At 68.8% G+C, this 107,801-nt stretch carries 121 protein-coding genes and 3 tRNA genes (2 of these 124 cut by a window edge); 64 read left to right on the forward strand and 60 right to left on the reverse strand.

Annotated elements, in window-relative coordinates:
- The 4 genes from HHUB_RS07940 to HHUB_RS16605 form a co-directional block, all read left to right on the forward strand.
- On the forward strand, positions 1 to 131 hold the 3' end of the coding sequence (locus tag HHUB_RS07940; protein WP_143416375.1) for a hypothetical protein. 1,933 nt of this gene lie to the left of the window's left edge; the window shows 131 of its 2,064 coding nt (coding positions 1,934-2,064); the start codon falls outside the window, past its left edge; the stop codon is at positions 129 to 131.
- 75 nt (positions 132 to 206) lie between these two features.
- On the forward strand, positions 207 to 1,025 hold the full coding sequence (tbsP, locus tag HHUB_RS07945; protein ID WP_059057095.1) for a transcriptional regulator TbsP: 819 nt from the start codon (positions 207 to 209) through the stop codon (positions 1,023 to 1,025).
- Positions 1,026 to 1,097: 72 nt separating this feature from the next.
- The gene (locus HHUB_RS07950) at positions 1,098 to 2,798 is read left to right on the forward strand and encodes a YcaO-like family protein (RefSeq protein WP_059057096.1); all 1,701 of its coding nucleotides are present in this window, start codon (positions 1,098 to 1,100) and stop codon (positions 2,796 to 2,798) included.
- Between the two features lie 270 nt (positions 2,799 to 3,068).
- Positions 3,069 to 4,070, forward strand: coding sequence for a hypothetical protein (locus HHUB_RS16605; RefSeq protein ID WP_143416376.1), 1,002 nt, complete (start codon positions 3,069 to 3,071; stop codon positions 4,068 to 4,070).
- A 167-nt stretch (positions 4,071 to 4,237) separates the two neighbouring features.
- On the opposite strand, the gene HHUB_RS07955 is transcribed toward HHUB_RS16605, so the two are convergent.
- The 7 genes from HHUB_RS07955 to HHUB_RS07985 form a co-directional block, all read right to left on the reverse strand.
- Entirely contained in the window at positions 4,238 to 5,374 is a 1,137-nt protein-coding gene (locus HHUB_RS07955) for a DUF63 family protein (protein ID WP_059057097.1), read from the reverse strand.
- A 54-nt stretch (positions 5,375 to 5,428) separates the two neighbouring features.
- Positions 5,429 to 5,878 carry an Lrp/AsnC family transcriptional regulator gene (locus tag HHUB_RS07960; RefSeq protein ID WP_059057098.1) on the reverse strand — a complete coding sequence of 150 codons (450 nt, stop codon included), beginning with the start codon at positions 5,876 to 5,878 and terminating at the stop codon, positions 5,429 to 5,431.
- Positions 5,879 to 5,937: 59 nt separating this feature from the next.
- Positions 5,938 to 6,726, reverse strand: coding sequence for an inositol monophosphatase family protein (locus HHUB_RS07965; protein ID WP_059057099.1), 789 nt, complete (start codon positions 6,724 to 6,726; stop codon positions 5,938 to 5,940).
- A gap of 47 nt (positions 6,727 to 6,773) precedes the next feature.
- Positions 6,774 to 7,154, reverse strand: coding sequence for a truncated hemoglobin (locus HHUB_RS07970; RefSeq protein WP_059057100.1), 381 nt, complete (start codon positions 7,152 to 7,154; stop codon positions 6,774 to 6,776).
- A gap of 123 nt (positions 7,155 to 7,277) precedes the next feature.
- Positions 7,278 to 7,362 (reverse strand) — tRNA-Leu (locus HHUB_RS07975).
- A 58-nt stretch (positions 7,363 to 7,420) separates the two neighbouring features.
- Positions 7,421 to 9,706: a nitric-oxide reductase large subunit gene (locus HHUB_RS07980; RefSeq protein ID WP_059057101.1), complete on the reverse strand. Its 2,286-nt coding sequence runs from the start codon at positions 9,704 to 9,706 to the stop codon at positions 7,421 to 7,423.
- A 107-nt stretch (positions 9,707 to 9,813) separates the two neighbouring features.
- On the reverse strand, positions 9,814 to 10,959 hold the full coding sequence (locus HHUB_RS07985; protein WP_059057102.1) for an acyl-CoA dehydrogenase family protein: 1,146 nt from the start codon (positions 10,957 to 10,959) through the stop codon (positions 9,814 to 9,816).
- A 111-nt stretch (positions 10,960 to 11,070) separates the two neighbouring features.
- On the opposite strand from HHUB_RS07985, the gene HHUB_RS07990 reads away from it, so the two are divergent.
- The 3 genes from HHUB_RS07990 to HHUB_RS08000 all read left to right on the forward strand — a co-directional run bounded on the left by HHUB_RS07990 (position 11,071) and on the right by HHUB_RS08000 (position 13,427).
- A complete protein-coding gene (locus HHUB_RS07990) occupies positions 11,071 to 12,072 on the forward strand; it encodes a PLP-dependent cysteine synthase family protein (protein ID WP_059057103.1) in 1,002 nt (333 codons plus the stop codon).
- 68 nt (positions 12,073 to 12,140) lie between these two features.
- Positions 12,141 to 12,743: a superoxide dismutase gene (gene sod / locus HHUB_RS07995; RefSeq protein ID WP_059057104.1), complete on the forward strand. Its 603-nt coding sequence runs from the start codon at positions 12,141 to 12,143 to the stop codon at positions 12,741 to 12,743.
- Between the two features lie 84 nt (positions 12,744 to 12,827).
- Complete coding sequence (locus HHUB_RS08000) at positions 12,828 to 13,427, forward strand: hypothetical protein (RefSeq protein WP_059057105.1); 600 nt, start codon at positions 12,828 to 12,830, stop codon at positions 13,425 to 13,427.
- Positions 13,428 to 13,429: 2 nt separating this feature from the next.
- Here HHUB_RS08000 and HHUB_RS08005 read toward each other — a convergent pair whose 3' ends face one another.
- From HHUB_RS08005 to HHUB_RS08015, 3 genes are read right to left on the reverse strand one after another with little or no spacing between them, the layout of a single operon-like run.
- Positions 13,430 to 13,657: a hypothetical protein gene (locus HHUB_RS08005; RefSeq protein WP_059057106.1), complete on the reverse strand. Its 228-nt coding sequence runs from the start codon at positions 13,655 to 13,657 to the stop codon at positions 13,430 to 13,432.
- A 50-nt stretch (positions 13,658 to 13,707) separates the two neighbouring features.
- Positions 13,708 to 14,730 carry a halocyanin domain-containing protein gene (locus HHUB_RS08010; protein WP_059057107.1) on the reverse strand — a complete coding sequence of 341 codons (1,023 nt, stop codon included), beginning with the start codon at positions 14,728 to 14,730 and terminating at the stop codon, positions 13,708 to 13,710.
- Positions 14,731 to 14,739: 9 nt separating this feature from the next.
- Positions 14,740 to 15,888 carry a multicopper oxidase domain-containing protein gene (locus tag HHUB_RS08015; RefSeq protein WP_059057108.1) on the reverse strand — a complete coding sequence of 383 codons (1,149 nt, stop codon included), beginning with the start codon at positions 15,886 to 15,888 and terminating at the stop codon, positions 14,740 to 14,742.
- Between the two features lie 166 nt (positions 15,889 to 16,054).
- On the opposite strand from HHUB_RS08015, the gene HHUB_RS08020 reads away from it, so the two are divergent.
- Entirely contained in the window at positions 16,055 to 16,423 is a 369-nt protein-coding gene (locus HHUB_RS08020) for an ArsR/SmtB family transcription factor (protein ID WP_059057109.1), read from the forward strand.
- Here the strand turns inward: HHUB_RS08020 and HHUB_RS08025 are convergent, their stop codons facing one another.
- Positions 16,424 to 17,506 carry a TIGR04053 family radical SAM/SPASM domain-containing protein gene (locus tag HHUB_RS08025; protein ID WP_059057110.1) on the reverse strand — a complete coding sequence of 361 codons (1,083 nt, stop codon included), beginning with the start codon at positions 17,504 to 17,506 and terminating at the stop codon, positions 16,424 to 16,426.
- 163 nt (positions 17,507 to 17,669) lie between these two features.
- Here HHUB_RS08025 and HHUB_RS08030 point away from each other — a divergent pair, with 163 nt between their 5' ends.
- From HHUB_RS08030 to HHUB_RS08050, 5 genes are all read left to right on the forward strand, one after another.
- Positions 17,670 to 17,939, forward strand: coding sequence for an Htur_1727 family rSAM-partnered candidate RiPP (locus HHUB_RS08030; RefSeq protein WP_059057111.1), 270 nt, complete (start codon positions 17,670 to 17,672; stop codon positions 17,937 to 17,939).
- Positions 17,936 to 19,156: a TIGR04347 family pseudo-SAM/SPASM protein gene (locus tag HHUB_RS08035; protein ID WP_059057112.1), complete on the forward strand. Its 1,221-nt coding sequence runs from the start codon at positions 17,936 to 17,938 to the stop codon at positions 19,154 to 19,156. Before HHUB_RS08030 ends, HHUB_RS08035 begins: the two co-directional genes overlap by 4 nt.
- A gap of 52 nt (positions 19,157 to 19,208) precedes the next feature.
- The gene (locus tag HHUB_RS08040; RefSeq protein ID WP_059057113.1) at positions 19,209 to 19,502 is read left to right on the forward strand and encodes a hypothetical protein; all 294 of its coding nucleotides are present in this window, start codon (positions 19,209 to 19,211) and stop codon (positions 19,500 to 19,502) included.
- A gap of 63 nt (positions 19,503 to 19,565) precedes the next feature.
- The gene (locus tag HHUB_RS08045) at positions 19,566 to 20,297 is read left to right on the forward strand and encodes an MBL fold metallo-hydrolase (protein WP_059057114.1); all 732 of its coding nucleotides are present in this window, start codon (positions 19,566 to 19,568) and stop codon (positions 20,295 to 20,297) included.
- A 79-nt stretch (positions 20,298 to 20,376) separates the two neighbouring features.
- Complete coding sequence (locus tag HHUB_RS08050) at positions 20,377 to 21,411, forward strand: sodium:calcium antiporter (protein ID WP_059057115.1); 1,035 nt, start codon at positions 20,377 to 20,379, stop codon at positions 21,409 to 21,411.
- 9 nt (positions 21,412 to 21,420) lie between these two features.
- Here HHUB_RS08050 and HHUB_RS08055 read toward each other — a convergent pair whose 3' ends face one another.
- The 4 genes from HHUB_RS08055 to nirK form a co-directional block, all read right to left on the reverse strand.
- A complete protein-coding gene (locus tag HHUB_RS08055) occupies positions 21,421 to 21,651 on the reverse strand; it encodes a DUF2249 domain-containing protein (RefSeq protein WP_059057116.1) in 231 nt (76 codons plus the stop codon).
- A 50-nt stretch (positions 21,652 to 21,701) separates the two neighbouring features.
- On the reverse strand, positions 21,702 to 21,875 hold the full coding sequence (locus tag HHUB_RS16610; RefSeq protein ID WP_157533993.1) for a hypothetical protein: 174 nt from the start codon (positions 21,873 to 21,875) through the stop codon (positions 21,702 to 21,704).
- A complete protein-coding gene (locus HHUB_RS08060; protein ID WP_059057117.1) occupies positions 21,875 to 22,411 on the reverse strand; it encodes a hypothetical protein in 537 nt (178 codons plus the stop codon). Before HHUB_RS08060 ends, HHUB_RS16610 begins: the two co-directional genes overlap by 1 nt.
- A gap of 131 nt (positions 22,412 to 22,542) precedes the next feature.
- Entirely contained in the window at positions 22,543 to 23,613 is a 1,071-nt protein-coding gene (gene nirK, locus HHUB_RS08065) for a copper-containing nitrite reductase (protein WP_059057118.1), read from the reverse strand.
- 189 nt (positions 23,614 to 23,802) lie between these two features.
- On the opposite strand from nirK, the gene HHUB_RS08070 reads away from it, so the two are divergent.
- Positions 23,803 to 24,105 (forward strand): CGCGG family putative rSAM-modified RiPP protein, encoded by a 303-nt coding sequence (locus tag HHUB_RS08070; protein WP_059057119.1) that lies wholly within the window; start codon positions 23,803 to 23,805, stop codon positions 24,103 to 24,105.
- 63 nt (positions 24,106 to 24,168) lie between these two features.
- Positions 24,169 to 25,041 carry a substrate-binding domain-containing protein gene (locus tag HHUB_RS08075; protein WP_059057120.1) on the forward strand — a complete coding sequence of 291 codons (873 nt, stop codon included), beginning with the start codon at positions 24,169 to 24,171 and terminating at the stop codon, positions 25,039 to 25,041.
- A gap of 12 nt (positions 25,042 to 25,053) precedes the next feature.
- On the opposite strand, the gene HHUB_RS08080 is transcribed toward HHUB_RS08075, so the two are convergent.
- Positions 25,054 to 26,376, reverse strand: coding sequence for a hypothetical protein (locus HHUB_RS08080; RefSeq protein WP_059057121.1), 1,323 nt, complete (start codon positions 26,374 to 26,376; stop codon positions 25,054 to 25,056).
- Between the two features lie 110 nt (positions 26,377 to 26,486).
- Here HHUB_RS08080 and HHUB_RS08085 point away from each other — a divergent pair, with 110 nt between their 5' ends.
- On the forward strand, positions 26,487 to 26,729 hold the full coding sequence (locus HHUB_RS08085; RefSeq protein ID WP_059057122.1) for an AbrB/MazE/SpoVT family DNA-binding domain-containing protein: 243 nt from the start codon (positions 26,487 to 26,489) through the stop codon (positions 26,727 to 26,729).
- Positions 26,730 to 27,161: a type II toxin-antitoxin system VapC family toxin gene (locus HHUB_RS08090; RefSeq protein WP_059057123.1), complete on the forward strand. Its 432-nt coding sequence runs from the start codon at positions 26,730 to 26,732 to the stop codon at positions 27,159 to 27,161. It begins immediately after the preceding gene.
- Positions 27,162 to 27,164: 3 nt separating this feature from the next.
- Here HHUB_RS08090 and HHUB_RS08095 read toward each other — a convergent pair whose 3' ends face one another.
- Positions 27,165 to 27,818 (reverse strand): helix-turn-helix domain-containing protein, encoded by a 654-nt coding sequence (locus HHUB_RS08095; RefSeq protein ID WP_059057124.1) that lies wholly within the window; start codon positions 27,816 to 27,818, stop codon positions 27,165 to 27,167.
- 96 nt (positions 27,819 to 27,914) lie between these two features.
- Between HHUB_RS08095 and HHUB_RS08100 the strand changes: the two genes are divergently transcribed.
- Complete coding sequence (locus HHUB_RS08100; RefSeq protein ID WP_059057125.1) at positions 27,915 to 28,193, forward strand: DUF2249 domain-containing protein; 279 nt, start codon at positions 27,915 to 27,917, stop codon at positions 28,191 to 28,193.
- Here the strand turns inward: HHUB_RS08100 and HHUB_RS08105 are convergent, their stop codons facing one another.
- The gene (locus tag HHUB_RS08105) at positions 28,194 to 28,601 is read right to left on the reverse strand and encodes a pyridoxamine 5'-phosphate oxidase family protein (protein ID WP_059057126.1); all 408 of its coding nucleotides are present in this window, start codon (positions 28,599 to 28,601) and stop codon (positions 28,194 to 28,196) included.
- A 230-nt stretch (positions 28,602 to 28,831) separates the two neighbouring features.
- Between HHUB_RS08105 and HHUB_RS08110 the strand changes: the two genes are divergently transcribed.
- Positions 28,832 to 31,150 (forward strand): heavy metal translocating P-type ATPase, encoded by a 2,319-nt coding sequence (locus HHUB_RS08110; protein WP_059057127.1) that lies wholly within the window; start codon positions 28,832 to 28,834, stop codon positions 31,148 to 31,150.
- A 69-nt stretch (positions 31,151 to 31,219) separates the two neighbouring features.
- Here the strand turns inward: HHUB_RS08110 and HHUB_RS08115 are convergent, their stop codons facing one another.
- The 9 genes from HHUB_RS08115 to HHUB_RS08155 all read right to left on the reverse strand — a co-directional run bounded on the left by HHUB_RS08115 (position 31,220) and on the right by HHUB_RS08155 (position 39,837).
- Entirely contained in the window at positions 31,220 to 32,542 is a 1,323-nt protein-coding gene (locus tag HHUB_RS08115; protein ID WP_059057128.1) for a hemolysin family protein, read from the reverse strand.
- Positions 32,543 to 32,631: 89 nt separating this feature from the next.
- Complete coding sequence (gene fdhF / locus HHUB_RS08120) at positions 32,632 to 34,743, reverse strand: formate dehydrogenase subunit alpha (protein WP_059057129.1); 2,112 nt, start codon at positions 34,741 to 34,743, stop codon at positions 32,632 to 32,634.
- 93 nt (positions 34,744 to 34,836) lie between these two features.
- A complete protein-coding gene (locus HHUB_RS08125; protein ID WP_082687210.1) occupies positions 34,837 to 35,586 on the reverse strand; it encodes an ABC transporter ATP-binding protein in 750 nt (249 codons plus the stop codon).
- A 2-nt stretch (positions 35,587 to 35,588) separates the two neighbouring features.
- Entirely contained in the window at positions 35,589 to 36,416 is an 828-nt protein-coding gene (locus HHUB_RS08130) for an ABC transporter permease (protein WP_059058244.1), read from the reverse strand.
- A gap of 68 nt (positions 36,417 to 36,484) precedes the next feature.
- Complete coding sequence (locus tag HHUB_RS08135; protein ID WP_059057130.1) at positions 36,485 to 37,390, reverse strand: ABC transporter permease; 906 nt, start codon at positions 37,388 to 37,390, stop codon at positions 36,485 to 36,487.
- Positions 37,390 to 38,526 carry an extracellular solute-binding protein gene (locus HHUB_RS08140; protein ID WP_059057131.1) on the reverse strand — a complete coding sequence of 379 codons (1,137 nt, stop codon included), beginning with the start codon at positions 38,524 to 38,526 and terminating at the stop codon, positions 37,390 to 37,392. The genes HHUB_RS08135 and HHUB_RS08140 overlap by 1 nt, the downstream gene beginning before the upstream one ends.
- Positions 38,527 to 38,634: 108 nt before the next feature.
- Positions 38,635 to 39,165 carry a peptide-methionine (S)-S-oxide reductase MsrA gene (gene msrA, locus HHUB_RS08145; RefSeq protein ID WP_059057132.1) on the reverse strand — a complete coding sequence of 177 codons (531 nt, stop codon included), beginning with the start codon at positions 39,163 to 39,165 and terminating at the stop codon, positions 38,635 to 38,637.
- A 46-nt stretch (positions 39,166 to 39,211) separates the two neighbouring features.
- A complete protein-coding gene (locus HHUB_RS08150; protein ID WP_059057133.1) occupies positions 39,212 to 39,580 on the reverse strand; it encodes a hypothetical protein in 369 nt (122 codons plus the stop codon).
- Between the two features lie 59 nt (positions 39,581 to 39,639).
- Positions 39,640 to 39,837, reverse strand: a complete 198-nt coding sequence (locus HHUB_RS08155) for a heavy-metal-associated domain-containing protein (RefSeq protein WP_059057134.1) — start codon at positions 39,835 to 39,837, stop codon at positions 39,640 to 39,642.
- A 129-nt stretch (positions 39,838 to 39,966) separates the two neighbouring features.
- Between HHUB_RS08155 and HHUB_RS08160 the strand changes: the two genes are divergently transcribed.
- The 7 genes from HHUB_RS08160 to HHUB_RS08190 are packed head-to-tail and all read left to right on the forward strand — an operon-like array spanning position 39,967 to position 47,122.
- On the forward strand, positions 39,967 to 40,554 hold the full coding sequence (locus HHUB_RS08160; protein WP_059057135.1) for an AsnC family transcriptional regulator: 588 nt from the start codon (positions 39,967 to 39,969) through the stop codon (positions 40,552 to 40,554).
- Positions 40,555 to 40,585: 31 nt separating this feature from the next.
- The gene (locus HHUB_RS08165) at positions 40,586 to 40,795 is read left to right on the forward strand and encodes a hypothetical protein (protein WP_059057136.1); all 210 of its coding nucleotides are present in this window, start codon (positions 40,586 to 40,588) and stop codon (positions 40,793 to 40,795) included.
- Positions 40,796 to 40,855: 60 nt separating this feature from the next.
- The gene (locus HHUB_RS08170; protein ID WP_059057137.1) at positions 40,856 to 43,408 is read left to right on the forward strand and encodes a transglutaminase domain-containing protein; all 2,553 of its coding nucleotides are present in this window, start codon (positions 40,856 to 40,858) and stop codon (positions 43,406 to 43,408) included.
- Complete coding sequence (locus HHUB_RS16615) at positions 43,405 to 43,989, forward strand: DUF7269 family protein (RefSeq protein ID WP_059057138.1); 585 nt, start codon at positions 43,405 to 43,407, stop codon at positions 43,987 to 43,989. Before HHUB_RS08170 ends, HHUB_RS16615 begins: the two co-directional genes overlap by 4 nt.
- Positions 43,986 to 45,335: a DUF58 domain-containing protein gene (locus tag HHUB_RS08180; RefSeq protein WP_059057139.1), complete on the forward strand. Its 1,350-nt coding sequence runs from the start codon at positions 43,986 to 43,988 to the stop codon at positions 45,333 to 45,335. Before HHUB_RS16615 ends, HHUB_RS08180 begins: the two co-directional genes overlap by 4 nt.
- Positions 45,332 to 46,846, forward strand: a complete 1,515-nt coding sequence (locus HHUB_RS08185) for a DUF7519 family protein (protein ID WP_059057140.1) — start codon at positions 45,332 to 45,334, stop codon at positions 46,844 to 46,846. The genes HHUB_RS08180 and HHUB_RS08185 overlap by 4 nt, the downstream gene beginning before the upstream one ends.
- Before the next feature lie 33 nt (positions 46,847 to 46,879).
- Entirely contained in the window at positions 46,880 to 47,122 is a 243-nt protein-coding gene (locus HHUB_RS08190; RefSeq protein ID WP_059057141.1) for a glutathione S-transferase family protein, read from the forward strand.
- Here the strand turns inward: HHUB_RS08190 and HHUB_RS08195 are convergent, their stop codons facing one another.
- Positions 47,123 to 48,073, reverse strand: a complete 951-nt coding sequence (locus HHUB_RS08195; protein ID WP_059057142.1) for an AAA family ATPase — start codon at positions 48,071 to 48,073, stop codon at positions 47,123 to 47,125.
- 201 nt (positions 48,074 to 48,274) lie between these two features.
- On the opposite strand from HHUB_RS08195, the gene HHUB_RS08200 reads away from it, so the two are divergent.
- From HHUB_RS08200 to HHUB_RS08210, 3 genes are all read left to right on the forward strand, one after another.
- Complete coding sequence (locus HHUB_RS08200) at positions 48,275 to 49,702, forward strand: sulfatase (RefSeq protein ID WP_059057143.1); 1,428 nt, start codon at positions 48,275 to 48,277, stop codon at positions 49,700 to 49,702.
- A complete protein-coding gene (locus HHUB_RS08205; protein WP_059057144.1) occupies positions 49,703 to 50,125 on the forward strand; it encodes a GtrA family protein in 423 nt (140 codons plus the stop codon).
- Positions 50,126 to 50,291: 166 nt separating this feature from the next.
- A complete protein-coding gene (locus HHUB_RS08210) occupies positions 50,292 to 51,437 on the forward strand; it encodes a hypothetical protein (RefSeq protein ID WP_059057145.1) in 1,146 nt (381 codons plus the stop codon).
- Position 51,438: 1 nt separating this feature from the next.
- Here the strand turns inward: HHUB_RS08210 and HHUB_RS08215 are convergent, their stop codons facing one another.
- The 6 genes from HHUB_RS08215 to HHUB_RS08240 all read right to left on the reverse strand — a co-directional run bounded on the left by HHUB_RS08215 (position 51,439) and on the right by HHUB_RS08240 (position 58,543).
- Positions 51,439 to 51,864: a GNAT family N-acetyltransferase gene (locus HHUB_RS08215; protein WP_059057146.1), complete on the reverse strand. Its 426-nt coding sequence runs from the start codon at positions 51,862 to 51,864 to the stop codon at positions 51,439 to 51,441.
- A gap of 32 nt (positions 51,865 to 51,896) precedes the next feature.
- The gene (locus HHUB_RS08220) at positions 51,897 to 52,649 is read right to left on the reverse strand and encodes a TrmB family transcriptional regulator (RefSeq protein WP_059057147.1); all 753 of its coding nucleotides are present in this window, start codon (positions 52,647 to 52,649) and stop codon (positions 51,897 to 51,899) included.
- A complete protein-coding gene (locus tag HHUB_RS08225) occupies positions 52,646 to 56,233 on the reverse strand; it encodes an MMPL family transporter (protein ID WP_082687213.1) in 3,588 nt (1,195 codons plus the stop codon). The genes HHUB_RS08220 and HHUB_RS08225 overlap by 4 nt, the downstream gene beginning before the upstream one ends.
- Before the next feature lie 163 nt (positions 56,234 to 56,396).
- Positions 56,397 to 57,542 (reverse strand): galactonate dehydratase, encoded by a 1,146-nt coding sequence (gene dgoD / locus HHUB_RS08230; protein ID WP_059057149.1) that lies wholly within the window; start codon positions 57,540 to 57,542, stop codon positions 56,397 to 56,399.
- A gap of 55 nt (positions 57,543 to 57,597) precedes the next feature.
- The gene (locus HHUB_RS08235) at positions 57,598 to 58,017 is read right to left on the reverse strand and encodes a DUF5684 domain-containing protein (protein WP_059057150.1); all 420 of its coding nucleotides are present in this window, start codon (positions 58,015 to 58,017) and stop codon (positions 57,598 to 57,600) included.
- 43 nt (positions 58,018 to 58,060) lie between these two features.
- Entirely contained in the window at positions 58,061 to 58,543 is a 483-nt protein-coding gene (locus HHUB_RS08240; RefSeq protein WP_059057151.1) for a DUF309 domain-containing protein, read from the reverse strand.
- 101 nt (positions 58,544 to 58,644) lie between these two features.
- Between HHUB_RS08240 and HHUB_RS08245 the strand changes: the two genes are divergently transcribed.
- Complete coding sequence (locus HHUB_RS08245) at positions 58,645 to 59,481, forward strand: M14 family metallopeptidase (RefSeq protein ID WP_059057152.1); 837 nt, start codon at positions 58,645 to 58,647, stop codon at positions 59,479 to 59,481.
- Here the strand turns inward: HHUB_RS08245 and HHUB_RS08250 are convergent.
- Entirely contained in the window at positions 59,424 to 59,870 is a 447-nt protein-coding gene (locus HHUB_RS08250; protein WP_059057153.1) for a UPF0179 family protein, read from the reverse strand. The genes HHUB_RS08245 and HHUB_RS08250 overlap by 58 nt on opposite strands.
- 449 nt (positions 59,871 to 60,319) lie before the next feature.
- Here HHUB_RS08250 and HHUB_RS08255 point away from each other — a divergent pair, with 449 nt between their 5' ends.
- Complete coding sequence (locus HHUB_RS08255) at positions 60,320 to 60,781, forward strand: AAA family ATPase (protein ID WP_082687214.1); 462 nt, start codon at positions 60,320 to 60,322, stop codon at positions 60,779 to 60,781.
- Position 60,782: 1 nt separating this feature from the next.
- Here HHUB_RS08255 and HHUB_RS08260 read toward each other — a convergent pair whose 3' ends face one another.
- Positions 60,783 to 61,166 (reverse strand): DUF5820 family protein, encoded by a 384-nt coding sequence (locus tag HHUB_RS08260; RefSeq protein WP_059057154.1) that lies wholly within the window; start codon positions 61,164 to 61,166, stop codon positions 60,783 to 60,785.
- Positions 61,167 to 61,359: 193 nt separating this feature from the next.
- The gene (locus HHUB_RS08265; protein WP_059057155.1) at positions 61,360 to 61,722 is read right to left on the reverse strand and encodes a winged helix-turn-helix transcriptional regulator; all 363 of its coding nucleotides are present in this window, start codon (positions 61,720 to 61,722) and stop codon (positions 61,360 to 61,362) included.
- 141 nt (positions 61,723 to 61,863) lie between these two features.
- Here HHUB_RS08265 and HHUB_RS08270 point away from each other — a divergent pair, with 141 nt between their 5' ends.
- Positions 61,864 to 62,499, forward strand: coding sequence for an alpha/beta hydrolase (locus HHUB_RS08270; protein ID WP_059057156.1), 636 nt, complete (start codon positions 61,864 to 61,866; stop codon positions 62,497 to 62,499).
- A 44-nt stretch (positions 62,500 to 62,543) separates the two neighbouring features.
- A complete protein-coding gene (gene msrB, locus HHUB_RS08275; RefSeq protein WP_059057157.1) occupies positions 62,544 to 62,981 on the forward strand; it encodes a peptide-methionine (R)-S-oxide reductase MsrB in 438 nt (145 codons plus the stop codon).
- On the opposite strand, the gene HHUB_RS08280 is transcribed toward msrB, so the two are convergent.
- A complete protein-coding gene (locus tag HHUB_RS08280; protein ID WP_059057158.1) occupies positions 62,978 to 63,376 on the reverse strand; it encodes a MoaD/ThiS family protein in 399 nt (132 codons plus the stop codon). The genes msrB and HHUB_RS08280 overlap by 4 nt on opposite strands.
- Before the next feature lie 100 nt (positions 63,377 to 63,476).
- Between HHUB_RS08280 and HHUB_RS08285 the strand changes: the two genes are divergently transcribed.
- Positions 63,477 to 63,836, forward strand: a complete 360-nt coding sequence (locus HHUB_RS08285) for a hypothetical protein (protein WP_059057159.1) — start codon at positions 63,477 to 63,479, stop codon at positions 63,834 to 63,836.
- On the opposite strand, the gene HHUB_RS08290 is transcribed toward HHUB_RS08285, so the two are convergent.
- Genes HHUB_RS08290 through HHUB_RS08300 form a run of 3 tightly spaced genes read right to left on the reverse strand, consistent with a single transcriptional unit; the run spans position 63,833 to position 64,763 of the window.
- Complete coding sequence (locus tag HHUB_RS08290) at positions 63,833 to 64,099, reverse strand: hypothetical protein (RefSeq protein WP_059057160.1); 267 nt, start codon at positions 64,097 to 64,099, stop codon at positions 63,833 to 63,835. The two genes, HHUB_RS08285 and HHUB_RS08290, sit on opposite strands and share 4 nt — an antisense overlap.
- Positions 64,096 to 64,380: a ubiquitin-like small modifier protein 1 gene (locus tag HHUB_RS08295; RefSeq protein WP_059057161.1), complete on the reverse strand. Its 285-nt coding sequence runs from the start codon at positions 64,378 to 64,380 to the stop codon at positions 64,096 to 64,098. The genes HHUB_RS08290 and HHUB_RS08295 overlap by 4 nt, the downstream gene beginning before the upstream one ends.
- A complete protein-coding gene (locus HHUB_RS08300) occupies positions 64,377 to 64,763 on the reverse strand; it encodes a hypothetical protein (protein ID WP_059057162.1) in 387 nt (128 codons plus the stop codon). Before HHUB_RS08300 ends, HHUB_RS08295 begins: the two co-directional genes overlap by 4 nt.
- Positions 64,764 to 64,936: 173 nt before the next feature.
- Here HHUB_RS08300 and HHUB_RS08305 point away from each other — a divergent pair, with 173 nt between their 5' ends.
- From HHUB_RS08305 to HHUB_RS08315, 3 genes are read left to right on the forward strand one after another with little or no spacing between them, the layout of a single operon-like run.
- Positions 64,937 to 66,868 carry an aldehyde ferredoxin oxidoreductase family protein gene (locus tag HHUB_RS08305; RefSeq protein WP_059057163.1) on the forward strand — a complete coding sequence of 644 codons (1,932 nt, stop codon included), beginning with the start codon at positions 64,937 to 64,939 and terminating at the stop codon, positions 66,866 to 66,868.
- 47 nt (positions 66,869 to 66,915) lie between these two features.
- Positions 66,916 to 68,715: a DEAD/DEAH box helicase gene (locus tag HHUB_RS08310; protein ID WP_059057164.1), complete on the forward strand. Its 1,800-nt coding sequence runs from the start codon at positions 66,916 to 66,918 to the stop codon at positions 68,713 to 68,715.
- Between the two features lie 52 nt (positions 68,716 to 68,767).
- Positions 68,768 to 69,166 (forward strand): acyl-CoA thioesterase, encoded by a 399-nt coding sequence (locus tag HHUB_RS08315; RefSeq protein ID WP_059057165.1) that lies wholly within the window; start codon positions 68,768 to 68,770, stop codon positions 69,164 to 69,166.
- Here the strand turns inward: HHUB_RS08315 and HHUB_RS08320 are convergent, their stop codons facing one another.
- From HHUB_RS08320 to HHUB_RS08350, 7 genes are all read right to left on the reverse strand, one after another.
- Positions 69,167 to 69,907, reverse strand: a complete 741-nt coding sequence (locus HHUB_RS08320; protein ID WP_059057166.1) for a DICT sensory domain-containing protein — start codon at positions 69,905 to 69,907, stop codon at positions 69,167 to 69,169.
- A gap of 61 nt (positions 69,908 to 69,968) precedes the next feature.
- Positions 69,969 to 72,032, reverse strand: coding sequence for a bifunctional metallophosphatase/5'-nucleotidase (locus tag HHUB_RS08325; RefSeq protein ID WP_059057167.1), 2,064 nt, complete (start codon positions 72,030 to 72,032; stop codon positions 69,969 to 69,971).
- A 105-nt stretch (positions 72,033 to 72,137) separates the two neighbouring features.
- Positions 72,138 to 72,995, reverse strand: coding sequence for a DMT family transporter (locus HHUB_RS08330; RefSeq protein WP_059058245.1), 858 nt, complete (start codon positions 72,993 to 72,995; stop codon positions 72,138 to 72,140).
- 94 nt (positions 72,996 to 73,089) lie between these two features.
- A complete protein-coding gene (locus tag HHUB_RS08335) occupies positions 73,090 to 73,563 on the reverse strand; it encodes an SRPBCC family protein (protein ID WP_059057168.1) in 474 nt (157 codons plus the stop codon).
- 46 nt (positions 73,564 to 73,609) lie between these two features.
- Positions 73,610 to 74,038 carry an HTH-type transcriptional regulator LrpA1 gene (gene lrpA1, locus HHUB_RS08340; protein ID WP_059057169.1) on the reverse strand — a complete coding sequence of 143 codons (429 nt, stop codon included), beginning with the start codon at positions 74,036 to 74,038 and terminating at the stop codon, positions 73,610 to 73,612.
- Positions 74,039 to 74,180: 142 nt separating this feature from the next.
- Positions 74,181 to 75,119 carry a thiamine pyrophosphate-dependent enzyme gene (locus HHUB_RS08345; protein ID WP_059057170.1) on the reverse strand — a complete coding sequence of 313 codons (939 nt, stop codon included), beginning with the start codon at positions 75,117 to 75,119 and terminating at the stop codon, positions 74,181 to 74,183.
- 3 nt (positions 75,120 to 75,122) lie between these two features.
- Positions 75,123 to 77,009: a 2-oxoacid:acceptor oxidoreductase subunit alpha gene (locus HHUB_RS08350; RefSeq protein ID WP_059057171.1), complete on the reverse strand. Its 1,887-nt coding sequence runs from the start codon at positions 77,007 to 77,009 to the stop codon at positions 75,123 to 75,125.
- Positions 77,010 to 77,219: 210 nt separating this feature from the next.
- Between HHUB_RS08350 and HHUB_RS08355 the strand changes: the two genes are divergently transcribed.
- Together HHUB_RS08355 and HHUB_RS16620 are read left to right on the forward strand one after the other, a co-directional pair.
- Complete coding sequence (locus tag HHUB_RS08355; RefSeq protein WP_059057172.1) at positions 77,220 to 80,492, forward strand: PKD domain-containing protein; 3,273 nt, start codon at positions 77,220 to 77,222, stop codon at positions 80,490 to 80,492.
- Complete coding sequence (locus HHUB_RS16620) at positions 80,482 to 81,417, forward strand: hypothetical protein (protein ID WP_143416377.1); 936 nt, start codon at positions 80,482 to 80,484, stop codon at positions 81,415 to 81,417. The genes HHUB_RS08355 and HHUB_RS16620 overlap by 11 nt, the downstream gene beginning before the upstream one ends.
- Here the strand turns inward: HHUB_RS16620 and HHUB_RS08365 are convergent.
- Together HHUB_RS08365 and HHUB_RS08370 are read right to left on the reverse strand one after the other, a co-directional pair.
- A complete protein-coding gene (locus HHUB_RS08365; protein ID WP_059057174.1) occupies positions 81,414 to 81,629 on the reverse strand; it encodes a hypothetical protein in 216 nt (71 codons plus the stop codon). The genes HHUB_RS16620 and HHUB_RS08365 overlap by 4 nt on opposite strands.
- A gap of 9 nt (positions 81,630 to 81,638) precedes the next feature.
- Positions 81,639 to 82,682 carry an Mrp/NBP35 family ATP-binding protein gene (locus HHUB_RS08370; RefSeq protein WP_059057175.1) on the reverse strand — a complete coding sequence of 348 codons (1,044 nt, stop codon included), beginning with the start codon at positions 82,680 to 82,682 and terminating at the stop codon, positions 81,639 to 81,641.
- A gap of 152 nt (positions 82,683 to 82,834) precedes the next feature.
- On the opposite strand from HHUB_RS08370, the gene moaA reads away from it, so the two are divergent.
- From moaA to rpsB, 14 genes are all read left to right on the forward strand, one after another.
- Positions 82,835 to 83,824, forward strand: a complete 990-nt coding sequence (gene moaA, locus HHUB_RS08375; protein ID WP_059057176.1) for a GTP 3',8-cyclase MoaA — start codon at positions 82,835 to 82,837, stop codon at positions 83,822 to 83,824.
- A 157-nt stretch (positions 83,825 to 83,981) separates the two neighbouring features.
- A tRNA-Ser gene (locus tag HHUB_RS08380) sits at positions 83,982 to 84,064 on the forward strand.
- A 22-nt stretch (positions 84,065 to 84,086) separates the two neighbouring features.
- Positions 84,087 to 84,596: a 30S ribosomal protein S13 gene (locus tag HHUB_RS08385; RefSeq protein ID WP_059057177.1), complete on the forward strand. Its 510-nt coding sequence runs from the start codon at positions 84,087 to 84,089 to the stop codon at positions 84,594 to 84,596.
- Positions 84,596 to 85,108, forward strand: coding sequence for a 30S ribosomal protein S4 (locus tag HHUB_RS08390; protein WP_059057178.1), 513 nt, complete (start codon positions 84,596 to 84,598; stop codon positions 85,106 to 85,108). Before HHUB_RS08385 ends, HHUB_RS08390 begins: the two co-directional genes overlap by 1 nt.
- Positions 85,109 to 85,114: 6 nt before the next feature.
- On the forward strand, positions 85,115 to 85,498 hold the full coding sequence (locus HHUB_RS08395) for a 30S ribosomal protein S11 (protein ID WP_058983656.1): 384 nt from the start codon (positions 85,115 to 85,117) through the stop codon (positions 85,496 to 85,498).
- Between the two features lie 3 nt (positions 85,499 to 85,501).
- Positions 85,502 to 86,245 carry a DNA-directed RNA polymerase subunit D gene (locus HHUB_RS08400; RefSeq protein WP_059057179.1) on the forward strand — a complete coding sequence of 248 codons (744 nt, stop codon included), beginning with the start codon at positions 85,502 to 85,504 and terminating at the stop codon, positions 86,243 to 86,245.
- Positions 86,246 to 86,371: 126 nt separating this feature from the next.
- A tRNA-Leu gene (locus tag HHUB_RS08405) sits at positions 86,372 to 86,456 on the forward strand.
- 33 nt (positions 86,457 to 86,489) lie between these two features.
- The gene (locus HHUB_RS08410) at positions 86,490 to 86,843 is read left to right on the forward strand and encodes a 50S ribosomal protein L18e (RefSeq protein ID WP_059057180.1); all 354 of its coding nucleotides are present in this window, start codon (positions 86,490 to 86,492) and stop codon (positions 86,841 to 86,843) included.
- Positions 86,840 to 87,277: a 50S ribosomal protein L13 gene (locus HHUB_RS08415; RefSeq protein ID WP_059057181.1), complete on the forward strand. Its 438-nt coding sequence runs from the start codon at positions 86,840 to 86,842 to the stop codon at positions 87,275 to 87,277. Before HHUB_RS08410 ends, HHUB_RS08415 begins: the two co-directional genes overlap by 4 nt.
- The gene (locus HHUB_RS08420; protein WP_059057182.1) at positions 87,271 to 87,669 is read left to right on the forward strand and encodes a 30S ribosomal protein S9; all 399 of its coding nucleotides are present in this window, start codon (positions 87,271 to 87,273) and stop codon (positions 87,667 to 87,669) included. The genes HHUB_RS08415 and HHUB_RS08420 overlap by 7 nt, the downstream gene beginning before the upstream one ends.
- Positions 87,670 to 87,681: 12 nt before the next feature.
- Positions 87,682 to 87,882, forward strand: a complete 201-nt coding sequence (locus tag HHUB_RS08425) for a DNA-directed RNA polymerase subunit N (protein ID WP_058983661.1) — start codon at positions 87,682 to 87,684, stop codon at positions 87,880 to 87,882.
- Positions 87,882 to 88,061: a DNA-directed RNA polymerase subunit K gene (locus tag HHUB_RS08430; protein ID WP_058983662.1), complete on the forward strand. Its 180-nt coding sequence runs from the start codon at positions 87,882 to 87,884 to the stop codon at positions 88,059 to 88,061. The genes HHUB_RS08425 and HHUB_RS08430 overlap by 1 nt, the downstream gene beginning before the upstream one ends.
- A 1-nt stretch (position 88,062) precedes the next feature.
- On the forward strand, positions 88,063 to 89,259 hold the full coding sequence (eno, locus tag HHUB_RS08435; protein WP_059057183.1) for a phosphopyruvate hydratase: 1,197 nt from the start codon (positions 88,063 to 88,065) through the stop codon (positions 89,257 to 89,259).
- Positions 89,256 to 89,999, forward strand: coding sequence for a 30S ribosomal protein S2 (gene rpsB / locus HHUB_RS08440; protein ID WP_059057184.1), 744 nt, complete (start codon positions 89,256 to 89,258; stop codon positions 89,997 to 89,999). Before eno ends, rpsB begins: the two co-directional genes overlap by 4 nt.
- Before the next feature lie 54 nt (positions 90,000 to 90,053).
- Here the strand turns inward: rpsB and HHUB_RS08445 are convergent, their stop codons facing one another.
- Positions 90,054 to 90,866 (reverse strand): VOC family protein, encoded by an 813-nt coding sequence (locus tag HHUB_RS08445; protein WP_059057185.1) that lies wholly within the window; start codon positions 90,864 to 90,866, stop codon positions 90,054 to 90,056.
- 85 nt (positions 90,867 to 90,951) lie between these two features.
- Here HHUB_RS08445 and mvk point away from each other — a divergent pair, with 85 nt between their 5' ends.
- Positions 90,952 to 91,938, forward strand: coding sequence for a mevalonate kinase (gene mvk / locus HHUB_RS08450; protein WP_059057186.1), 987 nt, complete (start codon positions 90,952 to 90,954; stop codon positions 91,936 to 91,938).
- Entirely contained in the window at positions 91,935 to 92,672 is a 738-nt protein-coding gene (locus HHUB_RS08455) for an isopentenyl phosphate kinase (RefSeq protein WP_059057187.1), read from the forward strand. The genes mvk and HHUB_RS08455 overlap by 4 nt, the downstream gene beginning before the upstream one ends.
- Before the next feature lie 2 nt (positions 92,673 to 92,674).
- Here the strand turns inward: HHUB_RS08455 and HHUB_RS08460 are convergent, their stop codons facing one another.
- On the reverse strand, positions 92,675 to 92,863 hold the full coding sequence (locus HHUB_RS08460) for an HVO_2922 family protein (RefSeq protein ID WP_059058247.1): 189 nt from the start codon (positions 92,861 to 92,863) through the stop codon (positions 92,675 to 92,677).
- A 224-nt stretch (positions 92,864 to 93,087) separates the two neighbouring features.
- Here HHUB_RS08460 and HHUB_RS08465 point away from each other — a divergent pair, with 224 nt between their 5' ends.
- The 4 genes from HHUB_RS08465 (at position 93,088) to HHUB_RS08480 (ending at position 97,899) form a co-directional block, all read left to right on the forward strand.
- The gene (locus HHUB_RS08465; protein WP_059057188.1) at positions 93,088 to 94,434 is read left to right on the forward strand and encodes a ribonuclease J; all 1,347 of its coding nucleotides are present in this window, start codon (positions 93,088 to 93,090) and stop codon (positions 94,432 to 94,434) included.
- Positions 94,435 to 95,481, forward strand: coding sequence for a geranylfarnesyl diphosphate synthase (gene idsA3 / locus HHUB_RS08470; RefSeq protein ID WP_059057189.1), 1,047 nt, complete (start codon positions 94,435 to 94,437; stop codon positions 95,479 to 95,481). It begins immediately after the preceding gene.
- 242 nt (positions 95,482 to 95,723) lie between these two features.
- Complete coding sequence (locus tag HHUB_RS08475) at positions 95,724 to 96,092, forward strand: zinc ribbon domain-containing protein (protein ID WP_059057190.1); 369 nt, start codon at positions 95,724 to 95,726, stop codon at positions 96,090 to 96,092.
- A 49-nt stretch (positions 96,093 to 96,141) separates the two neighbouring features.
- Positions 96,142 to 97,899, forward strand: a complete 1,758-nt coding sequence (locus HHUB_RS08480; protein WP_059057191.1) for a glutamate--tRNA ligase — start codon at positions 96,142 to 96,144, stop codon at positions 97,897 to 97,899.
- Here HHUB_RS08480 and HHUB_RS08485 read toward each other — a convergent pair.
- Together HHUB_RS08485 and tmcA are read right to left on the reverse strand one after the other, a co-directional pair.
- Positions 97,896 to 98,369: a DUF456 family protein gene (locus HHUB_RS08485; protein ID WP_059057192.1), complete on the reverse strand. Its 474-nt coding sequence runs from the start codon at positions 98,367 to 98,369 to the stop codon at positions 97,896 to 97,898. The genes HHUB_RS08480 and HHUB_RS08485 overlap by 4 nt on opposite strands.
- A gap of 23 nt (positions 98,370 to 98,392) precedes the next feature.
- Positions 98,393 to 100,627 carry a tRNA(Met) cytidine acetyltransferase TmcA gene (gene tmcA / locus HHUB_RS08490; protein ID WP_059057193.1) on the reverse strand — a complete coding sequence of 745 codons (2,235 nt, stop codon included), beginning with the start codon at positions 100,625 to 100,627 and terminating at the stop codon, positions 98,393 to 98,395.
- A 221-nt stretch (positions 100,628 to 100,848) separates the two neighbouring features.
- On the opposite strand from tmcA, the gene rpl7ae reads away from it, so the two are divergent.
- From rpl7ae to ndk, 4 genes are read left to right on the forward strand one after another with little or no spacing between them, the layout of a single operon-like run.
- A complete protein-coding gene (gene rpl7ae / locus HHUB_RS08495; protein ID WP_059057194.1) occupies positions 100,849 to 101,211 on the forward strand; it encodes a 50S ribosomal protein L7Ae in 363 nt (120 codons plus the stop codon).
- A 6-nt stretch (positions 101,212 to 101,217) separates the two neighbouring features.
- Positions 101,218 to 101,445 (forward strand): 30S ribosomal protein S28e, encoded by a 228-nt coding sequence (locus tag HHUB_RS08500; protein ID WP_058983677.1) that lies wholly within the window; start codon positions 101,218 to 101,220, stop codon positions 101,443 to 101,445.
- Positions 101,445 to 101,630 carry a 50S ribosomal protein L24e gene (locus HHUB_RS08505; RefSeq protein ID WP_059057195.1) on the forward strand — a complete coding sequence of 62 codons (186 nt, stop codon included), beginning with the start codon at positions 101,445 to 101,447 and terminating at the stop codon, positions 101,628 to 101,630. The genes HHUB_RS08500 and HHUB_RS08505 overlap by 1 nt, the downstream gene beginning before the upstream one ends.
- A complete protein-coding gene (gene ndk / locus HHUB_RS08510) occupies positions 101,627 to 102,109 on the forward strand; it encodes a nucleoside-diphosphate kinase (RefSeq protein WP_059057196.1) in 483 nt (160 codons plus the stop codon). The genes HHUB_RS08505 and ndk overlap by 4 nt, the downstream gene beginning before the upstream one ends.
- A 64-nt stretch (positions 102,110 to 102,173) precedes the next feature.
- Here ndk and HHUB_RS08515 read toward each other — a convergent pair whose 3' ends face one another.
- Together HHUB_RS08515 and HHUB_RS17520 are read right to left on the reverse strand one after the other, a co-directional pair.
- A complete protein-coding gene (locus HHUB_RS08515; protein ID WP_059057197.1) occupies positions 102,174 to 103,610 on the reverse strand; it encodes an APC family permease in 1,437 nt (478 codons plus the stop codon).
- Positions 103,607 to 103,729 carry a hypothetical protein gene (locus HHUB_RS17520; RefSeq protein WP_256943828.1) on the reverse strand — a complete coding sequence of 41 codons (123 nt, stop codon included), beginning with the start codon at positions 103,727 to 103,729 and terminating at the stop codon, positions 103,607 to 103,609. Before HHUB_RS17520 ends, HHUB_RS08515 begins: the two co-directional genes overlap by 4 nt.
- 89 nt (positions 103,730 to 103,818) lie before the next feature.
- On the opposite strand from HHUB_RS17520, the gene HHUB_RS08520 reads away from it, so the two are divergent.
- Positions 103,819 to 104,091 (forward strand): hypothetical protein, encoded by a 273-nt coding sequence (locus HHUB_RS08520; RefSeq protein WP_059057198.1) that lies wholly within the window; start codon positions 103,819 to 103,821, stop codon positions 104,089 to 104,091.
- Between the two features lie 9 nt (positions 104,092 to 104,100).
- Here HHUB_RS08520 and HHUB_RS08525 read toward each other — a convergent pair whose 3' ends face one another.
- The 4 genes in view from HHUB_RS08525 to HHUB_RS08540 are tightly spaced (at most 54 nt apart) and all read right to left on the reverse strand, a layout consistent with a single transcriptional unit that may run on beyond the window.
- Complete coding sequence (locus HHUB_RS08525) at positions 104,101 to 105,162, reverse strand: methionine synthase (RefSeq protein WP_059057199.1); 1,062 nt, start codon at positions 105,160 to 105,162, stop codon at positions 104,101 to 104,103.
- Complete coding sequence (locus HHUB_RS08530; protein ID WP_059057200.1) at positions 105,159 to 106,148, reverse strand: 5-methyltetrahydropteroyltriglutamate--homocysteine methyltransferase; 990 nt, start codon at positions 106,146 to 106,148, stop codon at positions 105,159 to 105,161. Before HHUB_RS08530 ends, HHUB_RS08525 begins: the two co-directional genes overlap by 4 nt.
- Positions 106,149 to 106,202: 54 nt before the next feature.
- Positions 106,203 to 106,784, reverse strand: coding sequence for a HemK2/MTQ2 family protein methyltransferase (locus tag HHUB_RS08535; RefSeq protein ID WP_059057201.1), 582 nt, complete (start codon positions 106,782 to 106,784; stop codon positions 106,203 to 106,205).
- A protein-coding gene (locus HHUB_RS08540; protein ID WP_238323942.1) for a mechanosensitive ion channel family protein crosses the window boundary here: on the reverse strand, positions 106,777 to 107,801 show its 3' portion. Its footprint extends 166 nt past the window's final position; 1,025 of the gene's 1,191 nt are visible here — the last part of the coding sequence; its start codon lies off the right edge, out of view; the stop codon is at positions 106,777 to 106,779. Before HHUB_RS08540 ends, HHUB_RS08535 begins: the two co-directional genes overlap by 8 nt.

Here is a 107,801-nt window from a genome sequence, read left to right on the forward strand (position 1 = left end):
AGCTGGCGGACCTGCTGGCGGACGCCGACCACCCGGTCGTCGTCGACGGGGAGTTCTACTGGTCCGACGAGGCCGCCACGCTGCTTCGGCCGAGCGTCCGGGACGCGAAAACGGGCGAAAGCCGCCGCTAGCGCTCGATTATCGCGGTTTTACTGGTCTCACGTCCGGTAAAATTAAATACGTCGTGACCCTATACGCACCCAGAGATGTCACAGAATCTACTGGGGACCAGCGTGGACGCCGTCGTCCGCACCGTCCTCGACGCCGAGCCCGGCGAGCTGTTCGTCGTGAACCCCGCCGGCGAGACCGTCGAGGAACTCGTCGACGCCGCCAACGCCCACGAGGGGGAGCTCCCGTCCATCCGCCTGCTCGGCGACGAGCGCACGCTGAAGGACGTGACCGACGACTTCATCGTCGCGAGCAACGCCGCGAACCTCGTCGAAGCCGGCGACCTCGAGCTTCGCGTCTTCGACGGCGACGCGCGGAGTTCGATGCTCGTCACCGAGGACCGCACGGTCGCGCTCGTCGGCGTCGGGGGGCTCGTCGGCGGCCTCACCACCGACGACGCCGAGTTCACCGAGACCGCCTACGACGCCGTCGCCGACGACTGGGACGACGCCGAGGCGTTCACGCTCCGCACGCCCGCCATCGACCGCGTCCGGCAGACGCTCGACGAGGACATCAGTCCCGACGTCGAGGCCGACTTCGATGCGGTGCTGGCGTCCATGGAGACCGCCCGCGGCGACGGCGACGGCCTCGACGAGGTCACCGTCAGCCTGCTGGTCGCCGCGAAGAACCGCGAACTGCTCTACGACATCAGCAAGTGGGGCGAGGACGTCGGCATCGCGTCGAAGGCGACGTTCTCCCGCACGAAGACGAAGCTCGAAGACCTCGGGCTCATCGACACCGAGAAGGTCCCCATCGACGTCGGCCGGCCGCGGCTCCGCCTCAAGCTCGCCGACGACCGCCTCGAGGACGCGCCGCCCGCCGAACTGGCGAACGTCGCCCAGTCGGTCCTCACGTAAGCCCTCCGCCGAATCCCGTACTGTTTTCCCCGCGTCGCCCCACCCCGTAGCTATGCCACTGGAGGAGTCGCCGTGACCGTCGCCGTCGTCGGCGACGGCCCGGCCGTCGAAGCCGTTCGGGACGCGCTCGCGGACGTGGACGCCGCCGTCGAAGCCGCGGCCGTCGCGGGCGTCGAGACCGCGGAGTTCGCCGTCGTCGTCGGCGTCGCCGGCTCCGGCGGGTTCGGCACCGCGAACGAGCACGCCCGAAGCGGGGACACGCCGCTGCTCACCGTCGAGGTGGGCGGGCTCGGCGGCCGCCCGCTGGCGGGCGTGGACGCCGGCGTCTCGCTGCTCGCGCCGGAGGGGCCGTGTTTCGAGTGTTTGGCGGCGCGCGTGACCGCGACGGGCCACGAACCGGCCGAATCGCCGAGCGCCGACCGGAGCGCGGTCCGGCTCGCGGGCGCGCACGCCGGCCGCCTCGCAGTCGACGCCCTGCGCGGGAACGCCGCACCCGGAACTGTCGTCGAACTCCCGCACGCCGAGCGGACGCTCGCGCCCGTCCCGAACTGCTCGTGCGCGGCCGACGGCCCGAGTAGCGATCTCCCGCTGGACGACGAGGACCGGTCGCTGGACGACGCGCTCGCGGCCGCGGAGCCGCTCGTGGACGACCGCGTGGGCGTGCTGTCGGCGGTCGGCGAGCGCGAGTCGTTCCCCGCGCCGTACTACCTCGCGATGGGGACCGACACCACGGGGTTCAGCGACGCCGAAGCCTCGACGCAGGCCGCGGGCGTCGCCGCCGACTGGAACGCCGCCTACATGAAGGCCGTCGGCGAGGGCTTCGAGCGCTACGCCGCCGGCGTCTACCGCGAAGCCGACTTCGAGACTGCCTCGCCCGACCACGAAGACGCCGTCCCGCCCGAGCGCTTCGTCCGCCCCGAGAGCGCGGGCGGCGAGCCGGCCGAAACCGAGTGGATTCGTGGCGAACACCTCGACTCGGGCGAGTCGGCGCTGCTGCCCGCGGACCGCGTCGTCTTCCCGCCGTCCGAGAGCCGCCCGGGCACGATTACGACCGGGCTCGGCCTCGGCAACTCGGGCGTCGGCGCGGCGCTGTCGGGTCTCTACGAGGCCGTCGAGCGCGACGCCACGATGCTGTCGTGGTACTCCACGTTCGACCCGCTCGGCCTCCAAGTGAACGACCCGGGCTTCGACGAGCTCGAACGCCGCGCGAGCGCCGAGAATCTGGACGTGACGGCGCTGCTGTGCACGCAGGACGTGGACGTGCCCGTGGTCGCGGTCGCGGTCCACCGCGACGAGTGGCCGCGGTTCGCGCTCGGGTCCGCCGCCGACCTCGACGCCGACGCTGCCGCCCGGGGCGCGCTCTGCGAAGCCCTCCAGAACTGGATGGAACTGCGCGCGATGGGGCCCGAGCAGGCCGCCGAGGAGGACGGCGCCATCGGCAAGTACGCGGACTTCCCGCGCGACGTCCGCGGCTTCGTGGACCCGGAGACGACCATCCCCGCCAGCGACGTCGGCCCCGACGACCCGCCGGCGGGCCGCGCCGAACTCGACGCCGTCCTCGACGCGCTCGCAGACGCCGACCTCGACGCCTACGCCGCCCGCCTCACGACGCGCGACTTGGCGGACGCGGGCTTCGAGGCCGTGCGAGTGTTAGTGCCCGAGGCCCAGCCGCTGTTCGTCGACGAGGCGTTCTTCGGCGAGCGTGCGCGAGACGTTCCGCGAGAACTGGGCTTTCAGGCGCGGCTGGACAAGCCGTTCCATCCCTTCCCCTGAGCGCTCGGTTGGGGAGTTCGTGCACACGACGGTATCTCAATCGGGGATTTCGAATGACGCAGGATTCGATTTCGAGAGGATATCGCTGTATTCTGTTGCGAACGCGCTTTTGAGAGCGTTCCGTAGATGGAAGACTTGGAATATTCATACAACTTCGGGGTTTGTGTCCAAATTCGGAAGCTGGTGTATTTGGAAGCGGAACCGCGTGGGATTTGGAATCAGTGAGGATATTAGGCTAAGCTATTTTGTAACAGAATACAAAGACTTTCTATGGTCAGAATTTCTCGGTCCTTTCGTGCCGTTGAATATGCTGAAGGAGTTTCAATTGCCGAATTTCAGGACTTCGAGCCGATTTCGAAGATACACTCCGTCGTCAATCTAGACAAGGAAAAGAACGAGATGTTGGTTGCTCACCACGAGTATCCCGAGGATAGTCGGGACTTTCAATCCAGAACGTGGGCTTATGATGTCGTTCTCTCTGATTGGGAGGATATACTCGAGCTTTTGGACGTGTTGAAACGGTTTAAGAGTCTTCCTGATGACGTTGTTCTATCAAACGAATTCCCTGTTAAAGAACTGAAGATTTCGGAAATGAAGCTTTACAACGAAGAGGCAGAGGGAAACTACGAGTCGCGAGAGGATACGTATGAAGATGTTTCCCTTTCATATAGATTATCAGATTCAACCTTGGAGTTTTCTCCCCGACACGGGTCTGAACCCCAAACATTCCCTTGGATACCTGTTGGCGAAGAATATGCAAGGGAGGGTTTTTCTTCGAATTCTATTCACCTTAATCGTCTAATCGAGATGATTGATGATATCGAGGAGGGGATTCAACCAAGCGATTCGCCAGATCCTACTCTTGACGAGGAGACACATTCACTGTTGAACAGTATTGGCTACGGTCATGAAATCATTCAACATTCACAAGATGGAGATATTTGCTTGGAGAAAGGACTGCACCAGTTGGCACTTAGTTCCTACATACACGCGATTGAGTGGACAATAATTGCATATCTCAAAACGGATGGATTAGATATCATTGAAAAAGAGAGGGAGGGGACCTACTACAATTTAGCTGGTGGGAGGAATAGTCTACTGGAAGAAGTAAACGAAAGAGCGAATTTAGACCAGAAAACAACGTCTCAGCTTCGAAGTTTTAATCGTGCAGAACGACGGTGGATGGCACATCACAAATCAGGTGAGATTCTGCCCGAAGAGATCGAAGCAGTTAGAGCTCGCCTCAGGTCATTAATCGAGAAACTCTTCTAAACCGGATCTTCTGATTTTAGCGTTTGAGTGGGTGCTAAATTCACTCCGCGAGCGTAGTGATCGCAGGCCGACGACCGAACGAAGCGTAGCGAAGTGAGGGAGGAGTGCTTTTTCCGCAAGTTTTTGCCGAGGGCGGCCTGCGGCCGCCCACAGCGCAAAAAGTGCGTTTAGATGCCGAAAGTAGCCCGGAGCATGTCCCGGGAGCCCGGACCGAGGCCGACGGCGACGACGGCGACGAGCATGAGCGTGAAGTACCGCGGGGCTTCCTCGCGGAGTTCGGCGTTGAACAGCCAGAGGACGAACAGCGCGGCGGCGATTTTGAGGAGGAGGAACGGCCACGCGTCGCCGGTGTACTGGATGACGGAGGCAGGGAGGACGTTCTGGGTGATGTCGACGACGGCGGCGTTGACGGGGTGTTTGGGGACGAGGTCGCGCGGGAGGCCGAGTTCGGCGGCCCAGTCGAGGCCGATGACGTTTGCGACGCCGTCGACGGCGTGCGCCCAGAGGACGACCGCGCCGGCGAACTCGGTGCCGGAGGCGACGTCGGGGAGCGAGCGGCGGACGTAGTACCAGACGGCGGCCGTGATGACGGTGGCGAACAGGAGCGTGAGCACCGTGAACTGCGGGAGGAGGGAGACGTACTCCGTGGTCGCGGAGAGGTAGACGAGGAAGCCGACCGTCGCCACGAGGAGGGCGGTGCCGGCGCCCGCGAGCGGCCGGTAGTAGTCCTCGACGACGGTGGTGCGGCGCGCGAGGAACACGCAGGCGACCAGCGCCGCGAGCGTGATGACGAACATCACGAAGTAGATGACGGGGCTGATGATGAGCGTGTTCACGGGGAAGTTGAGGAACTGCTCGACGCCCGGGGCGGCCGCGGCGGCGTCGTTGGCGTCCTCGACGACGCGGAGCGCGCCGCCGAGCAGGACGAACGGGAACAGCGCGTACAGCAGGCGCAGGTCCTCGCCGACTTCGAGGTGGTCGAGGAGGAACGTGACGCCGACCAGGGAGACGAGCAGCGTGACCGCGTACCCGACCTCGGAGACGAGCGTGTAGCCGGGGTAGGCGACGGGTTCGGTCGCGGTCGCGCACGCCGTGGAGCTGTAGACGTGCTGGACGGCGCCGCCGTTCCAGACCGCACACTGCGCACCGTTGGCGTCGGCGACGACCGGCCCCCAGAAGTAGTGCCAGACGAAGTCACCGTAGACGGTGTCGGGGAACAGCAGCGACCCGCCGACGAGGGCGAGGACGGCGACGCCGACGACCGCGGTCCACGCGCGCTCGCGGTCAGTTTCGGGGAAGGTCATGTTCGGAGACGCGGCCGGTGGCTGTTTTATCGTTGTGGTCTGCGCCCGCGCCGGCTACAGCGGGAGTTCGTGGGACTCGTACTCGGTGGCGAGGACGACCATCGTCTGCGAGCGCGCGAACCCGTCGACGTCCGCGATTTCCTCGAACATGAGCTCGCGGAGCGTGTCGGTGTCCTCGGCGTACACGCGCAGGATGATGTCCCACTCGCCGGTCGTGAGGTGGATCTCCTGGACGCCGTCGATGTCCGCGAGGCGGTCGAGGGCGTCCTGCTCGCGGCCCTGTTCGACGCGCAGGCCGACGACCGCGGAGGTGCCGAACCCGGCGGCCTTCGGGTCGACGTCGGCGTGGTAGCCGCGGATGACGCCGGCTTCCTCCATGCGGTTGACGCGGTCGTGGACGGTCGCACTCGACATCTCGATTTCGCGGGCGATTTCGCTGAACGGCTTGCGGGCGTCCGCCTGGAGCGCCCGCAGAATCTCGCGGTCCGTCTCGTCTAACTCCATACGCGAACCGTCGGGAGAGGTCCCCAATACGCTTACTGCTCGCCCGAGATTCGCGACGGCTACCCCTGAATCTCCTGTGCCGCCTCCAGAACGACGTCGTGGGCTTCGCCGTTGGACGCGACGAGCCCCTCACAGCCGGGCTCCCAGCGGTCGCCGTGGACGTCGGTGACGACGCCGCCGGCCTGCCGGACGAGGTGGACGCCGGCGACGGAGTCCCACGCGTTCACGGTGACGTTCGTGAGCGCGCCCTCCAGTTGGCCGCTGGCGACCATCGAGAGCACGGCCTGCGCGCAGCCGTACCGCCGCAGGTCCGCGAACCGCGTGACGATGGCCTCGCAGGCGCGGGCGTACTCGTCGCGCGCGTCGAAGTCCCACCAGATGGTCGGCGCGACGGCGAACGTCTCCGGGTCGGTCTTCTCGCTGACCGTCACCGGCTCACCGTTGCGCGTCACGTCGTCGTCGCCGGCGAGGTACGTGTCGCCGAGTGCGGGAAGCACGTTCGCGGCGGCGAGCGTCTCGCCGTCCTTCACCGCGGCGACGGAGGTCGCCCAAATCTGGGTGTCGCGCACGAAGTTGTTCGTGCCGTCGATGGGGTCGACGACCCACGCCGCGCCCGCGTCGGGGACCTCCTTCAGTTCGTCCTCCTCCTCGCCGACGATGGCGTCCTCGGGGTGGGTCTCCCGAATCACCTCGATGACGCGGCGCTGGGCGTCCCGGTCGGCCTGCGTGACCACGTCCGTCTTCCCGGACTTCGTCTCCACGTCGATGCCCGTGCGGAACGCCTCGAAGGCGACTTCGCTGCCTGCGAGCGCGGCGCGCTCGGCGACGCTCGCGCGGTCCTCGTTCATGCCCGGAGACGCGGCCCGCCGCCCCAAAGAGTCGTCGGTCCGAAACGTCACGCCGACTCGTCGTCGGGGCGCGCGAGCAGGTCGCTCTCGTACCGGGCGACCGCTTGCACGACCGCGTCGGCGTCGTCCTCGGGGACGTCGAACTCGGCGAGGCTCTCGCGCAGCAGGCCGACCGCGCGCTCGATGTGTTCGGGCGTGAACGGGACGTGCAGGTGCGCTTCCCGGACCGGCGCGGCGTCGTACGTCTCGGGGCCGCCAGCGGCCTCGCAGAGGAAGTCGGTCTGGGTGCGGCGCAGCTTCGAGACGTCGGCGTCCGCGAAGAACGGGCCGAGTTCGTCGTCGGCGAGCAAGCGGTCGTAGAAGTCGTCGACGACCGCGCGAATCGCCTCGCGGCCGCCGAGCCGCTCGTACAGTGTCGACTCCGCCATACCGGTCGGTGGCCGCACCCGCACCTAAAAGGTGGCCGTGGTTCTCAGCGAGTTAGAGTAGTTTTGCGAGGGAAGTCCGCCTCGCGGACTTCCCGCATCCCGCGGCGCGCGAGGCGCCGGCGATGCGAGGGAAGGGATTCGAACCCTCGAACTCCTACGAGAACGGATCTTGAGTCCGTCGCCGTTGGCCGAGCTTGGCTACCCTCGCACGCGGTGCGTAGTCGGCGCGTGCGGGGTTTAGGCGTTGCGAATCCCCACGGGGGCGCTCAGTCGTCGTCGCTGAGCACGCGCGAGGCGACCGGTCCCGTGGAGGCGTCCTCCTCGACGTCGCGGAGCAGGAAGCGCTTGCGCACGACGTCGTAGGCGAAGACGACGGTGCCGAGGATGAGCATCGTGTCCCCGGGGAACCGCGCCCAGAACAGCAACTGGATCAGGTCGCGGTTGTAGAACTCAAGCGACCGCGCGACCGCGTACCCCTCCGTGAACGCGGCCTCCAGCTGGAGGAAGCCCACGGGCAGCAGGGAGAGGCCGACCATCACGGCGAGGCCGGCGTTCCACAGCCAGAACGCCCACCAGAGCCGCTTCCCCGACCACTTCTCGGGGTCCACGGAGAGCCGCAGCATGTACGTCGCCATGCCGAGCGCGAGGAAGCCGAACGCGCCGAACATCGCGGCGTGAGCGTGCGCGACCGTGAGGTAGGTGCCGTGCTCGTAGTAGTTGATGAGCGGGAGGTTGATGAAGAACCCGAGCACGCCCGCGCCGACGAAGTTCCACGCCCCCGAGGCGATGATGAACGCGAACGGGAGCTTGTAGTGGAACGTCTCGCCGCTCTTCGAGAGCGCGCGGTACTGGCCGAGCGCCTCGAAGAGGATGAGGATGAGCGGGACGAGTTCGAGCGTGGAGAAGACGCTCCCGAACGGAATCCAGACGTCTGGCTGGCCGATCCACCAGTAGTGGTGGCTGACGCCGATGACGCCGCTTCCCATCACGAACAGCACCTGCAGCGCGACGGCTTTCTCCGCGGAGCGCTTGCGCAGCAAGCCCATCGAGACGAGCGTGATGCCGACGATGGCGACGATGAAGAACTCGAAGGCGCCCTCCACCCACATGTGGACGACCCACCACCGCCAGAACTCCGTCATCACGATGTTCGTGTCGGGCGTGTACAGCATCCCGGCGACGAACAGCAGGCCGATGGAGCCGCCCGCGTACAGAATCATGTGCGCGAGCCCGAAGCGCTGCTCGCGGGCGAGCAGCGGCTTGAGGCCGCGGTACGCGAGGAACGCCCAGATGGCGAACCCGAGCAGCAGCCCGACCTGCCAGACGCGGCCGACTTCGACGTACTCCAGTCCTTCGTTGCCGAGCAGCCACCACAGCTGGCCGTCGAAGAAGCCCTTCGACCCGAGGTAGATGCCGACGAACCCGCCGACGACGACCACCAGCAGCGTGCCGAGCAGGCCGTTGATGGCGGACTCCTGGTGGTCGGGCTCGTGGCCGGTCAGGAGGCCGGGGAGGAACAGCCCGGCGCCGATCCACATCGTGGCGATCCACAGGATGCCGAGGTCGAGGTGGTAGGTCTTCGAGATGGCGAACGGCAGCCACTGGATGACGTCGACGCCGAGCGCTTCGCCGATGCCGAAGAACGCGTCGCGTTCGACGTAGTAGTGCGCGAGTAGCGCCCCCAGTAACACCTGTCCGACGAACAGCAGCGCCGCGACTGGTATGAACCGGGTGGCGGCGCGCTGGCTGGGGAGCAAGTCGACGTCCGCGGGGTTCGGCACTTCGATGCCCTTCGTGGACGGCTCCGGGAGGTCGATGGAGTTGTACAGCCAGACGCCGAGGCCGGCGCCGCCGACGAGCAACACCATCGCGATGGCGCTCCACACCATCGTCCCGCCGGTGGGTTCGTTGCCGGCCAGCGGGTTGTACGGCCAGTCGTTGGTGTAGCTGTGGTCGGTGCCGGGCCGCTCGGCGTGCGAGACCAGCGCCGTCCACATCGCGAAGTCCGCGAACTGGCGGGCGTCGTCGGCGGACTCGACCATGCCCTCGGGGACGCCGCGCTCGGCGTCGCCCTCGTGGTAGCGCTCGACGTACACCTCGCGCACCTGCTCGTGGGCGTACGCCTCGGCGGCGGTGTATTCGGCGCTCTCGCCGGACATCGAGCGGTCGAGGTCGGCGGTCACGCGGCTGTCCACGCCGGCCTGCTGTTCGGCGGAGAGATCGTCGTACGCCTCACCGTAGCGCTCGTCCGCGTAGTACTCCTGCATGAACTGGGTCTTCAGTTCGAGCGCGTCGGCGGTGTAGTCCTCGCCGAAGTACGCGCCGTTGCCGAGAATCGACCCGTGGTTCATGAGCCCGTTCGACTGGAAGACGGCCTTGCCGTCCTGAATCGACTCGTGGGTGGCGACCACGTCGCCGTCGGGCCCGACGACTTCGTCGGGAATCGGCGGCTGGTGCTGGTAGGAGTAGGCGGCACCAGCGCCCATGACGACGAGATTCAGGACGAACACGACCGCGAGTATCTTCGCGAGCGTGGACCTAGTGACGTCCATATTGCGGCGTTCAGTGCGACGCAGGAAAAGGCTGCGGCGGATTCTAAGACTGCGGGCACGGAGCCGCTACAGTCGGATATACGGGAGACTGAATATGTTCGGGTCGGCTATTCGAGGAGTTCGCGCGCGATGACGTTCTTCTGAATCTCGGTGGTGCCCTCGTAGATCTGGGTGATCTTGGCGTCGCGGTAGAACCGCTCGACGTCGAAATCGTCCACGTAGCCGGCGCCGCCGTGAATCTGGACGGCCTCGTCGGCGACCTCGACGGCCACGCGGGAGGCGAACTCCTTGGCCATCGACGCGAGCGCGGTGAGCTGGTCGTCGCGGTTCTCGACGCTCCACGCGGACTTCCGGGTGAGCGTGCGCGCGGCCTCGGTCTGGGTGTGCATCTCCGCGAGCTTGTGCTCGATGGCCTGGAAGTCGCTGATGGGGCGGCCGAACTGCTCGCGCTCCTGGGCGTAGTCGAGGGCGCGCTCGGCGGCGCCCTTCGCGATGCCGACGCCCTGCGCGGCGACCATCGTGCGCGTCTCGTCGAAGAACTGCATCAGCTGGAGGAAGCCGCCGCCCTCCGTCCCGACGAGGTTCTCCTCGGGGACGCGCACGTCGTCGAAGCGAAGCTCGGCGGTGTCGCTGGCGCGAATCCCGAGCTTGCCCGTGATCTTCTCGGCCTCGAAGCCGTCGCGGTCGGACTCCACGACGATCTGACTGAAGCCGTTGTACCGGCCGCTGGCGTCGGGGTCGGTCTGACAGAGCACGACGAAGAAGTCGCCGACGGAGCCGTTCGTAATCCACATCTTGTTGCCGTTGATGACGAACTCGTCGCCGTCGCGCTCGGCGCGCGTGGAGACGCTGGAGACGTCCGAGCCGGTGTCGGGTTCGCTGATGGCAGAGCCCATGATGGCGTCGCCGGACGCGATGTCGGGGAGCCAGCGCTCCTTCTGGTCCTCGGTGCCGAACTCGATGATGGATTCGGCGCCGAAGCCGGCGCTGGAGACGCAGAGCCCGACGCCGGGGTCGGCGGCGAACAGCTCCTCGACGATGAGCGCGGACTCCAGCGCGGAGTAGCCGGCGCCGCCGTAGTCCAGCGGAATCGTCGGCCCGAGCAGGCCGGCCTTCGCGGCCTCGTCCATGACGTCGTGGGGGTACTTCTCGGCGCGGTCGTACTCGGAGGCCACCGGTCGAATCTCGTTGTCCGCGAACCGACGGACCTCCTCCTGAATCGCCTGCTGCTCGTCGGACAGTCCGAAGTCCATGCGGGAGTGTACCGCACACCGCGACAAAAGACCTCCTAAACCCCTGACAATCCGCTCGCGGTTGCTCGGGCGGCCCCACGGCTTTTGTCGCGACCCGTCGAACCCCCTCGCATGGCCGACGTGGACCCCAGCGAGGTCGGGCGGACGCCGCTGGTCGAGGTCGACGCCGGGGTCGTGCCGACGGTGTACGGGAAAGCCGAGTGGTTCAACCTCGCGACGCTGCCCCACGGCGGCGGGTCGGTGAAGACCCGCATCGGGAAGGCGATGCTGGACGCCGCGGCCGCGCGCGGCGACCTCACCTCCGACCGCACGATAATCGAGGCGTCCAGCGGAAACACGGGCGCGGCGGTCGCGCGCGTCGGCGCCGCGATGGGCCACGACGTCGAAATCGTGTTGCCCGACAATGCGGGCCGCGGGAAGGTCGCCGCCATCCGGGACGCGGGCGCGCAACTCCGGTTCGTGGACGCCGATGAGGGCTACGACGCGTTCGTCGCTGACTGCCGGCGGCTCGTCGACGACCAGCCCGACGAGTACGTCTACCCGAACCAGTACGAGAACCCCGCGAACCCCGCGGTCCACGCGGGCACCACGGGCCCCGAAATCTGGACGCAGACGGACGGCGAGGTGACGGAGTTCGTCGCGGGCGCGGGCACCGGCGGCACGCTCGTCGGCGTGAGTCACGCGCTCCGCCCGCGCGGCGTCCGCGTCCACGGCTACGAACCCCCGGAGAGCGACCACGACATCGCGGGGCTGAAACACGTCCACGGCCCGGAGGCGTTCGTCCCGGGGACCTACGAGCCCGACGCGCTGGACGCCCGCGAGTACGTGGCGACGGACGCGGCCTACGAGTACGTGCGCCGGCTCCGTCGGCGCCACGAAGACACGGAGATACCGATTCGGGACGCCGGGCAGTGGTCCCGCGAGTTCGTCCGCTCGGAGCTCCGCGTGAACGGCGAGTTCCTCGTCGGCCCCTCTGCCGGCGGCGCGCTCGCGCTCGTCGACCGGCTGGCGACCCGCGGCACGCTCGGCGCCGGCGACGTGGTCGTCGTCCCGCTGCCGGACCGCGGCGACCGCTACCCGGACCGGGCGCCGTACGCCGATTACGTGGAGTAGTTGGATTTCCAACTAAAACGCGCTTCCGGAAACCACCAAGAGGCACCGGCACGTTGGGAGTAATTGCAATGGCTAACTACGAACTTTCGCCGCTGCCGTACGACTACGACGCACTCGAACCGCACGTCTCCGAGCAGGTGCTGACGTGGCATCACGACACCCACCACCAGGGCTACGTCAACGGCTGGAACGCCGCCGAGGAGACCCTCGAAGCCAACCGCGAGGAGGGCGACTTCTCCGCCTCCGCCGGCGCCATCGGCGACGTCACGCACAACGGCTCCGGTCACATCCTCCACGACCTCTTCTGGCAGTCGATGAGCCCCGAGGGCGGCGACGAGCCCGAGGGCGACCTGCGAGCCCGCATCGAGGAGGACTTCGGCTCCTACGAAGCCTGGGAGGGCGAGTTCCGCGCGGCCGCCTCCGCAGCCGGTGGCTGGGCGCTCCTCGTGTACGACAGCCACTCGGAACAGCTCCGTAACGTCGTCGTCGACAAGCACGACCAGGGCGCCCTCTGGGGCTCGCACCCGATTCTGTCCCTCGACGTCTGGGAGCACTCCTACTACTACGACTACGGCCCCGACCGCGGCGACTTCGTCGACAACTTCTTCGAGGTCGTCGACTGGGAGGAGCCCGCGGCGCGCTACGCGGACCTCGTCGAGAAGTTCGAGTAACGCCGCGTTCGACCGTCGGCCCGCCGACTCGGCATCACTGCCGCCCCTGAAGACTTTTATCGGTTCCCCGTTTCGGTTCGCGCGATGCCCTCCAGACGCCGCCTCCTCGGCCTCGTAGCCGCCGGCACGCTCCCGTTCGCCGGCTGTCTCGCCGCGCCGAGCGACGCCGACCCGACGACCACCGACTCCTCGACGACCAGCGCGACCACCACCGAGCGCGGCCCGGTTCGCGGCGGTGCGGCGGAAGCCACCGTCGAGCGCACGATTACGGACGACGACTACCAGTACGTCGAGTCCAACGACACCGTGCGGTACCCGGCGACGATGGCCGGCGAGCAGGTAATCGACTACGGCTACGAGCCCTTCGAGGAGTGGGGGCACGTCGAGGGCGCGTCGGTCGCCGCGGAGTACGTCCGCTCGCTGCTGGACGAGCGGCTCCCGGAAGCCGAGACGCTGAGCGTCCCGGTCAGCAGTCGAGGCGAACAGGAGGGGCTACGGCTGGTCGCGACGCTGACGACCCACCTCGCTCGCGACGGCGACGTGATTTCGGAGCCAGCGGTGTCGCGCTACGAGGCCGTCCGCGCGACCCCGCATAGCGTCGACGCGACGATTCACTTCGCCGACCGCACGCACGAGGACAGGTATCCAGTCTACGTGGACGAGCGCACGATTCAGAACGAGTAGCGTCAGCCCGCGAGTTCGACCAGCGACAGCAGCAGGTCCGGGACGACGGCGAGCAGGAGTCCGACGACGAGCAGCGCCGCCGGAAGCCACAACAGCGAGAAGTCCGCGAGCAGCCACAGTCCGAGCCCCGCGAGCGCGACCACGAGGCCGAGCAGTCGGAACACCCAGACGAGCGCGCCTTCGAAGCCGGCGTCGGCCGCGAGCTCGACGACTTCGAGTGCTTCGTCCATGGCAGCCGGGCGGTCGGCGCGGAGCCACTTATGCGCCGTGGCCGGCGGAGTCAGCGGTTAGCGCGGTTCGACGGCGAGGACGACGAACTCTTGGTCGCGCGGAGCGCGAACGGCGACAGCAGGCCGCCGACGAGCGCGCCCGCGAACGCGAGCACGCCGACGTCGGAGGTCGAGAGGCCGCCACCGCCGCCCCCGCTGCTGCTCGCGCCGCCGCCGCTGCCGACGACGACCGCGCCCTTCATCCCCATCGTCCGGTGGGGGTTGCAGTAGTACTTTGAGACGCCCTCGCTGTCGTAGGTGTGCGTGAACGTGAACCCGGACTCGTTGGTGAGCTCGCTCTCGTAGCTGCCGTCCTCGGCGACGACGTTGTGAGTGCCGTTCACCCACTCGAAGGTGACCGTCGTCCCGGGATCGACGCGAATCGCGGCGGGACTGAACCCGTACGGGCCGCCGTTGGCGTCGGTGCCGACCTCGACGGTGACCTCGGACTGGCCGGTCTCGTCCACGACGCCGTCGAAGTTGCTGACGCCCTCGAACCAGCCGTCGAAGTCCACCTGCTGGCTGCTGGACCCCGAACTCTCCGAGGACCCGCTGGACGAGGAGGCGCCGACGTCGACGTCACCGACGACGACCGCGCCCTTCATCCCCATCGTCTTGTGCGGCGTGCACGCGTACCGCGTGACGCCCTCCTCGTCGAACGTCTGCGTGAACGTGAACCCGGACTCGGCGGTGAGCTCGCTCTCGAAGCTGCCGTCCTCGGCAGCGACGTTGTGCGACCCCTCGACCCACTCCCACGTGACCGTCGTTCCGGGGTCCACGCGGATGGCCGCCGGGCCGAAGCCGTACGGGCCGTCGTTGGCTTCGACGCCGACTTCGACGGTGACCTCGGACTGGCCGGTCTCGTCCACGACGCCGTCGTAGTTGCTGACGCCCTCGAACCACGACTGGAGGTCGGCGTCCTGGGCGACTGCGGCGCCGCTGAACGCCGCGCCGGTGGCTGCCGCGGCGCCCGCGGCAGCCGTCGTCTTCAACACGCTGCGCCTCGTGACCGTGGGGGTGGTGTCGGGAGTCATGGTCCTGCGTTACGCTTCGTAGCCCGCGTACTCCATCAGTTGGCCGAAGATGTCCGTGTCCATCGCGTCCCGGTAGACGATGCCCGTGAGCATGCCGCCGGGGTAGAACGAGCCGTTCATCACGTGGTTGACCTTGTGACAGTGCATCAGGTAGATGCCGGGCTCGGCGTCGGCCTCGAACTCGATGGTGTGGCGCTCGGCGGGCGCGATGTTCGTGATGTCCATCTCGTGTTGGGCGGCCTCGGGAATCTGGCCGCCGTCTTTCTCCACGCGGCGGAAGCGGTGGTTGTGGAGGTGCAGCGGGTGGTTCATGTAGCCGCCGTTGACGAAGTGGATCCGGACCGTGTCGCCCTGGTCGACGATGATGGGCGAGCCGTCCTCGGGGTGGAGGGTGCGCGGCGCGGCCTTCCCGTTGACCGTGAACACGTCTGGGTTTCGCGTGCGCGGGCTGTAGGAGACGTCCTCGCCGGCCATCTTCCGGTTGAGCCGGGAGTCCCAGTCCTTCACCGTCATGAAGTATTCCTTGTCCGCGGGCTCGTAGCCCTCGGGGTCCACGCGGAAGATGCCGTACATCCCCATGTCGATGTGGCGGTGGGTCTGGTAGTGGCAGTGGTAGACGTGCGTGCCGGGGACGTTGGCGGGAATCGTGTACGTGTGCTTCTCGCCCGGCGAGACGGTGATACCCGTCGTCGTCGGGACGCCGTCGTCCTCCCAGGCTTTCTGCGTGCCGTGGAAGTGCAGGGTGTGCGGGCGCTTGCCCTCGGTGTTGTCGAGCGTGACCTCGATGTCCTCGCCTTCCTCGGTGCGGACGATGGGACCGGGGACGCTGGGGTCGCCGTCCTCGGTGGCGAACGCCCACACGCGCGGGAGTTCCACGGGGCCGCCCATGGAGTCGAGGGGGTGGGCCTGGTGGACTGCGGGCACGCTCTTGAGCGTCACCTGGTTGCCCTGTTCGGTGGCGTCGACGATTTCCGGCGGGCTGGTCGTCGGGAGGTCGGACTGCGTGGCCTGCTGGCTCGGGGTCGTGTTCGTCACGCTGGAGCCCTGGTCGGCGGGCGCGGTGCAGCCGGCGAGGGCGGCGACACCGGTGCCGCCGGTCGCTGCGATGAACTCACGTCGCGAGATGCCGTAGCCGGGCGCGCCAATACGGTCACTCATGGGTACACCTCAGCGTAGACAGTCCCCTGTAAAGCACGAGTCGGTGATTCTCGGGGTCGAGAAACGGTTCCCACCGCGTGGGAACCTACCGAACATATTCGCCACCGGTTTGTGGCGAACACGTTCGGCCGTCGGCCTACCCTCGTCGCGGCCCGAGTGCCCGGTGATGCAGACCAACGTCGATCAGACGGACGCCGACGCGCGGCTCCGCGGCCCCTTCGAGGCCGCCGAGGAAACCGACCCCGCGGCCGCCCTCGACGCGCTCACCGACCCGCTCTGTCGGCGCGTCCTCGGGTGCGCCCGCGAGCCCGTGACCGCCAGCGAGGTCGCCGACGCGGCGGACCTCTCGCTGTCCTCGACGTACCGGAAACTCCACACGCTCTCGGACGCCGGCCTCCTCGAAACCCAGACGGAGCTCCGGGAGGACGGCTACCACACCACCCGCTACCGAGCGACGCTCGAGAAAGCCACCATCAGCCTCGGCGAGGACAACGGCATCCGCGTCTCGCTGGACCGCACCGGCGAACGAGAGTAACTAGTCGTCGGCCGGACTCGCCTGCCGCTCGGGCAGCGCGCCCTCGTACTCCTCGGGCACGTACGGGCACAGCGGGTCGCTGGCCATCGGGTCGCCGGTGACCGCGTACGCCCGCGACCGACTGCCGCCGCAGACGTGGCGGAACTCGCAGGCGCCACACTTCCCCTGCAGGTCGTCTTTGCGCCGGAGCGTCTCGAAGAGGTCGCTGTTCCGGTAGACGTCCACGACGGACTGCTCGCGGACGTTCCCCGCGGCCTCCGGCAGGAACCCCGAGGGGTAGACGTCGCCGGTGTGGCTGACGAACGCGAACCCGTCGCCGGCGGTGATGCCGCCGCGGCGCTGCCGGCCGCTCCCGCCGCCGTCTTGGGCGGCCTGAGCGCGCACGCGTCGGAAGTGCGGCGCCTCCGTCGTCTTCACGCCGAACGCCTCCTCCTCGGCGGTCTCGTCGAGGAACGCCATCACCTCCTCGGCGCGCTCCGGCGGAATCGGGTCGAGGACCCGGCCGCGGCCCACGGGCACGAGGAAGAACACGCTCCACAGCACCGCGCCCAGCTCGCTGACGAGGTCACGGATGGCCGGCAAGTCGCCGACGGTCTGCTGGCAGACCGTCGTGTTGACTTGCAGCGGCACACCCGCCTCGCGGGCGTCGCGTGCTGCGCGAACGGTCTCCTCGAAGCTCCCGGCTTCCCCACGGAACGAGTCGTGTGATTCCGGCGTCGCGCCGTCGATGCTGACGGCGAGCTGTTTCACGCCAGCGTCCGCGAGCGCGTGCACGGCCTCCGTCGAGAGCGAGCGCGTGCCGCTCGGCGTGACCGTCATGCGGAGGCCGATGTCCGTGCCGTACTCCACCAGTTCGACGGTGTCGTCGCGCGCGAGCGGGTCGCCCCCGGAGAGCACGACCAGCTGACCGTCGCCGAAGCGGCGGACGTCGTCGAGCAGCGCCTTCCCCTCCGCCGTGGTTAGTTCGTCCGGGTGGCGATTCGGCGTCGCGTCGGCCCGGCAGTGCTCGCACGCGAGCTCGCACGCCTGCGTCACTTCCCAGATGAGCACGAACGGGCGCTCGTCGGTATCTACTGGCGTCATCGTTACAAGCGAGGCGGCGGATGGGCAGGTGACAGGCCAGTCCCAGTACGGTGGCGCCGCCTCACGTGGGACGACGACGGGACGGGACTTTGTTCGGCGTGTCCGTTCCCGCGACCTGGGAACGCCCGTGGGCGCCTTTTGGGCGGAGTTGCTAGCCGACGACATGGACTCACAGGACCGAACGCGGGTGCAGGACACGCCGCGGTCGGCGACCGGCCGAGAGTGGGAGGTGTTCGTGCGCGAGGACGCTGACGGACCGCTCAAGCACGTCGGCAGCGTCACCGCCGGGGACGCGGACGGCGCCCACGACCGCGCCAGCGACCTGTTCGGGTGGGCCACGCGGGACGTCTGGCTCTGTCCCGCCGACGAGACGCGCCGCTACACCGCGCACACGCTCGGCGAGCCCGCCGACGCCGGAGGTGAGTCGGCGTGATTTCGGTCAGCAAGCTGCTGTGCGGGCTGGACGCCGAGAGCGACGGCCTGCGCTACGACGCCGCCGACGACTCCAGCCGCGAGCAGATAACGGAGGAGAAACAGCAGCGCCCGGTGGTCGTCTGGAACCTCACCAAGCAGTGCAACCTCTACTGCTCGCACTGCTACGCGGCCGCCGACACCGAGACGGCGCCCGGCGAGCTCTCCACGGAAGAGGGCAAGGACCTGCTGGACGACCTCGCGGAGTTCGGCATCCCCGTGGTGCTGTTCTCGGGCGGCGAGCCGATGGTGCGGGACGACCTCGAAGAGCTGGTGGCGTACGCCGACGACGCCGGCATCCGGCCCGTGCTCTCGACGAACGGTACCCTGATGACCGAGGAGCGCGCCGAAGCGCTGCGCGACGCCGGCCTGAAGTACGCGGGCGTCTCCGTGGACGGGCTCCCGGCGCGCAACGACGAGTTCCGCGGCGAGGACGGCGCCTTCGACGCGGCCGTCCGCGGCATCGAGAACAGCCTCGACGCCGGCCTCAAGACCGGGCTCCGCTACACCATCACGGAGGCCAACGCCGCCGACCTCCCGGACGTCGTGGACCTTCTGCACGACGTGGGCGTGGACCGGTTCTGCTTCTACCACCTCGACTACGGCGGCCGCGGCGCCGACATCTCGAACCTGGACCTCTCGCCGGCGGACACCCGCGAGGCCGTGCGCACGGTCTGTGACATGACCCGCGAGTACCACGAGCGCGGCGAGGAAATCGAGACGCTACTCGTCGGCAACTACGCCGACGCCGGCTTCCTCGTGGAGTACGCCGAGGAGGAACTCGGCGCCGAGCAGGCCGACCACATCCACCGCTACCTCGAAGCCAACGGCGGCGACCCGACCGGCGAGCGCATCGCGGACGTCGACTACCAGGGGAACGTCCACCTCACGCAGTTCTGGCAGGGCTACTCGCTGGGGAACGTCCGCGACCGCCCGTTCAGCGAGCTGTGGAGCGACGAGAACAACCCCCTGCTGTCGGGCCTCCGCGAGCGCCGCGACCGCCTCACAGGGAAGTGCGCGGGCTGCCAGTACCAGTCCATCTGCCGCGGCGGGTCGCGGCTGCGCGCGCTGAGCGCGGGCGGCCCCTTCGACCCCGACCCGAAGTGCTACCTCACCGAAGCCGAGCGCGACGGGACGCCCGACGCGACCGGCGGCGCCGGCGACGCGCACGCGGACTGATTCGACCGCTCGCGCAACAAGCCCTTTCGTCCTGTAGGCTGAATGACTGCTCATGGCCGCCGCCAACGACCGCCCTCCGGCCCGTGACCAGTTCGCCGGCCCGGAAGTGCTGGGGGCCTTTCTGCTCGCCGCCGGTCTCGTCGCAGTCGCCCCGCTCGTCGACGCGCAACTCCTCCAAGTTCCGGGCTACCTGCTCGTGGTCGGCTCCGACCTGATACAGCACTCGCTGCTCCCGGGGCTCTCCGGACTGGCGTACTCGGTGTTCTTCGCGGCGTACCTCTACGCCGTGGCCATCGTGGCCGCGGGCCTGTATCGGCGGGCACGCTCACTCCGAACGCGGACGTGACTCGAACCCCCGGCGAGTGCCGGCGACGCAACGCCCATCCCGACGGCCACCCAACGGCTCTGTATGTCTACGGCCGACACCAGCGTGCAACTGCTCCGCAACGCCACCGTCCTCGTGGACGTCGGTGACGTGACGTTCCTCGTGGACCCGATGTTCTCCGCGCCCGGCGAGAACCCGCCCGTGGAGAACACGCCGAACGAGCGCCGGAACCCGCTCGTCCCGGTGCCGGACGTCGACACCGCCCACGACGCCGTCGTCGTCACGCACCGCCACCCCGACCACTGGGACGAGGCGGCGGCCGCGGAACTGGACGACGACGTGCCGCTGTTCTGCCAGCCCGAGGAGGCCGACGCCTTCACCGACGAGGGCTTCACCGACGTGCGGCCCGTCGAGGACGAGACCGCCTTCGAGGGCGTCACCGTCCACCGGACGCCCGGCCGCCACGGCCACGGCGAACTCGCCGAGCAGATGGGGCCGGTGTCGGGGTTCGTCTTCGAGGGCGAGCAGACGGCGTACGTCGCCGGCGACACGGTCTGGTACGAGCCGGTCGCGGAGACGCTGGACCGCTTCGACCCCGAGCTGGTCGTGCTCAACGGCGGCGAGGCGCAGTTCGTGGAGGGCGACCCCATCACGATGGGCGTCGAGGACGTGGCCGCCGTCCGCGACGCGACCGACGCCGCGGTCGTCGTCGTCCACATGGAAGCCATCAACCACTGCCTGCTCACTCGCGAGGAACTGCGAGCACAGACCGAGGACGTGCACGTCCCCAAAGACGGCGAGCGAGTCCAGTTGTAGCGGCGTCGGACGCTGTTTCTGCCGGTCGAAACGAGCGGCTTCACCAACGATTAACGTCTCGCCGGTGCTGGCCGGACGTATGCCCCTCGGTGGCCTCCTCCCGAGCACGCCGCTCGTGAACGTGCTCGTCGTCGCCGCCGCGACCGGCCTCGTCTGGATCGGGAGCGGGTGGCTGGAATCGGCGGCCGAACACCTCTCGACGTACTACGGCCTGCCAGCGGTCGTGCAGGGCTCCATCGTCGTCGCGGTGGGGTCGAGCTTCCCGGAGTTCGCCAGCGTCGTGTTCACGGCGCTGGCGGGCACCTTCGACATGGGCGTCGGCGCCATCGTCGGCTCCGCCATCTTCAACATCCTCGTCATCCCCGCGCTCGCCGGCATCGCCACCGACGGCGACCTCGAAACCAACCGCGCCATCGTCTACAAGGAGGCCCAGTTCTACATGATTGCGGTGTCCGCGCTCGTCGTCACGCTCGCGCTCGCGGTCATCTACGAGCCGGTCGCCGGCCCCGCGCTGGCCGGCCGGCTCACGCGCTCGCTGGCGGTGCTGCCGCTGTCGCTGTACGGGCTGTACCTCTTCGTGCAGTGGCAGGACGTCGGTGACCACGACGCGCCCGCGGGCCCCGAGGGCATCGCGGTGCGCCGCGAGTGGGCGCGGCTCGCGGGCGGCCTCCTGTTCATCCTCGTCGCCGTCGAACAGCTCGTCGGCGCCGTCGAGTCGCTGGGGCACACGTTCGGCGTCCCCGAGTTCCTCGCGGGCGTCACCGTCGTCGCGGCCGCGACGAGCCTCCCGGACGCGCTCGTGAGCGTGCGGACGGCGAAGGCGGGCAAGGGCATCACCAGCCTCGGGAACGTCCTCGGGTCGAACACCTTCGACCTGCTGGTGGCGATTCCGGTGGGCGTGCTCCTCGTCGGCGCCGTCACGGTGAACTTCGCGGTGGCGGTCCCGATGCTGGGCGTGTTGACGCTGGCGACCGTGCTGTTGTTCGCCGTCCTGCGTACCGACCTCTCGGTGACGGGCGTCGAGGCGTACGCGCTGCTGGCGGCGTACGCGGCGTTCGTCGCGTGGGTCGTCTCGGAGACAGTCGGCCTGACAAACCTCGTGAGGGGCGTCTGAGCGGACCGGCTACTCGGGCGTGATGTAGACGCGCCACTCGTCGGCGGCGACCTGCTCGGTCTCGTAGGCGAAGCCGCGGTCCGCGAGGACGTCGTACAGCGGTTCGGGCTCGAAGCTGTTGACAAGCAGGAGCGTCTCGCCGTCGTCGAGCGCCTCCAGTTCTGCGACGATGTCGCTGAACGGTTCCCCGTCGATCTCCCGCGCGTCGAGGCGGGCGTCCGTGTCGGCAGTCGTCGCCATACCAGAGCGTTCGGCGGACAGCCGCCAAGCGATTTCCCCGAAGGTGTTCGTCACGCCAGCGCGAGCCGCAGGCTCTCGACGGACTTCGCCGCGAAGAAGCCGACGACCGCGGCGACGGGGACCGCGCCGGCGCCGTCCGCGAGAAATCCCGCAGTGCCGGCGACCGCGATGGCCGCGGCTTCGAGGCCGCGCTCCCCGAACCGGCCGGCGACAGTGGGCGGCATCAGAACGGCGCGCCGGCCTGTGACGCGCCGCCGGCGTCGTCGGCGTCCTCGTCGGGCAGCTCCCCGGTTTCGAGGTACGTCTCCTCGAGGTCGCGCAGCTCCTCGTTGATGGACTCGCTGCGCTGGTGGGAGTCGGCGACCCGCACGCGCACGAGGTCGTAGTCGTGGCGCTCGCTGAGGCCGTTCCACGCGCGGAACGAGCCGATGGTGAGCGTGTGGCTCTGCGGGCAGAACGGCGTCGTCGGCGTGAACTCCGCGCGCAGCACCGACGGGTCGTCGGCGTCCACGGCGTACCGGTAGCCCGCCTCCGTGTGGCGGGTGTCGAGGTTGAGGTCGGCGAGGTTGTACCCGAAGGTCATGTCGTAGACGCCGCGCTCGTCGAACAGCTCGCGGGTGAGTTCGTGGAACGCGACGTGGTCGTCGCCGTCGAGGACGTCGTGGCCGGCGAGGAACGCGCCGGGTTCGGGGTTCACGTCGGGGTCGAACTCCCCCTCGGGGGCGAGCGCGTCGTCGGACTGCGAGCCCAAGCCGTACATGTTTCACAGGACGGCCCACGTCCCGCTATGCGTAGCCCCGAACGTGTTCGCCTCTCGCGCGAGCGGACGGGAGCGCCGCGGCTACTCGGCGCGGGAACGGAGGATGAGTGACCGGATTGGCGGTTAGCGGGCTATGCGCTCGGGTCGGGGTCGAAGATTTCCTCGTCGGGCTCGCCGCTGACCTCGATTTCGGAGAGCAGCCCCTTGCGAACCACGCGGCTGAGCGCGTGGTCGACGAGCTTGATGGTCTCCGGGACGGGCGTGTCCATCTCCCCGATCATGCAGCTTCCCGGCGGGACCTTCATCGTCTGGACGTACTCCTCGGGCGTCCCGAGGGCGCCGTCGCGGTGGGCCTGCGTCCAGACGTTCCCGATGGGGTGGAAGTTCGAGGAGACGTTCGGGCCGCCGTCCACGAGGTACACCCGAATCGACTCGCCGGTCTCGGCCTGCAGGCGGCCGTAGCGGTCCGGCGTGAACGGGTACTTCTCGCCGTTGAACACGACGTACGTCGGGTCCTCGTTGGCCATCGCGTCCATGTCGAACTGGTGGTGGCCCTCCTCGCCGACGTCCTTGTTCGTGTAGAGCTCGTGCTGGCCGAGGTAGAACTCGCGGTCGACCTCCGGCAGGCCGCCCTCGGGCTCGACGAGAATCATCCCGAACATCCCGCTGGAGATGTGCATGTCCATGTTCGGGACGGCGCAGTGGTAGATGAACGCGCCGGGGTACTTCGCGGTGAAGTCCACGTCGTTGGTCTCGCCGGGGTTGACGGTGTTCGCTTCCGCGCCCCCGCCCGTGCCGTAGACGGCGTGGAAGTCGACGTTGTGCGGCATCGCGTTGTCGTCGGGGCTGTTCAGCGTGAACGAGATGGTGTCCCCGCGGCGCACCCGAATCATCGGGCCGGGAATCTGCCCATCGAAGGTCATGTAGTTGAACGTGACCCCGGGCTCGATCTCCGCGGTGACTTCCGTCACGTCGAGCTCGACCTCGTGGTGCTGGGGCTCCGACCAGTCGACCGGGTCCGGGACGTCCGTGGGGTCGGCGGCGACGCGGTCGACGTCCGGCTGGGTGGTCTGCGCTGCGGCGTTCTGCTGGGGCTGTTCGGTCGCTGGGCTCTCACCGCCGGGAGCGGTACAGCCCGCGACTGCTGCGGTTCCGCTGATTCCGAGACCTTGCAGCACGCGCCGGCGAGTGGTGTCGAACATTGGTGGGCACCTCTTCACGTGGACAATACCGGGGCTACCCCTTCAAGCGGGTCTGCGTTTCCCGTTCTCCGGCGAACCCCCCGAACCAGTTCGGCTACTACTTATAAACGAACGAGCCGGGGTGCTTCGGCGGCCGGAGCGAACGTGTTCGGGGAACGCCTCACCCGCGTACGCGACGAATAGATTCCTATGGCATCAGCACACGAAGACGCCGAGACCGTCGACGGCGTCCATCAGAACTCGTGGTCCGCGAACCTGGAGAAGGACGAACACGCCGGCGAACGGGAGTTAGTCGTCGAGGAGGCCGTCGAGGCCGTCGAATCGACGGCTGCCGGCTACCACGTCAACCTCGTCACGCACGGCGACAACGGCCACCCCGAGGAGTACCTCTACGACGAACTCGACGAGGCGTTCGGCGACAGCGTCGCCTACGAGTACGTCGATCAGTGCGGCTGCGGCGGCCACGTCACGCGCGTCCGCGTCGTCAGCTAATCCGACGTAACTGCTTTTAGTTACCTCGTAATTTCTTTGTAACCGGAAGTAGTTGTCTCGCACATGGACAGACGCGGGTACCTGCGCGCGCTCGGCGCCGGCGGCGCGCTGTCGCTGGCGGGCTGTCTCGGCGGGAGCGACGGCACCGACCCCGGCGTCGCCGACGGGACGCTGACGGTCGCAGCGGCGACGACCGTCCACGACAGCGGCCTGCTCAGCGACCTCTCGGCGGGGTTCGAGGACGCCTTCGGCGCGTCGGTGCGCGCGGTCGTCCGCGGGACCGGCGCCGCGCTCCGCACCGCAAGCGACGGCGACTGCGACGCCGTGGTCGTCCACGCACGCCCGCTCGAAGACGAGTTCCTGCGCGCGGGCCACGGCGTCAACCGCCGCGCCGTGATGGGCAACGACTTCCTCGTGGTCGGCCCGTCGGACGACCCCGCGGGAGTCGCCGACCGCGGCCCCCTAGAGGCGTTCCGCGAAATCGAGGGCGACGCGACGTTCCTCTCGCGCGGCGACCGCTCCGGGACGCACGTCCGCGAGCGACGCATCTGGGAGGCGGCGGGCGTCGAACCCGGCGGCGACTGGTACCGCGAGACGGGGCAGGGGATGGGCGCGACGCTCGTCGCCGCCGACGAGACTGGCGCGTACACGCTGGTCGACCGCGGCACGTTCCTGAACACGGAGACGGGGCTGGCCGCGCACGTCGCCCGCGGCCTCGACGACCCGCCGGACCTGCTGCGCAACGAGTATGCCGTCATCCCCACGAATCCCGCGCGCCACGACGTCGCGTACGCGCTCGCGATGGCGTTCGTCGGCTACCTCACGGGACCGGCCCAGAAGCGAATCGCGGCGTTCCGCGTGGACGGCGAGCCCGCGTTCCGGCCGCTCGCGCGCTCCGAACAGCCGGAGTTCGAGCAGTACGCGCCCTCGGAGTGAGCGCGCAGCCCGTCAATCTGCGTTCTCCGGCTGGCTGTGGAAGCGCTCGGGGAGGACGCGGCCGTGGCGGTAGACGACGCCGACGAGGTTCGCGGTGAACGCGACGAAGCCGACGCCGAGCGCGACGCCGCCCGCGAGGCTCGCGGGGGCGGGCGCGACGCCGGCCTGCCCGAGAATCAGCGTGACCGCGCCGAGGGTGACGAGCAGGCCGTCGGCGGCGGCGACGCGGTCGTCGTAGAGGTCGTCTATCATCGGCACCGGCTCGAAGCCGAGGCGGTCGCTGTACCGGTGGACCCAGACGATGAACGGGACGACGTGGTACAGCGACCCCATCACGACGAAGCCGACGACGCCGACGAACAGGAGGTGGACGCCCGCGGTCGGCCCGAACAGCGCGTCCCGGGCGAGCGGCGACGCAATCCACTCGCGGGCGGCCAGCGGACTCCACGCCGCGAGCGCGACGGCGACAACGGCGTACCGCGTGAGCATCGGCGTGCGCTCGACGCGGCCCTCGTAGAGCTTCTTCGCGAGCAGGACGGCGAACGCGAGCGCGCCGGCGGCCGTCACGAGGCCGCCCGCGACGGCCAGCGGCCGAATCGCGAACAGCCGGCCGGTCGTGAGCGCGACGACGCCCGCGGGGTAGGCGTACTCGGCGTTCGCGAGCAGCTGGTCGCGGCCCGCGACTTCCGTCTGCGTGAACATCGTCGCGAGCTGGTAGAGCGCGCCGAAGACGGTCGCGAGGATGGCGCCGAACACCGCGAGCGTCGCGTGCGCGCCGACGACCTGCGTCCGGGTCACGCCCGCGAACGGGAGCACGGACATCGAGAGGTCGAACGCGAGCACGAACCCGAGCGCGGCGAGCACGACGAAACACGCCAGCGCGAACGCGAAGTGCGCCTCCGTGGCGTCGAACTCCCGGACGGGCGGGAGGGTGCGCGCGAGGTTGTACGCGAACGTCCAGATGCCGAGCACGAGCAGGCCGCCGAAGCCGTGAATCCAGTGAGTGCTGGTGGCGAGGAACGCGCCCGCGAGGCCGGCGACGCCGACCGCGACGAGCGCGAGCGCGAGGTTCGCGAGCCGGCGGGAGTGGACGGGGACGTTCGACCAGACGGGCACGAACTGCGTCATCGCGCCCATGATGGTGAGACACACCCAGCCCGCCAGCAGCAGGTGGACGTGCGCGAGCCGCGCGAGTCCGGGCGCGACGCCGGCGACGTTCGCGAGGCCGACGCCGCCGCCGGCGAGCAGGAACGCGAAGCCGACGAGGACGTACCGGAGCGGCACCGTCATCGGCGGCTGTTGGTCGGTCGCGAGTCCGGCAGGGACGGCGCTCATGTCTGAACGGTGGTGGTGGCGGCCGGTGCGAGTTCTCCCGAACGTGTTCGGCTATTCGGGTAGTGTGGGCGCACACTAGGCTTTTGCGAGTGGGCGCCGTACCGACTCGTATGAGCAGCGACTACACCGACGCGGAGAGCAAGGTGTCGGGGAATCAGGCGAACATCCCCGCGCGCATCCGCCGGAAACTCGACATCGACGACGGCGACCGGCTCCGTTGGACTGTTGAGGACGGTGCGGTCCGCGTGGAAGTCGTCCAGCAGGACGCCGGCACGTTCGCGGACTTCGACGGCTACGACGGCGACGCGGAGACGGACGGCACGACGGCACACGACGCGTGGGGCGTCGAGTAGATGCCGCGGGCCGTCCTCGACACGTCAGTCCTGTATGCCGCGGCCTACCGCCGGGACGCGAGACACGACGACGCGCTACCGATTCTCCGCGGCGTCGACGACGGCACGCTTCCGGAGGGCGTCGTTCCGGAGTTCGTCCTCGCGGAGACGCTGAACGGGCTGACGACCAACGCCGGGCAGGAAGCCGCGGTGGACTTCATGGACCGCATCGAGACGAACCCGCGATTCCACGTCGCGTCGCTGACCGGTGACGCACTCGCGAGAGGGAAAGCCCTGTTCCGCGAGCACGCCTCGTTCTCGTTCGTCGACGCGTGCATCGTCGCCGACATGCAGACCGAGGGACTGGGCTACCTGTACGCGTTCGACGACGACTTCGACCGCGCCGACGACGTCTACCGGCTCGACACCGCGACCGACCCGTACGGACCGTAGCAGTCAGGCGAGGTCCTTGTCGGCGAACCGCGGGAGGTTGCTCGCGAACTGTTTTATCGCCGTCTCCTCGGCGCGGTGCAGCGTCTCGCTGAGCGTGGACTTGGCGGTGTCCAGTTCCTCCGCGAGGTCGGTGAGCGTGCACTCGCGGGGCGTGTCGTAGTAGCCGGCCTCGATGGCGGCGCCCAGCAGCTCCTGCTGGCGCGGCGTCAGCAGGCGCTCGGAGTCACCGGACTCGTAGAGGTAGCCGACCTCGAAGTCCATCCCGAAGGCGTCCAGTTGGTCGCGCAGCGCCGAGAGCTTCGCGTGGGGCGCGACGACTTCCAGCGTGGCGGTGCCGTTGGACACTTCCAGCGGCGGCTCCAGCGGGAGCCCCGCTTCCTGGAGCGTCAACAGCAACAGCGGCTCGCTGGTCTCGAACTCGACGAGCACGGAGTCGTCGTCGCGTTCGAGCGGCTCCATGTCCTCGACGCCGTCGGCGTCGTGCATCTCCTTGAGGACGTCGACGACGTCGGGGCCGGTGAGTTCCAGCAGCGCGACGCCCTCGTCGTCGTCGGGGAACGCCGCGAGGACGCGGAACAGCGTGTCGGGGTAGCGTGTGGACACCTGAGAGATCCACACCGAGTCGGGCAGGTCGATGGAGAGTTGTGCTCGTGCCATGCGAAGATGTTCGTTCATACTGCCCCCCAGCCTCAAGAAGTATTCCCGAACTTGTTCGGGGGAACGCTGGGGGCGGCGGGGCGCGACGATACAGACATGGCCACGACGACCGACTGGCACGCGCACCTCTCGGAGACGGGCGTGCCGCTGGACCGCGAGCGCGAACTGCTCGACGTCCGCGAGCTGGGGCCGCCGGACCCGCTCGTCGAGACGCTGGAGACGCTGCCGGACCTCGCCGACGACGTGGTGCTCGTGCAGGTCAACGACCGCGCCCCCCAGCACCTCTACCCTAAGCTCGACGACCGCGGCTACGAGTACGCCACCGTCGAGGCCGACAACGCGGTCGTCACGGGCATCTGGGACGCCGACGCCTGACTACGGGCTCCGCCGCCCGGTCGCGTCCGTCGGGCGGAGTTCGTACCACGTCGCGTCCAGGACCCGCGGGTCGGCGTCGAAGACGCTCATCCCGATGGGCGTCGCCTGCTCGGCGTAGCGCCGCCGGTCGGCCGGCTCCGGCGTCGGAATCTCGGCGAGGACGCCGTCGACGACGACGCTCGACCAGTCGTCGGGCGAGCCGATGTCGTACGCGACGAGGGTCGCCGGCGTCTCCGCGTCGAGGCCGCGCTTCGCGCTCGTAGGCGCGGAGAGCAACTGGAACACGCAGCGGTCGGTGTCCGGGTCGTAGCCGAACGAGACCGGGAACGACTGGGCGTCGTCGGCGTGTATCGTGAGTACGCCGTCGCCGCACGACTCCAGGAACGCGGCGACTTCGTCGGCGCTCATCTGCACCTCTCGCTCGGGGGCGAAGCCGTCGGGAGAAGGCTGGTGAGACATCTACCGGTGGCCGCTAGTCCCAGGCCACGGTTAACCGACCCCGTCGTTCCAACACTCCGGGAATCGCTCCCGACGGACGAATTAACAACTCGACCGCGCTCGTTTATTACAATCTCCTATCTACCGCCGGAAGAATAACAGCCGAATTAATAACTGGTCGTCTCGTAGCTCCAGCTAACATGACCGACGACTCCCCCGGCGGCGAACCCGCCACCCTGACCGCCCGGCTGTCGGTCCCCGACATGGACTGCCCCTCCTGCGCCGGCAAAGTCGAGCACGCCCTCGAAGGCGTCGCCGGCGTCCAGTCCTTCGACACACAGCCGACGACCGGCCGCGTCGTCGTCACCTACGACCCCGGCGAGGCCGACGAAGCCGAACTGGTCGCGGCCGTCGAGGCCGCTGGCTACGAGGTCACCGGCCGGTCCGGCGAGAGCGAGGGCGAGCGCACCGAGGCCGCCGAACCGGATTCGGTGTGGACGAGTCCGCGCGCGCTGAAGACGTGGGCCAGCGGCGTCCTCGTCGCCGCGGGCTTCCTCCTGGAGTTCCTGCTCCCCGGCTCGAACGCCGCGGTCGCGGAACTGCTGGGCAGCGACGTGTTGCTCTCGGACGCCGCGTTCCTCGGGGGCATCCTCATCGCGGGCCAGCCCATCGTCCGCGGCGGCTACTACTCGCTGAAGAGCCTGAATCTGGACATCGACCTGCTGATGTCCGTCGCCATCCTCGGCGCCGTCGCCGCCAGCGTCGCGTTCGGCGAGCGCCTCTACTTCGAGGCGGCGACGCTCGCGGTCCTGTTCAGCGTCTCCGAACTCTTAGAGTCGTACTCGATGGACCGCGCGCGCAGCTCCCTCGAAGAGCTGATGGAGCTCTCTCCGGACGAAGCGACAGTCCTGCGTGACGGCGAGGAGGTCACGATTCCCGTCGAGGACGTTCGCGTCGGCGACCGCGTGGTCGTCCGGCCCGGCGAGAAGATTCCGATGGACGGCGTGGTCGTGGACGGCGAGAGCGCCGTCAATCAGGCCCCGATTACGGGCGAGAGCGTCCCCGTGGACAAGACCGACGGCGACGACGTGTACGCGGGCACCATCAACGAGGCGGGCTACCTCGAAGTGCAGGTCACGGCGGAGGCCACGGAGAACACGCTCTCGCGCATCGTCGAGATGGTCGAGGACGCGCAGGCCAACCAGACCGAGCGCGAGCAGTTCGTCGAGCGCTTCGCCGCCTACTACACGCCCGCCGTCGTCGGCGCCGGCATCCTCGTCGGCGTCGTCCCGCCGCTGCTGTTCGGCGCGTCGTGGCCGACGTGGATTCTCCGCGGGCTCACGCTGTTCGTGCTCGCCTGTCCCTGTGCGTTCGTCATCTCCACGCCCGTCTCGGTGGTCTCGGGCGTCACGAGCGCCGCGAAGAACGGCGTACTCGTGAAGGGCGGCAACCACCTCGAAGCGATGGGCGCCGTCGAAGCCGTCGCGTTCGACAAGACGGGGACGCTCACGAAGGGCGAACTCACCGTCACCGACGTCGTGCCGCTCGGCGACAACACCGACGAGGACGTGCTCCGGTGCGCGCGCGGCCTCGAATCCCGTAGTGAACACCCCATCGGCGACGCCATCGTCGAGCACGCCGACGACCGCGGCATCGAGGGCCGCGCGGTCTCGGAGTTCGAGAGCGTCACCGGGAAGGGCGTGCGCGCGGACCTCGACGGCACCACCCACTACGCGGGCAAACCCGGCTACTTCGCGGACCTCGGGTTCGACCTCTCGCACGTCCACGCCGCCACCGACGGCGGCGTGGTCACGCAGAAGACCCGCGACCTCTGCGAGCGCAACGGCTGCGTGGACCTCCTCGAAGACCTCGTCCCCGAACTCCAGAGCGAGGGGAAGACGGTCGTCCTCGTCGGCACCGACGACGAACTGGAGGGCGTCATCGCGGTCGCCGACGAGGTCCGCCCCGAGGCGAAGGCCGCCGTCCAGCGCCTCCGCGACCTCGGCGTCGAGCACACCGTGATGCTCACCGGGGACAACGAGCGGACTGCCGGCGCCATCGCCGAGCAGGTCGGCGTGGACGACTTCCGCGCGGAACTGCTCCCCGAGCAGAAGGTCGCGGCCGTCGAGGACCTCACCGACGAGTACGAGGCGGTCGCGATGGTCGGCGACGGCGTCAACGACGCGCCCGCGCTCGCCACCGCCACCGTCGGCGTCGCGATGGGCGCGGCGGGCACGGACACCGCCCTCGAAACCGCGGACATCGCGCTGATGGGCGACGACCTCACGCGGCTCCCGTACCTCTACGACCTCTCGGGCCGCACGAACGGCGTCATCCGGCAGAACGTCTGGTCGAGTCTCGCCGCGAAAGCAGTTCTCGCGGCGGGCGTCCCGCTCGGCTTCGTCCCCATCTGGGTCGCCGTGCTCGTCGGCGACGCCGGGATGACCACCGCCGTCACGGGGAACGCGATGCGGCTCTCGCGCGTGAAACCCGAACTCGACGCGGACGGAAGCGAGTAGCTCCCTCGCGTCTTCGCCGTCTCCGACGGGGTACTGGAGGTGCTGACAGAAAAGTAGCGGCCGCGCTACCTACGCCGTCTCGTCGGTGTCCGGTTCGGAGATTCGGAGCGTGGCGATTCGCGACCCCTCGACGCTCGTCACCTCGAACTCGTAGCCGTCCACTGCGACGCTGTCGCCGACTTCCGGGCCTCGGTCGAGCCGGTCGAGGACCAATCCGGCGACCGTCTCGACGGCCGCGTGTTCGAACTCCGCGCCGAGCACGTCGTTGGCGTCGGCCAGCGAGACGCCGCCGTCGACGTCGTAGCTGCCGTCCTCGCGGCGCCGAATCGACGGCTCGCGGTCGTCGACGTCGAACCCGTCGCGGAGGTCGCCGACGACGGCTTCGACGACGTCCTCGACGGTCGCGATTCCCTCGAAGGCGCCCCACTCGTCGATGACCGCGGCCATCTGCTGGTGCTCCGAGCGGAACTGCACCAGCAGGTCGTTGATGGTCGTGGTTTCGGGTACCACGAGGACGTCGCGCGCGATGTCGCCGGCCGTCGTCCCGTCGTCGCGCTCGCTCGCTCGGAGGACGTCCTTGACGTCCACGAAGCCGACTACTTGGGTGGGGTCGTCGGCCTCGACGACGGGGTAGCGGGTGTGCCCCGCCTCGAAGACCGTCTCGCGGAGGTCCGACAGCGTGGCGTCCGCGGGCACGCTCACCACGTCCGGCTGCGGGACCATAACCTCGCGGACGGCGGTGTCGTCGAGCTCGAAGACGCGCTCTATCATCGCGACTTCCGCGACGTCAACGTCGCCCTCTTCGCCGGACTGCGCCAGCACTCGCCGGATTTCGCGCTCACCGAGCGTCTCGTCGGACTCGGAGGCCGGCGGGACGCCGAGCATGTGGGTGAACCGGTTCGCCGCGCCGTTGAAGACGACGATGCCCGGGTAGAAGAGGTAGTAGAAGAACTTCATCGGCGGCGCGAGGTACAGCGAGAACCGCTCGGTCTGCGCGATGGCGAACGTCTTCGGCGCGAGTTCCCCGAAGACGACGTGCAGGAACGTGATGACCGAGAAGCCGATTGCCACCGCGACGAGGTGGACGAGCGTCGCCGGGAGCAGCGACCCCAGAACTGGCTCGATGAGCGCCGCGACGGCGGGTTCGCCGGCCCACCCCAGCCCGAGCGAGGCGAGCGTGATTCCGAGTTGCGTGACGGCGAGGTAGTTGTCGAGGTCCGTCATCACGTCCTGGAGTGCGCCGGCACCGGCACGCCCTTCCTCGGCGAGTTGCTCGACTGACGTCGCGCGGACCCGCACGAAGGCGAACTCCGCGGCGACGAAGAACCCGTTCAACACCACGAGGAACAGCGCGAAGAGGAACTTCGCGACGGAGATACCGAACTCCGCCATCAGTATCCCCCGCTCCGCGAGTCAGTCTCTCGACAGAAAGCCATACCAGGCCGTCCGCCCGGCAGTCACAAAAAAGGCCGTGCTGGCCGTTAGTCGTCGGCGGGCGCGTCCGGGTCCGCGCCGCCGTCCGCGAGCGTCACGTCGACGGCGGCGGCCTTGTACTCGGGAATCTTCGCGCGCTCGTCGAGCACGTCGTTCGTCAGCACGTTCGCGGAGGCGTCCGCGAAGTGCGGCGTCGTCCACACCACGCCCTCCTTGATAGCCTCCGTGACGTTCGCGCGGAGCGTGATTTCGCCGCGCCGCGACCGGAGCGTCACGCTGTCGCCGTCCGCGACGCCGAAGCGCTCGGCGTCCTCGGGGTGGACGTCCACGAAGTTCTCGGGGTGCTGGCGGGAGAGCGTCGCCGAGCGCCGACTCATCGTCCCCGTGTTGTAGTGCTCTTCGAGGCGCGCGGTCGTCAGAATCAGGGGGTACTCGTCGTCGGGCGTCTCTCTGGGCGGCTGGTGGCGCACGCCCTCGATTTGCCCGCGGCCGCTCGGCGTGTCGAAGGAGTCCGCGTAGAGGAACTGGTCGCCCTCGTCGCCGGGTTCGTAGCACGGCCAGTGCAGGCCCTCCTCGCCGAGCGCGTCGTAGGTCATCCCGTGGTAGATGGGACAGACCTCGCGCAGTTCCTCGAACACTTCCTCGGGGCCGTCGAAGTCGAAGCCGGCGTCCTCGCCGAACAGCCGCGTGCCGACCTCCGTGAGAATGTCGAGGTCGTGGCGGGTGTCCTCGTGGACCTTCTCGACGCCGCGCATCCGCTGGACGCGGCGGTCCGTGTTCGTGACGGTGCCGCCGCGCTCGGCCCACGTCGTCGCCGGGAGCACGACGTCCGCGTACTCGACGGTCTCCGTCGGGAAGATGTCCTGCACGACGACGAACTCCGTCTCGTCGAGGAGGTCGGCCACGCGGTCGGCGTTGGGCTCGCTCATCACGGGGTTCTCGCCCATGACGTAGAGGCCGTGGACGGTGTCGCCGACGCTGTGCGTGATTTCGACGTTCGTGAGGCCGGGCTCGCTGGGAATCTCGAACCCCCAGACGTCCTCGACGGCCTCGCGGGCCTCGTCGTCGTCCACGGGCTGGTAGCCCGGCAGGACGTTCGGCATCGCGCCGACGTCGCTGGCGCCCTGCACGTTGTTCTGCCCGCGGAGCGGGTTCACGCCCGTGCCGGGCCGCCCGAGGTTCCCGGTGGCGAGCGCGAGGTTGATCTCGTTCTGGACGTTGTCCACGCCGCAGGCGTGCTGGCTCATCCCCATCCCGGTGAAGATGGCGGCGTTGTCCGCCGTCGCGTACGCCTCGGCCGCGCGCTCGATGTCTTCGAGGGGGACGCCGCACTCCTCGGCGGCGGCCTCCTTGTCGAAGTCCGCTAAGGTCTCCCGGAGGTCTTCGATGCCCTCCGTGCGCTCGGCGACGAACTCCTCGTCCACCCAGCCGTTGTCCAGCACCGTCTTCAGGACGGCGTTCAGCAGCGGGATGTCCGTCCCCGGCTCCAGCTGGAGGTGCATGTGCCGGTCCGACTCCTCGATTTCGAACGACTCCGTGGTCTTGTTCGCGTGCGGGTCCACCTGAATCACGGTCGCGCCGTCCAGCACCGCCTGCCGGAAGTACTGGCTGTTCGCGATGGGGTGCTGTTCACCGGGATTGGCGCCCTGAATCCAGAAGACGTCGGCCTCGTCGCGGAGGTCGGCCATGCTGTTGGTCATCGCGCCCGCGCCGAGGCTCTCGCGGAGCGCGTACACCGTCGAGGCGTGGCACATCCTCGTGCAGTTGTCCACGTTGTTCGTGCCGAACCGCCGCGCGAGCTTCTGGAGGAGGTAGTTCTCCTCGTTCATCGTCTTCGAGGACGCGTAGAACCCCATCCCGTCCGGGCCGTGCTCGTCCCGAATGTCCTCCATTTCGGCGACCACGCGCGAGAGGGCTTCGTCCCACGACGCCGGGCGGAGGTCGCCGTCCTCCCGAATCATGGGTTCGGTCAGCCGGTCCTCGTGGTCGACGACTTCCGTGGCCGCGCCGCCCTTGATGCAGACGCGCCCCTCGTTGACCGGCGCCTCGCCCCACGGCGCGAACGACACGTCCCCCGGCTCGTCGCCCTGCCGGACGCTGATGCCACAGCCCACGCCGCAGTACGGGCAGATGGTCTTCGTGGATTCGTCAGTCGACACGGCACATCGCCCCCGAGAGTGCTCCCGTCATGTGCGAATATCTAGCAAGCGCGGACAAGAATCTTTCCGCGATGCCGAGCGGACGGGAACCGCTCAGGCCCGCGGCGCCTCCAGGAAGTCGAGGTCGACGGCGTCCACGGAGACGAACTCCGCGACGAACTCGGTGGCGGGCTCGTGGTAGACCTCCGCGGGCGGCCCGACCTGTTCGAGCGCGCCGCCGTTCATCACCGCGATGCGGTCGCACATTGCCATCGCCTCCGCCTGGTCGTGGGTGACGTAGAGGGCGGTGACGTCGAGGCGGTCCAGCAGGTCGCGCAACTCCGAGCGCAGCCGGGTCTTGAGCTTCGCGTCGAGGCCGGTCATCGGCTCGTCCAGCAGCAGAATCTCGGGTTCGATGGCGAGCGCGCGAGCGACGCCGACGCGCTGCTGTTGGCCGCCCGACAGCGACGCCGGGTCGCGGTCCCGCAGCTCCGCGATGTCCAGCAGTTCCAGCAGCTCGTCGACGCGGCGCTGTCGCTCTTCCTGCTCGACGCCGTGCATCCGCGGGCCGAACGCGACGTTCTCCGCGACGGTCATGTGCTCGAACAGCGCGTACGACTGGAACACCAGCCCGACGTTGCGGTTCTCCGGCGGGACGTGGGTGACCTCGCCGTCGTCGAAGTAGACGCCGCCCGCGTCGGGCGTCTCGAAGCCCGCGACCGTGCGCAGCGTCGTGGTCTTCCCACAGCCCGAGGGGCCGACGACGCCGAGCGTCTCGCCGTCCGGTACCGCCGCGGAGACGTCGTCTATCGCGGTCGTGTCGCCGTACGCCTTCGTCACCGAGTCGAGTGTTACACGTGCCATTGTCAGTCGCCTCCGATAGCGTCGAAACCGCGGTTCCCGAGCCGCTGGAGCGCCACGGTGACCGCGACGACGATGCAGAAGAACAGCGACACGGCGGCCGCGGCCTTCGGGAACGCGCTGTTCGAGATGTGGCGCTGGAGGAACAGCGCCAGCGGCTGGGTGCCTTTCGCGTAGACGATGTACGAGAAGTTGAACTCCGCGGCCGCCAGCGTCCAGCAGACGATGGCGCCCGCGAGGATGCCCGAGCGCGCCTGCGGCACGACGACCGTGAGGAACGTCCGCGGCCACGACGCGCCAAGCGACCGCGCGCTCTCCTCGATGCGCCGCAGGTCCATCGACTCGAACTCGCTGCGCACCGCCATCACCATGAACGGCGCCTTCAACAGCGAGTAGCCGACGACGAGGCCGAAGCTCGTCGCCGAGAGATCCGGGTACGCGCGCAGGAACGCGACGCCGAGGACGACCCCCGGAACGAGCGGCAGCACGGAGAAGGCGTCCACCCACTCCTTGCCGCGGAAGTCGTAGCGCGCGACGGCGTACGCGATGGGGACGCCGACGACGAGGTTGATTGCGACGCCGCCGAGCGCGAGCGCGACGCTGAACGCCAGCTCCGCGGGCACCTGAATGCCGAGCCCGTTCGGCAGCGCGACCAGCGTCGTCCACCCCATGCTGCGCTGGGAGCCGATGGTGTCCGCGAGCCCCAGCACCACCCGCCAGTTGTCCAGCGTGCCCAGTCCCTCGGGGACGACGCCGGTCATCCGCGTGGCGAACGACCCGACGAACGTGTACGCGACCGGGAGGATGAGGAACGCCAGCGTCGCCACCAGCACGGCGACGACGGCCGCGCGGCCGAACCGCCGGGAGGGCGCGACCCGGCGCTCGGCGGGCGCGTCGGCGCTCACAGCCCCACCTCCGCTTCGGTGTACCGGAGCGCGAGCGCGGTGAACGCGAACGCGAACACGAAGTACGCCATCGCCATCGCGCCGGCGACCCGGAGGTTGAAGCCGGGGCCCAGCTCGCGGGAAATCTGGAGCGTCCAGACGACGAGGCTCTGAATCACGAGCAGCGTCCCGAAGATGGCCAGCGCGGTGCGGAACGTGAGCACGAGCGCGCCCGTGATGGCGGGCCGAATCGCGGGGAAGGTGACGTACCGGAACGTCTGGAACGGGGTCGCGCCGAGGCTCTGGGCGGCCTCCGCGGGGCGGTCGTCGACCTCCGCGTACGCGCCCCGGAGGATGAGCGTCGCGCGGGGAATCATCGAGTAGAGGTACGCGAGGAACAGCCCGCTGGTGGTCGTGCCGAACGCGAGGTCCAGCGGGCTGGCCGCCGAGAACGCCGCGACGACGCTCGTGGCGAGCCCGGAGTTCCCGACGAGCACGAGCACCATGAACGCCGCGACGATGCCCGGGAGGCTGATGGGGAACGACACCAGCGTCACGAGCAGGTCGCTGGCGGGCAGGTCGTAGCTTTCGAGGGCGTGCGCGATGGGGACGGCGAGTCCCACGGCGGTCACCGTCGTCGCGGCGGCGAACCACAGCGTGTTGACCGCGACGCCGCGGTAGTAGGGGTCCGTCAGCAGCGTCTCGTAGGCCGCGAGCGTGAACCCGACCGAGTCGTAGGTCTGCGTGGAGACGCTGATGCGCGCGACCTCCGCGAGCGGGTAGACGCCCGCGACGACCGCGAGCGCGGCGAACGGCAGGCACAGCGCGATGACGCGGCGGCGCTCGCGGTCGCGCTCCGTGACCGGCGCGAGCAGCCAGCCCGGGACGGTCACGCTGTCGGCGAGCCGACCCGCGACGGACATCAGAGACCCGCGCCCCGCGTTATCTCCTGGATGATGGACTCCTGCTGGTCGACGAGCGCGCCGTAGTCCACCTGGAACTCCGTGCGGTCGTACTCGGCGCTGTCGATGAACTCGTCGGGGAGTTCGAGCTCGTCGGCGCGAATCGGGCGGACGTACGCGTCGAGGAACTGCTGTTGGCCCTCCAGCGAGAGCACGTAGTCCATGAACAGCTTCGCGGCCTCGGGGTTGGGCGCATCTTCGAGGAGCGCGTAGCCGTAGGGCATGTTGAGCGCGCCCTGATTGCCGTTCTCGCCGCCGAGCAGCGCGACGCCGACGTTCTCCTCGGCGACCTCCTCGTTGTTGTACTTGAGGTCCAGCCCGGAGTAGTCGTAGCGCACGAACGTCGCGTACTCGCCGCGGGAGAACTGCGCGAGGAAGTTGTCCGTGAACTCCGCGCCGCCGTCCAGAATCTCCCCGTAGTAGTCGATGACGGGCTGGAGGTCGTCCATGCTGCCGCCGCGGGCGTTGTTGATGGACAGCGCCGCGGCGAGCCCGACGGCGGCCTGCGGCGTCTGGAGCGCGAGGTCCTGCGTGATGTCGGGGTGGAGGAGGTCCTCCCACGTCTCGGGCTCGTCGAGGCCGCGCTCCTCGTAGATGTCCTTGCGGTAGGTGACGGCGGTGGTGACGCGCCGGGTGGCGGTGACGTGGTGGTCGTCGGTCTTCAGGGCGTCGGGCACCTCCTCCCAGCCCTGCGGCTTGTACGCCTGCGTGAAGCCGTCGTTGCGGGCGACGATGCCGTACGTGTACCCGCCGTTGTACCCCGAGTGGGTCATGTTGTTCTCGTGGGAGCGCATGTGCGTCAGCGCCTCCCCGGAGGAGCGGTCGTCGTCGTTGACCGCGACGCCGTACTCGCCCTCGAAGGACTCCATGACCGACGGCCAGTTCATCCAGCCGGACTGCACGCAGTAGAAGTAGAGCGTCTCGGGGAACGCCGACGCCTCGACGGTCGTCTCGTACTCCCCGGTGCCGACGGTGTAGGTGTCCGAGCCGCCACCGCCGGACGCGTCGTTGCTGGCGTTCTCGGTGACGCAGCCGGCGAGGCCGGCGGCCGCGAGCGCGCCCAGCGAGCGAACCACGTTGCGACGTGTGTCGGGCATCGTCTGGGCGAACTCCGACGCCCCTCAAACGCGTTTATAATAGGCTTGTTGACGTATCCGGGCGGCTCGTCGCCCGGCGTGTGCCAAAAAGTGACGAACGTAGGGTCGTTACCGGACCTTCTCGGCGAACTCCTCGCGGACCTTCGCGACCTTCGGCGCGACGTTCACCGAGCAGTACGCCTGATTCGGGTGTTTCTCGAAGTAGTTCTGGTGCTTGTCCTCCGCGCGGTAGAACGTCTCAAGCGGTTCGATTTCGGTGACGATGTCGTCCTCGTAGGCGTCCGCGGCTTCCAGCTCCTCGACGAACGCCTCCGCGAGGTCGCGCTGGTCGCCGTCGTGGTAGAGGACGATAGAGCGGTACTGCTCGCCGACGTCCGGGCCCTGCCGGTTCAGCGTCGTCGGGTCGTGGACCTTGAAGAACACTTCGAGGAGGTCCTCGTAGGCGAGCTCGTCCGTGTCGTACTCGACCTGCACGACCTCCGCGTGGCCGGTCGTGCCGTTGCAGACCTCGCGGTACGAGGGGTCTTCGACGTGGCCGCCGGCGTACCCCGAGGTGACGTCCTCGACGCCGGCGAGCTGTTCGAACGCCGCTTCCACGCACCAGAAACACCCGCCGCCGAACGTCGCAGTCTCGGTCATGCGCGAACGTTGGTGGGCCCGGCAGTTAACAGACCCGACACCGGCGTCAGAGCGCGAACACGAGCGCGGCCGTGACGACCGCCGCCAACAGTACGCTCGCGGCCGTGATTTTCGCGGCGTACAGTCTGTCGGCGCGGCGGTTCGCGGCGTCCGGGACGTCCCCGCGGTCGTCCCCGAAGGCGTACTGTCCGACCATCGCCAGCCGCACGCAGAACGACTCGTGGGACTGGAACGCCCACTCGAAGCCGACCGCCAGCGGGATGAACACGACGAGCAACAGCGGCTCCGGGAGGCCGCCGGCGAGGTACGCGGCGACCACCGCGGCAGCCGTGAGGAACGCCAGCGCGGCGATGCGAGCGCGCCGCTGGCGCTGCTCGCTGCCGATGTTACACTGGCCGGGACGGTAGTCAGTCACGCTCTCACTTCGCGCGGACGGGGGGAGAAGGTTGCGCCTCTCGCGACGCCTGCTGGTAGTTACGCCGACGCGTCGTAGCCGGCGTCCTCGACCGCGGCGACGAGGGCGTCGGCGTCCGCGTCGCCCTCGACGTCGGCGGCGTCGCGTTCGCGGTCCGCGCTCGCGGACTCGACGCCCGCGACGCCTTCGAGCGCGTCTTCGACGGTCGATTCGCAGCCGCCACAGCTCATCCCTTCGACGGTGATGGTTCGGGACATACGCGTCCGTAGGTCCCGCCGTCCTAATGCAGTTTCGCCTCACGACGTTCGGCCAGCCGCCCGCTCGGAGTTTGGATTCGAGCGTCGAACGCCGCAATCGCTTTGTGTTCGTGACCCCGACTCTCGGGCATGTCCGACCTCGACGAGACCGACCGCCGCATCCTCGAACTGCTCGCGGCGGACGCGCGCCGCCCGTACAGCGACATCGCCGACGACGTGGGGCTGTCCGCACCCGCCGTCTCCGACCGCGTGGCGAACCTCCGCGACAGCGGCGTCATCGAGCGGTTCACCGTGGACATCGACCGCTCGCGGCTCCGCGAGGGCGCCAACGTCCTCGTGGAGCTGTCGGTCCCGCCGGGCGACGTCGACGCCGTCCGCGAGGCCGTCGGCGGCGCGGACGCCGTCGAACACGTCTTCGTCACCGCCAGCGGCGACGTGGTGTGTTCGGCCCGGCTCCCCGTCGAGGACGTGCGCTCGTGGGTGACCGAGACGGTCGGCACCGAGCGCCTCCGCGACTACGACGTGACGCTGCTCGCGGACGCGGAGTGGCACCCCAGCGTCGGCGAGGAGTTCGCGATGGCGTGCGCGGAGTGCGGCAACACCGTCACCAGCGAGGGCGAGACCGCGCGCATCGACGGCGACCGCTACCACTTCTGCTGTTCGTCGTGTCAGGCGCGCTTCGAGGAGCGCTACGACCGCCACGACGCCGAAGCCTAACGGCTAAGCCGCCGCGGCAGCGACTCCACCTGTGCGTCGGAACGCGTTCGTCTCCCGTTCGATACTGTTGTTCGCGCTCGTCGCCGCGAGCTTCGTCGTCCTCGGGTTCGGCCGGCTGGTGCTCCCGTACCGCGTCGCGCGCCTGCTCGCCGCGCCGCTGCTGTTCGCGGGCGCCGTCCTCGCGGTCGTACTCGTCGCGCAAGCGGCGCTGGCGGCGGTCGGGATTCTGGACGTGGACTGACAGCACGCCCACCGCACCCTCCGAATCATATACGTGGCGTGGCGGCCAACGGGCAGACGAATGAGCGACGCCTCCGGTCCCGACGCGCGCCGCGCCCTCCTCGCCGTCGTCTTCGCGGTCGGCCTCGTCACAGCCGCCGCGGCCGCGCCGGCGCTCGCCGGGCAGGCCCCGCTGGGCGGCCTCGACTCGCCGCCCGCACCCGGCGACGTGCCGGAGCTCCTGCGTCAGATTCCGGGCGCGGACGCGCTCCTCGGGGACGCCAGCGGTCAGTCCGGGGACTTCGAGTTCGGCGCGTCCGCGTTCGGCGCGCTCACGCCCGGCGAGACCGCCAGCGTCGGCGGGCCGATGTCGCCCGGCCAGCGCGCGAACGCGACGGAGGCGCACTTCGTCGCGGAGGCCGACGAGTCGCGGTACTGGCGGACGGAAGCGTACACCACCTACACGGGGTCGGGCTGGGAGCGCCAGCAGGTCAACCGCGTCCAGCCGCCCCGCCCCGTCACGGAGCGGCCAATCGAGTGGAACGAGGTCACGCTGAGCCGGCCCGCGACCTCGCTGCCCACGCCGTGGCGGCCGATAAACCTCACGTGCGCGGGCGGGTGTCCGTCGGTGTCGCTGACGCCGACCAGCGGCATCAGCGCGAGCGCGGCGTTCACCGAGGGGCAGACGTACCGCGTGCAGAGCATAGAGGCGCTGTCGGCGCCGAGCGTGCTCGACGACGTGCGCGTCGCGGGCAGCGTCGTCGACACCGAGTACACGACCGTCGAGACGACCGACCGCGTGCGCGAGCGCGCCGCCGAGGTAGTCGGGGACGCGGACAACCGCTACGACGCCGCGCGCCGCGTCGAACAGTACCTCGAAGCGAACAAGACGTACTCGCTGACCGACGTGCCCGAGCCCGGCGACCAAATCACCGACCAGTTCCTCTTCGAGCAAGACGCGGGCTACTGCGAGTACTTCGCGACCGCGATGACGACGATGCTGCGCGCGCAGGACGTCCCCGCGCGCTACGTCGTCGGGTACGCCGGCGGCGAGTACGTCGGCGACGGCAAGTACCTCGTGCGCGGCGCCGACGCCCACGCGTGGGTCGAAGTGTACTTCGAGGATGTCGGCTGGGTGCGCTTCGACCCGACGCCCGGGGACGCCCGCGAGAGCGCCCGCGACGAACTCCACGAGGACGAGCGCGACTTCGAGGTGTCCCTGAACCGGACCGCGGTGCCCGGCGAGCGCGTGACCGCGACCGTGACGACCGCCGACCTGCCCGCGCGCGACGTCGCGCTCGTCGTGAACGGCGACCGCGTCGGTCAGACCGACGCGAACGGTACGGTCGCGTTCACCGTCCCGTACGCCGAGCAGTTGCGCGTCAGCGTCGAAACGACGGTGAACGTCACGGCGTCCAGCGGCTCGCTGGCGTCCGCGCCCGTCGGCGGCGACCGCGCGTACAGCGTCGCGTCGCCGACAGTCGCCCAGCAGGACGACGGCAACGACTCCGCGCAGACGTTCGACGTGAACGCGGACGTGCGGTTTGCCTTCGACGGCGACGTCGAGCCCGGCGCCGAGCGCACGCTCACCGTCACCGTCGCGGGCCGGCCGTTCCCGGACGCCGCGGTCAGCGTCGGCGGCGTCGAGCAGGGCCGCACGGACGAGAACGGCCGCATCGCGGTCCGGATCCCCGAAGACGCCAGCGGCGTACTCGACGTCACGGCGTCCCGCGACGACCTCAGCGAGACGACGACCTACCCCGTGGACGACCTCGCCGTCGCGGTGTCCCCGTCGCTCGTCGCGCCGTTCCCCGGCACGACCGCCACCGCTCGCGTCACGTCGGGCGGCGAGCCGGTGAGCGGCGCGGCCGTCACGGTCGCCGGCGAGACCGTCGGCGAAACCGACGCGGACGGCGCCGTCGCCTTCGAGATACCGCTGACGCGCGCGCCGGCGGTCGTCGCGACGGCCAGCGAGAAGACCACGACCGCGTACCTCGGGTGGGTGCTGCCCTCGGCCGCGGCCGCCGTGCTCGCGGCGCTCGGCGCGCTCGCCGGCGTCGTGCTGGCCGCACAGAAGCGCGGTGTGACGCCCCGGGGCGTCGCGAACGCGCTCGTCGCCGCGGCGCGCGGCGCTACGTCCTACGTCGTCGGCGCGCTCGTCGGCTTCGCGGACTCGCTGGACGACCTCGCGGCCGAGTTCCGAGCGGCCACGGCGGACGGCTGGCGCGGCGTGCTCGCGTGGCTCGCGTCCCTCCCCGGGCGCGTCCGGGTCCCGGACGTCCGCGGCTGGCTCGCCGGACTCGCCGCGACCGCGGGCGTCGGACGCGAACGCGACGCCGGCGCGGCCGGCGAGCCGCGAGCCGAGACGAACGCGAACTCTGCTGACGGCCGCCTGCGAACGGTGTGGCGGCGGTTCGTCGCGGTCGTCGGCGTCGAGCGCTGGGAGACGAAGACGCCCGCGGAGGTCGCCCGGGAGGCAGTCGAGCGCGGGTTCCCGGAGCGGCCCGTGGACGCGCTCACGGCCGCGTTCCGGGACGCCGCGTACGGCGGGCGCGCGGAGGACGCACACCTCGACCGCGCGGAGGAGGCGCTGGACTCGGTGCGCGGCGCCGACCGCGAGGAGGACGAACAGTGACCGCGCTCCGCAGAACGGTGCTGGCGGCGGTCGGCGTCGCGGGCGTCGCGGTCGCCGTCGGCGTGGTCGTCGGGGTCGCGCCCGCGTCGCTGGTCGGCGCGGCGAACGGGCTGGACGCGACGCTCGCGACCGGCGTCGTCGGCGCCGCGCTCGTCGGGTACGCGCTCCGGCGGCGCCGACAGGCCGAGCCGGAGGCGACCCCGTCGCTGGCGGACGCGGGCAGTGAGACGGCCGCGGCCGACCCCGGCCAGCCGGTCGACGGCGCGCTCGACCGCATCGCGGACGGCGACGACGCCTTCGCTCGGGACGCGCGGCCGCGGGTCCGCGAGCGGGTTCGCGAGACGGCGGTGCGGGCGTGCGAGCGCCGGGCCGGGACGCGAGGCGACGCCGCGGCCGTCGTCGCGCGCGGCGAGTGGACGGACGACCCGGTGGCGGCGGCGTTCCTCGGCGACGAGCGCGCGCCCCGGTACCCGCTCCGCGAGCGCCTGCGCGGGTGGGTCCACCCCGGCCGCGCGTACCGGCGACGCGTCGAGCGCACCGTCGAGGCCGTCCACGACGTTGCCACGGAGGGGTCGCGGTGAGCCAGTCGCGGTTCACCGGCGGCCTGCTGGCGGCGCTCGCGCTCGCCGGCGCCGGCGTCGCGAGCGGCCGGTCGGCGCTGTTCGTCGCCGCCGTGATTCCGCTCGCGTTCGTGCTGTACGGCGCGCTCTCGGCGCCCCGCGGGGGCGACCCGATTCGCTCGACCCGCGACCTCTCCGCGGACTCGCCGCTGCCCGGCGACCGCGTGACCGTCGAACTCACCGTGGAGAACGTCGGCGGGAGCGCGCTCCCGGACGTCCGCGTCGCCGACGGCGTCCCCGGCGACCTCCGCGTGGTGGACGGGTCGCCGGACGCCGCGCTCGCGCTCCCCGCGGGCGGGACGGCGACGGTCGAATACACCGTGGTCGCTGACCGCGGGCAGTTCCCGTTCGACGCGCCGACGGTTCGCGTCCGCGGCGCGAGCGCGACGAACGCCCGCACGGTCGAGGCGCCCGTGGACGGCGCGGACGAACTGAACTGTCGGGTGAGCGTCGCGGACGTGCCGCTGCGGCGGCAGACGACCGCGCACGCCGGCACGCTCCCGACGGACTCCGGCGGCCCGGGAATCGAGTTCCACTCGACGCGCGAGTACCAGCGCGGCGACCCCGCGAGCCGCATCAACTGGCGCCGCTACGCGAAGACCGGCGAACTCTCCACGGTGAACTACCGGGAGCGGCGCGCGGCCGCCGTCGTGCTCGCCGTGGACGCCCGCGACGCCAGCGACGCGACCGCGCACGCCGGTACGCCGTCGGGCGCGTCGCTGTCCGCGTACGCCGCAGCGCGCGCGGTGGAGCCGCTCGAATCCGCCGGCCACCGCGTCGGCCTCGCGGTGTTCGGCATCGACGACCCCGTGACCGGCGGGACGGACCCCGCGTGGGTGCCGCCCGGCACGGGCGACGCGCACCACGCGCGCATCGCGGCCGTCCTCGACGCCGCCGTCGAAGCGCGAACGGGCGACGCGACGCCGGAGGGCGGTGCGGTCGAAGCCGAGTCGGAGCCGGCGGCCGCGGCCGACGGCGGGAGCCGACCCGACGACGACGCGCGCATCGACCGGTTCGCCGAGCGCGTCCCGGCGGGCACGCAGGTCGTCGTCTGCTCGCCCGCGCTCGACGCGTTCCCGGCGGCGCTGGTGCGGCGCCTCGCGGCCGACGGCCACCACGTCACCGCGGTCAGCCCGGACGTCACCGCGACGGACACGCCCGGACGCACGCTCGCCGCCGCCGACCGGGCGCTCGCGCTCGCCGACGCCCGGGCCGCCGGCGCGAGCGTCGTCGACTGGGCGCCCGACGAACCGCTCGCCAGCGCGGTCGCCCGCGCGACGACCACGGTTCGCGGGGGGAAGCGATGAGCGACGACCCCGTGCGACGGCCGACGCTCGTCGCCGGCGCCGCGATGGTCGCAATCGTGCTGTTCGCCGTCAACGACGCGCGCGCCACGTACGGCCTGCTGGCGTTCCTCGCGGCCGCGGGCGGCGGCGTGCTCGCGGTGGCCACCGGGCTAGCGACGCGCGAGGAGCCGCTGGCCGTGTTCGCGGCGTCCGTGCTCGCGCCCGCCGGCGGCGTCTCCGTCCTCGCGGCCGCGGGGCTCTCGGCGGCCGACTTCCCCCTGCTCGCGGACGTCCTCGACCCGCTGGTCGTCGTCGCGCTCGCCACCGCGGGCTTCGGCGCGACCGCGGCGTTCACTGGCGGCGTCGGCGGCGGCGCGGTCGGCCGCGCGTTCTCCGTCGTCGTCGCGACCACGATTCTCCCGTTCTTCGCGACGGTCGCCGCGCTCGCGGGGCGCGTCCAGAGGGACGTCGGCGTCCTCGGCGAGTTCGGCGACGCGCTCGGCGCACTCGCCGCGCTCGTCCACTCGCCGACGGGCACCGCGCTCGACGTGGTCGTGTTCTTCGTGCTGGTCGCGGCGACGGCGCGCGCGCTCGCCGCCGGCGCGGCCGCCGCGCCGCTGGTCGAACTCGCGCCGCGCGAGCGCCGCGAGGCGGCGGCGCGGGCGAAGCGGCTCGTCGTCGCCGCCTGCCTGTCCGTCTGGCGGCTGTTCGCGCTGAGCTGGGCGGTCGTGTTCGTCGCGTTCGTCTCCGGCATCGCGGAGCGCGTCGTCGCGCAGATGCCCGCTACCCTCGTCTCGCTAGTCGGTGCGCTCGCGTCCTCGGGCGTCGTCCGCGCGCTCATGCTCGCCGCCATCGCGGCGTCCGTGCTCATCGTCGCCGCGCTGCGGGTCGCGCGCCTCGCGACCGGCGACCACCGCGAGAGCCTGCGTCGCGTCGCACCGGCCGCTGGCGGCGGCGTGCTGGCGGTGGTCGTCGGCGTCCTGTTCGCGGGCCGCGTCGTCGCGGCGGTCCGGCGCGCGCTCCCCCAGCAGGCGCGCGCGAACTTCGAGCCCGTCGTCGCGACGTTCGGCGAGCCGGCGCTCGCGCTGGTCGGCCTGCTCGCGCCGCTGGCGGTCCTCTCCGGACTCCTGCTGGCGTTCGCGGGGCTGGGCTGGCTGCGCGTGATTCCCCAGCGCAGCGCGCCGGCCGCGGTCGCCGCCGGCGGCCTCGTGGTCGCCGCGGCCGCCGCCGGGATGCAGGACGCGCCCCGGGAGTTCGTGTTCGCGCTCGTCGCCGCCGGGATGGTCGCGTGGGACGTCGGCGAGTACGGCGTCGGCGTCGCCGCGGAGGTCGAGCGCCACGCGCCGACCGCTCGCGCGGAGCTGGTCCACGTCGCCGCGGCGGTTGCCGTCGGCGTCCTCGCGTACTACGCCGCCACGCTCGTCGGTGGGGTTGCCGCCGGTCTCCAGACGCCGGACGCGGGCGCGGCGCTGGTCGCGCTCGTCGCCGCCGGCGTCGGACTGGCGGCGCTGGTCGGCGCGCTCGCGGAGTGAACAACTAACACCCGGGCGGTCGATTTCCGGGGTATGCGGACGCTGTACGTCCAGCCGCTGTGCCCGTACTGCCGGAAAGTCAAACGCGCGCTCGGCGACCTCGGCCTCGACTACGAGACCGAGCGCGTCTCCTTCTTCAAGTTTCGCCGCGACGAGGTGCGCGAGGTCAGCGGCCAGTCGCAGGTGCCCGTGCTCGTGGACCCCGACCACGGCGTCGAGGGAATGTCGGAGTCAGACGACATCGTCGAGTACCTCTACGAGACGTACGGCGAATAGTTACGAGACGGCGGGCACCTGTACGCTGTCGAGGACGTCCCGCACGACGTCCACGGGGTCGACGTCCTCGACGGTGGCCTGCCCGGTGAGCACGAGCCGGTGGACGAGCACAGACTCGCCCGCTCGCTTCACGTCCTCGGGCGTGACGTAGTCCCGTCCCTGCACGACGGCGCGGGCACGAGCGACCTCGAACAGCCGCTGGGTGCCGCGCGGGCTGACACCGACTTCGACGCGGTCGTCCTCGCGGGTGGCGCGCCCCACGTCCACCACGTAGTCGCGGACGCCGTCGCTGACCGAGACCGTCTCCGGAACGGTCTGGAGGTCCGAGAGCGCGTCGTCGGGGACGACCTGCGAGACCTCGGGGGTGGTGGTCTGGCGGTCGGCGCGGCGGTCGATGAGCTCGCGCTCGCCGGCGCGGTCGGGGTAGCCGATGCCGGCCTTCACGGCGAAGCGGTCGCGCTGGGCTTCCGGCAGTCGGAACGTCCCCTCCTGCTCGACGGGGTTCTGCGTCGCGATGACGAGGAACGGCTCCGGGAGCTGGTGGGTCTCGCCGTCCACGCTCACCTGTCCTTCCTCCATCGCTTCGAGGAGTGCGGCCTGTGTTTTGGGGGGTGCGCGGTTGATTTCGTCCGCGAGCACGACGTTCGCGAACACCGGACCGGGGTTGAACTCGAAGGACTCGGTACGGGCGTCGTAGACGTGCGAGCCGGTGATGTCCGACGGGAGGAGGTCGGGCGTGAACTGCACGCGCGTGAACTCCAGCCCGAGCGCGGTCGCGAGGCTCCGGGCCGTGAGCGTCTTCCCCGTCCCGGGCACGTCTTCGAGGAGGACGTGGCCGCGGGCGAGCGCGCCCGAGAGGACGGTTTCGAGGAACTGCCGGTCGGTGACGACCGCCTCGCTGACCGCGTCTATCACGTCGGTACACGTCCGGGCGGCGGTGTCGACGTCCATTCGAGTCGTGGGTCGCCGGCGCCGGCCTTGTAGTTGTCGCCTACACCCGGTACGCGACAGTAACCGCTCAGTTAATACCGCGTCAGCCCGTCACTTCGAGTAACCGAGCGAAACGCATACACCGCTCCCACCGAGAGGAGTGCGTGACAGCGCCGTTCGAGGACGGGCACGCCTCGAACGGAACGGGGGCAACCGACGACCATGGGACCTGACACAGAGCTTTCGAACGTCGTACTCGTCACGGTGGACTCGCTGCGAGCGGACGCCATCGGCGCGTATGACCAGACGCGACACACGCCGGTGATGGACCGCCTCGCGCAGCGAGGGACCGTCTTCGAACGCGCGTTCGCGAACGGGAACTGGACGCCGTTCTCGTTCCCGTCGATGCTCTCCTCCCGGCCGGTGTTCTCCGACTCCGACGAGGTCGGCGTCAGCGAGTCGCCGACGCTCGCCTCGGCGCTCTCGGAGGCCGGGTTCGCCACGGGCGGGTTCAACGCCGCCAACGGCTTCCTCACCTCTCACTGGGGCTACGACGATGGATTCGACGAGTTCGAGCCGTTCGTCGCCAGCGTCGGCTCCAGCATCTACAGCCGCTACCTCGCCACACACCCGACGGTGGAGGCGTGGCTCCAGTTGGCGACGTCGCCGCTGCGCCGCGCTGGGTCGTGGCTGCGTGGCGACAGCGACGACCGGCCGTTCCTCGACACCTCGCGGATGTTCGACGTCGAACACGCCGCCACCGAGTTCGTCGAGGACACCGACGAGCCGTTCTTCCTGTGGGTCCACTACATGGACGCGCACACGCCGTACGTCCCCGCGCCGCGGTACATCCGCGAGGTGTCCTCGAACGTCCTCGGCACCCACCGGATGCTGCACGCGCACACCCGCACCGGCCTCGGCTGGGAGGTCGGCGAGCGCACACTCGGCGACCTCCGCACGCTGTATCAGGCGGCTGTCCGGCAGGTCGACGCCAGCATCGGCCGCCTGCTGGACACCCTCAACGCGGAGGGCGTCGCCGACGAGACGGCGGTCGTGCTCGCGGGCGACCACGGCGAGGAGTTCCAGGAGCACGGCCACCTCGCGCACTACCCGAAACTCTACGACGAACTGATTCACGCGCCGCTGGTCGTGGACGTGCCGGGCGCGGAGCCGCGGCGCGTCGAACAGCAGGTCGGGCTGGACTCGATTCCGCCGACGATTACTGGCCTGCTGGACGTGGACGCGAACGCCGAGTGGCAGGGCGACTCGCTGGCCCCCGCGGTCCTCGACGGCGACGAACCCGACGACGACCCGGTCGTGTCGGTGACCGTGCGCGGCGAGTCGGTAACCGCCCAGCCCATCCCGCGCTCGCTCTCCGACGGCGACCTGCTCGTCAGCGTCCGCGACAGGGACTGGACGTACATCGAGAACGTCGACACGGGCGCGACCGAACTCTACCACCGGCCGTCGGACCCCGACCAGCAGGACGACCGCTCCGTGGACCCGACGCCCGACGAGCGGGCGGTCGTCGAGCGGTTCGCGCCGCTGGTCGACGAACACGCGGCCGTCGTCCGCGACCACAGCGGGACGACGGAGACGGCGGTCGACGGGGACCTCGGCGCGCGACTGGAAGCGCTCGGCTACAAGTAGATGGTGCGGCGCTACCTCCGCGGCCTCTACGAAGGGCCGTTCGCGATGCAGTTGCGGCGGTTCGTCGCCGTCGGCGCGTTCACCGCGGGCGTCCAGATGGTGTTGCTGTGGGCGTTCGTGGACGTCGGCCGGCTGAACTACCTCGTCGGCGCCGTCATCGCCATCGAGATCACCATCGTCCTCTCGTACGTCCTCAACAACGCGTGGACGTTCCGCAAGTACCGCAACACCGGCACCGTCGACTACCTCGTCGGCCTGCTGAAGACGAACGTCATCCGGGGCTCCGCGATTCCGCTGCAGGTCGGCGTGCTGTTCGCGCTCGTGGAGTGGCGCGCGCTCCCGTACCTCCTCGCGAACGCCTTCGCCATCCTCGTCAGCGGCCTCTACCGCTACGTCCTCGACGCGAAGTGGACGTGGGGGTAGAAGGGGTACCCGCGGCGTTCGCGGCAGCCTCGGTCGACCGCTCGTCACGTTCGGCGGTCTCGCAGTCGCGTTCTAGGGTCGCCGACGCCGTGGAATCACGAGACAGAGTGGTGACGGCAGTCGGAACGCGACAGTATTTTTACACGCCACGCCGTTCGTTCATTCTATGAGGTCCCCGACACGACGCGCGGCGCTGGCCGTCTGCGTCGCCCTCCTCCTCGTCACTGCCGGCTGTAGCGGCGGAACGAATACGTCGAACACCACGGCCCCGACGACTGCTGGGACGACGACCGCGACCGATGCGTGGTCGCCGAACGTCAGCGTCGAGCAGTACCCGCCGGGCGTCGCCGAGAACGGCACGCTCACGAACAGCACCGTCCTCGCGAACGCGCACTTCGCCGCGACGGCCGACGAGTCGCTGGTGCTCACCATCGAAGGGACGGGGCCGAACGACACGAGCATCAGAACGTACGCGCACGGGGACGGCCCGACGCCGTTCTACGCCACCACCAACCGCACCGAGGACGGCACGCGCATCGTGAGCGAGTCCTACCAGACCGAAGAGCGCGGCTTCGTCCGGCACGAAGTCGAGAACCGGAACACGACGCTGTACCGGGTCACGCAGAACACCACCACCGCGGGGACGGACGGGTGGCTGAACAACCACAGACCGTTCGACGTGGAGTACAGACTCGCGGCGCAGTTCGTCCTCGGGAACTACACCGTCAACGGCACCGTCGAGCGCGACGGCCGGACGTTCGTCGAACTCACCGCCGACGAGCCAGCGGACGAGGACTTCGCCCCGGCGTACGACGGGACCGCGCTCGTCACGCCCGAGGGCGTCGTCCACAGCGTCGAGGCGTCGTTCGCCTCGGGGACCGGCGACGACCGGGAGTTCCGCGAGGTGTCGGTTTCGCTGGACACGGACGCCGAGTGGACGGGCGCGCCGTCGTGGATTGACGACCGGCCGAACCTCTCCGTGTCGATAGTGGAGGACGGCCGCGCGCTCGAACTGCGGAACGCCGGCGGAGCGACCCTCCCGGCGAACACCACCTTCGAGGTCTCCGGGATGAACGCCACCGAGGGGTGGGAGGCGCGCATCTTCCCGGACGTGACCGGGACAGTCACCACGGACGCGGCGCTCGAACCCGGCGAGGCGATGTACGTGACGGCCGACGAGAACGGGTCGTCGTTCGCGCTCCGCGACGAACCCACGCGCGGCGAGTACGCGTTCGCCGCCGCGAAACTCCACCACAGGAACGAGGGCACCGTCTACTCGCTGGTGACGGGCCTCGAACACCAGCAGGAGTAGCCTACGAGAGCCGTTTCCGCATCGCGACGTGCGGGATGCCCGCTTCCTCGAACTGTTCGCCCTCGCGGACGTAGCCGCGGTCGTCGTAGAAGCCCGCGGCGGGCAACTGGGCGTGGAGGTAGAGTTCGTCGTAGCGCTCGCTCGCAGTCGCTTCGAGTTCGTCCATCAGCGCCGCGCCCCAGCCCTCGCCCCTGCATGATTCGCGGACCGCGACGCGCTCGACTTTCCCCACGCCGTCGTCGTACTCGCGGAGGCGCGCGGCCCCCACGGGCTCGCCGTCGTCGTAGGCGACGAAGTGCGTGGCGTCGTCCTCGTGCTCGTCTACTTCGAGGTCCTCCGGGACGCCCTGCTCGTCCACGAACACGGCGTACCTGACGCTGAGAGCGTCCTCGTAGCGGGCGTCGGTGTCGGCTCGCCCGACCGGCATAGGAGAGCGTCGGGCGGCGAGCCGGAAAACCCCTACTGCTCGCCGGCGACGTCCGCGACGAACTCGCCCAACAGCGACGACAGCATCGCGGCGAAGCCGGTGTCGCGGCTCCAGAACGCGGTCTCGGTACCGTCGTCGCTGGCGACGCTGACCAGCACCGCGGCGTCGTCAACCATCACGACGCGCTCGGCGCCCATCTCCGGCGTCGGCTGGTGGGCGACGGAGACGCCGCGAGCGCCGAGGTCCCGTGCGACGTCGAGCACGGCCTCGGACTCGCTGACGACCGTCACGGCGACGCCGGCGTCGGCGGCCGCCGCGAGCGCGTCCCGCACCGCGGGTTCGAGCTGTGAGACGTCGTCGGTCCCGTAGACGACGTGGTCGTCGGCGGACTCCACGAGCTGGGCGGTCCGGGAGACGACGTTCGCGTCCCCGCGGACCGTCCAGATGGACTCGCTCTCCTCGGTGGCGCCGTACTCCTCACGGACCGATTCGAGGTAGTCGAAGGCGGCGTCGCTCTCCGAGCGGAGCTGGCGGTAGAGGCGCTCGCGGGCCTCCTCCACGCCGACCGGCCGGTAGCGGGTCGGGTTCGACTGCTCGACGTCGACGAGCCCGCGACCTTCGAGGTCCTCGGCGGCGCCGTACACCTGCGAGCGCGGCACGTCCGCGATGTCCGCGACCTCGCTGGCGGTGCCGGTGCCGAGCTTCTGGAGCGCGACGAACACCCGGGCTTCGTACGTCGAGAGGCCGAGGCGCTTGAGCGCGCCGACGGCGTCCTCGTCGTTCATTCGCCCTCCGGGCGCTCGCGCGCCCACTCGCGGACCACGCGGTCGTACTGGTCGGCGGTCAGCTCGCCGTCCGCGAAGGCGGCGCTGGCTTCCGCGAGGTCGTCGTCGGTGACGTCCGCCTGCGCGAACACGCGCTCGAAGATGTCCGCGACGACCGCGGCGCCGTCGTCGCCCGCGATTGTCCGTTCGTCGCCGTCCGCGAGCACGCGGCCGGAGAGTTCGACCTCGGAGCCGTCGGGCGCCGTCTCGGCGACGGAAACCTCGTAGCTGGCCGAGGCGTGCTCGCCGTCGAGGCGCCACGCGACGTAGACGGTGTCGTCGTCCGCGACGGCCTCGACCGGCTCGGGGTCGGTGTCGAGGTCGACGACGGTGCCGCCGCGAACCGTCTCCGTGAGCACGACGCGGCCGTCCCGCGCCGGGACGGTGACGGTCGCGGTGAGCGTGCCGCCGGGCTGGACGAGGTCGCGGCTGAGCGTCCGCGTCGGTTCGTCGGCGCCTGCGTCGGCTGTCGCGGCGGCCGCCGGCGCCGTCTCCGCGTCGACGACCGGCTCGGCGCTCGCTGTCGTGCTCGGGTCGTCACCGTCGTCGGCCGGCGGGTCGGGGTCGTCGCCGTCGCCGCCGAAGTTCGCGTCCTCCGGGCCGAGGTACTTCGTCCAGAGGACGAGCAGCGTCGGCAACACCAGCACCGCCGCGAGGAACGCGTAGACGATGGTGAGCCCGGTGATGATGCCGAACTGCTGGAGCGGCGGCAGGATGGCGAACACGAGCACGCCGAACCCGCCGACGGTGGTCGCGGCGCTCCCGAGGAGCGCGCCGCCGGTGCCGGTGACGGCGGTGCGCATCGCCTCCCAGACGGTGTCGGTGCGCTCCAGCTCCTGCATGTAGCGCTCGCTGAGGTGGATGCTGTACGCCACCCCGAGCCCGACAGTGAGGCTCGTGATCATCCCCGTGAGCACGTTGAACGGGATGCCGAAGACGTACATCGTCCCCAGAATCCACGCGACGCTCAGGACGACGGGCAGCAGCGTGACCGCGCCGAGGGTCGCGCTCCCGTCCGTCAGGCGGTAGGTCGCCATCAGGAACGCGAACACCGCCACGAGCGTCACGAGCAGACTCTGGATGACGGTGTCCAGCAGCTGGTCCTGGACGATCTTGTTCAGGATGGCGCTGCCGGTCGCGGTGGCTTCGAGGCCGTCGCCGGCCGCCACGTCCGCGACGTCGCGCATCTGCTCGGTGACTTCGCCGCCGGACGCGCCGCCCTGCGTGGAGACGACGAGGCGCGCCGCCGCGTAGTCGCCGTCGTCGGTCTGGTGGATGTACGAGCCGGCCTGCTCGGGCGCGGTCTCGTAGAGCGCGTCGTAGACGGCTTCGACGTTCCGGTCGGGGACGCCGTTCCCGTCGGTGTCCGCGGCGTGGAACGTCTCGTTGAACGACTCGTTGGACGCCGCGACCGCCTGCATCGTCGACAGCGGCCCCTGCACGCCGGGCTCGCCGTTCGCGAGCGTGTACGTGACGTTCTGCTCGGCGGCGGCGTCGCGGGCCGCCTGTATCCGCTCTAGAGACCTGTCGCTGGCGACGTCACCCTCGATTAGAATCTGGGCCTGGGAGTTCTCCGGGGAGAACCGGTCGTTGACGTACTCGAGGTTCGCCTTGGCGGTGTACTCGCCGGGCGCGAACGGCTCGGGGAGGTCTTTCATCCAGTCGGCGGGGTCCTCCGCGAGGAAGTCCTGCTGATTGAACGACGTGTCGACGTTCGTCGCGCCGTACGCGCCCGCGGCGGTCACGAGCAGCGTGAGCACCAGCACGATGGCGGGCGCCTTCCGGGCGGCCTTCGAACCGAACGACAGCACCTCGCTGAAGCGGCCGCCGCCGGTGCCGAACGCGCGCTTCTTGCGGTCCCAGCCCCGCGATTCGAGGAAGGCGTCGAGTTCGACCTTCATCGCGGGAATCAGCACGCCGAACACCAGCAGCGCGGCGACGATGCCGACGCTGGAGACGACGCCGAAGTCGCCGATGGGCGGCACCGGACTGGTGAGGTTCGACAGGAATCCGATGACCGTGGTGGCGGTCACCCACACGAGCGCGACGCCGACGCCGGCGAGCGCGACGCGCATCGACCCGCGCGGGTCGGCGGGGCGGTCGGGGTCGTCGACGGCACCGAGGCGTTCCTCGCGGTGCCGCATGAAGATGTGAATCGCGTAGTCGATGGAGAGCCCGATGAGCAACACGGGCACCGCGATCATGATCTGGTTGAACGAGATGTCGGCCAGTCCCATGAAGCCGAACGTCCACGCCAACACGGCGCCGATGCCGAACAGCCCGAGGAGGATGTCGAGGACGTCGCGGTACGCGACCGCCAGCGCCACGAGCACGAACAGGATGGCCAGCGGCCCGACAATGAGCAGGCTGTCGGTCATCGAGGAGTCGATCTCGTGGGTGATGATGCCGCCGCCGAACACGAGGAACTCCTGCGCGCGGTCGTCGCCGAGGTCCTGCATCGCGAGCTGGGCGTCGACGATGGTCTCGCTGCCGGTCGGCCCGCCCGCGGGCGCCTCGCTGTCGGTCTGCTGGGTGGCGACGAGCATCGTCGCCTCCGCGGTGGTCGAGCCGGGCTCGTAGGATGTCGGCATCAGGCCGAACACGGACTGGCCGTTGCCGCCGTTCTGCCCGCCGCCGAGGACGGTGGCGACCAGCGACTCGACTTCCGAGTCGTTCAGCGACTGGAGCTGGGCGAGCTGTTCGTCCAGCGTCGCGTTACTGGCGTTCTCGTAGGTCGCGCGCTGGGTCTGTAGCTCCTCGCCGAGCGTCTGGAGGCGCTGGGCCTGCGACTCGAGCTCGTTCGAGCGCTCTTCGAGCGCCGCGTACTCGGCTTCGAGGACGCCGCGCGTGCCGAGCCGGTAGGCGGCCTCGACTTCGGACTGGCTCTGCGCGCTCCGGAGGTCGCTTGCGGCCCGCTCGAAGGTCGCGTAGTGGCTGTCGGTGAGGTTCACCGAGGAGTTCGCGCGCACCCGGTCGAACGCCGCTTCGACGCTCGCGTCCGGGTTCTGTCGGAGGACCGTGAGCTCCGCGCGCAGCGACTCGGCGGTCGCGTTCAGCGCCGCGGACCGCTGTTCGAGTGTCGCCCGCTCGGACTGGACGGTCTCGTTCAGTTGCTCGAACTCCTGGAGGGTGGCCTGTAGCTCGCGGCCCTCCTCCTGTTGGATGGACGCCGTCGCGACGACGTTCGCGATGCCGGTGATGGCGCCGTCGTCGGCGAGCGTCTCGTTGACCGTTTCGTTGTCGTAGAGCGCGCGCTCGTACTCCAGCGTCCCGACGAGCGCGTCCTTCGTGAGGACGTTGTCGTCGCGGACGACGACTTGGACGGTCGTGGCGTTCTCCGCGCCGGAACTGAAGTTCGACTCGATGTAGTCCAGTTTCTGTGACTCGTCGCTCTCGGTCTGGAACTGGTCCAGCGACGACGACTGCTGGACGTCGCCGGCTCCGGCGCCGATGAGGACGGTCAACACCAGCATCACGGCGATGATGGCTTTGCTGTGGTTCGTGACGAAGGCGGCGGCGTCGCCGATGCGGCTCACGCCAGCCACCCCCGGTGTTCTGTTGGTAGTATCATACTGACAGCATGGTTCTCGGGCTATACTGACAGCTACGGCGTACATAAACACACCGAAAGGAGTGACGACTGCTCGCGGCACGCGAGGCTCGGCGACTGGCCGGCTGACGCGGCCGAATCCCGGCGCTACCTCCTGTCTACCACTCCGCGACGCCGCCGTCCTCGTGGCGCCAGACCGGGTTGTGCCAGTCGGGTTCGTCGGCCGCGCGAACCGCGTCCTCGTCCACGTCGATGCCCAGCCCCGGCCCCTCCGGGAGGTCCACGTAGCCGTCCTCGTACTCGAACACCGACGGGTCTTCGAGGTAGTCCAGCACGTCGCTGCCCTCGTTGTAGTGGATGTCGAGGCTCTGCTCCTGAATCAGCGCGTTCGGCGCCGCGGCGTCCACCTGCACGCACGACGCCAGCGCCACCGGCCCGAGCGGGCAGTGGGGCGCCAGCGCCACGTCGTAGGCCTCCGCCATCGACGCGATCTTGTTGACTTCGGTGATGCCGCCGGCGTGCGAGAGGTCCGGCTGAATCACGTCCACGCTCCCCTGCTCGAAGACCTCCTTGAAGTCCCACCGCGAGTACATCCGCTCGCCGGTCGCGATGGGCGTCGTCGTCTTCGCCGCGACCTCCGGGAGCGCGTCGTTGTGCTCGGGGAGCACGGGCTCCTCCACGAAGAACGGGTCGTACGGTTCCAGCGCGGCGACCAACTGCTTCGCCATCGGCTTCGAGACGCGGCCGTGGAAGTCCACGCCGATATCCACTTCGTCGCCGACCGCCTCCCGGACGGCGGCGATGCGTTCGACGGCCTCCTCGACAGCCTTCGGGTTGTCCACGCGGCGCATCTCCGGGGTCGCGTTCATCTTCAGCGCCGTGAACCCCGCCTCGACCTTCTCCGTGGCGGCCTCGCCGACGTCGTCCGGGCGGTCGCCGCCGATCCACTGGTAGACGCGGACCCGGTCGCGGGCCGGCCCGCCGAGCAGTTCGTAGACCGGCGCGCCCAGCGTCTGCCCCTTGATGTCCCACAGTGCCTGATCGACGCCCGCGATGGCTGACATCAGGACGGGGCCACCGCGGTAGAAGCCGCCGCGGTACATCGCCTGCCAGTGGTCCTCGATGCGCGTCGGGTCCTCGCCCAGCAGGTAGCTCTCGAACAGCTCCTCGACGGCCGCCTCGACGGTCTTCGCGCGACCCTCGACGACCGGCTCCCCCCAGCCGACGGTGCCGTCGCTGGTCGTGACCTTCAGGAACAGCCACCGCGGAGCGGCGTGGAACAGCTCGTAGTCAGTGATTCGCATTACGTCGAGGACTGACCGGACGCCCGTTAGTGGTTCCGGTCAGGCCCGCGAGCGCTCAGAACGACTGGCCGCTACTGGGGCCGGAGCCGCCGGGGCCGCGGTAGTCGTAGTCGCCGAAGCCCAGAACGGGGAAGAAGACGACCGGGAGCAGCCACAGCCCGATGCCGAACAGGACGCCGCAGCCGAACGACTTCGCGACGTCGATAGACATCTTCACCGTCACGAAGACGTTCACGAGGGGGACGAACAGCAACAGCAGCCACCACCACTCGTTGCCGCCGATTTTGAGCATCACGTAGACGTTGTAAATCGGGACGATGGCCGCCCAGCCGGGCTCGCCGGCCTTCGAGAACGTCAGCCACATCCCGCCGACGACGGCGACCAAGACCACCAGCGCGAACAGCAATGCGAACAGTCCAGCGACCGCGTCGCCGGCGCTCGACTGGAGGGGCAACAGGAGCGTGTCGACTGTCATCTAAGCCTACTACAGCCGTACCCACGGAAAAAACTCCGGGGAGTCACTCCAGTTGCTCGACGTACTCGTAGTCCGCGGGGTACGCGGTCGGCGCGGCGTCGTCCACGCGGATGCCCCAGCCGTCGAGCGCGCTCGGGTCGTCGAGCGCCGCGCGCAGCGTCGCGCGCACGTCGTCGACGTCCACGCCGTAGTAGTCGCCGGGCACGCCGTCGAGGTACTGCAGGGCCGTCCGGAAGAGGCTCCGCATCCCGTCGTCGTTCTCGAAGTCGTAGTGCTTGTACGCGCCCGCCGCCACCTGCACCATCCCGTGGAGGAACGCCGACTCCGTGGTGCCGCTGCCGTAGTTGTACCACTCGTCCTCGAAGCAGTCGTGGGACTCGTGGAACTCCCCGCTGTTGTAGAGGCGGACGCCGTGCTCGGTCGCGCGCCGCAGCGTTGCGTGCTCCCACACCCGGCGGTCCGCCAGCCAGCCGGTCGGGTTCCCCAGCGGCGGCGCGACACTCGGGTCGCGGGTGTGGTCGTCCATCACGCGGTGGTTCGGGCTGGCGGGCCGTAGTCCCGTCGGTGGGCGCGCCACGATAGCCGCAACGGCAACCCCTATGCGTCCGCGTCCGCTACGACGTGACGATGCGAGTCGAACAGCTAGGCGACGGCGAACCCGAAGTCGCAATCGTCGGGAGCGTCCACGGCGACGAGCCCTGCGGCGCCCGGGCAGTCCAGCGACTGCTCGACGCCGACCTCGACGTGCTCGAACCGGTGAAGCTCGTCGTCGCCAACGAGCGCGCGCTCGAGGAGAACGTCCGCTACCTCGACGCCGACCTCAACCGCTCGTTCGGCGAGGACGTCCCCGAGGACGCCCACGAGGTCGAACTCGCCCACCGCCTCGCCGACGAAATCCGGGGCTGTACGGTGCTGTCGCTGCACTCCACGCAGTCCCACGCCGACCCGTTCGCCATCACCGCGGGCTTCGACGGCTCGATTTCGGACATCGTCCCCCGGCTCCCGGTCGTCGCGACCGTGGACACGCAGGGCTTCGGCGAGGGCCGGCTGTTCGCGTCCGACGCGGACATCATCGAGGCCGAAGCCGGCCTCCAAGGGACGGAGACGGCAGCCGAGAACGCGTTCCGCCTCGCGCGCGAGTTCCTCACCGCGGTCGGCGCGCTCCCCGGGAGCGCGGTCGAACGCGAGATTCCCGTCTTCGAGATGGGCGAGTCGATTCCAAAACCGCCGGCCGACGAGTACGAGGTGTTCGTCGAGAACTTCGAGCGCGTCGAGCGCGGCGAGACGTTCGCCGCCGCCGACGGCCACGAACTCGTCGCCGACGACCCCTTCTATCCCGTCCTCCTCTCGCCGTACGGCTACGCCGGCCAGTTCGGCTACCGCGGCCAGCACCGCGGCACCGTCGGTCAGTCCTCGGACGGCGCGAACTCCACGAGCGTCAGCTCCCTGTCCAGCGCGCAGTAGTCGTGGGGCGGGTCCCCGAGAATCTCCTGAATCTGGTACTCCTCGTCGAACTCCGCGCCCGCCGGCTCACAGTACTCGTGGCTCGGGCACTCCGTGTGCGGGCACGGCCCCGCTAGCTTCCCCTTGCTCCCCGCGTACGCGCCCTTCGACGGCACGTTCGCTTTCACGGACGTCGGCTCCACGTCCACCGCGACCACGCCCTCGTCGTGGACCGCGCAATCCAGCACCTGTCCGCCCTCGCGGACCTCGCTGACCTCGTAGCGCACGCCCTCCTCGAGTGTCAGGCACTGCTTGCGGTACGGGCACCCCTCGCAGGCCGACGACTCCCCGCGGTAGACGAACTCGGTGCCCGGCTCCGCGAGCCGCGACCCGAGCAACGTGATAGACATGCCCGGGGATTCGGCTCGCGCGTGGTTAAGCCTCCCGCCAGCAGGACGAGCAGGAAACGTTTGGCGTGAACGTACTCGACGCGATACGGCAACTCCAGAAGACACCACCTCGAAAGCCCCGGGTCGCTCGACTCGTGCGCCTCGCTGCGCGCCTCGTTCGCTTCGCTCTCTCGGTGCTTGCTTCGGCGTACTTCGCCGAGCGACCCGCCCCTTTCAGTCCGCCCGTAGCCGGTTGGCCAGCCGGTAATTGGGTGGACTGAAAGGGGCGGGCCGGTCGGCTGCTCCCGGACGAAGCGAGCACGCGAGCACAGCGAGCGCGCGCAGCGAGTCCCGGAGCACCGAGCGGCCCGGGGCTTTCGAGGTAGTGTTGTCGGCCACTCCTGCGAACGCTCGCACGAAGACTAGACCTAGCCCGAACAGCTACCCGACCGAGCACCGACAGCCTAGGTGTGATACTGGTCGTGTGCGGGCCGCCGGGCGCGGGGAAAACCACAGTCACACTAGGCCTAAATCGACACCTCGAAGCCGACGGCTACGACTTTCGGGTGATTCACACGGACGACCTCTCGACGCCGGTGTACGACCACCTCTTCGAGCGCGTCGCCGAATCCCCCGAAGCGAACTGGCTGCTCGACGGGACGTTCTACGAGGCGCAGTGGCAACAGCGAATCCGGGAGTTCCCGGACGTGAACGTGATTCTGGTGACCGCGGACCGGGACACCTGCATCCGCCGGAACCACGAGCGAGATGGCTTTTCGGACCGCGCGGTGAAGGTGATTTACGACGAGTTCGACTGGCCGGACGCCGACTTCACTGTGGACACGGACATCCTGCGCGTGGAGACCGCGGTGGACCTCGCGTACGAGCGCGTGCAAGAGTGGCTCGCGGAGGCCGATACAGTCGAGAAGTGAGTCAGCCCGTGAGTTCGTCGAGTTCGTCGAGGTAGTCGTCCCGGGGGAGCTGGTAGACGCCCCGGTAGTCGACGTCGCCCGCGTCGAAGCGCGCCGCGAGGTCGATTGCGCCGGCGTTGGCAGCGTCCCGGGCGTCGAAGCGCGCGTCGGCGTCTTTGACGCGGACTTCGGGTTCGAGGCGGAGGGAGACGAACCAGCTGTCGGGCGTCGAGTGCGAGCGGCGCTTGCGCTCGGTGGGCGGGCGGCGCGCGACGCGAATCGTCGGGAGGCAGGGCGCGGGGAACTGCTGGGTGTCGAAGACGTCGGGCCGGTAGACGAGAATCGCGCCGTCCTCGTCGTCGTTCCACACCTGCCAGCCCTCGGGGAGGTCGTCGAACGCGGTCATGGGCGTCCTACCCCGCGAGCGCCGTAAGGTCTGCCGGTTCGCGGCAACGGAGCCGCAGGTGAAAGTGGAGCCGCTCGGAGTCGTGGTTGATCCAGCTCTTGCAGGCCGCAGAAGCGTAGAAATGGCGGGATTTACGTCGCAACGCAGGCCGTTTCACTTTCACTCCGCACCCCCGCCGTTCGCGGTCGCGGAGTCAGGAGTCGGCCAGCGTCGCGGCGGCTTCGACGCTGTCGGCGTCGTCGCCGAGCCACTCCTCGGCCCACTGTTCGATAGCGTCGAAGACCGGGAACAGCGACTCGCCTTTCGCAGTCAGCGAGTAGTACGTCGCCACCGGGGACTCCTCTTCGAGGCGGCGGTCGACGAACCCCATCTCCTGGAGGTCGTCGAGCACCCGCGAGAGCGTCCGCGAACTGGCGTCCGTCGAGCGCTTGAGTTCGTTGAAGCGCTTCTCGCCGTCCTGGAGGTCGTGGAGCACGATGAGCCGCCACTGGGAGCCGATCTGCTCCAGCGAGTCGATGACGCTGCAGGCCTCCTCGCTGTATCGCTCGTCTGCCATGTCCGGTGGTAGGGAGCCAGCACCCATAGTGGTTCCGACTGGAATCAGGTGTCAGAGTGACACTGCCGGGGTGACGCCGCCGTCACCGGCTGGCCCCGAGGTTAGCTGAACGGTTTACGTGTGGGCGACCTAGTGGGTGGTATGACTGACGCCGACCCCCACGCCGGACAGCCCGTCGAGTCCCGCGGCCCCGCGCTCGAAGACGCCGACAGCGCCGTCATCCTCCTGCACGGCCGCGGCGCTCGCGCGCAGGGCATGCTCGGGTTCGCCGACGACCTCCCCAGCGAGGGCACCGCGTTCGTCGCGCCGCAGGCCGCCCGCGCGACGTGGTACCCGAACAGCTTCCTCGAACCGACCGAGGAGAACGAGCCGTGGTTCAACTCCGCGCTCGGCCTCGTCAACGACGTCTTCGAGGACGTCACCGAGCACGTGCCCGCCGAGCGCGTCGCCCTCCTCGGCTTCTCGCAGGGTGCGTGTCTGGGCAGCGAGTTCCTCGCGCGCAACCCCCGCGAGTACGGCGGGTTCGTCGCGTTCTCCGGCGGGCTCCACGGCCCCGAGGGGACGACCTACGACTACGACGGCGACCTCGACGGCACCCCGGTCTTCCTCGGGTGCAGCGACCGCGACCCCCACATCCCCGAGGAGCGCGTCCACGAGACCCGCGACGCCTTCGAGGCGATGGACGCCGACGTCACCGAGCGCATCTACGAGGGGATGGGCCACACCGTCAATCAGGACGAACTCGAACACGCCGCCGACATCGTCGGCGGGCTGTAGCCGCGACCTGTACGTTTACCCGCGGCCGGCCACTACCAGTGAGTATGAGCGACGCCAGTGACAGCGCCGATACCGGCAGCGCGGACGCCAGCGAACTCCCCGAGACGGAGGCGGAGTGGCGCGAGCGACTCGGCGACGCCGAGTACGAGATTCTGCGGAACGCCGGCACCGAGCGCCCCTACTCGGGGGAGCACGTCGACCGCGACGAGGACGGCGCGTACCGGTGTGCGGGCTGCGGCGAACTGCTGTTCGACGCGGACACGAAGTTCGACGCGCACTGCGGGTGGCCGAGCTTCTGGGACGCCGCCGACAGCGACGCCGTCGAGCGCCGCCCCGACCAGAGCAACGGCATGGAGCGCACGGAAGTCGTCTGCGCGACCTGCGGCGGCCACCTCGGGCACGTCTTCCAGGACGGCCCCGAACCAACGGGAGAGCGCTTCTGCATCAACTCCGCCGCGCTGGAGTTCGACCCCAAGGACTAGAAGCAGTACGAGAACGGGTACGTGAGCGCGACGCGGTCGCCGTCCTCCAGCTCGGTGGCGAACCCGTCGAGCAGTTCGTTGAACCGGCCGTTCACGAGCACGCGAGCGTACGCCCGGGTGCGCTCGCCCTCGGGGTTGCGCTCCCAGCGCCCCGGCGGGTCGCCGGGGTAGTTCGCCCACGTCGCGGCCGTCTCCTCCTCCTCGCTCTCCGCGAGCAGCATGTCTTCGAGGCCGTACTCCTCGAAGAACGCGTCGAGGAACTCCCCGAGCGTGTCGCCCTCGAAGGTGAACTCTATCTCGTGCGTCCCGAGTTCGCGGCGGACGTGCCCGGTCGCGCCGACCTCCACCGTCGTCTGGGTCGTGGCTTCGGCTCGGTCGCTGTGCTGGACGCTCATACTGACGCGTTCTCCCTTCACGCCGGTAAGCCACGTCCCGAACGTGTTCGCGCTTCCGGGACTGAAACGCCTATGGCGCTCCCGGGCGACGCTCGAAGTGATGGACGAGGACCGCGAGTTCGCGCTCGAATCCCGGCTCACGAACCACGGCTGTTACCTCCGCGAGGTCGCCGTCGACGACGACACCTACTTCGTCACCTACCAGTCCGCCGCCGCCGACGCGAACGGCGAGATTCCCCACCAGCAGGTCGGCGACGTCGTCAACGACTTCCGGAAGCTGTTCGACCGGCGGGACTGGCCGGTGCGCAGCGTCGAAGCGACAGTGACTGACCTCGACGACGACCCGCTGGGCAGTTGGCGCGCCGAGAAGTCGTGGTTCGTCGCGCTCGCCGACGGCGACCTCACCGAGGTCGAGTTCTCCCGACGCCTGATTGACAGCCTCGAAACGGTCGAACGTTAGCCGCCCGCGCGCATCGCCTTCCGCCGGAAGTCCTCGATGAGCTCGTCGAAGGCGTCCTCGCCGAACGCCTCGTCGGCCTCGAAGGCGACCGTGACCTCCGTGAGTTCCATCGACGGCCCGATGGCGACCTTCTCCGCGGACAGCTCCGCGCGCCAGCCGTCGCCCTCGACGGTGTGGTCGTCGACGGCCGTGCCGCCGAGGCTCTCGAGGTAGTTGCGCGCGAGCCGCACCGAGATGCCGCGGAACTCCTTCTCGCGTCTCATCGGTGCCCGCCCGCCACCGGCGGGAAGATGCTCAACTGGTCGCCGTCCTCCAGTGCCGTCTCCATGCCGTCGAGGTGGAGGACCTCCCGCCCGCTCTTGAGGACGTTGATGTGGGGGCGCAGGTCGTCGTTCTCCACGAGCTGGCCCTCCAGTCCCTCGTACTCGGCTTCGAGTTCGCGGAGCACGTCGCCGACGGTCGTGCCCGCGTCGTACTCGCGCTCGACGACCTTCGTGCCGACGGCCTGCCGGAACGTCGCGAAGAAGCGCAGTTCGACGTTCATGCGCTCCCGAACCTGATGCCGTCCTCGACGAGGCGCTGGTTGCGCTCGCGGTCCAGCGCCGCGCCGAGCTCGTCGTGGTCGTAGAGCTGGGCGACCAGCTCCGCGTAGAGGTTCCGCCACGAGATGGCGTAAATCGGGGACTGACCCCACGCGCGCAGTTCCGGGACGAACTCGTCGAAGCGCTCCAGCCGGGACTCCAGTCGCTCGACGGCGTCGACGACGTACGACACCGCCTCCTCGTCGGAGTCCGCGGCCTCGATGGCGTCGTTGATACGGCGCTCCCAGCCGGCGACGGCCTGCTGCATGTCCTTGCGCGTGTCCTCGCTGTCGGCGGGCAGCGAGTCGAGAATCGGTTCCGGGACGCCGAGTGACACCGTTTCCATGGTTCGTCGTGGCGCTCCGACGAGCATAAATCCCCCGCTGGTTCCGACGACTGCCGGAACCGAGAGTCGGAGACGGCAGTCGGGTCGGTGCCGCAATTGTAACCGGTACCGTTCACGCTGTCGTGGGAATCACTATGGCGCAACAGTCCGTAGGTAACGATAGAGCACTAACTATGACCGACCTAGGTGGGTACCAGGACAACGTCGCTCGCGTGGACCTCAGCGCCGGCGACGTCGACTACGAGAGCATCGACGACGAGGACGCCCGCGAGTACATCGGCGGGCGCGGCCTCGGCGTGAAGTACGTCTTCGAGAACGGCCCCGACGTCGAGCCGCTCTCCGAGGAGAATCTGCTGGCGTTCATGACCGGGCCGCTGACGGGGACGCAGACCCCGATGAGCGGCCGAATCGCGGTGGTCACGAAGTCCCCGCTGACGGGCACCGTCACCGACTCTCACCACGGCGGGTGGAGCGGCGCGCGCCTCAAGTGGGCCGGCTTCGACGGCCTGTTGTTCGAAGGGAAAGCCGACGACCCCGTCTACGCCGTCGTCGAGGACGGCGAACTCGAACTCCGCGACGCCAGCCACCTCTGGGGGCAGGGCATCCACGGCACGCTCGACGACCTCGAGGAGGAAGTCGAGGGGTCCTACGGGAAGAACCTCTCCGCGATGACCATCGGGCCGGGCGGCGAGAACGAAGTCCGGTACGGCTGCATCATCAACGAGGACGACCGCGCCTCCGGCCGCGGCGGCACCGGCGCCGTCATGGGCTCGAAGAACCTCAAGGCGGTCGTCGTCAAGGCCGGCACGGACATGCCCAAGCCCGCCGACCGCGAGACGTTCATGGAGGGCCACAAGGCCGCGATGCAGGCGATTCAGGAGTCCGACGTCACCGCGCCCAACGAGGGCGGCCTCTCCGTCTACGGGACGAACGTGCTGATGAACCTCACCGAGGAGATGGAGGGCCTCCCGACGCGGAACGGCCGATTCACGTCCACGACGACGGAAGCCGACGCCGAACCCGACGAACCCAACATCGACTCGGAGAAGGTCTCCGGGGAGAACGTCGAGGAGAACATCCTCGTCGACGACCCGACGTGTCACTCCTGTCCGGTCGCCTGCAAGAAGGAAGTCGAGGTCGACGTCAACCACAAGGGCGAGGACCTCAACGTCCGCATGGAGTCCTACGAGTACGAGCCCGCGTGGGCGCTCGGCCCGAACTCCATGAACGACGACCGCGACATGATCGCGGTCATGATGGACCGCTGTAACGACCTCGGCATCGACAGCATCGAGACCGGGAACCTCCTCGCGTTCGCGATGGAAGCCACCGAGAAGGGCTACATCGACGGCGAGGGCATCGACTGGGGCGACCTCGACGCGATGACCGAGATGATCGAGAAGATCGGCGAGCGCGAGGGCGACCTCGCGAACACCCTCGCGGAGGGGCAGAAGCGCGCCGCCGAGGAGCTCGGCGCCCACGACTGCCGCCTCGACGTGAAGGGCCAGTCCATCGCGGCCTACGACCCGCGCGGCCTGAAGGGCATGGGCATCGGGTACGCGACCTCGAACCGCGGCGGCTGCCACCTCCGCGGGTACACGCCCGCCGCCGAGATTCTCGGCGTCCCGGAGAAAGTCGACCCCACCGACTGGGAGGGGAAGGGCGAACTCACCGCCACCTTCCAGGACCTCCACGCCATCTCGGACTCCTTCGACATCTGCAAGTTCAACGCGTTCGCGGAGGGCGTCCAGGAGTACATCGCCCAGTACAACGGCATGACCGGCCGCGACGTCGGCGAGGAGGACCTCCTCGAAGTCGGCGAGCGCATCTACAACCTCGAACGGTACTACAACAACCTCGCCGGGTTCGACGGCGACGACGACACGCTCCCGGACCGCTTCGTGGAGGGCGCCGAGGACGCGGTGCCCGCCGGCGGCGGCATCGAGGGCGAGCTCTGCGAGCTCGACAAGATGAAAGACGAGTACTACCGCGACCGCGGCTGGGTCGACGGCGTCGTCCCCGACGAGAAGCTCGACGACCTCGGCATCGACTTCGGCCCCGGCACGGGCGTCTCCGCGGGCGGTGCGGCCTCGGCGGACGACTAACGCTCCGACCCGAAACCCGTTTTTTCGCGCGCGCCGTACCTCGCGTAGTGACTGACATCTCCAAGGAGGCGTTCCACGACGCGCTGGAAGCCGTGGGCCGCCCGGTCGCGACCGCCGCGCAGGTCGCTCGGGAACTGGACTGCACGCAGGCGGAGGCGGCCGACGCTCTCGCCGAACTCGCCGAGTCGGGCGACGTGGAGCGCGCGGACGTGGAGAACGACCCCGTGGTGTGGTACCCGCGGGACTGGCTGGAACTCACCGACCGCGAGCGCGTGGTGCCGTTCCCGGATCGCCGCGAAATCGTCGTCGACCAGCCCGCGCAGTTCACGCGCGCCCAGCTGTCGCGGTTCGCGCACCTCGCGGACACGACGCGCTCGGGGAGCTACCGGTACGTGGTGCGCGAGGAGGACGTGTGGGCGGCGCCGTTCGAGAGCCTCGACGACCTCCTCGACGCGATGGACCGCGTGCTCCCGCGGGACTGCCCCGGCCTCAAGGACTGGGTCGAAGAGCAGTGGAATCGCGCGACGCGGTTCCGCCTCGTCACCCACGAGGACGGCTACGTCGTCCTCGAAGCGAAGACCGAGAGCCTGCTGGGGAACGTCGCCGACCAGCACCTCGCCGACGACGTGATTCGCGCGCCCATCTCGGACACGGAGGCGTGGGTCGCCGAGAACAAGGTCGCCGAATTGAAGCGCACGCTCTACGAGGCCGGCTACCCCGTCCAGGACGAGCGCGACCTCGAATCCGGGGAGCCGCTGGACGTCGACCTCCACCTCGAACTCCGGGACTACCAGCAGGACTGGGTCGAGCGCTTCGTCGACGCGAGTTCGGGCGTGCTCGTCGGGCCGCCGGGGTCGGGGAAGACCGTCGCCGCGATGGGCGTGCTCGAAGCCGTCGGCGGCGAGACGCTGATTCTGGTGCCGAGCCGCGAGCTCGCGGCGCAGTGGCGCGAGGAACTGCTCGCGCACACGAGCCTCGAACGCGACCAAATCGGGGAGTACCACGGCGGCACGAAGAACGTGCGCCCGGTCACCATCGCGACGTACCAGACCGCGGGGATGGACCGCCACCGCCACGTCTTCGACGACCGCGAGTGGGGGCTGGTCGTCTACGACGAAGTCCACCACATCCCCGCGGAGGTCGCACGGCGGTCCGCGGACCTCCAGAGCAAGCACCGCCTCGGGCTCACGGCGACGCCCGTCCGCGAGGACGACAAGGAGGAAGACATCTACACGCTCGTCGGGCCGCCCATCGGCACGGACTGGGACGCGCTGTTCGACGCGGGCTACGTCGCCGAACCGACCGTCGAGATTCGGTACGTGCCGTGGCGCGACGACGACGCCCGCTACGAGTACGCCGCCGAGAGCGGGCACACGCGCCGCCGGCTCGCCGCCGAGAACCCCGCGAAAGACGAGGAAGTGAAGCACTTGCTCCGCCAGCACGCCGACAAGCAGGCGCTCGTGTTCGTGGACTACCTCGAACAGGGCGAACGGCTCGCCGAAGCCATCGACGCGCCGTTCGTCAGCGGGGAGACGCGGCACGCCGAACGCGAGGCGCTGTTCGACCGATTCCGCACGGGCGCGCTGGACGCGCTGGTCGTCTCCCGCATCGGCGACGAGGGCATCGACCTGCCGGACGCCGAACTCGCCGTCGTCGCCTCGGGACTGGGCGGGAGTCGCCGGCAGGGCGCCCAGCGCGCCGGCCGGACGATGCGGCCGGGCGGCCAGTCGCTTTTGTTCGTGCTGGCGACCCGCGGCACCGAGGAGGAGGACGACGCCCGCAGCCGGATGCGCCACCTCGCCGCGAAGGGCGTCCGCGTCACGGAGTCCGGCAGCGAACAGGCCTGAGCGGACTGCCCCAACCCCGGCCATTAAGCCGCCGGCAGGCGCACTCCCGACGATGACCGAGTTCCCGTTCGCGACCACTGTCGACGTGCGCTACCAGGACCACGATACGCTCGGACACGTCAACAACGCCGTCTACGTGACGTACATGGAGGAAGCCCGCGTGGCGTACCTCCGAGAGTACGCGGGGCTGGCGATGGACGACATCTCGATGGTGGTCGCGCACCTCGACGTGGACTTCCGGCGGACCGTCGAGTACGCCGACGAGGTGGAGGTCGCGGTCGGCGTCACGGACGTCGGCGGGTCGAGTTTCACGATGGCCTACGAGGTCCGCGACGGCGAGACGGTCGCCGTCGAGGGCGAGTCCGTGCAGGTCACCCTCGACCCGGAAACCGGGGAGAGCCAGCCGGTCCCCGACGAGTGGCGCGACTCCTTCGAGCCGGTCGAGGGCTGACTACGCGGGCCCCGTCGCGGGGAACGCCCGGAGGCGGGCGAGAATCGCATCGACGATTTCTGCGTCGTACGTCCAGAACCCGTAGAACTGCCCCCGTTCGTGTTCTTCGGCCAGCAGCGCGCGCTTGTCGTCGTCGGCGTCGGCGTCCAGCACGACGAACCACGTGTCCGTGATTTCGTCGTCCTCGGAGGCGTGAATCGCGTGGGCGTCCGTCGGCACGTCCCAGTTCGGCCGCCCGTAGATGTGCGTCTCGACGCCCGCGGCCGCGAGCCGCTCGTAGAGCCGGTACTGCGGGCGGAGGTTCGACAGTCGCTGGAAGCCCGCGTGCAGGACGCCGCCGAGCTGGTGGGCGCTGGACTCGATTTCGCGGGACGCGACGACCATCCGGTCGCGGCCGTAGTCGGTGAACACCGACTGGTCGATGTGGCGGAACAGCTCCGGGTACTCGATTTCGTCGGGGGCGGAGACGTCGATGAGCGGGGAGTCGGGTCGCACCACCCGGTACAGCGACTGCAGCGACGACGACGCGAGGAACTCCTGGCCGTCGTGGAGCACGACGAAGTTCCGCGGGATGCCGTCGTCGGTGGCGGCGCGCCGCAGGTCCACCGACTGCACGTCGAAGTACGATTGGATGTCTCGCAGCACGGACCGCGGCACGTCGACGTTGTACAGCGTCAGCGTGAGCGCGCGCTCGTCGACGCGGTCGATGATGTCCGGCAACGAGGGTGCGTCGTCAGCCATCACTACGTACGTTGCCCGTGTCGGCCCCGCCGTATAAATCGGGTGGCGGTGCGGGCGCCGCTCAGTGGCGGCGCGTCGCGAGCAGCGCGGCCGCCAGCACCGCGAGAAGCGCGGCGCCGGCGCCGAAGCCGGGCGACGTGCCGCCGGTCTCGTCGCTGGCGGTCGTCGCCGCAGTCGTCGCTGCGGCCTCGGTCGTCGCCGTCGCAGTAGCCGTCGCGGTGGTCTGCTGGGCGACGTTCGCGTCTACCTCCGCGTTCAGCACGGACGAGTCGAAGTACGGCCGCTCGTTGCCCTCGATGCTGTAGTGGCCGTACACCTCGACGTCGCCGCTCTCAGCGAGCGTCCGCAGGTCGGCGTCCGCGAACGTCGCGGTGACCGTGCCGTCCTCGACGGACGCGTCGGTCGCGTTCACGCGCTCGTTGCGGCTGTTCAGCGCGTAGAGGCTGTCCGCCTCGACGGTCGTGGCGTTGTCCGCGGTCGGCGTGTCGAAGGAGACAGAGACGTCGCCCTCGCCGTCGAGTTCGACGCTCCCCGCGTCGGTCTCGTAGTCGATGCGGCGGATGCGGTCCTCGCCCTCGGGCGAAACGGACCCCTGACTCTCGACGTAGTTGTAGACGACCTCGCCGTACATCGTGTAATCGACGTTCGTTCGGGTCGCGTTCGACAGCGGCGAGCCGTCCCAGCCCGCCATGTAGGAGTTCACCGTGACCGTGTATGTCGCCTCGGGGTCGAGCGGCTCGCCGTTCACGTACGTCGAGCGAATCTGGTCGTCGGTGCGCTCGTGGCCGAGCCACTCGTAGGTGACGCCGCTGACCTGCAGTTGGGCCTCGGCGTCGTACTGCTGGCCGGTGTCGCTCTCCGCGGTGACGACCTGACTCTGGAGGACTTGCTCCAGTTGCGCGCCGGTCAGCTCCACCGTCACGAGGTGGTTGTTGAACGGCAGCACGCTGAACACGTCGCCCGCGGTGAGGTTGCCGGGGCCGTACTGGGCGTCCGAGCGGATGCCGCCGGCGTTCGTGATGGCGACGTCAGCGCCGGACTTCCAGCGGAACGCGTCCGTGATGAGGTTCCCGAAGTTCGTCTCGTCGTGGTAGTTCGAGGAGAACCGCGCGTCCAGCTGGACGTCGGTCTGCCCGGCGACCTGCGAGAGCTGTTCGCCGCGGGCCGTCTCGATGACCTCCGAGACGTTCTCGTCTTTGGTGACGTTCTCCGTGGTCGGAATCAGGCGGCCGTTCCAGTCGGTGACCTCGCCGCCCTGCACGGTGAGGTTGAGTTCACCGAGGAACGCCGCGCGCCCCGCGGCCTCGCTGATGACCACGCCGTCGGTCGCCTGCGGCGGGTACTCGATTTCGTCGTCCCCGACCAGCACGGCGTCGACGTTCTCGGTGCTGTTCGCGAACTGCTCGGCGACCGGGACGCCGAAGTGGCCCAGCGCCACGACCACGTCGGCGTTCTCCTCCTCTTTCAGCTGGGTCGCGTACTCCGAGCCGACCTCGGAGTAGTTCTGCAGTTCGTAGCCCTGCTCGGCGAAGTCGACCGCCGTCTTGGACTTGATTTTCTCGTCGACGAGCCCCATCACGCCAACGCGCACGCCATCCTTCTCGACGACCGTGTACGGCTCCGTGCCGGGCACGTGCTCGCCGGTCTCGCTGTCGACGACGTTCGCGAGCAGCCACGGGAACTCGGAGGCGGCCGAGAAGTTCTCGACCGCGTCGAACCCGAAGTCGAGGTCGTGGTTCCCGATGCCTTCGGCGTCCGGGTCGAGTTCGTTCAGCACGTCCACGGGCGTCCGCCACTGGGAGATGGGCGACAGCGAGTGGGGGCTTACCTCGTCGCCGGCCCCGAACAGCACCGTCGGGTTGTCGTGGGCGGCGCGGCGCTGCTCGACGAGCGTCGCGAGCCGCGGCATCGTGCCGTTCTGTGCAATCGCCGTCTGGATGTCGTTGTACGACAGAATCGTGACCGTGGTGCCGTTGTCCTGCGTCGCGTTCGCCTCGGCGTCGACGCCACCGACTGCGGGTGCGTCGGGCGCCGCGGTCGAAGCGTCCGTGGGGGCTGCTGCGGCCGGCGTCGCCGCCGCCACCAGCAGGACACAGACAACGAGCGCGGTGTGTACGCGTCCCATGCAGGTCAGCCAACCGAAACCACCCACAAAAGCGTTACTCGTTCGTGCTCACATCACGCGAGCTCGCCCGTAATCTAGGGAGAACTATACACGTCTATGGATTCGTCAGGTGGCGCGGCCGGTCGTCGTCACCGCGATGCCCGCGAGCACGACGACGCCGCCCGCGACCGTGAATACGCCGGGCACCTGCCCGAAGACCGCCAGCGCGAGCAGCGTGCTCCCCACCGGCTCGCCGAGCAGGGAGACGCTCACGACGCTGGACTCGACGTACTTCAGCGCCCAGTTGACGACCGTGTGCCCGAACAGCCCGGGGCCGACCGCCATCCCGACGAACAGCGCCCACTCGTGGACCGGATACTCCACGAGCGGCAGTCCGAGCGCGACCGCCACCGCGAACAACACGACCGTGCAGACGCCGTAGACGGCGAACACGTACGGCGCCAGCGAGAGCCGCTGGCGCACCGACCGCCCCGCGAGCACGTAGCCAGCGCCAGTCACGGCGCCGACGACCGCGAGCGCGTTCCCGAGCGTCGGCGACGGCCCGACCGCGCTCCCCGTGAGGAAGTCGCCCATCGAGAGCAGCACGGAGCCGGCGATAGCGACGAGGATGCCGCCGACGATGCGCGCGCCCACCCGTTCGTCCAACAGCAGCCACGCGCCCACCGCGACGAACGCCGGCTGCGTCTGGACGAGCGTCGTCGACGCCGCGATGCTCGTGAACTCGATGGACGCGAACCACGACGCGAAGTGCACCGCCAGCAGGACGCCCGCCGCGCTCACGACCAGCCAGTCACTCCCGGAGACGGCCGCGTACTCGCGGCGCTCCCGGAACGCGAACGGCGCGACGAACGCCGCCGTGAACAACACCCGGTAGCCCGCCTTCAACACGCGGGGCGCGTCGCTGAGTTCCACGAGGATGGCGCTCGTGCTCACCGCGACGACCGCCACGGCGACGGCGGCCATCGGCGGCACCACGGGGTCGTCGGCGCTCACGGCTGGACGTTGCCGGCCGCCCGAAAAGGAATTGCGCTCGCGGCGAGCTACCCGGCCGTCGGCGCTACCCGTCGAGGATGTCCCGCGTCCGCCGGTGGCGGTACCAGAACATCGGCGCGAGCCCGACCCGCGCGAACTCGTCGGCGACGCCGCCGACCGGCGCGCGGTACTCCACGTAGTCCCGAATCAGCGTCTCGTCGCCGTCCGCGTAGAACAGGTGCGTGTGCTCCCACTCCGGGAACGGCCCCTCCTCCATCACGTCCACGAAGTGCGCGGTGTCCTCGCCCTCCTCGCGAGCGGTGATGTGCGAGACCCACGTCTGCCGCGGCCCCACGCCGAACGGCCGCACGGACGCGTGAATCCGCGTGCCCGCCGTGAGGACGTGGGTCTCCGGCTCGTCGTCCGGCCGCTCGATCTCCTCGACGCGCAGGTTCAGCCAGTCCGGCGTCAACGACCGCAGGCCGTCGATGGTGGAGTGGAACGCCCACACGTCGGCAAGCGGCGCGCGAACCCGCAACTCCCGCTCGAAGGTCGCCATACTCTCCGTTGGCGGGGCGCGTGCAAAACTCCAGCGGCGGCCGCGACTACTTGAGGCGCTCCTGCAGGAACGAGGGGTGGGCGGCGGTGACGCCGTCGATGCCGTGAATCTCGTCGCTGATGACTTCCCCGAGCGCGTCCCCGTCGGCGGCGCGGACCTCGGCCATCAGCATGTGGTCGCCGCTGGACGTGTACAGCGCGTGGACCGCGTCTAGCTCCTTCAAGTCCCGGGTCGCCTCCACGTACCGCTCGGAGGCCACGTCGATGCCCACGAGCGCGATGGACTGCCCGGAGAGCTTCTTCGGGTCGACGTCCGCCGAGTAGCCGACGATGACGCCTTCGTCTTCGAGTTTGTCGATGTACTTCCGGACCGTCGGCTTCGAGACGTCCGCGCGGGCGGCGATGTCGGCGTACGACGCCTGCGCGTCCTCCTCGAGCGCGGCGAGGATTCGGTCTTCCGTCGATTCGGTACTCACACCTCCTGTTTTGGTGGCTGTGAAAAAATATCTTCCGAATGAGAAAGTCACGGCGGCGTCGCTCGGAAACGTCGTGGTCGCTGGCCGAAGCCCGCGGCTGCGCGACCACCGTGCGCGAAAGAAAACGGCGTCGAGGCGAACGCTACTTGTGGCGGTCGATGACGTCGTACGAGCGCTCCCACTCGTAGTCGTCGTCGAAGTACCGCTCCGCCAGCGGCTCCTCGGGCATGTCGCCGCGCTCCTGCTTCTCCTCCTGGTAGGAGTTGCGGTCCTCGTCCTTGTAGTAGCGCCCGGTGAGGACGGTGCCCTCGTAGAGGGCGTCCTCGGTCTCGTGCATCAGGTCGGCCGCCTCGCGGCGGTCGGTGATGTCGAAGTCGTAGTCGTCGCTGTCCTGCACGTCGACGTAGGGGACGTACTGCTTGGCGTCCTTGTTCCACGTCGGGCACTGGGTCAGGAAGTCGACGTGGGAGAAGCCGTCGTGCTCGATGGCTTCCACGATGATCTCCTGGGCCTGGTTCGGGTTGACGGCCGCCGTGCGAGCGACGTAGGAGGCGCCCGCCGACAGGCTCATCGAGAGCGGGCGAATCGGGTCCTTCGCCGACCCGTGGGGCTGGGTCTTCGACTTGTGGCCCTTCGGGGACGTCGGCGAGGTCTGGCCTTTCGTGAGGCCGAAGACCTCGTTGTTGAACACGATGTAGGTCATGTCGTGGTTCTCCCGGGCGGTGTGCATGAAGTGGTTCCCGCCGATGCCGTAGCCGTCGCCGTCGCCGCCCGCCGCCACGACCTCGAGGTCGTGGTTCGCGAGCTTCGCGGCGCGGGCCACGGGCAGGGAGCGACCGTGAATCGTGTGGAACCCGTAGCTCTCGAAGTAGCTGTTGAGCTTCCCCGAGCAGCCGATGCCGGTGCACAGCAGCACTTCCTCGGGGTCCTTGCCGAGTTCCGCCATCGCACCCTTCAGCGCCTTCAAGACGCCGAAGTCACCGCAGCCAGGACACCACGTCGGCTGCGGCTCGATGCCGGGCGTGAACTCGTCCCGTTCGACCTCCCGTTCCTCTTCGATTGCGCTGAACGCTTTGCTCATGGATTAGTCACCTGCCGCAGGTTCGAGGGTAGTCTGGGCGGTCGGTTCCCCGCCGCCGTCCTGTTCGAGCTCGACCGCTTCGACGATTTCGGCGGGCTCGAACGGGTTGCCGTTGTACTTCAGGAGACTGGAGAGCTTGCCGTCGACGTTCCCGAGCTCCTTCTGGATGAGCCCGCGGAACTGCTTCGTCGAGGACATCTCCACGACGATGGCTTCGTCGACGCTCTCGATGAACTCCCGCACCTCCTCGACCGGGAACGGCGAGAGGTCGCTGACGCCCAGCGCCTTCACCGCGTTCCCGTCGTCGTTCATGCGTGCGACGGCTTCCTCGACGGTGCCCTGCTGGCTGCCCCAGACGATGAGCCCGAAGTCCGCGTCCTCGTCGCCGTAGACGACCTGCTGGTCGCGGTCGTCGAGGTCGTCGCGGATGGCGTCGAGCTTCTGGAGCCGGCGTTCGACCTGCGCGACGCGGTTGTCGGGGTCCTCGGCGATGTGGCCGGTCGGCCAGTGCTCGTTGCCGGACGCGAGATAGCGGCCGCCGGACTGACCGGGAATCGAGCGCGGGCTGACGCCGTCCTCGACGCCATCCGTCCGGAACCGCTCGAACTTCCCGGTGTCGTCGTGGGGCGCGTCCTCCAGTTCCGCCTCGGTGAGCGTGCTCCCGAGGTCCGGGTTCGGGTCGCGGTCGAAGAACGACGCGTCCACGTTCCGGTACTCGCCGGAGAGCTTCTGGTCGTAGACGACGATGGCCGGAATCTGGTACTCGTAGGCGATTTCGAACGCCGTCCGCGTCTGCTCGTAGCACTCCTTGGGGTCGCTGGGCCCGAAGGCGACGCGGTGGCTGTCACCCTGACTCGTGTACAGGATGTGCTCGAGGTCGGCCTGCTCGGGCTTCGTCGGCATCCCCGTGGAGGGACCCGCGCGCATCGCTTCGAGCAGGACCAGCGGCGTCTCGGTCATCTCCGCGAGGCCGAGCGGCTCGCTCATCAGCGCGAACCCGCCACCGGACGACCCGGACATCGACTTCACGCCGGAGTGGCTCGCGCCGACCGCGAGCGCCGCCGCCGCGATTTCGTCCTCGACCTGCTCGGAGATGCCGCCCATGTCCGGCAGGAGGTTCGTCATGATGGTGAACACGTCCGTCCACGGCGTCATCGGGTAGCCGGAGATGAACCGACAGCCGGCGTCGATGGCCGCGTACGCGATGCCGTGGCTGCCGGAGACGAGGACCTGCTCCTCGTCGTGTTCGCCCTCGGGCACCGTCAGGTCGTGGGACTGGTCCATCTCGTTGACCTGCTCGTAGGCGTCGTGGAGGACCTCGAGGTTCTGCTCGAGAATCTCGCCACCCATCGCGTCCGACATCAGGTCCTCGATGTGCTCGAGGTCCATGTCGATGAGCGCGGCCGTCGCGCCCACGCCCGCGGTGTTGCGCATGACCTCGCGGCCGTGCTCCTTCGCGAGGCTGCGGAGGTCGAGCGGGTAGACGTGCCAGTTGTTCTCCTCGGCGCGCTCCTCGAAGTTCGGGACGTCCTCTACGTCGAGGAGGCCCTCGTCGTAGACGATGACCCCGCCCTCGCGGAGGTCGTCGAGGTTCTCGGAGAGCGGCTTCACTTCCTCGTCGCCGTAGACGGCGTTCTCGCTGGGGTTGCGCGCGAACGAGTCCCCGAGCGCGAGGAGGAAGTTGTAGCCGTCGCCGCGCGACGTTACGTTGCCGTCCCGCGCCCGAATCTCGACGTACGTGTGGCCGCCGCGGATTCGGGACGGGTAGTGTCGATGCGTGAAGACGTCGAGTCCGGACCGCATCAACGCCTTCGCGAAGTTCTGACTCGTGGAGTCGATTCCGTCGCCGGAACCCCCTGCCACTCGCCAGATGAGTTCGTCATCAGTCATAGTGTAACCCTCTGGCCCGTGCTCGGACCGTTAGTAGGGTGTTCGTCGGACCCACACTAAATCGTTTGCCATCCATTAACAACTGAAGATGATTAAGGAATGCAGTAGACGCCCTCGCGCTACGGCTCACCGAAACCTCCCGCGATTATAATACTTGAAATTCAACTGTGAAATTTTATATACTAGGTGGTAAGTTCAACTTCGAGTAGTGTGAGAGTAGCTTGCCTGTTCGCTGCGTGCCTGGTTCTTGCCACCGTAGCGACACCCGGCATCGCCGCATCGAACGAAGCCCCGCTCGCCGACGCGGGCCTCGACCAGAACGTCACGCGAGGAACGACCGTCTACCTGGACGCTGGCGGTTCCCGAGACCCCGACGGCGCCGTCGAACGCTACCGCTGGACCGTCGCCGCCGAATCCGGCGACGCGACGAACGCGACGACGACGCAGTGTCGGAGCTGCCAGCAGACAACCTTCCAAGCGGAAGCGACTGGCACGTACCGCGTCACGCTCGAAGTCACCGACGACGACGGAGCCACGGCGACAGACACGCTGTACGTCACCGTCAAACCCGGCGACCCGCCCGCAGCATCGCTCGCCGGACCGACAGAGACCACAACTGGCGACCCCGCACGGTTTACCGCGGACGCCAGCGCCGGCAGCGCGCCGCTGGACCGACTCCGCTGGCGAGTCGACGGCGAACACGTCGCGACCAAGACGGTCTCGGGTGACGCCGAGAGCGCGACACGAACCGTCCACTTCCCGACGCCCGGAACGCACACCGTCTCTGTCACCGCCATCGACGCGGACGGCCAGCGGGACAGTGCCGAAACGTCCACCACGGTCGTCGAAGTCGCCGATACAGTCCCGACGGGCGCTAGTCCACCCGAGACTCCCGAAGACGCCGACGTCGTCGGTCCGAAAGTCGTCACCGGTCGCGGAGAACTCACCGCCGAGTACGAACTCACGAACGACGTCTCCGGCACGTGGCACCAAGACGACCGACACGTCGCAACTGGCTCCGGGACCTCGCGTTCGTTCACCGCGGGCGTCCACGAACTCTACGCCGCAATCGACGGCGGCGTCGCCACGTTCCCGGACGGCAGCCGAACTGTCGTCGCCGACCCCGCGCCCGAACTGACCACCGTCGAAGTCGAGGACAGCAGTGTCGTTCCCGTCACCGTCGACGCCACTGACGACTACGAGAACCTCTACACCGTGACCGTGAACGTGGACGGAGAACCGGCCGAGACACTCACCACGGACGACCTCGGCGGCCGCGTGAACGGAGACAGACTCACCGCGACGACACACCTCGAATCTCTCGAACCCGGCAACCACACGATCACGGTTCGAGCCCGCGACGCCCGCGGACAAACTGACGTCGCCATCCGTACCGTCGAGGTACCCGGTCCACCAGAAGTCCTGTCGGCCGGATTCGTTCAAGACGGCCCACTCGACCAGTACCATCCGCGAATCGACGAGTCCCGTTACACGGCGACGTACCGCGTGAAAGTAGATTTGAATGGGGTGGAGCCGGAGCAGTTAGGGCTTAAAATAAATATACCAGGGGTGGAATGGAAGTCAAATATAACATCCACCTCACAAAAAGAGGGTCTGTTATTATTAGAGAGGTCTGCATATAGAGGGGAAATTTTGCCGATTAGCGGGAGTTCGAGAGTGACTTGGAGAATAGATGATTATTATAACCAAACTAGTGACACAGTCCCGGTAACACTTGCTCCCCCAGAGGTTTACCTCGAAACGATCGACCCACAGAGAGAACATGACGCGCTCAGGGGGATCACTTTCGATGCGAGGCGGTCCTTTGACCCGGATGGAACGTCAGTAGAGTACCACTGGTCCGGCCTCGACGCGAGCAAAGAACAGTCGAGAGTGACGCTGTCCGCGAGCAGCATCGTGCGGCTGCAACTCGTCGACCAGCAGCAGCAGAGCACGAACTCGTCCTACCTACTGGACTGGTTTGCACCGGAGCTCGCTGACGCGAAGATCGAGGACAACGGCCCGTTCTATCCGAACGAGACTGTCCCCATCACGATTACCTCTGAACGCTATTATCTGACGAAGGAGACGTACAACGAGAGCTTATCGTTCAACATTCGCCCAGAACACGGTTCCGTAGTCAACCGAACGCTCCACAAAGAGAAACCCGGGCGAGTCGACGACCCGGACCCAGAGGGGAGAGGTAGACGCCATCAGTGGAAGATAGAAGTGCCAGCGAAGGCGTTCCGTGACGGAGCAATCAACGTCTCGTCGTATCCGACGGCACACCCCCACGTGGAATACAACATCACGGTACCTCAACCGACAGTCTACGCCTCCGCGTACAGCGAGGTGACCGACATTTCGACGTCGATCTCGTATTTAGTCGAGCGTCCCCGGTACACCGTCAAGCATACGACGAGCGAACAGGTTCGTGACGACCTCCTCGACGCCGGATACGAAGTGCGGCGGGTCGACGACGCAGGTCACGCGTACGGCCTCGAGAAGTACGTCAAGACCGACCCCGTAGAGTACGACGTTGACAGCCGGAGGTTCTACGAGCCGGAACGACAGCAGTTCTTCTTGGAGTCGAATCCCGAGTGGTCGGCCAATGGGACGACGACCGAAACGCAAACGTGGACGACTATGGAGAATGAGTGGCGCTCGGATCGAGGCGGTGCTGGTACGTTCACCGGGGACACTCGACGAAAGCAGGTCCGCGACGCCGAGTACCGAACTGAGAAGGAGTTCCGCTACGAGACGACCGAGACGTACGAAACCACGGAGACCTACGAGGACACGTACACGACGACGGAACAAGAGATTAAACTGCAAGAGAAGTGTGGGATGTTCGGCTGCAGAATATACCGGACTACCGTATCGACGACAGAGACGCATACGGTGACTCGAACGAGAGAAGTCACCAGGAGCAGGACTGTCTACAAAACGTACTGGTCGACGAGACCACGTAGCCATACCCACGAGTATACTGGCGACCTCCGGCGGGTGACCGTCCGCGAACCGGAGTACGAGCGCCAATACGAGTACGAAGTCGAACGCCAGCACTCCGAAACCCGGCGCGTGTACTTGGCCGAGCATCGAACGCTCGTCGATCCGGCCTCGTACGAATGGCAATCTTGGAAGACTGTCCAGAGTCAGTTCCAAGCTGAGAGTGCCGCTAGCTCTGCAAACGTTCGAATCAGCAGTGTCGAACCGAACAAGCGGTGGACGTTACGAAAACAGGCCGGAACAGAGACGGCACGTGCCAGTAGTCGTCGAGCGGGAGGACGAGTATTGAAGACGTTCGGTAGAGGGAACGTCACTCTCACGAAGTACTTCGCACGAGAGGATACGAAGCAACTACCGGAAATGGAGAGCCGTGAAGTCTATCGAACAGTCGAATACACCGGAACTGGTATGGTTAATATCGGTACAGTTAAAGGTATATTAACACAGAAATCGGAGGAAAAGTATGGCGAGTAAGAGACTTATTCTTGTCCTAATTTTGGTGAGTTTTGCTGTTACGCCTGCTATTTCTGCGATATCTATGCCAGCAGGAAAAAACCCGTGTTTGGGTGAGAAAAAGTATATCGCAACTGAATTAGATGAATCCGTCGGATTGCACTCCAAATATACAGTACAATTTGATGAGGATGAGAAACAGATCTGCATAAAAAGAGAAAACAAGGGGAAGGGGAAGGCCCTAACTTCGGTTGGTATATTAGTGGATGGAAGAGGTATATCCCCCGGTACAAAGGAGTTAGAGGAAAATGAATCCTCATTTTTCTCAAAGAACGTGACGGAATACATAGATGCAACAGCAGATAACCATACAATTAGTATAAATGCCGGTAGTAAGGACCTCAACTTCAATTTCACACATCATATAAATACAACAGCCAAGAACTCACCCACACCAAAATTTACTGATTTAGAAATAGTTAGGGATAGTGGAGATAAATCAATACTTATCGCCACAGTCCATAACCCGGGGAAACGAGCATACGCACTGCACGTACAAGCAGAGACGTTCGAAACGGAGGGTGCATTCGAGATCGGTGCTCCACAGCCGGGGAATACGAGTGAGTTCCAGATACCACTCAACGAGGGGGCGAACGAGGTGGTCGCCGGCAAAGTGATGGTCTTCAACGATACCGGCAGTCCGGATGGGAAGTTCGACCAGAAGGAGTTCATGGCGAAGCCCAACGAGACCGCGAACGCGTGGGACGACCACTTCGAACAGGTTCCAGGTGAACGGGCGGACGTTAGTTATGACAACGAGACGGCACGGCAGTACCGCGAGGGGTACGTCGACGACGAGGCGCTGTCGCCGCTGGAGCGACGGGCTGGCGCGGTGCTCGTCGTCTTCGCGTTGCTCGGTGCGGTTCTGTGGCGGCGGTCGCGCTAGCGCTCAATGCCGCCCTGTTCGGATATCTGGAGGATGTTCCGCATGTTGAGGTAGACGTGCTGGGCGTCGACGTCCTCGTCCTCGTCGTAGATGTCGCTGACGCGGTGGACGATGGCGGCGACGCGTTCGGCTTCCTCGCTGTCCTCCTCGCGGAGTTCGTCGGCGACGTCGCGGAGCACGTCGCGCTTCTCGGTGTCGTCGAACTCAGACATGGTGAGTCGTCAGTGCTTGGCGGGTCGGCTGGCGTTGCGGCGGTGGACGAGGCCGACCATATCTGCGGTTTCGGCGACGAACTCGCGGAGCGCTTCGCCGGTCTGGTTGTCGTCGTCGAGGACGACCGGCGCGCCTTCGTCGCCGCCCTGGCGGACGCTGGGGTCGAGGGGGATGGAGCCGAGGAACGGGAGTTCGTTCTCGTCGGCGAACTCCTGCCCGCCGCCGCTACCGAAGATGTCGTGGGTGCCGCCGCAGTCGGGGCAGACGAACCCGCTCATGTTCTCGGCGATGCCGAGGACGGTGGTGTCGTGGCGGCCGAACATGCGGAGTCCCTTGCGGGCGTCGTCGACGGCGACGTCCTGCGGGGTGGTGACGACGACGGCGCCGGTGAGCGGGACCGTCTGGAGCATGGTGAGCTGGGTGTCGCCGGTGCCCGGCGGGAGGTCGACGACGAGGTAGTCGAGGTTGCCCCACTCGACGTCCTCGACGAGCTGCGTGAGGACCTTGTGGACCATGGGGCCGCGCCAGATGACGGGGTCGTCGTCGCCGACCATGAACGCCATGCTCATGAGCTTCATGCCGTGGCGCTCGGGCGGGACGATGGTGTCGCTCTCGGTGGCGCGCGGGTGGTCGTCGGCGTCGACCATCCGGGGGACGTTGGGGCCGTAGATGTCGGCGTCAAAGAGGCCAACGCGGGCGCCGCGGTCGGAGAGGCCGGCCGCGAGGTTGACGGCGACCGTGGACTTGCCGACGCCGCCCTTGCCGGAGGCGACTGCGATGACGTTCTTGACGCCGGGGAGGACGTCGCCGCCGTTGCGGTCGGGGATGGCGGCGGTGAGGTCGGGTTCGAGGCCGGCGTCGGAGAGGACTTCGCGGACGCGGCCGGCGATGTCGGTCTCTGTGGGGGAGTACGGTGCGCCGAGCGCGAGCGAGAGCGTGACTTTGTCGCCGTCGACGTCGAGGTCGTTGACGAGGCCGAGGGAGACGATGTCGTCGTCGAGGGACGGGTCCTCGACGTCGCGGAGGAGGTCCAGCACGTCGTCTTCGTTCATGCCCGCGAGTAGGAGGTGGTGCGCCGATAAGGGTTGTGTCGAACGAACGTGCGGCCGCAACCACACGTTCCACCCGTAATGTAACTGCTCGGGGTTACGAAATCCCCGCTTACACCCACGAGTTTAAGCGTCTGTGCGTGCCACGTTTCGGCATGCTCTCGGACTCGTTCGGGCGCGAGGTCTCCGGCGTCCGGGTCTCCCTGACCGACCGCTGTAACTTCGACTGTGTCTACTGCCACAACGAGGGGCTGGGGGACACGCGCGGGCCGATGGACCCACGGGACCACGAGATGAGCGCCGACGACGTGGTCCGGTTCCTCGAAGTCGTCGAGGAGTTCGGCGTCGAGAAGGTCAAACTCACCGGCGGGGAGCCGATGCTCCGCGACGACCTCGAAGAGATAATCCGACGGACGCCCGACTCGATGGAGGTGTCGATGACGACGAACGGGACGTTCCTCCCCGGGCGCGCGGAGGACCTCGTGGACGCGGGCCTCGAACGCGTGAACGTCTCGCAGGACGCGCTGGACGCCGAGGACTTCAAGGCGCTCACGAAGAGCGGCGCCTACGAGAAAGTCCTCGAAGGCGTGCGCGCGGCCGTGGACGCCGGCCTCGACCCGGTGAAACTGAACATGGTCGTGTTCCGGAAGACGGCGGGCTACGTGCCCGAGATGGTCGACCACGTCGCGGAGAACGACGCGCTCCAGCTCCAGCTCATCGAGTACATGCCCGAAATCGCCGGCCACCCGGAGTGGGCGGTGGACATCGACGACGTCCACGACTGGCTCGAAGAGCGCGCGGACCGCGTCGAGCACCGCGAGATGCACGACCGACGGCGGTACTGGGTGAACGGCGGCATGGTGGAAATCGTCGACCCCGTCGGCAACGAGGAGTTCTGCGCGAACTGCCACCGCGTGCGCGTCACGCACGAGGGGTACCTCAAGGGCTGTCTGAACCGCAACGACGACCTGCGGTCGATGGGCGAGATGACCAAGCCCGAGATTCGGGAGGCGTTCCGGGAGACCGTCGAGAACCGGGTGCCGTACTACGGCGAGTACATGGTAGAGGACGGCGACGGCGGCTGGGAGGTCAACGACGACTACGTGGAAGTGTACGCCGACGGCGGCACCGAACGCACCGACTGACGGGCGACGACTCTCGCGTGTGTCGTGGGAGCGGTTGGCGCGCGGGGCCCACGCCCTTTCGTGATGTTTAAGTACGGGCCGCGATTTCTCACGAACGCAGTCACTGTAGGGGCGCCGGGTCCCGAGTCCGAGAGGGCGAAGATACACCCGAAAGCGTGTCGTGGTAGCCTAGCCTGGTCAAGGCGCAGGGTTGCTAACTCTGTGGCGCAAGCCTCCGGGGTTCAAATCCCCGCCACGACGCCTTTCCACAACACATCAAAACATGAGTTCGGAAGAACAAGACGCGGACGAGGACATTCAGTACTTCGTCCGCATCGGGCAGACAGACCTCGACGGCACCAAGACCGTCGAGCGTGCGCTCGCGGAACTCGACGGCGTCGGCCGACGAGTCGCGCGAGTCGTCGCGGAGAACGCGGACGTAGACCGCACCGCGACGATTGGTCGCCTCGAGGACGATGTCATCGACGACATCAAGGCGGCCGTCAACGAGTTCGCGGACCACGCTCCGGAGTGGCTCGCGAACCGTCGGAACGACTTCTACTCCGGCGAGACCCAGCACGTCACCGGCAACGACGTCAACCTGACGCGCGACCAGGACATCAATCGGATGCAGATGATTCGGTCCTACAAGGGCATCCGACACGAGCGCGGACAGAAGGTCCGCGGTCAGCGCACCAAGTCCACCGGTCGTACGGAAGGTACCATCGGCGTCAACGTCGAGGCTATCAAGGAAGAACAGGCAGCAGAAGAAGCAGCGGGTGAGGAAGAATAATGGCGCTCCCAGGCGAGAACACCAAGTTCTACGAGACGCCGAATCACCCGTATCAGGGCGAACGCATCTCCGAGGAGAGCGACCTCGTCTCCCGGTACGGCCTGAAGAACAAGGAGGAGCTCTGGCGAGCGCAGTCCGAACTGCGCAACTTCCGCCGCGAGGCGCGTCGCCTGCTCGGCCAGACGGAGACGGTCAGCGGCGAGGAGTTCGTCTCCCGCCTCCAGCGCATCGGCGTGCTCTCCAACCAGGAGAGCCTCGACGACGTCCTCTCGCTCGACGTGACGGACGTCCTCGAACGCCGCCTGCAGACGGTCGTCTACCGCGAGGGCCTCGCGAACACTGTCGGTCAGGCCCGGCAGTTCATCTCCCACGGCCACATCACGGTCGACGGGAGCCGCGTCACGGAGCCCTCCTACACGGTCGAGGTGTCCGAGGAGGACGCCATCGCGTTCGACGAACGAAGCGACCTCACAGACGAACTGCACCCGGCTCGCGCCGGTGCACAGGAGTAACACAATATGGCTGACGACACCAAATGGGGCATCGCGCACATCCACGCCTCGTTCAACAACACCATCATGACGGTCACCGACGAGACGGGCGCCGAGACGCTCGCAAAGTCGAGTGGCGGGACGGTGGTCAAGCAGAACCGTGACGAGGCGTCGCCGTACGCCGCGATGCAGATGGCCGAACAGCTCGCCGAAGACGTCTTAGACCAGGGCATCGACAAGGTGCACGTTCGCGTGCGCGGCCCCGGTGGCAACCTCCAGCGCAGCCCGGGTCCGGGCGCGCAGGCCGCCATCCGAGCGCTCGCTCGCGCCGGTCTCGAAATCGGCCGCATCGAGGACGTGACGCCCGTCCCCCACGACGGGACGCGTCCCCCGAAGAACAGCGGGTACTAAGCAATGAGCACGGACTTCGACGTCGAATTCATCGACCGCGACGACCGGGAAGCCCGGTTCGTCGTTCGCAACATCACGCCGGCGTTCGCGAACGGCATTCGGCGAGCGATCATCGCCGACGTTCCGACGCTGTCCATCGACACCGTCCGGTTCGTCGAGAACTCCAGCGTGATGTTCGACGAACAGCTCGCGCTGCGTCTCGGCCTCGTGCCGTTGACGACGCCCGAGGACTTCGCCGAGGGTGACACGGTCACGCTCGCGCTCGACGTCGAGGGCCCGGGGACGGCGTACTCCGGGGACCTGGTCTGTCAGGACCCCGAAGTGGAGGCCGCCGACGAGAACATCCCCATCATCGAGCTCAAAGACGACCAGCGCCTCGAGTTGGAGGCCGACGCGGAACTCGGCTACGGCCGCGACCACGCCAAACACCAGGGCGGCGTCGCTGTCGGCTACCGACACCTCCAGCGCGTGAACGTCGTCGGCGAACGCGACGAGTACGCCGACGAGGAGCCCCAGATGCTCCGCGGCGTCATCGAGGAGGACGGCGAACTCGTGCCGACCGACGACTTCGACAACGACCTCACGAACCGGTACCCCGGCAAGGAGCTCGAAGTCGAGGACGTTCCCGGCGCGTTCGTCTTCCACGTCGAATCCGACGGCTCGATGCCCGTGACAGAGCTGGTTCTCCGAGCAGTCGACTCCCTGGTCGACCGCGCGGACGAACTCGAACAGGCAGTCCAACTATAACAATGAGTGCTCCGACCCACACTACCGCGCCGACGCCCACTCCTGCCCCGGGAGCCTCGGGCCCGGCAATCGAAATCGGTAAAAAGGGTCGGGAGCTACGGAGAAGCGAAGCGCCATCGCGGCCGTGCAGGGATAGCCAAGTTAGGTCAAAGGCGCAGCGTTCAGGGCGCTGTCCTGTAGGGGTTCGCAGGTTCAAATCCTGCTCCCTGCACTCGACTTCTCACAACTTTCCAGGAGTACGAGCATGAGTAAGACAAGTCCGAGACTCAGCAGTCTCATCGCCGAACTGAAGTCCGTCGCCCGAGATTCGGGCACGGACGTCTGGCACGACGTCGCTGGCCGGCTGGAGAAGCCGCGCCGCACGCACGCCGAGGTGAACCTGAGTCGCATCGAACGTTACGCGAACGAGGACGAGACCGTCGTCGTCCCCGGCAAGGTGCTGGGGTCCGGCGCGCTTCGAAAGTCCGTCACCGTCGCTGCCGTGGATTTCTCCGGCAGCGCGAAGACGAAAATCGAGCACGCCGACGGCGAGGCCGTCCATCTGGAACAGGCAGTCGAACAGAACCCCGAAGGATCCGACGTGCGGGTGATTCGATGAGTCTCGCGGAGTTCGACGCCGACGTGGTCGTCGACGCGCGGGACTGCATCATGGGCCGCGTGGCGAGCAACGTCGCCGAGCGCGCCCTCGACGGCGAGTCGGTCGCCGTCGTCAACGCCGAGCAGGCAGTCATCACCGGCACCAAGGAGGACATCTTCGAGACGTACAACACGCGAGCGGAGCTGGGCTCCGACAGCGGTCCGTACTACCCGAAGCGCCCGGACGGCGTGTTCAAGCGCGCCATCCGCGGCATGCTGCCGTACAAGCAGCAGGACGGCCGCGAGGCGTTCGAGAACGTCCGCGTGTACGTCGGTAACCCGTTCGACGAGGACGGCGAAATCATCGAGGGAACGTCGCTGGACCGACTCTCGACGATTCGCTTCGTCACCGTCGGCGAGGTCTCCAAGGAACTAGGTGCTAACGTCACATGGTAACCAACACGTCCGGTAAGAAGAAGACGGCCGTCGCTCGCGCGACGGTCAGCGACGGAGAGGGTCGCGTCCGAATCAACTCCACGCCCGTCGAGCTCGTCGACCCGGAGATGGCGCGCCTGAAGATGCTGGAGCCGTTCCGCATCGCGGGCGACGACCTCCGAGACGACGTGGACGTCGACATCGACGTCTCCGGTGGCGGCTTCGCGGGCCAGGCTGACGCCGTCCGCACCGCCATCGCGCGCGGGCTGGTCGAGCATTACAGCGACGCCGAACTCCGGGACGCGTACCGGGAGTTCGACCGCAGTCTGCTGGTCAACGACGTCCGGCAGTCCGAGTCCAAGAAGTGGGGCGGTCCGGGCGCTCGCGCCCGCTACCAGAAGTCCTACCGCTGAGGTGACCAAATCATGATGGTACCAGTCCGGTGTTTCACGTGCGGTAACGTCGTCGGTGAATACTGGGAGGAGTTCAAGGCACGCGCCGAGACCCACGACGGCGACGAGGACCCAGCTGACGTGCTGGACGACCTCGGCGTGGACCGGCACTGCTGTCGACGCATGATGGTCTCCCACCAGGACCTCGTGGACGTCGTCTCGCCCTACCAGTAATGAGCGACACACAACACTTCAATCGGTACGAGAAGGCCCGCATCATCGGCGCGCGAGCGCTGCAGGTGTCGTACGGGGCGCCCGTGCTGGTCGATACCGACCAGACGGAGCCCATCCTCATCGCGGCCGAGGAGTACGACGCGGACGCGCTCCCGTTCACTGTCCGGAGGGACAACTGAGATGACGCGCATCGAGTCCGTCCGATTCCGGCCGATTCTGGACTCCCGAGGCAACAAGACCGTGGAAGCCGAGGTCGTGACCGAGGACGGCGGGTTCGGCCGTGCGGCGGCGCCATCCGGCGCCAGCACGGGCGAACACGAAGCCGTCGAACTCCCCGTCGAGGAGGCGATTGCGGCAGCGCGCGAACACGTCGCGCCGCGCCTCGAAGGCCGGGAGTTCGCCGGCGACCAGCGCGGCGTCGACGCCGCGCTGCACGCCGCCGACGGCACGGAGGACTTCTCCGACGTCGGGGCGAACAGCGCCGTCGCCACGAGCATGGCGGCCGCGAAGGCCGCCGCGGACGTGCTCGGTGCGCCGCTGTACCAGCATCTCGGCGGCGCCTTCCGCGGTCGGAACTTCCCCGTGCCGCTGGGGAACGTCGTCGGCGGCGGCGAACACGCCGCCGACGCGACCGCGATTCAGGAGTTCCTCGCCGCCCCCGTCGGCGCGCCGAGCGTCCGACAGGCGGTGTTCGCGAACGCCGCCGTCCACGAGCGCGTGGGCGAACTCTTAGAGGAGCGCGGCGAGGCCGCCGCGAAGGGCGACGAGGGCGCGTGGGCGCCGTCCATCGACGACGCCACCGCGTTCGAAATCGTCGACGAGGCCACCAGCGACGTCGCCGAGGAGTTCGGCTTCGACGTCCAGTTCGGCCTCGACATGGCGGCCGCCGAGCGCTACGAGGACGAGGCGTACGTCTACGGCGACGAGGTTCGCTCCACGGAGGAGCAAATCGAGTACGTCGTCGACCTCGTCGAGGAGTACGACCTCGCGTACGTCGAGGACCCCCTCGACGAGAACGACTTCGCGGCGTTCGCGGCGCTGACCGAGCGCGTCGGCGACGACACGCTCGTCTGCGGGGACGACCTGTTCGTGACGAACGTCGAGCGACTCCGCGACGGCATCGAGGTCGGCGCGGCAAACAGCATCCTCGTGAAGCCCAACCAGATCGGGACGCTCTCTGATGCGTTCGACGCCATCGAGCTGGCGACCCGGAACGGCTACGAGGCCGTGGTCTCCCACCGCAGCGGCGAGACCGAGGACACGACCATCGCACACCTCGCCGTGGCGGCCGACGCCCCGTTCATCAAGACGGGGACGGTCGGCGGCGAGCGAACCGCCAAGCTGAACGAACTCATCCGCATCGCGGACGAAGCATGAGCGAGAACGAATCCGACACAGAGGCCGACCTCGAGGACGCCGCGGAGCAGGCAGCCGAGCCTGCCGCCGAGGCCGCCGAGAGCGACGCCCAGACAGACGAACAGCCCACCGAAGAGGAGCCGGGAGCGGCGGCCACCGAGGACGTCATGTCCGACGAGGAGGCCGACCTGCTCATCCCCGTCGAGGACTACCTCGGCGCCGGTGTCCACATCGGTACCCAGCAGAAGACCAACGACATGGACCGGTTCATCCACCGCGTCCGCACGGACGGCCTCTACGTGCTCGACGTCTCGAAGACGGACGAGCGCATCCGGACGGCCGCCGACTTCCTGGCGAACTACGACCCGGAGCAGATTCTGGTCACGTCGTCGCGCCAGTACGGTCGCTTCCCCGCGGAGAAGTTCGCGGAAGCGGTCGGCGCGCGCGCCCGGACGGGGCGGTTCATCCCGGGCACGCTGACGAACCCGCAGTACGACGGCTACATCGAGCCGGACGTCCTCGTCGTCACCGACCCCATCGGTGACGCGCAGGCCGTCAAGGAAGCCATCACGGTCGGCATCCCCGTGATTGCGATGTGCGACTCCAACAACCAGACGAGCAACGTCGACCTCGTCGTCCCGACGAACAACAAGGGGCGGCGCGCGCTGTCGGTGGTCTACTGGCTGCTCGCCAACGAGACGCTCGACCGCCGCGGCGCCGAGCCGACGTACGCCCTCGAAGACTTCGAGGACGGCCTGTAACCGGGCTCCCGCTTTCGTACCTGTACTTTTCAGAACGCGAGCGAGTAGCGACGGCTACAGCGAGACGACGCCGAGGTGGCCGTCGAGGCCGTCGACGAAGCGCACGCGCCGCCCGAACCACTCGCGGCCGCCGTCGAGGGGGTGGCGGTGGCGCGCGTCGTCGATGTCCGCGCTCAGGAGGACGGAGACGGGCCCGGGACCGAGCTGGTCGAGGCGGTCGCGGACGCGCCCGCCGGCGGGCTCGCAGAGGACGATGTCTTGGCCGGGGAAGTGTGCGAGGTCGCCGTAGGTGTCGTCGTAGTCACGTTCCGGTTCGGGGAGCCGGTAGAGCCGCTGGAAGCGCTCGACCGCGCCGGCGAGGTCGTCGGTCGCGAGGACGACCCACGAGATGCCCGAGACCGGCGACCCGTAGAGGTTGCTGTCGGGGACGCGGTACTCGCGGGGCGTGCGGTCGCTGACGACGAACGGGAGGAGAGTGTCGTCGCCGCCGAGGAACGCCTGGTCCCACTCCACGAGCGTGCCGTCCGGGCGCTCGCGGCGGCCGTGAATCGGGCCGTGGACCGTGACGTCGTGGTCGATGACGCGCTGGCACTCGGCGTGGACGCTGCCGGTCTCCACGCACCAGTCGCAGGGGCCGGCGACGGGGTCGGCGGCGTCGAAGTACGCGGGCCAGCGGTCGGGGTCCCCGCGCGTGGGCGCGACGAGTTCGAGGTAGGAGCCGTCCGGGAGCACGAGCGCCGCCATCTCCGTGCCCGCGTCGGGGTGGGCGCCGCCGTACGTGGGGTCGAAGCCGGCGGCTTCGAATCGCTCGACGAGGGCGTCGAGGTCGCTGGCGGCGAACGGCACGTGGTCGATGACGGGGCGCATGGCCGCTCGTTCGGGGGCCGCACGCAAAAGCCTGCGGCGGGGGCGTTCCGGAACTTCTGTAACGGCGTGGTTCCGACCGGGTGATATGACCACGACTTCGAGTGCCCCCGGGAAGGTCTACCTGTTCGGGGAGCACGCCGTCGTCTACGGCGAGCCCGCGGTGCCCTGCGCCATCGAGCGACGGGCGCGGGTGACCGTGACGGCCCGCGACGACGACCGCGTGCGGGTGTCCGCCGACGACCTCTCGCTGGACGGGTTCACGGTGGAGTACGGCTCCGGGAGCGACGAGCAGCCGGACGTGGACGTGCCGACGCCGCTCATCGAGGCGGCGATGGGGTACGTCGAGGAGTCGCTGGAGCAGGCCCGCGACGCCGCCGACCGGCCCGAAGCGGGCTTCGACGTGGAGATAGAGAGCGAGATTCCGCTCGGCGCGGGGCTGGGGTCGAGCGCGGCGGTCGTCGTCGCGGGCATCGACGCCGCGACGCGCGAACTCGGCGTCGAACTGACGCCGGAGGACGTCGCGGAGCGCGCGTACCGCGTCGAGCACGAAGTGCAGGACGGGCAGGCCTCGCGCGCGGACACGTTCTGTTCGGCGATGGGCGGCGCGGTCCGCGTGGAGGGCGACGACTGCCGGGCCATCGACGCGCCCGACCTGCCGTTCGTCGTCGGCTACGACGGCGCGAGCCACGACACCGGCGAACTCGTGGCGGGCGTGCGGGACCTCCGCGACGAGTACGACTTCGCCGCGGACACCGTCGAGGCAGTCGGCGACCTCGTTCGGGAGGGCGAGCGGGCGCTCGCGGACGGCGACCTCGACACGCTCGGCGAACTGATGGACTTCAACCACGGGCTGCTGTCGGCGCTGGGCGTCTCAGCGCGCTCGCTCGACAACCTCGTGTGGGCGGCCCGGGAAGGCGGCGCGCTCGGCGCGAAACTCACGGGCGCGGGCGGCGGCGGTTGCATCGTCGCGCTCGACGAGGGCGACGGCGTGGAGACCGCACTGTCGCTGGCGCCGGAGTGCGAGCAGTCGTTCCGCGCCGAACTCGCAACGGAGGGCGTGCGCGTCGAATGACGGTCGTCGTCAAACTCGGCGGCAGCGTCGTCACCGAGAAGGACCAGCCCGAGACCGTCGCCGCCGACCGCCTCGCGGACCTCGCGGGCGCGCTCGGGGACGCGAACCTCGACGACCTCGTCGTCGTCCACGGCGGCGGGAGCTTCGGCCACCCGCACGCCGCCGAACACGGCATCTCCAGCAGCGAGGGGAAGCGGGACGCGGCGGCCGTCCGGGACGTCGCGGGCGCGATGGCGGAGCTGAACACGGCGGTCGTCGGCGCGCTCGCGGACGCGGGCGTCCCCGCGGTCCCCGTGCATCCGTTCTCCGTCGGCTACCGGACCGCCGACGGCGACCTCCGGTTCCCGACCGACCAGCTGGCGGCGATGCTCGACGAGGGGTTCGTCCCAGTGCTGCACGGCGACGTGCTCACGCAGGTCGGGGCGGGAGCGACAATCGTCAGCGGCGACGAACTCGTCACGCACGTCGCCAGCGAACTGAATGCCGACCGCGTCGGCCTCTGCTCGACGGTGCCGGGCGTCCTCGACGAGTCCGGGGACGTCGTCCGGGAGATTACGGACTACGAGGACGTCGCGGCGGCGCTCGGCGGCAGCGACGCGACCGACGTCACCGGCGGAATGGCCGCGAAAGTCCGCGCGCTGCTGGCGCTGGGCGCGCCCGCGTTCGTGTTCGGGCCGGACGCGCTCTCGGCGTTCCTCGCGGGCGAGGACGCCGGGACGCGCATCGAGGGATAAGGCTACTCGTCGACTTCCTCGACGTCGGCGTCCGGCGCGTTCTCCTTGACGCTGTCCAGCCCCTGTCGGGCCTTCTGTTTCGAGGCGTACCCCTCCCCGGAGTCCGCGATGATGTTGCCGTTGTCGTGGACGAGCCGCCAGCGGTACTGTCCGACCTCGTCCTCGTAAATCTCGAACGTGGCGTCAGCCATGTCGCCGACCACAGCACGCATCGACAAGGAGATTGTGGCCGACGGCACGACGCCGCGGCAATCCCCGCTGTTTTTAACACCGCGGGACGTAGGGCTGCCAAGAGCAGCGTCGCGCGCGTTGACGCGACGGCGGCCGATGGCTGTAAGACGCCGCGGCCGCCGCCGCCAGCGCGCGGCTGTTTCAGACACGACTCCCCACACCGGGGTTTCAGTGCTTCAAAACCATGGAAATCGAAATCGCAACAATCGGCGGATACGAAGAAGTCGGTCGGCAGATGACTGCCGTCCGAGCCGGTGACGACATTGTCATTTTCGACATGGGCCTCAACCTCTCGCAGGTCCTGATTCACGACAACGTCGAGACCGAGAAGATGCACAGCCTCGACCTCATCGACATGGGCGCCATCCCGGACGACCGCGTCATGTCCGACCTCGAGGGCGACGTGCAGGCAATCGTGCCGACGCACGGCCACCTCGACCACATCGGCGCAATCAGCAAGCTCGCACACCGATACGACGCGCCCATCGTCGCGTCGCCGTTCACGCTCGAACTCGTGAAAGGCCAGATCGAGGGCGAGCAGAAGTTCGGCGTGGACAACGACCTCGTGGAGATGGAGTCCGGCGAGACGATGCAGATCGGCGAGGAGTGCGAACTCGAGTTCGTCCACGTCACCCACTCCATCATCGACGCTATCAACCCCGTCCTCCACACGCCGGAGGGCTCGGTCGTCTACGGGCTCGACAAGCGCATCGACCACGACCCGGTTCTGGAAGACCCCATCGACATGGAGCGGTTCCGGGAAATCGGGCGCGAGGGCGAGGGCGTCCTCTGTTACATCGAGGACTGCACGAACGCCGGCCGGAAGGGCCGCACGCCCTCCGAGAGCGTGGCGCGGCGCCACCTCAAGGACGCGATGCAGAGCATGGAGGACTACGACGGCGGCATCGTCGCCACGACGTTCTCCAGCCACGTCTCCCGGGTGTCCTCGCTGGTGGAGTTCGCGAAGGACATCGGCCGGGAGCCGATTCTGCTCGGCCGCTCGATGGAGCAGTACTCGGGCACCGCCGAGCGCATGGGCCGCGTGAACTTCCCGGACGACCTCGGGATGTTCGGCCACCGCAAGAGCGTCGACCGCGCGTTCAAGCGCGTGATGAACGAGGGCAAGGAGAACTTCCTGCCCATCGTCACGGGCCACCAGGGCGAGCCGCGCGCGATGCTCACCCGCATGGGCCGCGGCGAGACGCCGTACGACATCGAGAACGGTGACAAGGTCATCTTCTCGGCGCGCGTCATCCCGGAACCGACCAACGAGGGCCAGCGCTACCAGAGCGAACAGCTCCTCCGCATGCAGGGCGCGCGCATCTACGACGACATCCACGTCTCCGGCCACCTCCGCGAGGAGGGCCACTACGAGATGATGCAGGCGCTCCAGCCCCAGCACATCATCCCCGCCCACCAGGACATGAAGGGCTTCGCACCGTACGTCAGCCTCGCGGAGAGTCAGGGGTACAAGGTCGGTCGCGACCTCCACGTGACCTCGAACGGCAACACCATCCAGCTCGTCGAGTAGATGTCCAAGAACGCCCGCGAACAAGCGGTGCTCGGCGCGGTCCGCGAGCGCCGCGAGAAGGTCAACGCCGCTATCGACGAGGACCTCCCGGCGCAGCGCCCCGAGCGCCTCTACGAGGCGGCGCGCTACCTCCTGGAAGCCGGCGGCAAGCGGCTCCGGCCGGCGGTCCTGCTGTTGACCGCGGAGGCGCTGGCGGACGTCGAACCCGGGAGCACGGACTACCGGGAGTTCCCCGACCTGACGGGCGGCGACGTGGACGTGATGTCGGCGGCGGTCTCCATCGAGGTCATCCAGTCGTTCACGCTCATCCACGACGACATCATGGACGACGACGACCTCCGGCGCGGCGTGCCCGCGGTCCACCGCGAGTACGACACGGAGACGGCGATTCTCGCGGGCGACACGCTCTACTCGAAGGCGTTCGAAATCATGCTCCAGACGGGCGCGCCGCCCGAGCGCGGCATGGGCGCGATGCAGACGCTCGCGGAGACCTGCACCCACATCTGCGAGGGACAGGCCCTCGACGTCGACTTCGAGACGCGAACCGACGTCCTCCCCGACGAGTACATGGAGATGGTCGAACTGAAGACCGCGGTGCTGTACGCCGCGGCGGCGTCGATTCCCGCGGTCCTGCTGGGCGCCGACGACGACACCGTCGAGGCGCTGTACGACTACGGCGTCAAGGCCGGGCAGGCGTTCCAGATTCACGACGACGTCCTCGACCTCACGGTCCCCTCCGAACAGCTGGGCAAGCAACGCGGCTCGGACCTCGTCGAGGGCAAGAAGACCGTTATCAGCCTGCACGCGGCCGAACACGGCGTCGACGTCGAGGACCTGCTGGACGCCGACGACCCCGACGAGGTCACCGACGCCGACGTCGAGGCCGCCGTCGAACAGCTTCGGGAGGTCGGCAGCATCGAGTACGCCCGCGAGTGCGCGGACGAACTCGTCGCCGAGGCCAAGGCGCACCTTGACGTGCTCCCGGACAACGAGGCACACCACCGCCTCGAACAGGTCGCGGACTACCTCGTCGAGCGCGGCTACTGACGTACCTTTTTTGCGCGAGCGGTTCGCCGAAGGCGAACCGCTCGCGCAAAAAATCTACGCTAAAAAAGACCGCTCGCCGTCGGCGAGCGGTGGTCACGCGAGCGTCAGCAAGCGTGGCGTCGTCAGCGCGCAGGGTTGACGGAAAACCGCGCGGCTTCGCCGCGCGTATGCTCGTATTTTTCGACCAGTGTCTGGGCAGGCCCGCAACAACTGTTATCCCGCGCGCTGTCGCAGTCGTGAACATGAGCGCCGACGATTCGAGCGAGACGGCCGAGGAGACGCCGGGCATCGACGAGGTCTACTGCCGGAACTGCGGCGAAATCATCGACGCGCAGGCGGAAATCTGTCCGGAGTGTGGCGTGCGCCAGCGCTCGCCGGACACCGGCGCCGGAAACGACGCCGGCATCGCGGCGGTGGCGTCGCTGCTGATTCCGGGCGCGGGCCAAATCTATCTCGGGCACCTCGGGCGCGGCCTCGGCTTCATCGTGGGGTCGTTCGTCGCCGGCCTGCTGTCCATCTTCCTCATCGGCATCCCGCTGCTGCTGGGCATCTGGGTGTACGCCATCTACGACGCCTACCACCTCGCCGAGGACCCCGAGCGCGGCGCGTAGTCGGCGCGAATCCCAACGGATTTGCCGCCCTCGGAGTAACACACGGACAATGGACGACGAACTCCGCGAGCGCGTGCGCCGCGAGGCCGAGACCGCGGCGCTGTTCAACGCGCTCAAGCACGGCAGCGACGCCCAGGTCGGCGCCATTATGGGGCCGCTGATGGGCGAGAACCCGGACTTCCGACCGCACGGCGACGAGATTCCCGGCGTGGTCGCGCCCGTCATCGAGGACGTGAACGCGATGGACCGCGAGGAGAAGCGCGAGCGCCTCGCCGAGCTCGCGCCCGAGCGCGTCGAGGAACTCGACGCCGAGGACGACGAAGACGACCAGGTGCTGCCCGACCTCCCGCACGCCGACGACTACGACGAGATTCGGATGCGCTGTGCGCCGAACCCGAACGGCCCGTGGCACATCGGCCACGCGCGGATGCCCGCGGTCATCGGGACGTACGCCGAGGAGTACGACGGCGAGTTCATCGTGCGCTTCGACGACACCGACCCCGAGACCAAGCGCCCGCTGCTGTGGGCGTACGACGAGATTCTCGAGGAAATCGAGTACCTGGGCTTCGAGCCCGCGGAGGTCTACCGCGCGAGCGACCGACTGGAGACGTACTACGAGCACGCCCGCGAGCTCATCGAGCTGGGCGGCGCGTACACGTGTAGCTGTCCGGCCGGCGAGTTCTCCGAACTGAAGAACAGCGGGGAGGCGTGCCCGCACCGCGAGAAGGACATCGAGACGGTCCGCGAGGAGTTCGCGGCGATGGTCGACGGCAAGTACGACTCCGGGGAGATGGTGCTGCGCGTGAAGACCGACATCGAGCACAAGAACCCCGCGCTCCGCGACTGGGTGGCGTTCCGCATCATCGACACCCCCCACCCGCGCGAGGAGGCCGAGCAGTACCGCTGCTGGCCGATGCTGGACTTCCAGTCCGGCGTCGACGACCACCTCACCGGCGTCACGCACATCATCCGCGGCATCGACCTGCAGGATTCCGCGAAGCGCCAGCAGTTCGTCTACGACTACTTCGACTGGGACTACCCCGAGGTCATCCACTGGGGCCACGTGCAGGTCGACGCCTACGACGTCTCGATGTCCACGTCGACCATCCGCGAACTCATCGACGCGGGCGACCTCGACGGCTGGGACGACCCGCGCGCGCCGACGCTCCCGAGCGTCCAGCGCCGCGGCATCCGCGGGGAGGCCATCGTGGACGCGATGGTCGAACTCGGCACGTCCACAAGCAACGTCGACCTCGCGATGTCCTCGGTCTACTCGAACAACCGCGACCTCGTGGACGACGAGGCGCCCCGGCAGTTCTTCGTCCGGGACGGCTTCGACGACCGCGGCAGCGGCGCCGACGATGCGTACGCCGCCATCGAGGTGCCGGTGGAGGGCGGCCCGGACAGCGCGAGTCCGCCCGTTCACCCCGAGCACGAGGACCGCGGCGAGCGCGACATCCCCGTCGCGGACGGCGTCCTCATCGAGGAGGAGGACCTGCCGGCGGTCGGCGAGCGCGTCTGGCTGAAGGGGTACGGCCCCGTGCGCTACGACGGCGAGCGATTGGCGTTCCTCGACGCGGACATCGACGTCGTCCGCGAGGAGGGCGTCGACGTCGTCCACTGGGTGCCCGCCGACGACAACGTCGAAGTCCGCCTGCGGACGATGGACGGCGACGTCACGGGCTACGCCGAACCCGGGTTCGCGGACGTCGACGCGGACGAGGTCGTGCAGTTCGTGCGCGTCGGGTTCGCGCGCTGTGACCGCCACGACGCCGACGAGTCGGTCGCGTACTACGCACACCCCTAGGCGAACTGGAGCCACGCGACGACCGCGAACACGGCCGTCGTCAACACGACCTGCATTCCTGCGGACGCGAGTACCCCGACAGTCGCGTAGCCGGCGCGCCGCGCGCTCCCGGGAAGGTCGTTACTCGCGCGAAATTCGATAACGAAGACGGTCGCTGCGACGCCGAGCAGGAGTCCGAGCGGGCCGCCGGGGAGCATGAGGGCGAAGCCGACGACGCCCGCCAGCGCCGCGGTCCGCGTGTCCGTCCCACCGGCGCGAGCGCCGACGAAGCCGGCGAGCCAGTCGACGAGCGCGGCGACGACTGCGAGACCGACCAGCACCGCGAGCAGGAGGAGTCCGGGCTCGCCGGTCGTCCACCAGTAGGCGAGGACGCCGGCCAGCGAGAGCAGGCCGCTCGGCAGGAGGGGAAGGACGCTCCCCACGACGCCGGCGGCGAGGAGCACGAACGCGACAGCGACCAGCGGGTCCATAGCGGCAGTACGCGAGGGCGTCGTTAGTCTTCGTCGGTGAACCGCGCGAGTTCCGCCTGCGCGGCGTCGGTGCCGTAGGCCTCCACGAGCGGGCGGAGCGCGTCGCCGAGCGCGCGCATCGCCTGACTCGTGGAGTGGAAGCCGAGTTCGTCCGCTACGTCGTCCCACGGCCGCGCCTGCAGGAGTTTCGCGACGAGCAGGCGCTGTTCGCGGGCGTCGAGCAGGTCGGCGTCGCCGGCGACGAGGTGGTGGCGGGCGAGTCGGCGGAACGGCGCGGGGTCGACGCTGTACATCCCGGGGCCGTGGGCCGCGCCGGCGACGACGCGCCACGACGACGCCGAGAGGTCGAGCGTCTGGTCCGCATTGCAGGCGCGGAGCGCGGCGCGCGCGACGTCCGGGTCGAGGTCGTCCAGCGCGTCCGCGAGGACGTCCGGGATGCGGGCCGAGAACCAGTCGGCGTGGCGGTCGTGGAGTCGCTCGCCGAGGTGCGAGAGCGGGTCGAGCATCACCGCGGAGTACTCGCCGCTGGTGTCGTTGCGGGTGGTCGAGAGGTGGACCGTCGCGTAGCCGTTCGCGCACCAGAACGACAGCAGTTCGGGCGTCGCGCCGTAGCCGACGCCGAGCCAGTCGGCGTCGCGCTCGAACTCGCGGCGGAGCTCGCCGAGCAGGAGGGAGCCCAGTCCGCGGGAGCGGGCGGCGTGGTGGGTGGCGATTCGCATCACGCGGTAGCCCACGGGAATCGCGGCGTCCTCGTCGCGGAGCTGGCTGGTCAGGACGTCCGGTATCATGTTCCCCTTCACGCGCTCGCCCTCGTACATCGCCGCGCGGAGGTCCGCGTCGAGGCCGCCCTCGCGCGCGAGCAGCGCGACCGAGACGACGTGGCCGTCGTGGAGGAGCGCACGCACCGCGAGGTTCGGGGCGTCGAGCAGGCGCGCGAGGTCGTTCGGTTCGGTGCGGTAGTGGGCGTACACGAGCAGGCCGAACGTCTCCCGGAGCAGATTCTCGTCCGCGAGGAGGTCCTCGGGAGTGAGCGCCTCGTAGGTGACGCGCTCCGTCGTCGCGTCCGCGACGAGCGGGTTGACGGCGGGCCGGGCGTCGAGGCCGAGCGCACGGAACGCCCACACCTCCACGGGGTCGCCGGCGGCGTACCGAATCGGCTGTGCGAGCGTCGCGTCGGTGACCTCGTGGTCGGTGTCGGCGAGCCGGTCCCGGAAGCGCACGTCGAACCCGCGGCCCGCGCCCTCGTAGCCGTGGACGGTCGTGGTGAACGCGAGGCGCTCGCAGTCCAGCAGCGATTCGAGCAACCGCACCGGAATCGCCGCGGCCTCGTCGGCGAAGACGGCGTCGGGGTCGTCCGGGAGGGTTGCGGCCTCCGGCGGTTTCGCGAACCGAATCCGTCCGCCCCCGTCCGTCTCGATTGGCTCGTCGTCGGCGGCGAGCGCGTCGAGGTCCGCGAGTAGTTCGCGTGCCCTCGCGAACAGTTCGCTGGCGCTGCGGCGGCCCGGCGCGGTGACGAGCACGTCGAGGCCCTCGCGTGCGAGGCACGCGGCTGCGAGGCCGGCCGCACTGGACTTCCCGCGGCCGCGGTCGGCCTCCGCGACCACGGCGGCCGGTGGGTCGCGCAGTTCTTCGAACGCCGCGAGCGCGTCCATCTGGTCGCCCGTGAGACACGCCGCGTACGCCTCGCGGGGGAACGCGCAGTCGTCGGGCGGCTCCGGGAGCGGTTCGGCGAGACGGGGCGCGGGCTCGGTCAGGCCGTCCCGTTCGAGTTCGTCGGCGTCCGCGTCGTAGATTGCGATGCCGGGATGAGCGCGCAGCGTCGCGACGAGCCGGCGGCGGAAGCGCCCGGCGACGTCCGCGACGTCGAACGGCGGCACCGCCAGCCCCTCGTCGAAGCCGTCGCGGCGCGCGGGCCACTCGGCCAGCGGCGGCGCGAGCACGAGCAGGAGGCCGCCGCCGTCCACGGCGCCGACGACGCGCCCGAGCGCGTTCGGTCGGCAGTCCTCGTGGGCGTCGAAGACGACGGCATCCCGCGTGGTGCCGAGGAGTTCGTCGGCGTTCCGCGGGCCGACCTGCTCGCAGGCGAGCGCGTCGCGCGCGGAGACGAGCGTCGTCCCCGTCAGCGGAATCGGGAGCGCGTCGAGGACGCGGTCGGCCGCCGACAGGCACGCCTCGTGGTCGCCCGCGAGGACGAGCACGCGGCGCTCGTTGACGGAGCGAGCCTCTTCGTGGAGTCTTCGCGCGGCCTCGACGACCATCGGTCGTGTTTCGGCGACCCGCGGGAAGGGCGTTTCGTCCCGCGGCACCCGGCGTCGGCCCTGCGCCGGCGTCGCACGGCGGCACACATTGAAAGCGCTTTTAACTGAGGGACCCCCAGATGTAGGATACAGTCCACGGGGGTCGATGATGCTCCTAGCCGTCAGGGATTCCGCACCGGCAGGGGAGCGCAAGCCCGTCCGTGGAACTAGGTGAACAATACATGCCAGTGTACGTAGACTACGACGTTCCAGCAGACCTCCAGGAACGAGCCCTCGAATCGCTCGAAGTGGCTCGTGACACGGGTACAGTCAAGAAGGGTACCAACGAGACGACCAAAGCCGTCGAGCGCGGCAACGCGGACCTCGTGTTCGTCGCGGAGGACGTCTCCCCCGAGGAGATCGTGATGCACCTCCCCGAGCTCGCCGAGGAGAAGGGCATCCAGGTCGTCTTCGTCGAGACGCAGGACGAACTCGGCAACGCCGCCGGCCTCGAAGTCGGCAGCGCCGCCGCGGCCGTCACGGACGCCGGTGACGCCGAGGGCGACGTCGAGGACATCTCGACCAAGATCGAGGACCTCCAGTAACCACCCATGAGTGCAGAGGAAACTGAAGAAGAGGGCTCCACGCCCGCCGAAGTCATCGAGGTCGTCGGCAAGACCGGGATGCACGGCGAGGCGATGCAGGTGAAGTGCCGCATTCAAGAGGGCTCCAACCAGGGACGCATCATCACGCGAAACGTCCTCGGTCCCGTCCGCGTGGGCGACGTCCTCCAGCTCAAGGAGACGGCCCGCGAGGCGGACTCCATCGGTGGTCAGTAATGGTCCAGACACGCACCTGTGACTACTGCGGCGACGACATCGAACCCGGTACGGGGACGATGTTCGTCCACAACGACGGCAGCACAACCCACTTCTGCTCCGCGAAGTGCGAGAAGAACGCGGACCTCGGTCGCGAACCGCGCGACGTCGAGTGGACCGAGGAAGAGGCAGAGGTCGAAGAATGAGCCACCACGACGAGCGCACGTTCGTGATGGTCAAGCCCGACGGCGTCCAGCGCGGCCTCATCGGCGACGTCGTCTCGCGGCTCGAGGACAAGGGCCTGAAGATGGTGGGCGGGAAGTTCATGCAGATTAGCGAGGAGCTCGCCCACGAGCACTACGGCGAACACGAGGGCAAGCCGTTCTTCGACGGCCTCGTGGAGTTCATCACGTCCGGCCCCGTCTTCGCGATGGTCTGGGAGGGCGCGGACGCCACCCGTCAGGTTCGCCGGATGATGGGCGCGACGGACCCGCAGGAGGCGGCTCCGGGCACCATCCGCGGCGACTACGGCAACGACCTCGGTCAGAACATCATCCACGGCAGCGACCACGAGGACCCCGGCGCGAACGAGCGCGAAATCGAGCTGTTCTTCGACGAGGACGAACTCGTCGACTACGAGCTCGACGCGGCGACGTGGGTCTACGAGGACGCCGGCGACCACTAACTCCGGCCGTCTCTCTGCCTCTGCGGTCTTTTCCGCGACGCACCGTCCGTAGCCGTAGCGCTCGCTACTCCGTTCCGTCCGTCGTCACGCCGAGTTGCTGGAGCACGACGCCGACGGCGACCGCGAGCACGCCGAGCGCGAGGCTCTCGACACGCACGTTCACGAGGAGCGCGAGCGTGCTGAGCGCGCCGATAGCGGGGAGCCACGGCACCAGCGGCACCTCGAAGCGCCGCTGGGCGTCCGGGCGCTTGCGCCGCGAGTAGACGACGGCGACGTTGACGCCGACGAGCCCGGCCAGCAGCATGAAGTCCGCGAAGTGGGTGAGCGCTTCGACCCCGAGCGCGCCGACCAGCGGAACGCCGGCGGGCAGCGGGGACGACTGAGCGAACAGGACGCCGAACGCGAGGAAGAGACCGGCGCCGAGCGCGCCCGTGAGCAGGACCGCGCGGTACGGCGTGTCGAAGCGGCGGTGGCGGTCCGCGAGGTCGCTCGGGAGTTGGTCGCGGCGCGCCATCGCTTGCTTCACCCGGGACCCCGCCATGACGGTGGCGTTGGTCGCGGACACCATCGAGAACAGCGCGCCCGCGACGACGACGTAGAACCCGACGCGGCCGAGGAAGTACCACGCCGCCTGCCCCATGACGAGTTCGCCGTTGGCGGCGAGGAACGACCGGACGTTCGCCGCGCTCGCCAACCCGGTGTGCTCGACGAGGAACGCCACGAACGCCGGGTCGTTGACCGCGAAGACGACCGACAGGACGACGAGCACGTACAGCGCGACGACGACGCCGATGCTGAGGAAGATGGCCTTGGGGACGGTGCGCTCGGGGTCGCGGATTTCGCCGGCGTTGGTCGCGATAGCTTCGAACCCGAAGAACGTGATGAACACGAGCGCGGCCGTTGACAGCGTCTCCCCGAACGCGGTGGCGTGGTCGGCGAACGAGGCGACGACCACGTCCGTCTGCCACGCCCGCAGGCCGCCGTAGACGAACACGACGACGAGCGCGACCTTCAGGACCGTGACGACAATCTGGAAGACGCCGGTCTCCTTCGTCCCGAGGACGTTCAGTGCGACGATGCCGGCGAACACCGCGAGCCCGAGCGCCCAGCCGGGCAGCCACGCGGGCACGCCGAAGATGCCGTAGAGGAACCGCTCGGTCCACCGGGAGAAGCTCACCATGTAGAAGGCGGCGCTGGCGGGGTAGCCGAGGCTCATCGCCCAGCCGACGAGGTACGTCCACTCGCCGTCGAGGGCGTGGTAGACGTACGTGTACGCGCCGCCGTTCTCGGGGTAGACGGTGGCGAACTCGGCGTACGCCAGCGCGGTGACCGAGCCGACCAGCGCCGCGAGCACGAACGAGACGACCGCGACCGCGCCGACGTTCGCGACCGCCAGCCCGGAGAGCACGAACACGCCCGCGGCAATCATCGTGCCGACGCCGATGGCGGTCGCCGCGAGCAGTCCGAGTTCGCCGGTCTGGTCAGCGTGCTCGGTGCTCATCTGCCCTTCCGGGCGGGCGGCAGTCGGCCCGGCGGCGCCGCGGGCGTCATCGAGTCGGTTCGGGAGAGCGCGCGCGGTTCGTGGACGGTGCCGGAGTCGGCGGCGCGACGACTCGACATTCACTCGCGGGTTCGACGCATGCGGGCATCAAAGTTGTCGCCGAACCCGACATCCGTGGGTTCTCCCGTGGCGAGCCACAGGGGAGCACATGGACTGCGTCGTCTGTAACAGAACCGGCACGGCGTACCGGCTCGTGGACGAGCCCACGGAACCGCTGGCCGTCTGCGAGCAGTGCGTCGCCGAGCACCTCACGGACGCGGCCGACGGCGCGTGCGTCTACTGCGGGACAGCGGGCGGCTACGACCTCGTGGAGGACACGAGCGCGGTCGTGGCGTCCGAGTCGCAGGCCGAGCGCGTCGTCGTGACGCCGGGCGTCGTCTGCCACGACCACGTCGGCACCCTCCGCCACGAGAACACGTGAGCGCCGGCGTCAGTCGTCGGCGGGCGCGGCGGGGACGTCGATGGAGCCGTCGTCGAGGTCGGCTTCGACGTTGCGCGCGGCCTCCACGAGGTTCGCCATCTTCCCGTAGGCGACCTCCCGCGGGAGCAGTTTCACGCCGCAGTCCGGACTGACCGTGAGCCGCTCCGGCGGGACGACCTCCAGCCCTTTCCGGATGTTCCGTTCGATTTCCTCGACGGACTCGACTTCGGCGACGTGGGCGTCGACGACGCCGAGCGCGAGGTCCTTCGAGAACTCGGGGTCCGTGAAGACGTCCAGTTGCTCGTAGTCGCCGTTCGCGAGTTCGAGGTCGAACTCGTCCACGGGGAACTCCAGAATCTCGGGGTAGATGCGGGAGTAGTCGCCGTAACAGACGTGCAGGCCGATGCGGACGTCGTCGGGGATGCCGGCGGCGATGCGTTCGAGGCACTCGCCGACGATGGCGTGGTCGTCGGGCGTCGTCGCGAGCGCGGGCTCGTCGATCTGGATGTAGCGGGCGCCCGCGTCCACGAGCTTCTCTATCTCCTCGTTGACGAGGTCCGCGAGGTCGTACGCGAGTTCGTCGTCGCCGTCGTAGGCCTCGTTGAAGCTCCACGACGCGAGCGTGTACGGCCCCGTGATGGGGACCTTCACGGGGCTGTCCGCGACGCCGGCGGTGAACTCGTACTCGTCGACGAGCCACGACTCGTCGTAGGAGACGTCGCTGACGACGCTGGGCTTGTCGAAGTAGTTGTGCCCCCAGACCTTGACGGGGCCGTTGAACTCGTAGCCCTCGATGCGGTCGGCGAAGAACTCCACCATCTCGTTGCGCCGCATCTCGCCGTCCACGACCACGTCGAGGCCGGCGCGCTCGTGCTCCTCGGTGATGAGTCGGGCGGCGTCGTCCTCGGCCTCGGCGAGTTCCTCGTCCCCGAAGTCCGCGTCGGGGTCCTCGTGGAGGTCGTTCGCGCGGTCGAGCCACTTCGGCTTCGGGTACGAGCCGACGACGGTCGTCAGCAGGAAGTGGTCGTTGTCGTGGCCGTCGGGGCGGAACTGCTCGCGGTTCGAACTCATGCTGTCACCTCGCGGGTGGCGTCGGCCAGCGCCTGTAGTTTCTGCTCGAAGCGGTTCACGGGCAGGTAGAACAGCCCCGTGTTCGCGGTGACGTACGCGTCGTCGAACTCGATGGCCTCGGGGACGGACTCCCGGAACCAATCAACGCGCTCGCGGATGGTCTCTGGGGACTCGACGAGCGTGTTCTGGCCGTCGACGACGCCCAGCGCCACGGAGTCCTTGGTGCCGTACTCGGTGACGTTGTAGAGGTTGTCCTCGTGGTTCGTGACGAAGTCGTAGCCGATGGCGTCCACGCCCGCGTCGAGGAGGTGCGCGTGGACCTTCTCTTCGAGCGCGCCCCAGTAGGTGTGCGCGACGACGTCGGCGTCGGCGGCCTGCGCGACGGTGTCGATGGCGTCGCTGGCGCGCTCGTCCTCGCCCTCGGCGGGCGGGTCCGTGACCAGCGACGGTTCGAGGACGAAGACGGTCTCGACGTCCGGGAACGCCTCGACTTCGCCCGCGAGGAACTCCGCGACGGCGGCGAGGAACTGCTCGTCGTCGCCGTAGTGCTCGTCGGTGGCGAGCTCCGACAGCGAGTACGGGCCGGGGACGACCGCCTGCAGGTCGTTGGTGAGTTCGCTCGCCGCTTCGAGGTCCGCGGCGAGGTCGCCGGAGAACGTCAGTTCGCCCTCCACGATGGGGTCGCGGTAGAAGTTGTTGTTGTCGTAGTAGCGGACGATACCACCAGTTTCGACGTTCTCGTGGACGGTCAGGGGGTGGGCGAGCATGTCGTCCCAGCGGCCCTGTCCTTCGACCACGCGGTCGAGGCCGGCGTCGCGCTGGAGGCCGACGAGTTCCTCGCGGACGTCGTCGTAGGCGGCTTCGATTTCGGGGCCCTCGTCGCCGCTGACGAGGTCGTGTTTCTGGTGGCCCTTCAGGTCCGACAACGTCTCCTTGGCGTCGTCGGGGAGGGGGTACAGGCCGGGGGTCGTCGAGATTCGGTTCATGCCCGACGCTACGCAATGCCCCTGTTTAATATTTGCTGTCGAATAATATTCCCTTCAGTTATTCCAGAGCTTGAGGACCGTCAGCGTCTCGAAGGAGTGAGACTCCTCGCGGACCGCCGCCGCGGAGAATCCGCGGTCGCCGGCGTACTCCACGACCTCCTCGACGCCCGTCAGCGTGCTCACGAGCAGGAGGGCGAAGCCCTCGGGCGCGAGCACGCGGCCCACGTCGTCGAGGAACGGCTCCACGACCTCGCGGCCCGTCTCCCCGCCGGAGAGCGCGACCTCCATCCAGTCGTCGCGGGCGGCGTCCTCGTCCCGCGGCAGGTACGGCGGATTGAACAACACCGCGTCGAAGGCGTCCTCGCGGAACGGCGAGACGAGGTCCGCCCGCACCACCGGCACGCCGCGGTCCCGTGCCTGCGCGCACGCGTACGGATTCAAGTCCGAGCCGACCACGCTCGCGCCGACCTCGTCGGCGACCGTCGCCGCCACGTACCCCGACCCGGTGCCGACCTCCAGCACGCGCGCCCGCGAGCCGACCTCCTCGACGGCCGCCTCCGCGAGCAGTAGCGAGTCCTCCGCCGGCTGGTAGACCGTCGTCTCCGTGCCGCGGCGGTCCGCGAGGTCGTCACTCATCCGTCTCGTCCTCCTCGTCGGCGTCGTCCGCGTCTCCCTCGTGTTTGCTGTCCTTGCGGACGGCCGACCCCGGCTGGTCGGCGTCCTCCGGCTCGGTCGCCTCCACTGTCGGCTGTTCACTGACGCGGAACCCGCCGGTCTCGGCGCGCCCGGAGACCTCCCGCTGCGGGAACGGAATCTTCACGCCCGCCTCGTCGAACGCCGACTTCACCGCGGAGATGACCGCGGTCTGGGCGCGCCACTTCCGGCGCGCGCTCGGCTTGTCTATCCAGAACCGCAGGTCGAGGACGACCGCCGAGTCCCCGAACTCCTTCAACACGACCTGCGGCCGCGGCACCGTCAGGATGTCGTCGACGTCGCCCATCGCGTCTTTCGCCAGCGACATCGCCTCATCGACGTCGGCGGTGTAGTCGATGCCGACCTCCACGTGGATGCGCAGCCGGCCCTTCCGCGACCGATTCACGACCTCGTCCGAGCCCACGAGGTCGTTGGGCAACATCACGTACTCGCCGTCGAACGTCTGCAGGCGCGTGTTCACGATGGTGATGTCCGTGACGATGCCGTCCTTGTCGCCGATTTTCACCCAGTCGCCGATTTCGAACGGCCGCGAGAACATCAACACCAGCCCCGCGATGACCGCGCCCAGCGTCTGCCGGGCGGCCATCCCGAGCACGATGCCGGCGAACCCCGCGCCGATGAGCAGGCCGCCGAGCTTGATACCCCAGAGGTTGAGGACGATGACCAACGCGATGACGTACACCGAAATCTGGATGATGCGGTACGTGATTTCGGCCTGGTGCTCGCTGATGCCCTCCGTGCGCTTGACGAACCGGCTGACCGCGCGGTGGATGACGCCGGTGCCGACGTAGACGCCGACGAGGAACATCACGGAGAGGAACGCGCGGACGAGCATCGTCGCCTGCACCTGGAAGCTCGCGACGGCCGCCCACGCGATCGTCTCCGCGTCCCACGCGACGACCACGACGACGGTCGTCACGACGACGACGGCGAACGCAC

It is taken from the genome of Halobacterium hubeiense (assembly GCF_001488575.1).
Classification (GTDB): domain Archaea; phylum Halobacteriota; class Halobacteria; order Halobacteriales; family Halobacteriaceae; genus Halobacterium; species Halobacterium hubeiense.

Coding starts and splice junctions, on each gene's coding strand:
- tbsP (WP_059057095.1), top strand. CDS start 207: ATGTCACAGAATCTACTGGGGACCAGCGTGGACGCCGTCGTCCGCACC.
- HHUB_RS16605 (WP_143416376.1), top strand. CDS start 3,069: ATGGTCAGAATTTCTCGGTCCTTTCGTGCCGTTGAATATGCTGAAGGA.
- HHUB_RS07955 (WP_059057097.1), bottom strand. CDS start 5,374: ATGACCTTCCCCGAAACTGACCGCGAGCGCGCGTGGACCGCGGTCGTC.
- HHUB_RS07960 (WP_059057098.1), bottom strand. CDS start 5,878: ATGGAGTTAGACGAGACGGACCGCGAGATTCTGCGGGCGCTCCAGGCG.
- HHUB_RS07965 (WP_059057099.1), bottom strand. CDS start 6,726: ATGAACGAGGACCGCGCGAGCGTCGCCGAGCGCGCCGCGCTCGCAGGC.
- HHUB_RS07970 (WP_059057100.1), bottom strand. CDS start 7,154: ATGGCGGAGTCGACACTGTACGAGCGGCTCGGCGGCCGCGAGGCGATT.
- HHUB_RS07980 (WP_059057101.1), bottom strand. CDS start 9,706: ATGGACGTCACTAGGTCCACGCTCGCGAAGATACTCGCGGTCGTGTTC.
- HHUB_RS07985 (WP_059057102.1), bottom strand. CDS start 10,959: ATGGACTTCGGACTGTCCGACGAGCAGCAGGCGATTCAGGAGGAGGTC.
- HHUB_RS07990 (WP_059057103.1), top strand. CDS start 11,071: ATGGCCGACGTGGACCCCAGCGAGGTCGGGCGGACGCCGCTGGTCGAG.
- sod (WP_059057104.1), top strand. CDS start 12,141: ATGGCTAACTACGAACTTTCGCCGCTGCCGTACGACTACGACGCACTC.
- HHUB_RS08000 (WP_059057105.1), top strand. CDS start 12,828: ATGCCCTCCAGACGCCGCCTCCTCGGCCTCGTAGCCGCCGGCACGCTC.
- HHUB_RS08005 (WP_059057106.1), bottom strand. CDS start 13,657: ATGGACGAAGCACTCGAAGTCGTCGAGCTCGCGGCCGACGCCGGCTTC.
- HHUB_RS08010 (WP_059057107.1), bottom strand. CDS start 14,730: ATGACTCCCGACACCACCCCCACGGTCACGAGGCGCAGCGTGTTGAAG.
- HHUB_RS08015 (WP_059057108.1), bottom strand. CDS start 15,888: ATGAGTGACCGTATTGGCGCGCCCGGCTACGGCATCTCGCGACGTGAG.
- HHUB_RS08020 (WP_059057109.1), top strand. CDS start 16,055: ATGCAGACCAACGTCGATCAGACGGACGCCGACGCGCGGCTCCGCGGC.
- HHUB_RS08025 (WP_059057110.1), bottom strand. CDS start 17,506: ATGACGCCAGTAGATACCGACGAGCGCCCGTTCGTGCTCATCTGGGAA.
- HHUB_RS08030 (WP_059057111.1), top strand. CDS start 17,670: ATGGACTCACAGGACCGAACGCGGGTGCAGGACACGCCGCGGTCGGCG.
- HHUB_RS08040 (WP_059057113.1), top strand. CDS start 19,209: ATGGCCGCCGCCAACGACCGCCCTCCGGCCCGTGACCAGTTCGCCGGC.
- HHUB_RS08045 (WP_059057114.1), top strand. CDS start 19,566: ATGTCTACGGCCGACACCAGCGTGCAACTGCTCCGCAACGCCACCGTC.
- HHUB_RS08050 (WP_059057115.1), top strand. CDS start 20,377: ATGCCCCTCGGTGGCCTCCTCCCGAGCACGCCGCTCGTGAACGTGCTC.
- HHUB_RS08055 (WP_059057116.1), bottom strand. CDS start 21,651: ATGGCGACGACTGCCGACACGGACGCCCGCCTCGACGCGCGGGAGATC.
- HHUB_RS16610 (WP_157533993.1), bottom strand. CDS start 21,875: ATGCCGCCCACTGTCGCCGGCCGGTTCGGGGAGCGCGGCCTCGAAGCC.
- HHUB_RS08060 (WP_059057117.1), bottom strand. CDS start 22,411: ATGTACGGCTTGGGCTCGCAGTCCGACGACGCGCTCGCCCCCGAGGGG.
- nirK (WP_059057118.1), bottom strand. CDS start 23,613: ATGTTCGACACCACTCGCCGGCGCGTGCTGCAAGGTCTCGGAATCAGC.
- HHUB_RS08070 (WP_059057119.1), top strand. CDS start 23,803: ATGGCATCAGCACACGAAGACGCCGAGACCGTCGACGGCGTCCATCAG.
- HHUB_RS08075 (WP_059057120.1), top strand. CDS start 24,169: ATGGACAGACGCGGGTACCTGCGCGCGCTCGGCGCCGGCGGCGCGCTG.
- HHUB_RS08080 (WP_059057121.1), bottom strand. CDS start 26,376: ATGAGCGCCGTCCCTGCCGGACTCGCGACCGACCAACAGCCGCCGATG.
- HHUB_RS08085 (WP_059057122.1), top strand. CDS start 26,487: ATGAGCAGCGACTACACCGACGCGGAGAGCAAGGTGTCGGGGAATCAG.
- HHUB_RS08090 (WP_059057123.1), top strand. CDS start 26,730: ATGCCGCGGGCCGTCCTCGACACGTCAGTCCTGTATGCCGCGGCCTAC.
- HHUB_RS08095 (WP_059057124.1), bottom strand. CDS start 27,818: ATGGCACGAGCACAACTCTCCATCGACCTGCCCGACTCGGTGTGGATC.
- HHUB_RS08100 (WP_059057125.1), top strand. CDS start 27,915: ATGGCCACGACGACCGACTGGCACGCGCACCTCTCGGAGACGGGCGTG.
- HHUB_RS08105 (WP_059057126.1), bottom strand. CDS start 28,601: ATGAGCGCCGACGAAGTCGCCGCGTTCCTGGAGTCGTGCGGCGACGGC.
- HHUB_RS08110 (WP_059057127.1), top strand. CDS start 28,832: ATGACCGACGACTCCCCCGGCGGCGAACCCGCCACCCTGACCGCCCGG.
- HHUB_RS08115 (WP_059057128.1), bottom strand. CDS start 32,542: ATGGCGGAGTTCGGTATCTCCGTCGCGAAGTTCCTCTTCGCGCTGTTC.
- HHUB_RS08125 (WP_082687210.1), bottom strand. CDS start 35,586: ATGGCACGTGTAACACTCGACTCGGTGACGAAGGCGTACGGCGACACG.
- HHUB_RS08135 (WP_059057130.1), bottom strand. CDS start 37,390: ATGTCCGTCGCGGGTCGGCTCGCCGACAGCGTGACCGTCCCGGGCTGG.
- HHUB_RS08140 (WP_059057131.1), bottom strand. CDS start 38,526: ATGCCCGACACACGTCGCAACGTGGTTCGCTCGCTGGGCGCGCTCGCG.
- msrA (WP_059057132.1), bottom strand. CDS start 39,165: ATGACCGAGACTGCGACGTTCGGCGGCGGGTGTTTCTGGTGCGTGGAA.
- HHUB_RS08155 (WP_059057134.1), bottom strand. CDS start 39,837: ATGTCCCGAACCATCACCGTCGAAGGGATGAGCTGTGGCGGCTGCGAA.
- HHUB_RS08160 (WP_059057135.1), top strand. CDS start 39,967: ATGTCCGACCTCGACGAGACCGACCGCCGCATCCTCGAACTGCTCGCG.
- HHUB_RS08170 (WP_059057137.1), top strand. CDS start 40,856: ATGAGCGACGCCTCCGGTCCCGACGCGCGCCGCGCCCTCCTCGCCGTC.
- HHUB_RS08185 (WP_059057140.1), top strand. CDS start 45,332: ATGAGCGACGACCCCGTGCGACGGCCGACGCTCGTCGCCGGCGCCGCG.
- HHUB_RS08190 (WP_059057141.1), top strand. CDS start 46,880: ATGCGGACGCTGTACGTCCAGCCGCTGTGCCCGTACTGCCGGAAAGTC.
- HHUB_RS08195 (WP_059057142.1), bottom strand. CDS start 48,073: ATGGACGTCGACACCGCCGCCCGGACGTGTACCGACGTGATAGACGCG.
- HHUB_RS08200 (WP_059057143.1), top strand. CDS start 48,275: ATGGGACCTGACACAGAGCTTTCGAACGTCGTACTCGTCACGGTGGAC.
- HHUB_RS08205 (WP_059057144.1), top strand. CDS start 49,703: ATGGTGCGGCGCTACCTCCGCGGCCTCTACGAAGGGCCGTTCGCGATG.
- HHUB_RS08210 (WP_059057145.1), top strand. CDS start 50,292: ATGAGGTCCCCGACACGACGCGCGGCGCTGGCCGTCTGCGTCGCCCTC.
- HHUB_RS08215 (WP_059057146.1), bottom strand. CDS start 51,864: ATGCCGGTCGGGCGAGCCGACACCGACGCCCGCTACGAGGACGCTCTC.
- HHUB_RS08220 (WP_059057147.1), bottom strand. CDS start 52,649: ATGAACGACGAGGACGCCGTCGGCGCGCTCAAGCGCCTCGGCCTCTCG.
- dgoD (WP_059057149.1), bottom strand. CDS start 57,542: ATGCGAATCACTGACTACGAGCTGTTCCACGCCGCTCCGCGGTGGCTG.
- HHUB_RS08235 (WP_059057150.1), bottom strand. CDS start 58,017: ATGACAGTCGACACGCTCCTGTTGCCCCTCCAGTCGAGCGCCGGCGAC.
- HHUB_RS08240 (WP_059057151.1), bottom strand. CDS start 58,543: ATGGACGACCACACCCGCGACCCGAGTGTCGCGCCGCCGCTGGGGAAC.
- HHUB_RS08245 (WP_059057152.1), top strand. CDS start 58,645: ATGCGAGTCGAACAGCTAGGCGACGGCGAACCCGAAGTCGCAATCGTC.
- HHUB_RS08250 (WP_059057153.1), bottom strand. CDS start 59,870: ATGTCTATCACGTTGCTCGGGTCGCGGCTCGCGGAGCCGGGCACCGAG.
- HHUB_RS08260 (WP_059057154.1), bottom strand. CDS start 61,166: ATGACCGCGTTCGACGACCTCCCCGAGGGCTGGCAGGTGTGGAACGAC.
- HHUB_RS08265 (WP_059057155.1), bottom strand. CDS start 61,722: ATGGCAGACGAGCGATACAGCGAGGAGGCCTGCAGCGTCATCGACTCG.
- HHUB_RS08270 (WP_059057156.1), top strand. CDS start 61,864: ATGACTGACGCCGACCCCCACGCCGGACAGCCCGTCGAGTCCCGCGGC.
- msrB (WP_059057157.1), top strand. CDS start 62,544: ATGAGCGACGCCAGTGACAGCGCCGATACCGGCAGCGCGGACGCCAGC.
- HHUB_RS08280 (WP_059057158.1), bottom strand. CDS start 63,376: ATGAGCGTCCAGCACAGCGACCGAGCCGAAGCCACGACCCAGACGACG.
- HHUB_RS08285 (WP_059057159.1), top strand. CDS start 63,477: ATGGACGAGGACCGCGAGTTCGCGCTCGAATCCCGGCTCACGAACCAC.
- HHUB_RS08290 (WP_059057160.1), bottom strand. CDS start 64,099: ATGAGACGCGAGAAGGAGTTCCGCGGCATCTCGGTGCGGCTCGCGCGC.
- HHUB_RS08295 (WP_059057161.1), bottom strand. CDS start 64,380: ATGAACGTCGAACTGCGCTTCTTCGCGACGTTCCGGCAGGCCGTCGGC.
- HHUB_RS08300 (WP_059057162.1), bottom strand. CDS start 64,763: ATGGAAACGGTGTCACTCGGCGTCCCGGAACCGATTCTCGACTCGCTG.
- HHUB_RS08305 (WP_059057163.1), top strand. CDS start 64,937: ATGACCGACCTAGGTGGGTACCAGGACAACGTCGCTCGCGTGGACCTC.
- HHUB_RS08315 (WP_059057165.1), top strand. CDS start 68,768: ATGACCGAGTTCCCGTTCGCGACCACTGTCGACGTGCGCTACCAGGAC.
- HHUB_RS08320 (WP_059057166.1), bottom strand. CDS start 69,907: ATGGCTGACGACGCACCCTCGTTGCCGGACATCATCGACCGCGTCGAC.
- HHUB_RS08325 (WP_059057167.1), bottom strand. CDS start 72,032: ATGGGACGCGTACACACCGCGCTCGTTGTCTGTGTCCTGCTGGTGGCG.
- HHUB_RS08330 (WP_059058245.1), bottom strand. CDS start 72,995: ATGGCCGCCGTCGCCGTGGCGGTCGTCGCGGTGAGCACGAGCGCCATC.
- HHUB_RS08335 (WP_059057168.1), bottom strand. CDS start 73,563: ATGGCGACCTTCGAGCGGGAGTTGCGGGTTCGCGCGCCGCTTGCCGAC.
- HHUB_RS08345 (WP_059057170.1), bottom strand. CDS start 75,119: ATGAGCAAAGCGTTCAGCGCAATCGAAGAGGAACGGGAGGTCGAACGG.
- HHUB_RS08350 (WP_059057171.1), bottom strand. CDS start 77,009: ATGACTGATGACGAACTCATCTGGCGAGTGGCAGGGGGTTCCGGCGAC.
- HHUB_RS16620 (WP_143416377.1), top strand. CDS start 80,482: ATGGCGAGTAAGAGACTTATTCTTGTCCTAATTTTGGTGAGTTTTGCT.
- HHUB_RS08365 (WP_059057174.1), bottom strand. CDS start 81,629: ATGTCTGAGTTCGACGACACCGAGAAGCGCGACGTGCTCCGCGACGTC.
- HHUB_RS08370 (WP_059057175.1), bottom strand. CDS start 82,682: ATGAACGAAGACGACGTGCTGGACCTCCTCCGCGACGTCGAGGACCCG.
- moaA (WP_059057176.1), top strand. CDS start 82,835: ATGCTCTCGGACTCGTTCGGGCGCGAGGTCTCCGGCGTCCGGGTCTCC.
- HHUB_RS08385 (WP_059057177.1), top strand. CDS start 84,087: ATGAGTTCGGAAGAACAAGACGCGGACGAGGACATTCAGTACTTCGTC.
- HHUB_RS08390 (WP_059057178.1), top strand. CDS start 84,596: ATGGCGCTCCCAGGCGAGAACACCAAGTTCTACGAGACGCCGAATCAC.
- HHUB_RS08395 (WP_058983656.1), top strand. CDS start 85,115: ATGGCTGACGACACCAAATGGGGCATCGCGCACATCCACGCCTCGTTC.
- HHUB_RS08400 (WP_059057179.1), top strand. CDS start 85,502: ATGAGCACGGACTTCGACGTCGAATTCATCGACCGCGACGACCGGGAA.
- HHUB_RS08410 (WP_059057180.1), top strand. CDS start 86,490: ATGAGTAAGACAAGTCCGAGACTCAGCAGTCTCATCGCCGAACTGAAG.
- HHUB_RS08415 (WP_059057181.1), top strand. CDS start 86,840: ATGAGTCTCGCGGAGTTCGACGCCGACGTGGTCGTCGACGCGCGGGAC.
- HHUB_RS08420 (WP_059057182.1), top strand. CDS start 87,271: ATGGTAACCAACACGTCCGGTAAGAAGAAGACGGCCGTCGCTCGCGCG.
- HHUB_RS08425 (WP_058983661.1), top strand. CDS start 87,682: ATGATGGTACCAGTCCGGTGTTTCACGTGCGGTAACGTCGTCGGTGAA.
- HHUB_RS08430 (WP_058983662.1), top strand. CDS start 87,882: ATGAGCGACACACAACACTTCAATCGGTACGAGAAGGCCCGCATCATC.
- eno (WP_059057183.1), top strand. CDS start 88,063: ATGACGCGCATCGAGTCCGTCCGATTCCGGCCGATTCTGGACTCCCGA.
- rpsB (WP_059057184.1), top strand. CDS start 89,256: ATGAGCGAGAACGAATCCGACACAGAGGCCGACCTCGAGGACGCCGCG.
- HHUB_RS08445 (WP_059057185.1), bottom strand. CDS start 90,866: ATGCGCCCCGTCATCGACCACGTGCCGTTCGCCGCCAGCGACCTCGAC.
- mvk (WP_059057186.1), top strand. CDS start 90,952: ATGACCACGACTTCGAGTGCCCCCGGGAAGGTCTACCTGTTCGGGGAG.
- HHUB_RS08455 (WP_059057187.1), top strand. CDS start 91,935: ATGACGGTCGTCGTCAAACTCGGCGGCAGCGTCGTCACCGAGAAGGAC.
- HHUB_RS08460 (WP_059058247.1), bottom strand. CDS start 92,863: ATGGCTGACGCCACGTTCGAGATTTACGAGGACGAGGTCGGACAGTAC.
- HHUB_RS08465 (WP_059057188.1), top strand. CDS start 93,088: ATGGAAATCGAAATCGCAACAATCGGCGGATACGAAGAAGTCGGTCGG.
- idsA3 (WP_059057189.1), top strand. CDS start 94,435: ATGTCCAAGAACGCCCGCGAACAAGCGGTGCTCGGCGCGGTCCGCGAG.
- HHUB_RS08475 (WP_059057190.1), top strand. CDS start 95,724: ATGAGCGCCGACGATTCGAGCGAGACGGCCGAGGAGACGCCGGGCATC.
- HHUB_RS08480 (WP_059057191.1), top strand. CDS start 96,142: ATGGACGACGAACTCCGCGAGCGCGTGCGCCGCGAGGCCGAGACCGCG.
- HHUB_RS08485 (WP_059057192.1), bottom strand. CDS start 98,369: ATGGACCCGCTGGTCGCTGTCGCGTTCGTGCTCCTCGCCGCCGGCGTC.
- tmcA (WP_059057193.1), bottom strand. CDS start 100,627: ATGGTCGTCGAGGCCGCGCGAAGACTCCACGAAGAGGCTCGCTCCGTC.
- rpl7ae (WP_059057194.1), top strand. CDS start 100,849: ATGCCAGTGTACGTAGACTACGACGTTCCAGCAGACCTCCAGGAACGA.
- HHUB_RS08500 (WP_058983677.1), top strand. CDS start 101,218: ATGAGTGCAGAGGAAACTGAAGAAGAGGGCTCCACGCCCGCCGAAGTC.
- HHUB_RS08505 (WP_059057195.1), top strand. CDS start 101,445: ATGGTCCAGACACGCACCTGTGACTACTGCGGCGACGACATCGAACCC.
- ndk (WP_059057196.1), top strand. CDS start 101,627: ATGAGCCACCACGACGAGCGCACGTTCGTGATGGTCAAGCCCGACGGC.
- HHUB_RS08515 (WP_059057197.1), bottom strand. CDS start 103,610: ATGAGCACCGAGCACGCTGACCAGACCGGCGAACTCGGACTGCTCGCG.
- HHUB_RS17520 (WP_256943828.1), bottom strand. CDS start 103,729: ATGTCGAGTCGTCGCGCCGCCGACTCCGGCACCGTCCACGAACCGCGC.
- HHUB_RS08520 (WP_059057198.1), top strand. CDS start 103,819: ATGGACTGCGTCGTCTGTAACAGAACCGGCACGGCGTACCGGCTCGTG.
- HHUB_RS08525 (WP_059057199.1), bottom strand. CDS start 105,162: ATGAGTTCGAACCGCGAGCAGTTCCGCCCCGACGGCCACGACAACGAC.
- HHUB_RS08530 (WP_059057200.1), bottom strand. CDS start 106,148: ATGAACCGAATCTCGACGACCCCCGGCCTGTACCCCCTCCCCGACGAC.
- HHUB_RS08535 (WP_059057201.1), bottom strand. CDS start 106,784: ATGAGTGACGACCTCGCGGACCGCCGCGGCACGGAGACGACGGTCTAC.